The organism is Bacillus cereus group sp. N11 (genome assembly GCF_016483605.1).
Lineage (GTDB): Bacteria > Bacillota > Bacilli > Bacillales > Bacillaceae_G > Bacillus_A > Bacillus_A toyonensis.
Map to the genome: position 1 here is coordinate 1 of NZ_JAEHBN010000017.1, position 90,025 is coordinate 90,025.

Consider the following 90,025-nt stretch of genomic DNA (forward strand, 5'->3'; position numbering starts at 1 on the left):
TACCATTGTTTGGTGGCCTTGTATTTCCTTCGCCACTACCATTGTTTGGTGGCCTTGTATTTCCTTCGCCACTACCATTGTTTGGTGGCCTTGTATTTCCTTCGCCACTACCATTGTTTGGTGGCCTTGTATTTCCTTCGCCACTACCACTGTTTGGCTCACTTTGCTTTTGCTCTTCTTGTTTCTTTAATTCTTCTTGTTTCTTTTGCTTTTCTTTTTGCTTATTTTCATTCGACTGTTCAGTCGTATTGGCTATTTTCGCATTTGGAGAAGAATCACGCTTCTCACCTTTAATACGTAATTCGCTACCTTCTTGAACTACACTGTTCGGCATTTTAAATTGCGACTTATCTGTAGCAAAATTAGTCATCATTTCTTTAAAAATCAACTGAGCAATCTTCGTATTTTTACTACTAATATAATTTTCTTTACTATCTTTTATATATCCAGTCCATACTGCCATCGTATATTGTGGTGTATAACCAGCAAACCAACTATCACGGGTTGCACTTTCTGGTAGATTATATTTTGCTATTTGTTCTAAAGAATAGTTTGTTGTACCTGTTTTACCCGCTATATCTAAAGAACCTATATTAGCTGTTGTACCCAATCCAGATGAAACAAAAGTACGAAGCATATCAGTAATCATATATGCTGTAGAATCCTTCATAACTCGTTTTGGCTTTTGCTCAAAGCTTTTTGATTTACCATCTGGATAAACGACTTTCTTAACAAAATGCGGTTTCGTATACTTACCATCATTACCAAATGCCGCATAAGCACCTGCAATTTCAGTTGGTGACGCTTCATTTGTACCAATCGCTGTTGATTCGGTCGGTGCTACATTAAATGTAATACCTAGCTTTTCAGAGAAAGCTTTTGATTTATTAATTCCTACTTCTTTTGCAGTTTTTATTGCCGGGATATTTCGGGACGTTTTCAATGCATCACGCATTGTAATTGGTCCTAAATGCTTTCTATCTGCATTTCTAACTTCTTGTCCTGTTGAATACTTAAATGGAGAGTCATCAATTTGATGGTAAGTAGCCCATTTTAAATATTCAATTGCAGGAGCGTAATCAAAAATTGGTTTCATCGTTGAACCTGCTGAGCGATTTAACTCAATCGCCATATTATGCCCTTTAAATACAGTTTTATTTTCACCACGTCCGCTACCAATTGCACGAACTTCTCCAGTTTTCGTATCCATAAATGTGAACGCACCTTGGAATTTCTCATTTGGATAATTAATAATATTTTCATTTAAAATCTTGTCCGCAAAATCCTGTGCCTTTGGATCTAATGTTGTATAAATTTCTAAACCGTCAGATCCAATATTAGCATCTGGCAACTCTTTTTCAACTTCTTTCACAACCGCATCCATAAAAGCAGGATATGGCATTTCTTTTTGTTCAGTTGCTTTCTTAAGACCTTCTGTTACTGGAACTTTTGATGCTTCTTCCATTTCTTTTTTTGTAATATAACCATGTCGATTCATTAATTCAAGTACAACATTTCTTCTTTCTGTTGCTTTTTTGATATTTTGTTCTTTCGTTGGATCATAGCTATTAGGCGCTTTCATTATACCAGCAAGCATCGCAACTTCTGTTAGTGTTAAATCCTTCAATTCCTTACCATAGTAATTTTGTACCGCTGTTGCGATTCCATATGAACGGTTGCCTAAGTAAACTTTATTTAAGTACATTTCTAAAATTTCATGTTTTGAATACTGTTGTTCTAGCTTGTACGCTAAATATATTTCTTGCACCTTTCTCTTTGACGTTTTTTCCATTGATAAGAAGTAATTTTTAATAACTTGCTGCGTAATCGTACTTCCACCTTGAGAGCCGTAATCTCCTTTTAGGCTGACTAAAACTGCACGTGTAGTACCTTTAAAGTCTACACCTCTATGCTCATAAAAACGTGCATCTTCTGCTGCTAAAAACGCATTTTCTACTAATTTAGGAATTTGACCATACATAATATTTGTTCGTTTTTCTTTCCCATATTCATATATCAATTTCCCATCTTTATTATAAATTTTTGAGGATAACGGATTAACAAGTTTTGTTTTCTCAAGTTTTGGCGCATCCTTGATCATAACGAAAAAAGTAGCAACCCCTGCGACTAACCCTACAATACCAAGTAATAAACAACTAATTAAAAACTTACGAAAAAATGATGTTTTACCTTTTGGTTTTTGTTTTTTAGCATCTGGTTGTTTTTTCTTTTTAACTTGTCGTCGCTCCTCTCGAGAACGATAATTTTCTGACATGCTACTTTCTCCTGCCTTTCAATTCTCCTGTTGATTTACTTAAAATTATTGAGGTTACCTTCAGAAATATACTTATATTTAAAAAGTGTGCTAATCAGAAACAGTACATAGTTTTATAATCTATAGATTATAAAACGTAGATTAACTCTTGAACGAACTATTCCATCTCTATTCTGTATAATAATGCTGCCCCTTAAAGCAAAAAAATTGTGAGCTGTTCCTCATCTCTTTGCACTTTATCTAATATTTGTAATAGTGAGTTCTTACATTACTCGTATAATATAATGGTTCTTGTTAGCATAATCGTAATGAAAAGAATGTAAAAAACGATTCTTTTGATGTAAAAAAGAATCGACTTCTAATTTTTCGAATAAAATGTTCCCCACTGTGTTATCACTATAATGAATATCCGTCTCCGCAATTTCCCCCAAGAGTCATACCGGTATCCACTTGATTCTCTGTAATTGGTGAATACTTGACTAAATCATATTTTGTATAAGTGAAAATATCACCTAATTTGTCAATTGGATATTGTAGTAAAAATGCCCCTGCAATCAGAACCTTAAAGGTAGATGCGTAAACAAACCATTCGTAAGGTAATCGATAGGTAACTGCCCATTTTGTATCAGCGTCGATTGGATAGTAACCCAGTCAAGCGTCGAACTTTTCTCAAGTTGCGTGGGTGCTCAATGAGGCGTATGAGTTTCATATTTAGTTTTCTCTACTTTTTCTTTTGCTTCCATCTAAAATGGTTCACCTGTAAAAAGTTTTACACTTGCAAGACTTAAACTTAATACTCCAACACACATCCCTATTTTTAACATCCTTGTACTTTTCAAGATAATCAGTCCTTTCGTGTTTAGCAGTACTTAAAATAGATGTCAAACCAGACTCAATGTATCATGTTTGGGTACTAAGTTTTTAGGATTACATTTAATAGACAATTTAAGTAATAAATTTGTTCCACTTTAATATGAGGAAGAAATTTGAGTTTGTATAGTAACGGAACCGAAACGCTAATAGGGGGACAACAACGAGAAATGAAATTTCATAGAAAATCCAATCTTAGCTTGATAGACATGTATTACCATCAGCGTTTTGGAACATTATCACGCTAAGCAAAAAACCTCACTTTTCATCTTTTTTAAGATAAGAAGTGAGATTTTTCGTTTTGGTGTATTTATTTTTCTTAACTTGATGGTGACCAGTTTTTACCCATATAGACGTAATTTTTTTTACTTTTCTGTAATATTTACAAATTCAACGGCTCCCTTACCCTCAGTACCTAAAGCCGTATTCAATTTATTTATTTCCTTTGTTAATTCTGGTTCTTTCCCCTGATTGACTAAATTAAGATTCCCAAAAGATTTATTAAAAGATAGAAATTGTCTTGTTTTTTCTTTCCCATTTATTTCTTTAAATAAAGTATCATCTACAATTAATAGGATTTCGTTGGATCCACCACGATATGGCGCTAGCCATACATCACCTTCATACTTAGTACTCATTTTTTTCCCGTCATATGTTATTTCTTTTAAGTCCTTATATTCTTTATTTGCAAATAAGATAGTTTCATCTTTTTCTATTTTTGGTAATGAATCAATAGGAGCTGAAGTCATGTCCCCCTGATTATTATCCCTTTCACGTATAAGCCCCTTTTTTTCCATTTTTTCAGCAGTTGTTCTACTAATAAATAGTAAATTACTAGGAGTATCCGCCCCTGCATCCCCAAACTGTGTCGGGAGCTTTATGTTGAGCTTGTTATTATCTATGCTCCCCTCTTTTATTTTGAATTGGTCTTGTGATATGGTTATATCTTTGTATAGGTCTATTATAGAATTTCTTGTTTGTTCATTTAACTGCTCCACCTCTATTGAAAGTCCATTTGCTGGAGAGTCTTTTGTACCAAATAATGAACATGCTCCTAACATGGTAATCGAAATGCCAGCTACTATTAATAATCCAAGTCTCTTTTTCAATCTATATTCTCCTTCTTTTAATTATATTTGAATTTAAAAATCGTCTTATACATTTTTTTCAAGTACTGAGAACGAACAAAGTAAAAGTATATAATTTGCAAAACTAAGAAACAAATTAATACCATAACTGAACTACCTAAGACTGAAAAATCGGCTAACTCTTGCAAGGCCGTAAAAGCTACTGCACTATGTGTAATTGCTATTACAATGGGTAAAAAGAATAGTAATGCAAGTTGACGTGTCACAATTTTCTTTAATTCAGGTTTACTTAAACCAACTTTTGCTATCATTTTATATTGCTGCTGATTTCGTTCTAAGTCTGTGTATAATCGGAAATATAAAAAGCTTGCAGCAAACGTAAAGAAAACAATACCTATTAATACACTCATGATGGATGCAAGTCCAAAACCTTGTTTCATCACTATCCATGTAAATATTAAAGAAGAAAATTTATATTGTTTGTTGTATAATTCAGGCTCATGTATACCTTCATTATCTTTCTGAAGAGTAGTCACGATTTTTTCAGCAACCTTTTTTGTTTGATCCCAATTTTTCACAATAAAACCATTGATAGTCGATTGTCCATATTGTTTCTCTGGGTCTACAATCATTTGATTATATAAAACGTCTGGTACAATAATTATCGTGACGGTTGTATCTTGTAGTTCTTTCGGAGCTAGTATTTTATCTACATGCATATCTTTTTTTATATTTTCATGCAACAATTGAAATTCATTTTGATTAGATTTTGTATTAGCGACTTTTTTTGAAGGAATGACAAAACTACTATTTTGATCTTTTAAGCTTTCTTTTTCAAAATCAAATGATTCTGCTAACCTATTGTAATCACTTATTTTTATAACGCTTAATAATACATTGCTGTTATAAAGGGTATCTGGAATTTGTTTTATGGAATAGGCTACTTGTTTGAATTTAAACCCACCATTATTGAGTTCGCTTTCTATTCTTTTTAGATGCTCTTTTTCTAAAGGATTATTATTATAAGACTGATAAGAAAATGCGAAGGGACTATTTGATTCAGCCATGGCTGTGTTACCTAATCCCATACAAGTTCCCACTGCAGTGAAGGCAACAGCAGATATAATAGTGACCATAAAAAACATTTTTGCATTATCTTTTAATTGATACACTAAATCTGAGATGGTGAGTATGTTTGTTTTCTTAAAGAAAATATTTTCCCTTTTCTTTAATACACGTAACACATACACACTGAGCTGTGTAAATAAGAAGTACGTTCCAAGTACAACAAAGCTCACCCCTATCGCCATCATGAATAATACATATTTCACATCCTTGTAATGAATTGCGTTAACACTATGGAAAACAGCTGTATATCCTAATCCAATACAAATTAGTGCCAACAAAGATAGCCACAGGGATGCTTTTGGTTCAGGCTTTGGCTTTTCTTCTGCTTTTATTAATTCTACTAATTGCTCTACATTTACTAGTCGAGAAGTGAAAAGTGAAATAAGTAAAAATAATAAGAAGAAAGCTCCAAATGTTATTCCAATTGCTTTAAATGGCATGTAAAATGGGAGTCCTTTATCAATCATTAGCAGATTGTTGCTCATAATTAAGATAAACTTAGAGAAAGCCATTCCAATTGTAATTCCTGTTAAAATAGAAGCGATTCCAATTATTATATTTTCAATAAATACTAATTTATTCAACTGTGAACGTGACATCCCATGTAGCATTAGAATTCCAAAATCTTTTTTTCTTGTTTTTAAAAATGCACTTACAGAATATAGGATAAAGAAGAATGAGAAGAAAAATATTAACCCCTGCGATATCTGTAATCCTGACTTTGCAAATGTATTGATTGTTACACTGGCAGCAAGGTCGCCTTGTAAATTAGGATGAAATGCAAGTAATGCATAAGTAAAGAAAATCATAATAGCAAACGTACTACTTAAAAAATGAGCCAAATATGTTCGTTTACTTCGAATGACGTTATTAAATGCGAACTGTCGAAAAGTCATTTGCATTTCCTCCTAATAATGCTAGAACCTCTAGAATTTTTTGATAGAATACTTTGCGATTATCTCCACAATAAATCTCATTGTATAACTGTCCATCTTTGATAAACACAATTCGATCACAATAACTTGCAGCCATTGCATCATGTGTCACTAACATCATCGTTGTGCTATTTTCTTTATTAAGCCTTGTCAATAATTCCATCACATCACAAGCAGATTTTGAATCCAGATTTCCTGTAGGCTCATCCGCAAGTAATAATTTTGGATTATGAATAGTAGCTCGTGCGATTGCTGTTCTTTGTGCCTGGCCACCAGAAATTTCATACGTACGTTTATCTAGTATTTCAGTTATCCCTAGTTTTTTAGCAATAGCTTCCACTTTCCCTTCCATTTCTCTAGGGCTTACACCATCAAGTGTAAGTGGAAGAACAATATTTTCTTTCACTGTCAATGTATTTAGGAGATTAAATGATTGAAAAACAAACCCTAATTCACGTCTTCGAAATAAAGACAACTGATCTGGAGATAACAGATATGGATTTTCTCCATGAATTAATACTTTTCCTGACGTTGGAACATCTATAGTAGACACCATATTTAATAGCGTTGTTTTACCACTCCCAGATGGTCCCATAATTCCTACAAATTCACCTTTGTTTATTTTTAAATCAATATGGGATAATGCTGTATAAGAAATTTTTCCAGGATAAACCTTCCCTAAATCTGAAACATGTAGTATCTCCACAAGTATTTCACCTTCCATTTCTCTTTTCGATACATGAAGTGTAACCTATATTTAGTATGTCCCCTATCGATTTCCCTAACATTTATCTAACAAGTTTGTAAGATTCAAAAGAAAAAACCGATGAATAATCTTTCTTTCATCGGTTAACGAGAGGCATACGGGAATACGATTCTAACTTTCGTCCCCTTACCTACCTCAGATTCTAGCTCAATTTTATGATTTAATTTTTCACATACTTCTTTAACAAGATATAATCCCATTCCTGTAGACTCTTTGAATTTTCTACCATTTTCTCCAGTATAAAATAGATTAAAAACACGTGGTAAATCAGCAGTAGGAATACCCACTCCATAATCTCTTACTTCCAAAATAATTGCTCGTCCTTTTGAATACGCCGATACTATTACTTTCCCTTTCTTACTTGATGAATATTTAATTGCATTTGACAGTACTTGATTGAGTATGAATCGAAACCATTTCTTATCTGTTTCTACAATAAGACTCGGATCTACTTTTACTTCTGGATACACATAACTACGTATAAACAGACGTTTATTTTCATGAATAACAGAATCAAGCATTCCCAATAATTGCAATCGTTCTACATGAAAATCCTGTTCAAATGTTTCTAAACGAGCAACATATAAGACCATTTCTAATCCTTTTTTGATTCTTTCCGTTTCTTCATTAATACTGTCAAATTGAGAGTCATCTGCATCTTGTGTAATTAACTCAATAACAGAAAGAGGTGTTTTCATTTGATGAACCCATTGATTCATAAAAGTCATTTGTTCTTGTTGTTTTCGTTCCCATTTTTTTAATTGGTTTTGATAATATTGATATTGAGTTTGTAGTAATGTTTCTAAGGCCATTGATAACGGAGTCAAATCACTATCTTTTATTGATTCATTTAACGTTTCCATTGGTGTTGATAGACGCTTGTAGAATGAACGATGACTATAATAACGATATATTAAATAACCCATTAATAAAAAAACACCCAAAAATACAGAATATAATGCTGTCAAAATATGTGGATAACCATCAAACCAATATATAAAAAGAATGATAAGCAATTGGGCAAATGTATAACAAATGAGTGGAATATGTTCTTGTAAAAATAATTTCATTATTCCTTTCCTTCCCTCTCCCAAGTAGCATGCAAACGATATCCAGCACCACGAACTGTCTCCAGTGCGTTTTCAATACCTAAATCTTGCAATTTCCTTCTAATTCTCCCTATATTTACACTCAATGTATTCTCGTCTATATATGAACTATCCCATAGTTGCTCTAAAATCACTTCACGTTTTACAAGGAGTGGAGACTTTGTTATCAATATTTCCAATAAAGTGGTTTCTTTTCTAGTAAGTATAATTGTCTTATCTTCTAGTTGAAGTTCCATTCTTTCTGGGAACAGGAATAATCCTGATTGCTCAACTATTCGTTCTTTTACTTTAGGAGCATATTCACCGTATGCTCTCCTGAGTTGACTACGGATTTTAGACATTACAACTTCATAATAAAAAGGTTTCGTAATGTAGTCATCACCACCATTTTCTAAAGCCATAACTTGATCCATCTCTCCACTCCTTGCAGATAAAAATATAATTGGACAAGTAGAAATAGCTCGTATTTGGCGACACCAATAATAACCGTCAAAATTAGGTAAATTTACATCTAATAGCACTAAATCTGGTTTTATCTCTTGAAATATTTCTAAGATATTTTCAAAATCCTCTATAATAACACTTTGGTATCCATATTTTTTTATATGAGTTCCCAGTAATTCAGCGATTTTCATATCATCTTCTACAATCATGATTGTATTCATTTCGTAATCTCCTTTAATTTAGGTGTAATTTTTAAAGTTCGTTTAGTGTTTTATATTTTATTTATTTAAAAAAGATGATATCTTATATCCCCCCTTAAATGCAATAAGTATCCATTAAAGTGTATATTTATTGTTTCTAAATTAATAAACATAATAGAGATGGTATTCATCTTTTTTTCTTTACTTAAAATAGTATGTTGACTCTTCAATTGGATGAGTAGGATATAATTGAAAAAGCACCCTGTTTACAGGGCGCTTCATTTTACCAATTTATTCCCCCATTTTTCTGTACATTAAAGGAAATATTGAGACCTGATTAAAATAAATGAAAAAAGGTGTTGAACAAAAGTTCTACACCTTTTTTTCTAAATAGAAATAAAACAACACACCATCAACTGTATTATATACCCCATACTCTGCTCCATGAAGTTCTAAGATGTTTTTTGAAATGGCAAGTCCAAGTCCTGTTCCACCTTGCGACCGTTGTCGTGCTGTATCAACCCGGTAAAAACGATCCCAAATTTTATCTAATTGATCTTTTTCGATATGGGCACCTTTATTTTCGATGCAGATTTTTATTCGACTTGGCTCATCTATTGTAGAAACAATAATGTCTTCTTTTTCTGGAGTGTAACGAATAGCATTCGTGATAAAGTTTGTGATTACTTGTTCAATAAGACGATGATTTGCAATGACTTCAATCGCAGAAAGATGTGTGTGAATATGTAATTGTTTTTTTGTTATCTCCAAAGATAACTGTTCACATATATGCTGAATGGCAATGTCAATATAAAAAACATCCATCTGCATTTTATACGTACCGGATTCAAATTTTGCTAACTCAAGCATATCTACAATCATCATATCCATCTTATCTACTTCTTTTTCCATAGCCTTAAAGTAATACTCTCTCTTATGATCTGCAACACCATCTTTTAAAATAGAAATACAACTTTTCATAATACTTAGAGGTGTCTTTAACTCATGCGATACCCCAGAAATAAATTCTTTTCTTGTATTTTCTAATTTTTTTTCTTTCTCTATATCTCGTTGTAACTGTTCAATATGTGAGTGTAATGTATTTGAAAGTAAATTAATATTTTGAGATAAATCACCAATTTCATCTCTCGATGCGACTGAAACCCTTTCTGAGAAATCTAGGTTTGCAATTCGTTTAGTTGTCTTGTTTATTTGTAATAAGGGTTTGGCTATCTTTTTTGAATAGTAAAAAGAAGATAGAAAAATAAGAACCAACACAAGCAAAACAATATAGACATAGTACTCTTTTATCATTTGTACAGCTTCATCAACTGGCTGCAAGGAAGCCATTGAAAAAATGTATGTTACTTCACCATTCTTGTCCTTTATCGGTTTTATTATTATCTTATATTTAATATCATTCTGTTCATAATCTATTTCTTGTAACGAATTGTAGTTAGCATTCTTTTTATTAAGCAATAAATTTGCCTGAAACTCCTGTATCCTTTCCATAAATAAATTATTTGTATAAGCAAAATTAGATTGTTCATTCACACCCGAAAGTTGAACATTTGTAATATTGCCTTCTAGGTATGTTATAGGTAGTTGTTCTTCGGATGCTCTTTTATATTCTTTAGTATCTATTTTAGGGACTTCTATAGAATTATATTTATTTTTTTGCTGTATTAAAATATCAGTTATTCTTTTTTCTAATATCGGATTTATCAAATTTAGATTTTTTGTGTTAGAGAATAAAAGATATGGAATAAATGTAGAATTATTTTTTATCCCCTGCAACATAACTGTTTTTCCTAAAGGGAATATTTCATTTAACATATCTCTCGTATAATCGTCCTCAAACTTGAAATTATACAGTGGTATAGAAATTGTAGAGTCCGCGAATTGCTTTTCTTTATTTTTAGACGGATTTAATTTTACTTCTATATAAAAATCATTTACATTCTTTAAATACCCCTTACCATCTAATGTGGTAATCCATGTATTATGTTCTCGATAGAAATCTTGCTCTAGTTTTTGATTAACTTGTGAATTGCCTTCACTTTTCAAATAATCCTTTTCAAAATAATTCACGTTTATTTTGACATCATTTACTTTTTTATTCGTATAAAATTGTTTAAAGAATATTGTTTGTCCAACAATAATGGTTGCCAAAATGAACATACACAACACTGTTGTTATCATAAATAATTTTAATACAATTCCTCTTTTCAATATTTGACCTCCAGTTAACAAGCTGCTCGACAATGATCATAACACTCTTAAATTTACCTTCCCATTCATTCCATGTTTCACCAACATGTCTATTCACTATACAATCACACCAATTAATAACAGCTAAGATACATGTTTTATAAAAAACTCCCTTGATCAACTTGTTTTTGCTTTATATATTTACAACTAACCATCTACATATTTTGTCATAGCTTTTAGTTACGATTATATGATACATGTTTTATGTAAAGATAAAATGCATTTTATCTTTACATCTGCAAAAAAAAGCCCTACCCACGTGTCAACATAAAATATATGTATAAAAAAAGAAAGGTAAGTTTTTCTATGTGATTATTGATATGGAAATCTGGAAGAAAAATAGATTTTGTTGCAAGATATGTATAAGATTTGAAATTTATAATGTAAAGCTTCTTTATACATAGAACGCTTGGAATGGATATGGCTAAACACTATATATAGCCATTGTTATTTATTGTACGAGCTCACTGTATAAAAAAAAGAAATTATATGTTTAGACATAATTCGAAATCATTTCAATCGATTTCCTGTACGTTAGAACACTCGTTTTAAAACTTAAAGGATTATGTGGACCTAACTATCTATTGAATTAAGATATTATAAGGGCCTTTGGCGCAAATCTTCTCAATATTTTTATCAATTCCTATTTGAGTTGTATAGGCACAATTTCTCCAGAAATGAGCAACACAATAAAAAAGTTGAGGATTCCCCCAACTTTTTTATACATTTATTGTCTTATTAATCCTGTAGATGTAACCTGATATTTTCTTTTCTTTCCTATATATTCCTGTTTTCCATTCTCAAGGTTAGTTAAAGTCGCTCGTGTTTTTTCCTTTGCTGCTTCCCCTTCTATATGAGTTAATTCTATATAATCCCCTACTTTTATAGATACTGTTTGAGTTTCAGCATTTTGTTGTCTATTTCCCACGATTTCCTTATTGTACATAACGCTACCGGATGCGTTCTGGACTTTAATACTTGCATATGTACTATTAAAGTAAGAATGCGGTACGCCAGCTTCTAATTTGATTTTCATCTCTTCTGCTGTTTTATTATAATCTACTTTTACAATTTCTCTATCACTATATCCTTTTAAGGACCATGCAAATTGTTTCCCGTCTAAAATTGTTGTCTCTGGCATTTTTTCTACTTTCTTTAAGCCCTCTTTTGTAAACTGATACCTTGCTGTCTTTCCAATGGTCTCATTTTTGTTATTTTCAAGATTCGTTAAAGTTGCTCGTGTCTTTTCCTTTGCTGCTTCCCCTTCTATATGAGTAATTTCTATATAATCACCCACTTTTATAGGTACTCTCTGGGTTTCAGCATTTTGTTGTCTATTTCCCACGATTTCCTTATTGTACATAACGCTACCGGATGCGTTCTGAACTTTAATACTTGCATACGTACTAGTAAAGTAGGAATGTGGTACACCAGCTTCTAGTTTTACCTTCATCTCTTCTGCCGTTTTGTTATAATCTACTTTTGCAATTTCTCTATCACTATATCCTTTTAGGGACCATGCAAATTGATTCCCTACTAAAATATCAGCATTTCCATTTGTAATTCCTACTTTTTTCTCTACAGTTCGATCAAATATATCTGTTAATGTAATTTTAGCATAAGCTGTTTGAGGCAATTGCATAGTTTGACTTACCTCAGTTTGATAGGATTTAATATTGTCAATTACTTTCAAAGCTTGTCCCGTTAACTTTTCATTGTCATAGATTTCAATTTTCCCTTTAAACTGGGGAGTACTTTGTTCTTTCAATTTCCAAGACACATTTAATTTTTCATTTTCAAAACGAATATTTTGAATATCAAAATCCAAATTTCCCATTTCTGGTTGACTAGGCTGATTTATATTAAAAGTCTTTCCAGTACCAATCGTTGATTGCGTATTTCCTCCTGCCTTAACCCATACATATTCTGAAGTAGCTCCTCCATCGTATTGATAAGAAGTATCATGTTGCCCAGAAATACGCTGATTGTTCCAAGAATTCCATTGTTTATTTGAAACTTTTCTGCTATATCCATTTTTAAGACGTGCTTCTCTTACATCTTGTCCATTACCAGCCCAGTCCTCTTGAAACATCGATAAACCATAATTGAATGCAACATTCGCAACTGGATGATCCATAATAGCAACTAACTTCCATTGATTTAATTTATTATCTTTTATCCACTGGCCAAACTTTGTATGTCCATCTTCTTGCCAAGAACGTAGAGTCATTCGATACCATTCACTATCTTTCCAATTATAAGTTGTTTGAACCTTCAGACCTGTTCCTTCTCCCCCAAATCTACTGGCTTCTGAAGTCGGCGATAAATATTCGGCTTTTATTGCTTGGTTTGATGCTATTGGATCCCAAAGCGCAAAATGAAGGGTACGTTTACCGGTTTGATCAAAACCACTTTGTTGTTGGAAGCCAGCATACCCGCCACCCTCTCCTCCCTGATTCCAGTTATGTACCGCCCAATACGTATAGGGTGCCGTTTGGACCGGTGACCAGTCTATGCTAATAATATCTGAAGCAGCAGTATTTTGTGGTGTTACATAAACTGATGGGGCATGAGATCGAATTGCTGCCTCTGTACTAGAAATTGGTGTTCCATACATTGAGATCATGGTGCAAGTCGCAGTAATCATAACAATCTTTTTTATTCTTCCTCTTGTTTTGACTTTAAACATAACTTCCTATCTCCTTTTAAATTATTTTATTTACATTGAATAATAACGATATACATACAATTAAACAAATTATGTAAAAAAATAACATTAGCTATATTACTTAGGTATGTTTAATGTTTTTTTCACTACTATCACTAATCAAATTATAGTATTTTGTTATAAAATCGTATGATTTGGGACTAAATGTAGACTGAAAATATTATAAATATTCATAAATATGTAGTTTTAGATATTTATGATGAAAGACCTATAAAATAAATTCACTGATTTTGTGATAGATTTCTTTCCTTTATTAATTACACAATTAAACATAAATTTGTTTACCGAAATAACATTATGTAAACTTGTTATGTGACAAAATGACTTATCAATTTGCCAGTGCCTTATCATTAGATAAAAAGAGTCCACTAAAAAACATAGACTCCTTTAGTTGCCTAAACATTACATATATTGCAATTGACCAAAAAATTAACATTAGATTCTTCTGTTAGCTTATTTAATATTTAATAACGTAGATAATGTATTCCAAGGTGCATTTGTAGATGTGTTTTGATATTTGAATTGTCCATTTTGCTGTCCCGAAGCATCCCATTTATATTCCCATCCATCAACTGTTCTATCACCATTAATATCAATCATCTTAGAATCTACTTTTTTTAATTTTTGACCACTCATTTGAGCAATTGGATTTCTACCATATCCCATTTCATTTGTATAAATGTATAAATAGCTTCCTCCATGATCTTTAACTGTACTTAAATTGTTGGGACCAATAAACTCAACTCCGCCTAATTGAGATTCAACTTTTACTACATTTAATGATGTTAAGGGTGGTGCTGGTGCTGCAGATACATCTGTCGCTAAACCAACTGTTGCTCCCACTACTAATGATGAAACTCCTAGAATCATTCTTTTTAACATACACTCATCCCCTTTCGATTTAATACAAATTGATTCTATCATACTAACTTCATACATTACCTTCCCTTTGAAAGAGTTAACAAAAAGTACCTATTTATATATGAAATTGTGCATATTCATTGCTTTTTACCATTTACACTTACCATTAATCCTACTAAAGCATAATTAGTTCTCTACTCTAATTGACTTACCACATTTGGATCCATTTCAAATTAGCTATTTTAAAAACGAATAAGTTGTGAGTAGTTCAATTTTAGCAATCCTATAATACACATCCCCCTCTAAAATGCACACACTTAACATATTAATCTATAATACTCTTCTTACTATTTGCTTTTTTAGATAGAACGTTGGCTCATCTTGCCGGGACGAAAATACAAAATTTTCGCTTCAAGGGAAATTTAAACCCTAGATCGAAAGCGCTTTGGAGCTATCCCATGCCCGTTAAGCTAAGAAAAGCGAATATCCAAAACAAAGAATATGACAAGGTTTAGATTATAATATATGAAAAACAACTATTTTCTAAAGGTTTGTTAAGCAGCTACAATGAGCCAGTATACTATGTTACTAATGAAAAAGGACCTGATATGAATATCAGATCCTTTTTCATTATGTATAATTATTTCACTGCTTCTTTTAATTCTTTTCCAGCTTTAAATGCTGGTGCCTTAGAAGCAGCGATTTGCATTTCTTTACCTGTTTGTGGATTGCGCCCTGTTCGTGCAGATCTTTCACGCACTTCAAATGTACCAAATCCAAGAATCTGTACTTTCTCTTCATTTGCAAGAGCATTTGTTATAGTTTCTACTACAGCTTGTATTGCTACAGCAGCATCCTTTTGTGTAAGTTCTGCTTTTTCTGCTACTACTTTTGTTAATTCTGTTTTATTCATTTTCTGCACCTCTTTATATATAATTTGAGACTATTATAACGTGCCTATACTTATGGTGCAATTATCAACATATAGAAACTAGCTAATTATGATACGGAAAATTTTATACTTCCCGCCTTAGCTGATTTCCTTATCATAAAGAAAATCAGCTAAATACGTAGTTATTGATTTAGAGGTTGATTACTTTAAAATTTTATCAAATGTTTTTTCAATTTTATCAGCATCCTTTGATATTGCTAAAAGGATATAGTTATCTTTTGTTTTTAAGACATGTTTTTCTATTAAAAAATATTCGTCCGGAAGATAATCTTTAAAGCTTTTGGATTTTTTTTCAATCCTACTTGAAATTTTTTCTTTAATGTTTTTTACATTTTTCATATCTTTTACTTTAACCACAGCAATTTCATCAGCTTTAATATTTGTAGGAGCAGTATATAGCACAAAACTTTCGATATCATCAGTATTTATGTTATATAGCTTTTGAAGCTTTTTACTATCTCCTTCCTTCATTTCTTCTAAGTTCGCAACCTGTTTAATCTTCTCCCCTATTTCTGTAGCTGAAAGGTTATTAACATTTTCTTTTTTTTCAAAACAACCGCTTAAAGCTCCTAAAGTAATCACACAAACAATAATAGTAATAACGAATTTTATATTAAAAATTTTCAACAATTTTATCATTAGTTTAACTTCTCCTTTTCATTTAGTTGTTTCAAACATTTAATTTAAACAAGGATTCTAACGATTCATATTTAATGAATATCGCCATAAACATAAATTAATTAAAGACGAGGATAACACTCTTGATAGCTAGGACATATATTAAATACAATTGATTCTCTTATTCAGATAAATTACTTATAGATGAATCTTCAAAGAAGGTATTTCCATTATAAAGCACTAACACATCATTAATTTTATTTTTCTGTACCAACATATTTAGACTATCTGTATAGTATCTAAGATCGACTATATGAATTTCACTAAAATGTGGTAGTAAAAAAGGCAGTAAAGAATTTGCATAAGAATCTTTGAAAACTAATAATTTTCCCCCACTCTTATTATCAGTTTTTATTTTTATTAATGGATGATTCCCATTGAAAAATACAGTATATTTATCTTTTTTCTTGATGTTCTCCATTTCATAAAGAGAAGTTGACGTTTTGCTTTCATCACCATACTCTAATTTATATTTATTAGCTTTCTTTTGTTCATATAATTCAATACTATCAGGATCTATATTTCTAAAGCCTGCTTTTGAATATAGGGATCCATAAAAGCTATTTGTAATCTCTTTAATGTTGAATGAATCACTTTTATTAGGAGTGAATTTCATGTTTTTTCCCAGCTCTTGATAGGCATAATATGCGCCTTTAGTGGTCCAATGATGATCGGTTTTGTAATATATATATTCATCTTTTTTAGAACTCAATACAGGATATACATCAATAAAGTTTATATCCTTATCTAAAGATTTTTTTACTTTATTAATATACATAAGCTCATCACTATGAGAAACATAGTTTGGGAGCTTATTTTCTAAAATACTAATTGCTGTAGGTACTAACATGACTTGCATTTTCACGTTAGGATTAGCAATATGAAAATCATTTATTGCTTCTATTTTGTTTTTTACATCTTGTTCTTCAGGCTTACTAAACTTTTGAAGTAAAAATCCATCTTTACCTATATACACACCATTATTTTCTTTCTTTCCTATTGTTCGTTCCATATCAGATTTCACACTTATCCAAAAGTCCCTGAATGCAAACTGATCAGAAATATATTTTTCGTAATTAGAAGTGAATTTTTTTCCTATTAGATTTTGGAAAGAAAACTCTGGCAACTGTTCTAGTTTTCTATTTTCTGTATCTGAAAATATTTTATTAGGAGTTAGTAAATTTACGCTGAACATCCCTCCTATAAAGAGTGACAATAATCCTGCCATCGTACATTTGTATATTTTTTCATACCGATTCAAGTAACTCACCTCTTTCAAACAAGTACGATATCATTAAAACCTAAAATATAAGAATGGATTATATGTGTCATTTACTAAATACCCAGTTGAAAGAACTGCTAGTATGACATAAAAAACTGGAATACCAATAGCACCTGTTAACTTTAGCTTTTCTCTAATATATACAAACGCTCTTTTTGGGAATGGTGTTGAACAAATTGCTAGGACAATAAAAAGCATAAAATTGGTTGTTGTATAATATAGAGTTTCATTATCCAAGAAAACAGATTGATTAAAGCCAAACATTGTTCCTAAGAAATTCATTGCTACTGATAAGTTTTCAAATTCAAAAAATACCCATCCAATTAGAACAATGATAAGTGTATACACATGTCCGATAAAGCTCATCCTATTTTTAAGCCATTTTAAAAGAAATAGCTTTTCTAGTGTTACAAATAATCCAAAATACAATCCCCAAACAATAAAATTCCAGTTCGCTCCATGCCACAATCCTGTTAAGAACCAAACTATAAATAAATTTCTAAGTTGCTTAATTAATCCAGTCCGATTTCCGCCGAGAGGAATGTATACATACTCTCTAAACCACGAACCTAATGATATGTGCCATCTACGCCAAAATTCGGTTACACTTTTTGAGATATAGGGATAGTTGAAGTTTTCTGGAAAATCAAACCCAAACATTTTACCTAGTCCTTGAGCCATAGCTGAATATCCTCTAAAGTCAAAATAAATTTGGAAAGCAAAAGCAATAATCCCCATCCATGCTGTAATGATTGTAAGTTCTGATATAGAAGTTTCTTTTACACTTGTCCAAAGAAGTCCTATATTATTAGCTAAAAGTACTTTTAACGCCAGTCCTCTAACAAATAATTCCATACCTTCACCAAAACGATCTAATGTTACTTTTCTTTCTTGTAATTGTTTATCGATATCACTGTATTTTATAATAGGACCTGCAACAAGTTGAGGAAACATCGTAACATAAGTACCAAAAGAAATAATGTTTTTTTGCGCTTGTACTTTTCCTAGATAAACATCAATTACATAAGACATCGTTTGAAAAGTATAAAAAGAGATCCCTACTGGAAGAGGAAGAGTCTCGACCGGAAGATTTAAGTTAAAAATCGTATTGATGTTATCCACCACGAAACCATAATATTTGAAGAAACCAAGTATTCCTAAATTTATTATTATGGAATTAATAAATATCGCTTTTGTAATACCCTTTCTATCTCTATATTTATCTATAAGCACCCCATTAATATAGTCAAATATGGTAGAGAATATCATAATGACTATATACACTGGCTCACCCCATGCATAAAAAATGAGACTGACGATAAATAATATACAATTTCGAAGAACTTTAGGTGATACGTAATAAATAATAAGAGCTAATGGTAAGAACATGAAAAGAAAAATTAAACTACTGAACACCATTGTTCTTTCACCTCCTACAATTATTTTTTCTTGAAAATTTACAGTCCTTACATAAGAACTGTAAATTTCAAGTATAGGTACTACTTAACAGCACCTTTTAATTGTTCAAGTAGTAGCTTGTAATAATTAACTTTAAAATGTACACCATCTTGGTCATGTAAATCTTTGTTATTTTCAAATATTGGAGATAAATCAATGTACTCTGCTTTCTCAGCTTTTGCTAATTCTTTAAGTTTCACGTTATATTCATCAATATGTTTATATTGTGGGTATTCTTGTAATACCTTATCTGCAACTGGTGTAACAGATAAAAGGTGTATGCTTACATTTGGAAGTTTTTCTTTTATTTTTTGTATTAATTTGGAATAGTTATCTATTGAAAACTTAACTGGATTTTCGATAGGTTTTCCTTCGAGATCCATAGGCATCAGTAAATCATTCGTTCCAAAACTCATAAAAATATGTTCAGGTTTTTTTTCTATTACTTTGTTAACATCTTCCTCTATTGCGATTGCTGTAACTTTCCCCTTGTCAGCAATAATATTTTTATCTTCTATTAATTCTTGATCAATCATTCCTTCAGTAATGGAATCTCCAAAGAATAAGCTATTTTTAAAAATAGGTTTATACGCACTATCTTTTGATGTTTTTTCATGCGTAGCATTTTGAGTAACCTTATTTGATGGTTTTTCAGTCCCGTTATTTACACAGGCTGCGGAGGACAATACAACAGCCCCCGTAAGTAGACAAACGCATACTTTCTTTAACATTTCTATCTTCCTCTCAAATCATTATTTCATAAGCACTGGTGTATATAGCACTGCTATTTTGTTTTCAATATGGACCTTCCGTTTACAAAATATAGATTAAGCGTTATAGGTAAAGATGAGATGCAGATTATATAGATATAATTTAAAGAATCCACATTTTGAAAATTAGTTATTAAATAACTTAACAGATGAATAATTTTATGCTTATATTTCTGAAATTGAATATGAAATTTGTTTGAAGAAAATGTGTTTAATAACCCATGAAATGGTTTGTTAATTGTCGATTTCAAGGTAGGGAATATGTGTTAGTTTAAACAAAAAAGGAAGTGAATTATTGTAGCTAGCAATAATTCACTTCCTTTTTATATTAGCTTTATATACATTAAACAAATTAAAAGAAATAAATAAAACACGTTTTTGTTTATTTTAATTGATTTTTTAAATATTCTAACCAAATCGAGTAAAATTCAGGTTTAAAATGGATGCCATCATTAACATAGAGATCTGGATTATCTTTAAATATCGGGGACAAGTCGATAAAATTCACCTGTTCTTTCTTTGCTAACAATTTAAATCCTTCGTTAAAATCATTAATGTTATTATAACGCCCTTCTTTTTGTATACGCTCTGGTGTAACTGGTGTAATTGATAGGATATTTATTTTTGTATGAGGTAATTTTTCTTTTATTTTTTGAATCAGTTGGGAATATTGGGTTATTGCAGATTCTTTTGTTTCACTAAGATTACATAATCCAAGTAAAATAAATATATTTTTCGGTTTTTGATTAACTACTTGCTCTATATTTTTTTGAGCATCTCCAATTGATTTCCCTATACCACTTACAATGTTTTTTTCGTCTAATATATCAATATCATGAAGTCCATCTGTAATGGAATCCCCTAAAAATACACTTGATTTAAAAATAGATTTAAATGTCGAAGTATCTATATTAGACGAAGAGATGTGCTCTTTTTCAAAAGTGGTAGAAGAAGAGTCTGTTTTAGGGACTGGACTAGTAATAACTGTCTTACTATCTGGATTTCCGCAAGCTGATAAAGCGATGATACTTATCAATGGGATTGTAATTATTTTTTTAATCATATACAATTTCATTCCTTATAGTGCTTTTATTAGTAAAATTAGATAACATTTTTACTGATAAAAACCAAATTTTAAAGATAACCATGTATATACTATAGACGTTGATCTTTCTGGAAATTTAATTGAAAATGATCCGATTCATTGTATACTCCAAATTCATATCCTTTTTCCTTATAAAATTTAATGATTTCTGGAAGTGCTTGTAATGTCTGTGGTTTTTCATGCATTAACACCACTTCTACATCCTCTGTTGTTGTACGTTTTACATCCTCTATAATTTGCTGGGGATTATCTTTTAATTTCCAATCATTTGAATCAATTGTCCAATCCCAAACTTTCATTCCAGCTTCTACAATTCGATTACGAATTTCCTCACCCTTTAATCCTGGTGCAGATCCATATGGTGGACGGACTAGTTTAGGAGTTGTACCCGTAATATTATGAATAAGATCTAACGTTTCTTTCATCTCTGGTACAAATTGTCCTTTTTTGTATAACTTATCACTATTATGTGTCATACTATGTGCACCAATATAATGCCCTTCTTTTACTGCTCGTTTTACATTTTCCTGAAAACCTGTATTTTGTAAATTGCTACCTTGCATAAAAAATGTCGAAGCAACATTTTGCTCTTTTAGTACATCTAAAAATTTCCCAGTTAATTCGCTAGGACCGTCATCAAATGTTAAATAAACAACTTTTCCTACTGGCTTTCCATCAGGTCTTTTTTGTTTTGCCGGTGATGTTTCCTTTTTCTTTTCTTGTTGTTGCGTATTAACATATTTCATACTTTCCTTAGCCACTCCCTTCGCTGGGGTAGAGTTCCATTCCCCAATTAAAAAGAATGTGAAAAAGGTCGTTGCTAATACAACTCCTAGAGATATTATTGCCTTAGTTAATACACTTGTTTTTTTCTTTTTTTGTGATTCTTTCATTATTTTTCAATCCTTTCCCTATTAATTTTCATATTCATTATTTATAAGGCTGAGCCTTTACTCGACTGAATCATTAGTTTCAACCGGTATTTACAATAAATAGATTAATAGAGACGGATAAAGATAAGATGCAGATAATGTCGATTTTGTTTAAAAATGATAAAAACGTGTAGAATTTTCGTTCTACACGTCTTTATTTAAATAGAAGAAAAATAACACTCCATCTTTTGTATTCAATACACCATATTCCACGCCATGCAGGTTTAGTATATTCTTTGAAATCGCAAGGCCTAATCCTGTTCCACCTTTAGAACGTTGACGAGACGTATCTCCTCGATAAAAACGATCCCATATTTTTTCTAAGTGTTCTGGCGCGATATGAGCCCCTTTATTTTCTATACATACTTTTACACGTTCGTTCTCTTCTATTGTAGAAATAATAATATTCTCATGTTCTGGTGTGTAACGAATCGCATTCGTAATAAAGTTAGTTATAACCTGTTCTATTCGATGAGGATTTGCAACTACCCCAATTTTAGAAAGTTGTTTATGGACATGTAATTGCTTAGCTGTTATATCCGAGGTTAATTGCTCGCATATGTAATCAATCATCTCATCAATATGGAAAACATTCATTTTCATTTTATACGTACCAGACTCGAATTTTGCTAACTCCAGCATATCAATAATGAGCATATCCATTTTATCTACTTCTTTTGACATTGCTTTAAAGTAATAATCCTTTTTATTACTAGCAACACCATCCTCCAAAATTGAAATACAGCTCTTCATAATACTTAAAGGTGTTTTTAACTCATGTGAAACACCCGCGATAAATTCTTTACGTGTATTTTCTAATTGCTTTTCTTTCTCTATATCTTGCTGTAATTGATTAATATACGAATGCAAAGCTTTAGAAAGTGTATTAATATTTTGTGATAAATCACCTATTTCATCTTTTGTGGTAATAGGTATCGTCTCTGAGAAATCTAGACCAGCGATTTTTTTTGTAGTATCATTTATTTGTAACAGTGGTTTGGCAACTTTCTTTGAGTAATAGAACGATATCAAAACGATTAAAATCAATACAAAGATAATTAAATATATATAATAATCCTTTATCATTTGCACAGCTTCATCAACTGGTTGCAATGATGTCATAGCAAATATATAATTTTCCTTACCATCTACATCTATTGTCGGTTTGATTAATAGTTTATATTTAATATCATTTTCTTCATAATCCACTATTTCTGTAGAAGTAATATTACTTGGGTTTTGATTTAATATTAAATCAACCTGAAATTGTTTTATTCTATCTATAAATACACGATTTCGATAAATAGAGTTAGTTCCTACAGTCCCCTCCGGTAATTGTACTTTCTTAATGCTCCCTGCTAAATATAACTGTGCCCTTTCTTTTGAATATGCAGCTTTTGGGCCATATAACCTTTCTGACAATTGCTTGTTCTCCAGCCCAAAATTCTTCTCTTTTATTGTTAACATCGCAGGGACTACTGCATCCCCTTCCTGTACTCCATCGATAATAATATGACTATCCTGTTCTAAACTATATTTTACCCTTTGTATATCTTCTAAATCGATAAAACTATACAATGGAATCTGAATTAAACGTTGAGAAAAGGTCTTATTTTGATTAGGGTTTAACTGAATTTCTAAAGAAAAATCATTTGCATATTTTATATTCCCTACTTTGTCTAGCGTTGTAACCCATGTCGTATTTTCTTGATAAAAATTTTGTTCCAACTCTTGAATTGCATCTATGTCATCTCCAGCTTTTACATATGCTTTTTCAAACGATTGAATATTCTTCTTAATATCATTAACTTTTCGATTTGCGTAGTATTGCTTAAAAAATATGGTTTGCCCAATAAAAATAGTTACTAAAATAAGTGTGCATAATGCTGTAGTTAATATAAACAATTTTAGTACAATTCCTTTTTTCATACCTGCCTCCCAAATTTATAGCCAATTCTAACAACGGTTACAATACAAGTTGCTTTCCCCCTTAATTTCTGACGCAGATTACGGATATGACTATTGACAGTCCGATCATCCTCAACAAATTCATAACCCAAAATTTTAGTGATAAGTTGTTCTCTTGTAATCACAATCCCTTGATTTTGCATTAAATTCATTAGCTGCATCATGAACAGAAGAATCTCGGCTTTCAATTAATCGTTTTGCTCTTGCCAATAAAATAGGAGGACTATTTGGTTTTGTAACATAATCATCCGCTCCCAGTTCAAATCCCAGTAAAGTATCATCCTCATCCACCCGAGCTGTTAGCATAATAATAGATACATTAGAGTTCTTACGAATTCGCCGACAGACCACCCAACCATCTAATTCCAGTAACATAATGTCTAAAATAATTAAATACACCTCATGTTCTTCAAATATAGATAATGCTTCTTTCCCATCAATCACCTCTAAGACGTTATCCCCTTGGTTTAGTAGATAATCCTTCATAATTTCACTTGAAATATCTTCATCTTCTACAATTAATATTGTTCTTTGCATCTTTTATCTTCTCCACGATTAATTTTATTTTTATGAAGAAATAGTTCATTTTATATTTTAACCAATTAAAAACCTTTCACTATTTCCATCACTACTACCTGTAACATAGCTATATCAAGATAATAGCCTACTGGTATAAAGATAAAATGCAGGGATAACCCTAAAATTGAAAATTTATTATAATTGTATATTTGTAGGTAATGGGATTACATAAAACAAAACATAATTTTGTACTAGAAACTTTTCGTTCCAAAACGACCATTTTTGGTTAAAAAGAATTCTTTTTTTATTGACTATGAAGTAACCACATAGTTTATAGTATGAATATTATTCCTTATAGGAGGCAATATAATTAGATGGATAGCTATAAGTTAACTAAAAGTGAAGTAATTAAGATTTTTAATACAACGAAAGAAACACTTCGATTCTATGAAGAAAAAGGATTAGTTCAGCCAAAGGTGGGTAAAAATAACTATAGACTTTATGGAAATGAAGACCTACAGAGAATTAGCCAGATCTTCTTTTGTAAAGATATAGGCTTTTCAATTGAAGAAATTGATTTAGTAATAAATAAGAGAAATATAATAAACAATATAAATATCTTACAGAACAAAAAAAATGATATTGAAACTGAAATTTATCGATTTATTGAAATGCAAAAGAAAATTACTAGGCTCCTCGATCTCCTTCAAAATAGAAGTAGAAGCTTCAATAAGATTCAAAGTGTCTATTTTGAGGAAAGAAAATATTATCACATCAAAGGAGAAAACTTTAATAGTGTAAAATCCTTTTTTGAGAAATTCCGTTCTATTTTTAAGCAAGGTGAATTTTTTCAAGAACAATTTATAACAATGTGTTCTATTAAGAATTTATTCAATGATGATCTGGGACTTTCAGTTTATTATCCTGTTTTGAACGATACAGAGATAGAGCATGTTGAAATTCTTAGTATACCTGCAGGTAATTATCTTTGCGTTGATTACGTATGTACAGAAGAGCATATGGATGAAATACGACGTCAAATATATACAAATATTACAGACTATATAGAGAGAAATGGTTTACAGTTTAGATCATGTAATGTAATTGAAACAGATTTACATGAATTGAATCTGTTTTATCCAGAAGGACAGATAATTATGAATATGCAAATTCCTGTTGAAGAAAAATCGAAACACCAAAAGAAATAAGCATTTTATGCTGCCCCTTATCCCCTGGGCATTCACTATACAAACAAAGGCGAAGTCTTTAAACGGACTCCGCCTTTTGGAAGTATCATGAATTACAGCAAGTACTCCTCCTCATAATATTTCCTCATACATTCATGTCTCTGTTTATTTCTTTACAAATTTTGCAAAAGAACCAAATTTACGCTATTTCCTTGCAGAAATAGGTTGAGACCAAATATCTTCGTCATTATCATTTAAATGTACTTCAAAAACATATATAGGTTGAGAAAAACCTTTTGTATCAGTGTAGTATTCTATATTATATTTTGTAATGAATAATGTATCACCTGCTTTGAAAGATCCTATAGGATCAAATTCTCCTTGTTTCAATTTTTGAAATGCTTCCTTTGGAGAAAGAATTTCAACATCTCGAACATGTGATTTTTTTGTAACGTAATCTTTATAAACAGGCATTTTTTTCCCCTTCGTCTTTTAATTCTATCGATGTTTTTATAGTAACTTGAGACATATCAGTTTTTGTAATGGGATCAATAGGCATATTTCCAAATTACTGCAAATGCTTTAAAGTATGTAAATGATGGTGGAGAGATTTTTTTCCGTTTTGAGGAGGATCATAAAGAAAATCGATTGCTTATTCAAGATACAGGCATTGGGATAAAGCAAGAAGATATACATCGTGTATTCGAAAGAGGATTTACAGGTTCTACTGGAAGAACACATACAAAATCTACTGGAATGGGCCTGTATCTTGCGAAACAAATGGCTTTAAAATTAGGGCATGATATTTCTATTCAATCACCAGAAGGAAAATATACAAGGGTTACCATCCATTTCCCCAAAATAAGAAATTACCATCAATTCCTGTGAAGAGTAGATTAGGGATACCTTTAGAATATTTTTAAAAACATTAAAGTTCTTAATGCATATGTGTTCAAAATGATTTTTAAACCAGAACCTTATTAGACAGTGCTTTTTAATGAAATTTATATTTTGAAAATTTTATATGTGATAGCCTATTTTTTAAAACTTCATATGTATAGAGATTTCGCCTATATTTTGCATAACAGCTAAATCTCTTTTTGTGTACAGAAAATTGTATAGTTCTGTACACAATAATATTGAACAAAAGGAGATAAAAAAAGATTATAATAAATAGAGTTACATCATTTAACGCAAAAAGAACCTGGTTCAATGGTCGAAATATTAGCTAATAAAAATGAGGAATTTACTAAAGCACTGCATTGTTATGTGGAATCAGGGGAAAGTTTTAGAAATAACAAAGATATATTAAACAGTATAATAATTTTAGAAATAACTATTGTAAAATGAGGGCGCAAGAACCTTTAGAAAGAAAATAAAAAGATGAAAAAAGTGATGCAAGTAAGTTGCATCACTTTTTTACATAAATACGGGAAGTAGCTCTTAAGATTCAATGAGTCTTTTTTCCCGCCTTTGAACAGTTCGTTTAGGCTTCAATGTCTTTATTCAATGATATTTCAGCAGTACCTTTATTTTTCACATTTAATATTTTTGTTCCTTAGCCATGAATATACTTAGAAAACCTCTAAAAACTATTTGATAATCTTTTAGAATCTAACTTTCTTATAATACTCTTTGCTATTTCTTCAATATTTTCATTTAAAAAGAAATGATTACCTTCAAAAGAATGGAGAGTACACGTTTTACTTGTATATTGCTCCCATTTTATTACTTGATCATATGTAGTAAATTCATCATTTTCCCCATTAAATATAAGAAAATCAATATCACATGGTTGTATATTATTGTCATGAATATATGTCTCGACAATTTTAAAATCTGCTCTTAGAATTGGGAGAAAAATCTCCATTAATTCTTCTGATTGAAGTACCCCGGATGGTGTACCTCCCATTGCAATAACTTCTCTTTTAAATTGCTCATTAGAAAGATTATATCGGATATTTTTTATTTTACTATTTGGATGGTTTCTACCGGACAAAACAAGAAATTCAGGCGATACGTTTTTAGAGTCCTTTATTTTTCTGGCTACTTCATAGGCGATCAAACTTCCCATGCTATGCCCGAATAGAATGTAGGGCGAATCATCTATCTGCATAACTATATTATTGTAGACATCATTTACGGCCTCTTCCATACTTTGGTACAAGTTTTCTTCAATTCTATATCCTCTACCAGCTAACTCTATAGGGACTACCTCAATATATGGATTAAAGTGATTTTTCCATTTTGCGTAACTAAACGCAGATCCCCCAGCATGTGGAAAGCAAAAAAGTTTAGTCTTCTGCATTGATTTTCTCCTTACTTTCAAATTTGTATATATTTTGGCAAATTGAATAAATGTCTTTAATTATTATCTCTTGCGGAAATTCATCCCTTGTTGCACAAGCAGATATCTTATAATTTGGCTCAATGTTATATTGTCTAAAGTAAAAGTTTTGAGGTATATACTTATATGAAATTAAAGTTCGTGACTCTTTTTTTATAGAGAATGAATTTAACGGGATATAAAGCCCTTTTCCAATCGTTTTTATATAACTTTCTTTTAATGTCCATAAATCATAAAAATAATTAATTTGTTCATCAGAATTCATTTTAGATATATCATAAAATTCTTCCTCTGAAAAAAATTCATTTGCTAATTTAAGAGCCTCTATTTATGAAACCTTTTCTATATCAATACCCACATTAAAATTAGCAGTAGTACAAACCACCCATTCTTCTGAATGTGACAGATTAAAATGAAAGTCAGAAAAATTTTCAACAAAAGGTTTTCCATACTCATTATATAAATCTAATTTCTTCATTATTAATTTTATATTTTTGGCAGATTAGAGATCGGATTAGTAAATCCCCTATCAGGGTCCTATTAATGTCGCATGAGTTTAATAAACGCTTCATTCGTTCTTTCTTCTCATTTGAAACCAAGTTACTAAGTTGCTTAAACAAATGACTTTCAATATTCTTTGGTATTTTCACAGCTTGAATGTGTATGATATATCACTTCCTTTTTTAAAGGATGGCTTCACATATGTGCGTTACATAAATTCAAATTAACCTTATTAAATTGCAAATACAATAGAAAAGGTGCATATTTACATATCAATGAAAATATACACCTTTCCTCAGTAATATCATCAAAGCATTAGCTTCTATTACAAAAAATGGAGAGCATTTACATCATTCTATGAGCAACTAATATAGGTTTCTATGTCTCTACCAAGTAATTTTTGCATTACCCTCTTAAAAAGTAATACTCTTGATATATTCATTATTGCCTACACTTTATTTGCAGTTATTGGGCTGCCCTTTTCTTTCATAGCGTTGCATCTTTTGCACTCTCTACTTTTCAGTTAATGAAAGGGATGTTTCTTTTATTCCTTCAAATTCATTTAATAGATACTTAGCTATCTTTTCAACTGCGGGGAAGTCTACTATTTCTTCATGTGATCCAGGGACAGAATACTTATTTACTCTTCCTTTTAATAAAGGTCCCCAATCTGTAAACAACTCTTTTCCTTCCTCAGCACTAAAGTAGATAACTTCTCCAAAGTATGGTATCAAATCATTCTCTGCCATTAAGTTCAGGCATTTCCTATGAGCATTGATAACTTGCTTCAAATTCATAAGATTTGCATCAGGCGGGAGTACTCCTTCCATAATTAATCGCTCCACAAGCATATCTTGCTTATGGGCGAGGCCTTCTTCCTGCTCAGTAAGACCTCTAGGAATGAAATGTTCATATATATATGAGAGCATATCCTCCCTTGTTTTATGATCCTGCTCTGAAGGTACTTTAGTATCCATAAGTACCAACAATTCAACTTCCTCTCCTTGATTTCTTAGTACAGTTGCGATTTTATAAGCAATTGCACCGCCTAAAGACCATCCTCCAAGACGATATGGGCCTTCTGGCTGAACACTTTTTATTTCTTTAATGTAAAGTTGAATTAGTTCCGGCAAGGTCGAGTCGTCAATCTCTCTCTTTTCTATGAGAGGATTCTGTAAACCATAAAATGAACAGTGATTCTTAAGCAATCTTGCTAGTTGAATGTAACAAAATACATTCCCCATAAACGGATGAACGCAGAAGAAAGGTCTTTTCTCTGATTCTTGTAGTGGTACCAGCGCTGATACAGATTTTGTCATATCATGCTTATCACGAATAAGGCATGCGATTCCTTCCAATGTTGGATTCTTAATCAATGTAGACACCTTAATCTCTTTTCCAAACTTCTCCCTAATTTTTGAAACTAATTTGATTACAAGGAGAGAGTGTCCCCCTCTATTAAAGAAATCATCATTTACATAGACATCTTCTATCTGTAACACATCCTGCCAGATTTTAACCAACTGATATTCAATTTCATCCCTTGGAATGATTGGTGTAGAGAAGTTATTTTCTCTTTGAATAGTTAAACTGTACAATGCCTTTCGATCAACTTTCCCATTCATTGTAAGAGGAATCTCGTCTACCTCAATAAAGTGTGCGGGAACCATATAATTCGGTACTTGTGTCTTGAGATATTCACGCCATTCATGCATGCTTCCAGCTCCAACTACATAAGCAACCAATCTCTGCTCTCCTAATTTATCCTCTGTTACCAAAACTACTGCTTCTTTTACCAATGGATGACTCTCTAGATTCGCTTCGACCTCTTCAAGTTCAATACGGAAGCCCCGAATTTTCACTTGATTATCAATTCTTCTCAAGTAATCTAAATTACCATCAGGTAAATAACGAACCAAATCTCCTGTACGATATAAACACTCTTCTTCATTAAATGGATGACGAATGAATCGCTCTGCTGTTAATTCTGGACGATTCAAGTATCCTCTCGCTATACCTGCACCACCAATATATAGCTCACCTGTTACACCAACTGGAACAGGTAACAGATTTTTATCCAATACATAAGTTTGAACGTTCGGCAATGGACGTCCAATTGTAACTCGCTTACTATCTGTTTGGATATGATAACACGTTGTATCAACCGTACATTCTGTAGGACCGTATACGTTATAAAAATCAATTTTTTCAGTCTCTACTAGCTGTTCCCATAATGACGGCATAATTGCTTCACCACCGACCAATATCTTACTTGGTACATGAACATCAGCACTTGTTTCTAGCAATCCTCCATCTATAAGTAATTGAAGTAATGAAGGTGTCATATCAAACATTTCCAATTTATTCTCCCTAATATAGGAAACAAATTGTTCCGGATTAGTGCGAACTTCACCTGGGATAATATATAAACTTGAACCATGAAGCAGCATTTGTAATTGCTGAATAGATACATCAAAGGCAATTGACGCATTTAAACCGACGCGCATATTACTAGGTATCTCATGTGAGAAAATTTCTTTTTGTAAACCATATGATAGGTTTATTACAGAATGGTGCTGTACTAAAGCACCCTTTGGATTCCCTGTCGAACCGGAAGTGTAGATAACATACGCTAAGTTTTCCCCTGTTACCTCACATATCGGCGAAAGTTTGATTTCTCGAGAAATCATTGCTTGGTCCCTATCTAAGCAAACTGTCTTGATTTCTTTAGGTATCCAGCCTACTAATACCTCATTTGTAACCAATACTTGAATTCCTGTGTCTTCTAAAATATATCGCAGGCGGCTTTCCGGATTCGATGGATCCAATGGAACATAGGCTGCTCCAGCCTTCCAAATTCCCATGAGGCCAACAACCATCTCAACTGAACGCTCAAAGCAGAGGCCAACCAATGACTCTGTCCCAATTCCACATTTCTGTAGATAATGGGCCAATTGATTAGCTCTTTCATTCAGCTCTCGATATGTTAGTTGCTGTTTTTCATCTACCACTGCCACCGCGTCAGGCGTACGATTTACTTGCTCTTCGAATAGTTGATGAATCACATTCTCACGTGGATAGGATATAGCATTATCATTCCATTCTTTTAATAGTTGTCTTTGTTCAGCTTCCGTAATATATACCAGCTCTGATAGAGTTTGATCAATGTTTTTGAGCATTTGCATCAACACTTGGTGTAAATGACCCAACACTCGTTCAATAGTTATACTATTAAACTTACTACAGTCATACATTAACTTTAACGATAACTGGGTTCCTGGAACTACAGCCAGCCCTAATGAGTAGTGGGTTTGCTCTACTCCTTCCAATTCACCAATTTCTAGATTTTCTGAAGACTCCTCTTTCACTGGATAATTTTCAAACACATATAAACTATTAAACAACGGTGTTCCTCTAGGAACTTCACTCCATCCCTGAATTTCTGTTAAAGAAGCATACTCATATTGTCTTCTTTCTATCTCTTCCTCTTGTATCTTCTGCAACCAATCCATTACTTTTATATCATCAATCAATTGAATTCGCGTCGGTGACGTTGTAATGAAAGGACCTACGATGTTTTCAACATCAATAATCTCCGTAGAACGCCCTGAGCTTGTTACACCAAAGACAATGTCATTTTCTCCACTATACCGGCTCATGAGATATGCCCATGCACCTTGAATTACTGTACTCAAAGTAAGTTTATTGCGTTTCGCCCATCCCTGTAACGCTTGGGTCTGCTCTTCTGATAAATACATAACCTTCTCTGTGTAACCTTTTTCTTCCTCTTTACTTTCTAAGCCCAGCAAAGTTGGTGCAGTGAAACCTTTAAGCTTTTCTCTCCAGAATTGTTCCGCCTGCTCCTTATCTTGTTCTCTGAGCCATTGGATATATTTCTTATACGGTGAGGGCTTAGGTAACTTCACGGCTTCTCCATTCATTTTCTTCTGATAGACTGTAAGTAATTCATTAAAGACCAATGGTAAACTCCATCCATCCAGTAAAATATGGTGATGTGTCCAAACAATTCGATATTCTTCCTCACCTTCTTGAATGACCGTTACTCGCATCAATGGCGCTTCATCAAATTGGAAGGCTTGTTTTCGATCTAATGCCAAAAAGACTTTTCTTTTTTCCTCTATCTCTTTAGTTGTCATTGTACGCCAGTCTTCTTTGTTCACTTTAAATGGGATATTTTCATACACCACTTGTAATGGTTCTTCAATTTCGTCCCAAACAAATGCTGTACGAAAAATTTCATGCCGCTGAATTACAGATTTCCACGCCTGCTCAAAAGTAGGAATATCCAGTTTCCCTTTAATCATAAAACTTAATTGCACTATATACGGTGCAACATGTTCATTCCCTTGGTCATGCAATGTGTGGAAAATCATACCTTCTTGCAAAGGTGATAGTGGATATAAATCAGTAATCTGATTTTTCTTTCCACGATTCATTTTGTTTAGTACATTCGTCAAGCCTACTTGGTTAAGATTAGCCATTGCAAAATCCGAAATGGTCAGTGCAGATTCTCTATCTGAAGGTTGAATCAATCTGCTCAGTTGATATAGCATATTCTGTGCAATACTTTGAATCGTTGATTTGGCGAATTGTCCAACATTGTATACCCAAGTGAACTGAAGTTTTCCATTCGTTACAACCCCAATTACATCAATTACATGCGATCGCTTGGAACCGGCAGCATGATCTAAACGCTTAAATTCGTTCTCCGGCATAAACATTGCATCGCTAGAAAACATTTGATCAAATTGTCCAAGATAGTTAAAACTAATAGACGGTGTATGTTGAGAGCTCAATTGCTCACACAGTGTTGCGTTCATGTAACGCAACACTCCATAATCAACACCCTTATTAGGAATTTTGCGAACTTGTTCTTTAACTGCTTTTAATGCTGCAATTGGCGTATTAGCACTAGTAATATTTAAGTGAACAGGGTAAATACTTGTAAACCATCCCACGGTTCTCGATAAGTCAACATCTTCAATAATTTCTTCTCTACCATGCCCCTCTAAATCCACGCTCAATATCTTCTGCCCTGTACATGCTGCTGTAGCTTGTACCAATGCTGCTAATAATACTTCATTGATTTGGACACGGTGAGTGCTTAAAGTCTCTTGCAATAACATACGGGTCTCATTCTCATTTAACACCACAGTAATTTCCTCAGTTACTGCGCTTACTGAATTACTTATAGTACCATCTATCGGCAGTTTAACTACGTCTTGTTCAGACTGCTGCTCCCAGTAATGCAGCACTTCTTGTGATATTCCAGTTTCAGCGTAATGATGTAATTTTTCCGACCACTCTTTAAAGGATGTACTCTTCATAGGTAATTGAATTTTCTGCCCTTGAATCGCTTGAGTATACGCTGTTTGCAAATCTTCCAATAAAATTCGCCAAGAAACACCATCCACGGCTAAGTGATGAATTGTCCAAAATAATCGGCCAGTCTTCTCACCTTCATCAAAATACACCATTCTCATTAACGGACCATCATGTAAATTCAAACTTTCTTGTGCAATATTAATCTCTTTTTGAATAACTTCATGCCAATCGGCTTCCGGCACTTCGTCTAATGAAATGACAGTAAGTATCAATTGTTCTTCTATTCCTTCATTCCACTGTTTCCAAGCCCCATCAGTTAAACGTTCATATCTTAAACGCAGGGCATCATGATGAAGTAGAAGATTACGCACTGACTTCTCCAGTGATACTATATCCAGTTTCTCTTTCGTTCTAAAGAACATGGATTGATTCCAATGATGTGGGTTAGGATGATTTTGTGCAAAAAAACCTTGCTGAATAGGTGTAAGTATCGTATCTCCAGTTATAATTCCTTGTTCGGCTTGTTCGGCTTGTACACCTTGTTCTTCTTTGACTACCTGTGCCAACTCAGCAATCGTTTGGTGTTCAAATATTTGTTTTGGTGTCAATTGTAAACCAGTTTGCTTCGCACGAGAGACAATCTGAATGCTAAGAATTGAATCTCCACCAATTTCAAAAAAGTTATCATAAATACCAATACGTTTTGAACCCAGCACACGTTCCCAAATGATAGAAAGCTTGTGTTCACGTTCATTTCTTGGGGCTACGTAGCCTACTTGTGTTCCTTGATAATCTGGTATAGGCAATGATTTCCGATCAATCTTTCCATTTATGGTTAGCGGTAACTCTTCCATTTCGACAAAGTAGGAAGGTATCATATGGATTGGCAGTTTTATTTTAAGATACTCGCGCCATTCTTCTAAACTGCCTTCGCCCACTATATAAGCTACCAACCTCTTATCTCCCGACTGATTTTCCCTAACTATTACAACTGCCTCTTTTATCAAGTCATGCTCCTGTAAAGTCGACTCAATCTCCCCAAGTTCGATTCGGAATCCTCTAATCTTCACTTGATTATCCATTCTTCCTAAATAGTCTATATTACCATCAGGAAGATATCTCACGAGATCGCCTGTTCTATATAATCTCTCGCCTTCTTTGAATGGATGAGAAATAAATCGTTCGGATGTTAACTCTGGACGATTTAAGTATCCCCTCGCTAGACCCGCTCCTCCGATATAAAGTTCACCCATCACACCAACTGGAACTGGCAACCCATTTTTATCCAATACATAAGTTTGAACGTTAGGCAAAGGACGCCCAATCGTTACTCTCACACTATCTTTTTTGATATGATAGCATGTTGCATCAACCGTACATTCTGTAGGACCATATACATTATAAAACTCAATTTTATCAGTCTCTACTAGCTGTTCCCATAATGACGGCATAATCGCTTCGCCGCCAACCAATACCTTACTTGGAACATGAACGCCATCGTACGTTTCTAACAATCCGGCATCTATAAGTAATTGAAGCAATGAAGGTGTTATATCAAAGATTGCTAACTTGTTCTCCCTAATATAAGCTACAAACTGTTCCGGATCACTTCGTACTTCATTCGGAATAATATACAAACTTGAACCATACAACAGCATTTGTAATTGTTGAATAGATGCATCAAAGGCAATTGACGCATTTAAACCGACATGCATGTTAGATGGTATCTCATGTTCGAAAACCTCTTTTTGTAAACCATGCGACAAGTTAATTACAGAATGATGCTGTATCAAGACACCCTTTGGATTCCCCGTCGATCCCGAAGTATAGATAACATACGCTAGGTTTTCTCCTGTTACTTCACATTTTGGTGAAAGAATGCTTTCTTTTGAAATCATTGCTTGATCCCTATCTAGACAAACTGCCTTGACTTCTTTGGGTATCCAATCTTCTAATGACTCATTCGTAACTAATACTTGAATTCCAGTGTCCTCCAAAATATATCGTAGACGACTTTCTGGATAGGATGGGTCCAATGGAACATATGCTGCCCCAGCCTTCCAGATCCCCATAATACCAACAATCATCTCAACTGAACGCTCAAAGCAAAGTCCAACTAATGATTCAGTCCCAATCCCACATTGCTGAAGATAGTGGGCCAATTGATTAGCTTTTTCATTAAGCTCTCGATATGTTAACTGCTGTTTTTCATCTACCACTGCCACCGCGTCAGGTGTACGATTTACTTGCTCTTCAAACAGCTGATGAATCGCACTTTCCCGTGGATATACTACAGCATTATTATTCCACTCTTCCAACTCTTTTTGCTGTAATCCTGATAATATAGGCAACTTAGCTAATGATTTATCAGGATTCTCCACGATTACATTCAACCAGTTTCCAAAATGTTCAGCCATGGATTCAATAGTTAAGCTGTCAAATAAATCCGTCCTATAAACAAAAGTAAGTAATAAACCCTCTTCCACTTCTGCAGCAGTTAAACTTAAATCAAACTTAGCGATTGGAGCATTACTTTCCATTACTTCTATATTTCTTCCATGTAGTTCTGGTAGCTCCTGTCCCGTATTTTGCAAAGTAAACATGGTTTGGAAAATCGGGGAATGGCTTGTATTTCGTTCAGGTTGGATAACCTCTACAATTTTCTCAAACGGAACATCTTGATACCCATACGCCTTCAATGCTTTTATCCGCACTTGAGACAACAACTCTTGAAATACCGGTGCATTACTTAAATCAGCCCGATAAACCAATGTGTTGACAAAGAAACCAATCAGCCCCTCAATTTCTCGATAATTTCGATTTGCAATTGGGCTGCCAACAATAATATCCGATTGTCCCGTATAACGGGCAAGGAAACTTTGATACGATGCCAATAAGGTCATGAAAAGCGTGGCCCCTTCTTGACGACTTATTTCGTTTAATTTATCCAGTAATGAACGTGACAACAGCACATTATGAGTTAATCCATGGTGGGTTTGCACTGGCGGACGCGGACGATCCATTGGCAACATTAAGACTGGTAACTCACCAGATAATTCTTCCTTCCAATATGCAAGTTGTTGATTTAGTACCTCATCTTTCAACCATCCTCTTTGCCACTGAGCAAAATCGGCATATTGAACTGGTAGTGGTTCCAGCTCTGCTTGTTTTTCACCAATCGCATTCTCATAAAATGTCATCCATTCTTGAAGCAAGATTTCCATCGACCATCCATCTGAGATAATGTGATGCATATTACACAGAAGAACCCATTCTTCTTCTGAAATTCTTATGATTTGTCCACGGAACAATGGTCCTTGTTCTAAATCAAATGGAGATTCAACTTCAGTTTGAATCCATTGCTGCAACTTTCTTTCTCTCTCCTCTAATGAAAGCTTAGTTAGGTCCATTTGCGGAAGAGGACGGAAAATATAAGGTTGAATCTGTTGCACAGGATGACCTTCCTCTTCATGAAATACCGTCCGCAAAGATTCATGACGCTCTATTAACTGATTCCATCCCAACTCCAATGCTTCAGGTAACCAATTCCCTGTAAGGCGGCATACCATTGGCATATTATAAAGTGCACTATTAGGTTCAAACTGATCAATAAACCATAAGCGCTGTTGGGCATATGACAGCGGAATATTATTTCCTCGTTCCATCGGCATCAATGGTGGAATTTCTCGTTTTTCACTCCCCTTACGCAACTGATCTATTCGTTTCGATAGTGCCTCGACCGTTGGATATTCGAACAGTTCACGTACCGGTAATTTGATTTGAAAGACTTCTTGTAAGCGCGAGACCACTTGTGTAGCAAGTAGAGAGTGACCACCAAGCTCAAAGAAAGAATCCTGAACACCAATTTCTTTTATTCCTAGCACTTGACTCCACACTGAAGCGATAAGTTCTTCCAGCGGAGTTCGTGGGTATACAGTATTTTCGGCGGATTGTTCACTAAGTATAGGCAATGCCTTCAAATCAAGTTTTCCATTCGGTGTAAGTGGTAAAAATTCCATCTCAATAAAGTTTGTTGGAACCATGTAATTTGGTAAATGTGTTTGTAGATGTTCTCGCCATTCATGTACACTTCCTTCACCAACTACATAAGCTACTAATCTCTTGTCATCTTGATTATCCTCTCGTACCAATACAACTGCTTCTTTCACAGAAGAATGCGCCTGCAAAACAGCTTCTATTTCTCCCAATTCAATCCGGAAACCACGAATTTTTACTTGGTCATCTATACGACCATGGAACTGGAGATTACCATCAGAAAGATAACTTGCTTTGTCTCCTGTGTAATAAAGACGTTCTCCTGACTTGAAAGGATGTGGAATAAATTTTTCCTTTGTGAGATCCGGGCGATTAGCATATCCACGTGCAAGACTCTTCCCTCCAATATAGAGATCTCCAATTATACCAATTGGTACTAGCTGAAGATGAGAATCTAATACATAAACTTCTGTATTCGCAATCGGCCGACCAATCGATGGCGTACCGGTTGTCACTCCTACAGGCACATAACAATCTGTAGTAACAACGGTATTTTCCGATGGACCATACTGATTAATTACCGCAAAAGGAATATCTTTAGATGGATACTGCGTTAATTGATCCCCACCTGTAAGGATAAAACGAAGATCCGTTTTATCTGGCCAAGATAATTTCAAGAGTCTTTCCAGAATAGGTGTAGGTGCAAAACTAGCTGTTATTCGTGAATCAATGAGCCAGTCCCTTAGTGCTTCTGGATTAATTCTCAGTTCCTCTGTTGACAAGTAGAGTGCTGCACCAGCAGTTAAATACGGCCAAATTTCCTGGACAGCCGAATCAAAAGCAATCCCTGCAATCTGGGTCGCACGATCCTCTGCTGTAATACGATAAACTTCTTGATGCCAAGAAACCATATTCATTAATGAGCGATATTCAACCATGACACCCTTTGGCTTTCCTGTAGAACCAGAGGTATAGACAATATAAGCTAAGTTCTCTGGATTTAACTGACGTATAGGTGCGATTACGCTTTCCACTGTTAATTCTTCTAACCTCACCGTTTCGACGTGTGCGAAATGGCCTTCTTGTCCTTCCGCCGTCACTACAAATTGAATTCCTGCATCTTCAATCATGTATTCTAACCTTGATTTTGGATACAACGGATCTAAAACAACATAAGCTCCACCAGCTTTTAAAATGCCTAGTAAACTTGCCATGAGCTCAGCTGACCTCGGAAGATAAACTCCCACCACTGACTCTGGGGCGACTCCTTTTCGCTGTAAAACATTTGCCAACTGATTTGCTTGTGCATCCAGTTCACCATAAGTCCACTTTTTTGTTTGATCAACAACGGCAATCGCATCAGGGCGCCTTGCTACTTGTTCCTCAAATCTGTCACAAATAAGAGCCTGATGGGACATTTCCATTACAGTGTCATTCCATGTTTCTAATAACAAAGTACGCTCGGGTTCCGATAGCATGCTCAGGTCATGCAACGGATTTTGTGGGTGATGAGAAACTTCGTGTAGCCATTTCTCAAAGTGTCCTGCCATCCGTTCAATAGTAGGTGCATTGAATAAATGATTATTGTATTCAAAAGTAAAAAGCAATCCCTCTTCTGTCTCAGCTACCATTACACTTAAATCAAACTTTGCAATTGGACTATGGCTTTCTATCATTTCAATACTTCTACCAGATAACACCGGGAACTCTTGTTTCATATTTTGCAAGATGAACATGGTCTGGAAGATTGGCGAATGACTTGTACTCCGCTCTGGTTGCACAACTTCTACAATTTTTTCAAAAGGGATATCCTGATATTCATACGCCTTCAATGCCTTTTGACGAACCTGAGACAGAACATCTTGAAATGTCGGTCTACCACTCAGATTAGCTCGATAAACCAGCGTGTTGACGAAGAAACCAATTAGTCCTTCTATTTCTCTATAATTTCGATTCGCAATTGGACTTCCGACCAGAATATCTTCTTGTCCCGTATAACGGGATAGAAAACTTTGATATGCAGCCAACAGCGTCATGAAGAGTGTAGCCCCTTCTTTGCGACTAAGTTTGTTCAAGTTATCATGTAGCGTGCTTGGCAGAACCAGAGTGTATGTCGACCCGTGATGAGTTTGTATTGCAGGACGCGGACGATCCATAGGAAGTTGGAGTACAGGAAGCTCTCCAGACAATTCTTCCCTCCAATATTGGAGTTGTTGATCAAGCACCTCCTCCTTCAGCCAACCTTTTTGCCACTGAGCGAAGTCGGCATATTGAACCGGTAATGGTTCAAGTTCTGCTATCTTTCCATCCGTTTCTTTCTCATAGAATGCCATCCATTCTTCAAGTAGGACTCCCATCGACCATCCATCTGAAATGATATGATGTAAAGTACAAAGGAGAATCCATTCTTCCTCTCCCACTTGCAAAATACTTGTCCTGATTAGTGGGCCCTCTGCTAAATCAAATGGCACTTCTGTTTCTTGTTGAATCAAACGTTTAACTTCTTCTTCTCGGTCTTCTGGAGAAAGCATAGTTAAATCCGTTTTCGGAATTGATTGAAAAGCATACGGTTCAATTTGCTGTACGGGTTGACCGTTCACTTCATGAAAGACCGTCCGCAATGATTCATGACGTTCTATTAGTTGGTTCCATCCTGTTTCCAGTGCCTCAAGTAGCCAACTCCCTGTAAGGCGGCATACCATTGGCATATTATAAAGGGCACTATTAGGTGTAAATTGATCAATAAACCATAAGCGCTGTTGCGCATAAGATAGTGGAATAGTTTCTCCTCGTTCCATCGGCATTAGTGGCGGAATCTCTCGTTTTCTATCTCCTTTACGTAACTGATCTAATCGCTTTGCCAGTGACTCCACCGTTGCATACTCAAATAGTTCACGTACTGGTAATTCGATTTGAAAGATTTCCTGTAAACGTGACACTACTTGAGTAGCTAGTAGTGAGTGACCACCGATTTCAAAAAAGGAATCCTGAACACTAATATTTTTTACACCTAACACTTGGCTCCATACGGAAACGATGAGCTCCTCCACTGGTGTTCGTGATGAAGTAATATCTTCACTTATGAACTGTGCTTCCAATTCCAGTAAGGCTTTCCGATTCACCTTACCATTTGGAGTGAGTGGCATCCCTTCAATTTGGAAAAAGTATGCCGGAACCATATAATGTGGAAGTTGCTTCTTGAGATATTCACGCCACTCTCCAGTATCCCCTTCACCCACTACATAAGCTACTAACTGCTTATCTCCTGGACGATCTTCCTTCACCAACACAACAGCCTCTTTTACAGATGAGTGATCATGTAAAGCTGCTTCAATTTCTCCCAATTCAATTCTGAATCCTCTAATTTTGACTTGGTTATCCATCCTTCCAATATATTCCAGGTTACGATTATTCATATATCTCACCAGGTCACCCGTTCGATATAATCGTTCCCCTTCCTTAAAGGGATGTGGAATAAAACGTTCAGTAGTTAAATCTGGTCGATTGAAGTAGCCACGTGCCAATCCTACTCCTCCAAGGTAAAGTTCCCCCGACACACCAATTGGGACCACCTGTTGATATTGATCTAACACATACAACTCTGTATTATCAATTGGACGACCAATTGGAATAAGCATTGATTCTTTTTCTAAATCACAATCATAATAAGTCACATCCACAGTCGCTTCAGTAGGACCATACAAATTAATTAACTGTGTTTGCTGAACATTGTAAAAGATCCACTTAAACCGGCGAACCTGCTCAGAGTTTAATGCTTCTCCACTAGTAAAAACATGAATTAAAGACGATACATCCCTTTTCGAATTATATTGTTCCATATAATCCAAGAAAGTAGATAACATCGACGGAACAAAGTGCATGGTGGTCACACGATATCGTTCAACATACTCCTCAATCACTGCAGGATCTTTCTCTCCTCCTGGTGGAAGCAAACAAACACGTGCTCCTACAAATGACCACCAAAATAATTCCCAAACGGAAACATCAAACGAAAACGGTGTCTTTTGTAGGATTGTATCTTCCTCGGACAATGGATATTTTTTCTGCATCCACTGTAGGCGGTTGATAACCGAATGATGTTCAATCATTACCCCCTTTGGATTTCCCGTTGAACCCGAAGTGTATATGATATAGGCTAAGTTATTTGCTGTTACTCCACTCACCGGAGCTAAATTACTCTCTTTAGAAATCATTACCTGATCCCTGTCTAAACAAATTGCTTGAATATCTTTAGGTAACCAGTCCTGTAGTGCCTCTTTTGTTAACAGCACTTGAATTTGTGAATTCTCTAAAATGTATCTCAGACGGTTTTCGGGATAACTTGGGTCCAGTGGGACATAAGCCCCACCTGCTTTCAAAATCCCAAAGAGACCAATAATCATATCAGGAGAACGTTCAATACATATACCAACCAATGATTCAGGTCCAATACCTCGTTTTTGTAGAAAATGTGCCAATTGATTCGATTTTTCATTGAGTTCTTGATACGTTAGCTTTCCACCCTCATAAACTACCGCCACTGCATCAGGTGTACGTGCAACTTGCTGCTCAAATAGCTCATGAATCATACAATCATGACCATAAACTACTTCTGTATCATTCCATTCTTCTAGGAGTTGTTTCTGCTCAGTGTCCGATAACATTGACAGCTTTGTATATGATTCATCTGGATGATGCACGATTTCATTTAGCCAGTTCTCAAAATGGCCTGCCATACGTGCAATGGTACTACTATCAAATAAATCCGTGTTGTATTCAAATGAGACAAATAGACCTTCTTCCTCTTCATAGGCAGTTAAGCTCAAATCAAATTTTGCAATAGACATATTACTTTCTACCATTTCAATACTTCTACCAGGCAAATCTAGTCGTTCTTGTTTTATATTCTGTAGCGTAAACATGGTCTGAAAGATAGGAGAATGGCTCATGCTTCGTTCAGGTTGCACAGCTTCTACAACTTTTTCAAATGGTATATCTTGATATTCGTAAGCTTTTAACGCCTTTTTCTTTGTTTGGTTCAAAATCTCCCGAAAAGTAGAGGTGCCACTCAAATCTGATCGGTAAACCAACGTATTAACAAAGAAACCAATTAATCCTTCTACTCCCTTATGATTCCGATTTGCAATCGGACTTCCGACTAGAATATCTTTTTGTCCTGTATAACGTGCAAGAAAGCTCTGATATGCAGCCATTAAAGTCATAAATAAGGTAGATCCTTCTTGTCGACTTAAATCTTTTAATTGGCTGAGTAATCTAGAAGGAAAAATAACGTGATGCGTATCCCCAGAATAAGTTTGCGTAACCGGTCGAGGTCGGTCCACTGGCAGTTGTAATATAGGGAGCTCACCAGACAATTCTTCCTGCCAATACGTAAGCTGACGATTTAGCACATCACCTTGCAACCACTCCTTTTGCCACTTCGCAAAGTCTGCATACTGAATGGATAATGAACTTAATTTAGCAGGATTTCCGCCCGTTTCCTCTTCATAGAAAGCAAGTAATTCATTCATGAATATACCAATGGACCAAGCATCAGAAACAATATGATGCATCGTACACAGTAATAACCATTCATCCTTTTCTAATTGAACAAGCTGATTACGAATTAAAGGACCATTCATTAAATCAAATGGTTCTTGCGCTTCTCTCGCAATTAAACTATCTACCTCTTTTTCTTTTACTTCTAGAGGAAGTTGAGAGTAATCTCTTACAGGTAATGCTCTAGGAAGGAATTCGACAATTTGTTGTACAGGTTGTTCTTCTACTTCTTTAAAAACAGTTCGTAATGATTCATGACGTTCAATAAGTCGATTGAATCCCTTTTCTAATGCTTCAGGTATCCAATTTCCTTTTAGATTCCATACCGTTGGAATATTATATAAAGAACTGTTTGGATTAAATCTGTCCATAAACCACAAACGTTGTTGTGCATAAGACAACGGGAGCGCTTCTTTATTCTCCTTTTTTTGCATTTGCTTCTGAAGCCAAGCTCTCTTCTCAGGAGAAAGTGAACTCAGCTTTGCAAGTAAATCACTTCTCATTTTTTTACCCCTTCCTCAACTAAATTACTCTCAAATATTCCTTGTGCTTCTTCCTCTGATAGCTCTTCTAATTGCTTAAGCAGTTCAAGTAATTCTTCATCATTACCCACTTCTGCTTCTTTTTGAATATAGTCTTGAAGACTTACATTCTCCTTACTATCATTCTGCATTTCTTGATTTTTGTTATGGAGCAATTGATCTATCTGTTCTGCCAATTGCTGCACTGTATGAAACATAAATAAATCATGCAATGGTATCTCAATTCCAAAAGCCTCTTTAAGACTGGAAACAGCTTGCGTAGCAAGTAATGAGTGACCACCTATTTCAAAAAACGAATCCTGAATTCCGATATTTTCCATACCTAAAACTTCATTCCATATTGAAACGATTGTTTTTTCCGTAGGCGTACGAGGAGCAATATAACCACTTGCTATCTCCTGTTTCTCTGGTGCTGGTAAGGCCTTCCTATCAATTTTTCCATTTGGAGTGAGTGGAAATGCATTCAATCCGACAAAATAGGCTGGAATCATATAATTTGGTAGCTGGTCCTTGAGATAATCACGCCACTTTTGAGCATCCCCATCTCCTACAACATAAGCAATCAAACGTAGATCACCAGGATAATCTTCCCTCACCGTCACAATAGCTTCGTTAACTAATGTATGCTTTTGTAATGTCGCTTCAATTTCTCCTAGTTCAATCCGGAACCCACGAATTTTTACCTGATGATCGATTCGGCCAAGATACTCCAAATTTCCATCCGGCAAATACCTTACTAGATCTCCAGTCCGGTATACTCGCTCACCTTCTTTAAATGGATGCGGTATAAAACGATCTTCCGTTAAGTCAGGACGGTTTAAGTATCCACGTGCTAATCCCGATCCACCAATGTACAGCTCACCAACTACACCAATTGGAACCATTTTTTGTTCAATACTTAGTACATATACTTCTGTATTGAATATTGGTTTACCAATTGGTGGTACCCTATGGACGACACCCTTTTCTAATTCCATATAAGTGGAATACGTAGTATCTTCGGACGGTCCATATAGGTTGTACACCTTCTCAACCGTACTTCTCTCATATAAATCTTGAACAAGTGAATATGGCAATGGTTCTCCAGCCAAATTCACCACCTTTACCGAAGAAGGGAGTGTTTTTGCTCGAACCAGTTCCTTCGCTGCCGATGGCACAGTATTGACTAAAGTCACATCCTTGGTAGACAACTTGTCTAGATGTAGAGCATTTTCAGCGACAATCACCTTACCACCCATCGTTAGGGGAACAAACACTTCAAAAACAGATAGATCAAAGGATAGCGAAGTGGAGGCCAACACTCCCGCTAAATCCTTTCGGGAATATGTGTGATGCGCCCAACGAATCATTGTTACTGTATTCCTATGCTCAATCATTACTCCCTTTGGATTTCCAGTGGAACCTGAAGTATAGATAATATAGGCTAAGTTATCGCCCGTCACTTCACTCGTACACACCGTAGTTACTTCTTGTTCTATTTCTACTCGATCACGATCAATACAAATCACGTCAACGGATCTAGGTATAACCATTTTTTGTTGTAATTTTTCCTGTGTTACTAGTACCTTTATTTGAGCATCCTCTAAAATGTATTGCAGTCGACTTTCCGGATACGCTGGATCTATTGGGACATATGCTCCTCCTGCCTTCATAATTCCTAAGAGGCCTACAATCATCTCAGATGAACGTGTAACACAAATCCCAACCAATGATTCGCAACCTACACCATTTTTCTGTAAATAATGTGCCAGCTGATTCGAGCGTTCGTCCAACTTTCGATATGTTAGTTCTTCATCTTCGCATACTACTGCAATTGCTTCTGGTGTTTTTTCTACTTGTTCTTCAAACAATGTATGAATCGTGCATTCTTCTATATCTATAACAGCTGATTCATTCCATTCTTCTAGTAATTGCTTATATTCTACTTTCGATAACATATTCAATTCTGATAATAAACATTTTGGATGAGAGACAATTTGATTTAACCAATGCTCAAAATGACTTGCCATACGTTCAATGGTTGTATCATCAAACAAATCAGTATTGTATTCAAAGGTTAGTGATAATCCTTCTTCCGTCTCAGTAACAAATAAACTCAAATCAAATTTCGCTACAGAAGCATGGCTTTCCATGAGTTCCATTTGTCTGTCAGATAGCTGAGGAAATTCTTGCTTCGTATTCTGTAAAGTAAACATGGTTTGGAATATTGGTGAATGACTTGTATTCCGTTCCGGCTTTACGGATTCTACCACTTTCTCAAATGGAATGTCCTGATACTCGTATGCTTTTAGTGCTTTTTTTCTTACCTGCGACAAAAGTTCTTGGAACGTTGGATTTTCACTGAAATCAGCTCGATAAACCAACGTATTTGCAAAGAAACCTATTAATCCCTCAATCTCTTTAACATTTCGATTAGCGATTGGGCTTCCAACCAAGATGTCATCCTGTCCTGTATAACGAGAAAGGAAGCTTTGATACGCTGCCATCAATGTCATAAATAAAGTGCATCCTTCTTGCAGACTTAAATCTTTGAGCTTTTCCTGTAGGGAATTCGCCACCATTAAGGACTGACTTGCACCAGGGTGGGTTTGAACCGCAGGTCGAGGACGATCCATCGGTAATTGTAAAACCGGTAACTCCCCAGCCAATTCTTCCTTCCAATATCGAAGGTGCTGATCCAAATTCTCTTCTTTTTGCCATTCCTTCTGCCACATAACAAAGTCTGCATATTGGATAGATAACTCCTTCAATTCCGCCGGTTTTCCGCTTAGTGCTCCTTCATAAAAAGCCATCCATTCTTCAAGTAAAATCCCCATTGACCATCCATCTGAAATAATATGATGCATCGTACAAATGAGAACCCATTCTTCTCTGTCCACTTTCAATATTCGTGTTCGAATCAGAGGACCTTGCCCAAAATGAAATGGTTCCTCCGCTTCGTTTTGAATGATCCGTTTCATTTCTCTTTCCCTATCTTCCAAAGAGAGATCTGTTAGATTCAATTGAGGGATATGTCTGAATACATGAGATTGAACCTGTTGGAAAGGTTCACCCTCTTGTTCTAGAATTATCGTCCGTAATGATTCATGACGCTCCAACAACTGATTCCATCCAACCTCCAACGCTTCAATTGACCATTTACCTGTTAAGCGACACGCTGCATGAATATTGTACATAGCACTATTTGACATTAATTGATCAATAAACCATAGACGTTTCTGCGCATAGGAAAGCGGAATAGCTTCTTCTCGTTTCATAGGTACAAGGGGGGCAGCCTCTCGTTTTTTATCTTCTTTTCGTAACTGATCTACTCGTTTCGCCAATGCCTCCACTGTATCGTGCTTGAAAAGTTCACGTAATGGGATTTTGATTTGGAACAATTCTTGTAATCGAGAAACAATTTGAGTAGCGAGTAGTGAGTGCCCACCCCGTTCAAAGAAGGAATCCTGAATACCGATATTTTCAGTTCCTAACACTTGACTCCAAACCGAGGCAATAAGCTCTTCCGATGGCGTCCGAGGTAGAACATTTAAACCTCCAATAGTTTGCTCATCAGGTGCTGGCAAGGCCTTTCGGTCAATTTTCCCATTCGGAGTAAGCGGGAAGTGTTCTAACTCTACAAGGTGCGCTGGAATCATATGATTCGGTAATTGGTTTTGTAAATACTCTCTCCACTCTTGGGTATTTCCATCACTCATTACATATGCAACCAATCGTTGATCACCTGGACGATCTTCTCTAACTAATACGACAGCCTCTTTAATAAACGAACATTTTTCTAAAGTTGCTTCAATTTCTCCTAATTCAATCCTAAAACCACGCATTTTGACTTGATGGTCCATTCTACCTATAAATTCTAAATTTCCATCAGTTAGATATCTTACTGAATCTCCTGTTCGATATAGTCGTTCCCCGAATCGATATGGATGCGAAACGAATTTTTCAGCAGTAAGATTCGGACGATTTAAGTATCCACGTGCTAAACCAGCACCACCAATATATAACTCACCCTCAATTCCTATTGATTGCAAGCGTTGATTTTGGTCTAATACATATAATTGCGTGTTCTGTATCGGCTGCCCAATAGAAACAAATTCTTGATTTGGCTGAATATCAAATGCATTCACATAAATAGTGGCTTCAGTTGGTCCATAAAAGTTGGTTAATTTCACTTGTCCACTATGATTCCATTTCTGTTGAAATCGTCTAACCAACCCTGAACTTAGTTCTTCCCCACCAGAAAATACATGGCGTATGGACGAACAATTCATGTTCAATTCAATATGATTGAAGTGATCTAAGAAAACAGATAACATCGAAGGTACAAATTGAACTATAGTAACCTGATGTTTTTTAATCACTTCAGCTATAATAGAAGGATCTTTTTCTCCACCTGGAGGTAGGAAAGATACACTTGCACCAACGTGAATACCCCAAAACAACTCCCAAACAGAGACATCAAATGAGAATGGCGTTTTCTGCAAGACCACATCCTTTTCAGAAAGTGGATATTTATGTTGCATCCATTCTAGATAATTGATTACTGAATGATGCTCAATCATTACTCCCTTTGGATTCCCTGTAGATCCTGAAGTATACATAACATACGCTAAACTTCTTCCTGTTACATCACTTATACATGGGGTTGTTTCTTCTTTTTCAATTGCAGTATAATCTTTATTCATACAAATCGTTTCAACATTTTCAGATAAAAACAAATTTTTAGAATCCTCTTCCGTCACTAGTACTTCGATTCCAGCATCCTCTAATATATATTGAAGCCGACTCTCTGGATAAGTAGGATCAAGTGGAACATACGCTGCTCCTGATTTTAGAATACCTAATAACGCTATCATCATTTGTAATGAACGTTCTATATATACCCCAACCAGAGACTCTGAGCCTACACCACGCTTTTGTAAATAATGAGCTAGCTGATTCGCACGCTCCTCCAACTCTTTATAGGTAATTTGTTCATTTTCGTAAATAGCCGCGATTGCTTCCGGCGTTTTTTTAACTTGCTCCTCAAACATCGTATGAATCATGCCTTTAGCCGAATAATTTACTTGAGTATGATTCCATTCCTCTAATAACTGTATCTGTTCTTCAGCTGTTAAATGAGTAATTTCAAAGAGTTTTGAATCTAGGCACTTCGTCATCTGGATTAATATTTGCAATAAGTGATTCTGAATCCGATTTATTGTTTCTTCATTAAAATAGCTTCGATCATACATCAACTTTAAAGTAATTTTCTTACCAGGCATTACAATGAGTGTTAAAGGATAATTTGTTTGTTCCGCGCTTTTAACATCTAGTAATCTTAAATCATCATTTCTCTCACCTTGAATTGGATAATTTTCAAACACATACAAGGTATGAAATAAGGAGCTATTTCGCGGAACCTCACTCCACCCTTGAATATCTATCAATGAATTATACTCATATTGTCTTCGTTCCATTTCTTTCATCTGTATTTTACGAAGCCAATCTACTACAGATGTATTATCCGTTAATCGAATTCTAGTAGGTAATGTGTTAATAAATAGGCCTACCATATTCTCTGCTCCTATCAAATCAGTAGGACGTCCAGAGCTAGTTACGCCAAATACGATGTCACTTTCACCGCTATACCTACCCATCAAATAGGCCCATGCTCCTTGTACTAATGTATTCAATGTTAATCGACTATTTCGTACCCACTCTTGTAAATTCTCAGTGAGTTCCTCAGATACCTGATAAACACACTCTCCATAGCCCTTCTCCTGCCCTTGATCCTTTCTTTCCATCGCTAATGGCGTAGGTGCATAGAACCCTTTTAATTCTTCTTTCCAAAATTCCTCTGCTTGACTTTGATCTTGTTTATTTATCCACTGGATATATTTTTTATAAGGAAGAGATTTAGGAAGATTCAACAATTCTCCCTTTATCATCTTGAGATAAACTTCCATCACTTCACTAAACACCAATGAAACACTCCAACCATCTAGCAAAATATGATGATGTGTCCAAATAATTCTCGTTTCCCCTTCTGCTTCTTTAATCGCAGTGACTCTCATCAATGGTGCTTCATCCAATAAAAATCCTTTCCTACGATCTGCAGTCAAAAACTGGTGTAATTTCTTCTCCTTCACCTCATGCGAATGGGTACTCCAATCCTCTTGATGAATAGTAAAAGGAAGACGTTCGTAAACTGCTTGTAGAGGTTTTTCTACTTCCTCCCAAACAAATACTGAGCGCAGAACCTCATGTCGTTGAATAACATATTCCCAAGCTTTTTCAAAAGTAGCAACATCCAATTGCCCCCCGAGTAAGAAACCTACTTGTACAATATAGGAAAAAGAATATTCATCATCTTGATCGTATAAAGTATGAAACAGTATTCCTTTTTGCAAAGGTGATAAACCATATATATCAATAATGTCTCCCATTTTTACACCCTCTTCTTTGTTAATTTAAGTAATACTTTGCTCAAGCTTTCTTCCGTAAGATCCTCTGCATCAGCAAAATCTGATACCGTAAAAGCTGACTCTGTTGTTGGTTTATTTATAAGTTGGCGAAGATGCCTCAACATACCATCTGCTATTACTTGAATTTTTAATTTGGAAAACTGTTCTCTACTATACATCCAAATAAAATGTAACTTTTCATCTTTCACCATTCCGATAACATCAATTAGATGAGATGGCTTGGAATCTGGAGCATGATCTAAAAATGTAAACCCTGCCTCTTGCATAAACAAAGATTCCTTTGAAAACACCTGATCAAATTGGCCCAAATAGTTAAAGCTTATTGAAGGCTTTTGCTGATAAAACGGAAGTATTTCTTTATTCAAGTAACGTAAAATACCATAGTCTACTCCGTGATTCGGAATTCGACGCAATTGTTCTTTGACAGCCTTTAAGCCTTCAATTGGTGTTTTAGTTCCTTGAAAATTTAGATGAACAGGATAAATACTCGTAAACCAGCCCACTGTCCGTGATAAATCAATACCTTCAATCATCTCTTCTCTCCCGTGTCCTTCTAGATGAATAGAAACCGTTTGCTGATTTGTACAATCGACGATAGCTTGTCCTAATGCCGCCAATAGTACCTCATTAATCCTTGTCTTATGAGTGACTGGAACTTCGTGTAACAATGCTTGTGTTTCTTCTACTCCTAAAGTCCTCGTCACTTGATCAATCGATTCTTCTGTTGTTTCTTGTATTGGATAGTCCATTGGAATTGTCATCGTTTCTTTTTCTACTTGTTCATTCCAATAATCCTGTACTTCTTTTGAAATACCCGAATCACTGTATGTCTGGAGTCGTTCAGACCATTCTTTAAAAGATGTACTTTTCGCAGGTAAGCGAATTCCTTGACCTTGTTTCATCTGGTTATATACCACCTGTAAATCTTCCAATAGAATTCTCCACGATACTCCATCTACTACTAAATGATGAATCACCCAGAATATTCGATCATTTCCAGTCAAGTTATCCTCAAAGTAAACTACTCTCATTAACGGACCAGTAACTAAATTGAAACTAGCTTGATTAATGTTCATCTCTTCTTGTATTATTTTATTCCACTCTTTTTCATTAACTTTGTTCCGCTTTACAACATGGAGTACTGACAGCTCATCAGTCCCTTCATTTCTCTGCCTCCATGTTCCGTTTGGTAACTGCTCGTACCGAAAACGTAAAGCATCATGATGTTTGATTAAATTTAATATTGCTCCCTCTAGTAACTTCACATCCAATCTCTCTTTTACTCTTAAAAGCATTGATTGATTCCAATGCTCTGGATGTGGATGTTCTCGCTCGAAGAACCAGTACTGAATTGGAGTAAGAGGCACATCTCCTGTTACAATCCCCTGCTCCGCTTGTACTCCCTGCGTTTCTATAGCCAATTGTGCCAGCTCGGCAATAGTTGGGCATTCAAACATTTGCTTTGGAGTAAGTTTTAACCCTACTTGACTTGCTTGAGATATGATTTGAATACTGAGAATCGAGTCGCCACCAATTTCAAAGAAATTATCATAGATTCCCACCTTTTTAATACCTAATACTTGCTTCCAAATAGTAGCCAGTATCTGTTCATTACTATTCCGAGGACCAACACATTCACTATTAATCTGCTTTTCCTCTGGCATAGGTAAGGCTTCACGATCAACTTTGCCGTTAGCTGTAAGTGGAATGGCTTCCATCGTCACATATCCCGAAGGTACCATATAGCTCGGTAGTTTCGCTTTAACATACTCTCTCCACGCACCTACATTTCCATCTCCTACAACATAAGCTACTAATCGTTTATCACCCGGTTGATCCTCTCTTACAATTACAACTGCCTCTTTTATAGATGCATATGCATTTAAAGTAGACTCAATCTCCCCAATCTCAATTCGGAAACCACGTATTTTAACCTGATGATCAATTCTTCCACGATAATCCAGATTCCCATCTGGCAAATACCTCGCTAAGTCTCCTGTCCGGTATAATCTTGCTTTCGGATCACTACTAAATGGATGAGATATAAAGCGCTCTGCTGTTAATTCAGGTCTATTTAAATACCCACGTGCAAGCCCTGCCCCGCCAATATAAAGCTCACCATCTACACCTATAGGAACAGGTTGTTGATAAGCATCTAATATATACACTTCTAAATCTGGAATCCGTTTTCCGATATTACTTCTCGAAGCATGATGCACATCATCTAGAGTAATTGGATAATACGTAACATGAACTGTAGTTTCTGTAATTCCATACATGTTAATTAGCTGTGGTTCTTTATCCCCATATCTTTGAAACCACGGTAACAAGCTAATGGGTTCTAACGCTTCTCCGCCAAATATCACATAACGCAGCTGCAAGTTTTTATTCTTATCTTCGTGTTCACACACTCGTATTAATTGTCGAAATGCGGAAGGTGTCTGATTTAGAACTGTGACTTCTTCCTCCACCAATAATTGATAAAAATCTTTTGGCGATCGACTAATCCAGTACGGAACAACAACTAATTTTCCACCATATAATAAAGCTCCCCAAATTTCCCATACTGAGAAATCAAATGCATAAGAATGAAAAAGCGTCCAAGTATCTTTTTCATTAAATTGATACCAACAATCCGTCGATTTAAATAACCGAATGACATTGTGATGCTCTATCATAACGCCCTTTGGATTCCCTGTTGATCCCGAAGTATAGATTACGTAAGCAAGATTTTGGGAATTCACATTAGAAACCGGCAAGGTCTTACTTTCTTTCCCAATCTCTTCTTGATCACGATCCAGGCAAATCGATTCAACATTTTCTGGTAACCATTTCAATTCTTTTAAACTTTCTTGCGTTACGAATAACTGAATGCTTGCATCCTCTAAAATATATTGAAGTCGCTGCTCTGGATATGTTGGATCAAGTGGAACATAAGCCCCACCAGCCTTCAAAATCCCTAAAATACCTACAATCATTTCGAGAGAACGTTCAACACACAGTCCAACTAAAGTATCAGGTCCTATTCCCTTTTTCTGCAGATAATGAGCTAACTGATTTGCTCGTTCATTAAGCTCCTTATAAGTAACTTTTTCTTTTTCATACGTAACTGCAATAGCGTTTGGATAAATCATTGCTTGTCGTTCGAACAATTCATGAAGAGTTTCCCGAGGTGGGAAATCCAGCTTAGGATTGTTGAACTCAACTAAACTTTTTCTTTTATCTTCATCAGAAATAATTTCGATTTCAGCTACCTTCTGCTTTGGGTTTTCAAAAGTGTTTTCCATTATCGCTAACATAACGTTAAAAAAGCGTTTTATCTCTTCCTTAGAAAATAGCTCCTCACGATAATCAATATGTACATGTAAAGAGTCTATATCAATTAGATTTTCAATATGCACTGCAAAATCTTGTACCTCTTCACGGTTTGCGATCCATAGTGAGTCACCACTTTCATCACGATCCCTATAATCAATCGTAGTTCCGAAAAGTCTCACATTGCTGTTATTCTCTTTATTAATCTGCTTTAATAATAAATCAAATGGATATTTCTGATGTCTTAATGATTTACTTTGTTTTCTGGACACCCTACCAATAAATGAAAGCACTTCTTCTTCTGGGTCAATATCCATTCTTAAAGGAACTGTACTCACCATCATTCCAATCAATTTTCGTTCCATTTTAGTCATACGGTTGCCGTAAGCCATTCCTAATGCAATATCAAGCGATGAAGTCCACCGATACATGGACAACGAGAAAGTAGCGACAAAAAGAGTATATAAACTAAATTTGTAATTTTCGGAAAACAATTCTATTTTTCTCTTCAAATGCTCCGATAATATAAACGTTTCGCGTGATGCTTTGGTACTAACTTGGTACGTATTATAGGGCTTCAATCCGGTCACAGATGGAAGTGTTTTAAATTCCTCTAACCAGAATTTTTGATCTTTTTGAAAGCGACTACTATTCAAGTATGTTTGTTCATTAGCCAGAAATTGAACATATGAATTTTTAATTTCGCCTTCCTCAGTCTCGTTATGCATTTCATAATAATGTTTTGCAATCTGCTCAGTAAATATTTGAATTGATAAACCATCCATGATAATATGATGAACATTTCCAAAGACTGCACATTCATTATCGTTTAATTTTATTAAGGCGAAATAGTATAAATTCGAATTAAATAATGTAAACGTTTCTTTTGTTTTCTGCTCAATCCATTCCTCAAGTAAATCTGAATTCTCCACATTACTGAAATCGAAAAACTCAAATTCTTGTTCTTCATGTTTAATAAAATATTGTTTAGGTTCCTGATGCCCATTTTCTTTTAATCTAATGCACAGACCGTCATTTTCACTGATAACACGATTCACAACTTGGTTTAATTTTGAATAATCCATTTTTCGATGAAGTTTAAATAAAAATCTTAAATTACATATCCCTTTATCAGAATGAATAACTTCTGTATACCATATTCTTCGCTGCGGGTGACTTAATGGAAAACATTCCTCATTGGTCATAAAAAATCTTCCCTTCAAAAATTATTTGCTCTTATAGGTTCGTGTTTATGTTTAGCCCATAAATATTTCTGCAGTGAAACTCCAATTACTCCAATGACAACAAGCCCAATCCCACCATAAACATAGAGTTGAGTTACTCCAAACAAATGCACTAATGGGCCACTCATAGCAGGAGAAATAATTAGAACTGCGTTTGTTAAACTGCTTTGAATACCAAATACTCTTCCTACTTGATCTTGATCAGATTCTATTTGTAAAATGACTTGATTAGATACAAGCATCAGCCCACTTCCAATACCAGCGATAAAACTAATCAGATAGGCCAAAACGAAGACCGTACCGGGCGTTATCAAACCAATCCCCCCAAAACCAATTCCCATTAAAACCATGCCTCCACATACTACCCAACCATATTGAAATTGTTTTAATTTCTGAGTTAGTAATGCACCAAGTATTCCGCCAAGACCAATAATAGAAATGATATATCCCATTTTACTTTTATCATGTGGGAATAAGCTCTTAAATAAAGTCGGGAATTGTGAGTCTACTAATTGTAATACTGCCATGGCTATTGTAACGAAAATCATAGTTGATAATATTATCCGATTAGATAACACATAGCCCCACCCTTGTACCCAAGCGGCCCAAGTGCTTTGCTTTTGCTTTTCAACAAGTTCTTTCGATATAGTTTCTTTGAATTTTATTGTGGGTATCAGAACTAACGTAGCTAATAAACAACTTATAGCTCTTATAATGAGGCAGAACTCTGGCTGAAACCAACTCAGCAACATGCCCCCTATAAGTGGGCCTACTATCTTGGTACCCTGCTCTACTATTCCGTTGATACTTACTGCTTTAGTAAGCAAATCTGGGGATACAATCTGTCTTGTTAGTGTTTGTTGTGCAGGATAATAGAAAACAATAAAAATGGAACGAATCATTAATGCCACTAAGAGCCAGTGGATATTTTGTACAAATAAAAGAGCAATTGTTATTAAACCAACCATCAAATTACAGAACATCATAATTGGAATTTTTCTAAAACGATCTGCAATAACACCTGCCCATGAGCCAAAAATAATTCCAGGAAGTGCATATGCAACAGGAATCAATCCAATCATAGTAGGATCTACTTCCCATTCAAACCCAACTATAGTCATAATCGCTAACATATCAATAAAAACACCAAGCATAAGCAATGAATAGGCAGAGAAAACTTGTAAATAAACCCTATTTCCTAATAGGCCTTTTGAATCGGTAGTTTTCATAAAATGTGCTCCTTAAATTTACTAAAACGGATGTTTTGGTGTACACAATACCTCTTTTTTGCACATAATTTATAACTCTACATATATCCATCCGAAATTTAATAGTATTCAAACTTCAATAACTATAAAATTCAATATCTTTGATATTATTTATGCATTCAAATATATTTATTTTTAGTTTTTATACGTTCACTTCTGACTCTAAATAATCTTTTTCACCTATAAACGTGGATAAATTAAATGATTTCTAGTTATATCGTCATTACAACCACAGTAAAAAACGATAATATTTCATTAATTTATCTGAACAACTTTCTTTGATTTTCATATTCTACAAGCTAAAACTCTACTCAATGAAAATAATCCATTAATAGCTATCTAACCCTAAAATTTATAATAGTTAAACCATCCAAATTACACCCTCTTTTCAGAATTGTCTTTTTTTTCTATTTAAAATACTATCACACAAATTTTCTAGCTACTATCTTCATAAAGTTGAAATAATCAAATTAGAAAATTCAGATAAAAAACGAGGTAAATTTGCAATTATCTTACTCAATATTATTTTCACAAACGCTATTGAATCCTAACAAATAGTAAATCCCTCTTTTACTCTTCTCTATATTTGTATCCTATACAATAAAAATTTCTTTTTTCTTATCCTTTTCTTACAATTTCCTTACGTTCAAATCACTTCTATAATTAGATAGGTTTTATTTTAAAATCTCCAAGATAATAAATGTTTATATAATCCCACGATTTCATAGAAGATAGATTAATAACCCTGCGCCAAATCATCATGCACATCTCTGATATTTCCTTGGATTCCCCCCTCAACCTTTACCACTGTTCCAACCGGCATCAACACTTCTTCACGTTCTTATAAATAGTAATAACTAATCAACTTTTTACCTGAAAATAAATTAATATAGAAAAAGAGAGATAAGGTTAAAATACCTTTATCTCTCCTTTTCTCTCACATATTATGCGAAGGATTTTTTTGTTTTGGGGTTAATCTGTTTTCTTAGCTTAATGGCGATGGGGTCCCACCACATCGTTATCAACTTAAGAAATTAAATGTACCTCGAATCTCCCTATACGTCGCTCAAAAAGGCAGATGTAGTGTAACTGGGGAGAAACTTCTACCCTGTGGGACATCCATTGTTGTCACAAGCAATTATGGAATGAAACAAAGGATGATAGCTACAAAAACCTTACAATTGTTAAATCGAGTATTTACAGACTAATTCAGGCAACCAAAGTTGAAATCATTAACCAACTATTCTTTGAGCTACAACTTAACGAGGAACAGTTAAACAAACTCAACAAATTGCGAAAACTAGTTAAAAACGAGGAAATCTGTATAAAATCACAAACTGAAGTGGAAACAAATAACGAAAAACTAGCGTTGTTTACTTAGAACTTATCATTATTGGGTGAGAAGAAAACTACAATATAGATGGAGCGCGGTATGCCATGAAAGTGGCACGTACTGTGCGGATCGGGGGAAAAGTTAGAAATAACCTCAAAGACTTACCTATCGACAATCATGCAGTTATGCAAGAGCAAAATTACTGGAAAGGTCAAAAACATAAGCTTCGAAAAGAAAATAAAAAGTTATTTATTTCATTAGAACCACATTTGTTTGAAGACTGGAAGAGTTCGCATTGTATAACGAAAATCTAAATCAAACCGCATCGGAGTTAGTAATAGAGGGCTTAGACTATATCTATAAAGAGGGTATACCTGTAATGTAATCTCATGCTTTTCAGCATTTTGTAAAAATTGAAATATCACCATTTCAATAAAAACTATTACAACAATTAGCGCTCAAACGAGGATGTTCAACAAGAAAAATGGCATATCCAGTATTAAAATTCATGTTACAGACAAAGTAAAAGAATCCAACGTTTAACGAAGGATTCTTTTACCTGGTGTTCGTTGACAAATAGCTTCACCAAAGGAATTGATTCTAGCCACTCAATTCCTTTTTTATGTTATAAAAAAGTGTTTAATTTGTAAAAAAGCATTTGCTATAGAATAACAAATGCTTTTTGTTGAACTTGAATTGATCACTTTCAGAAAGTATTTATATTGTTTGCCTTTTTCTCTTGAAAAATTGTACCCTCAATCACTAATCTTACTATAAAATATAAAAAATGTAGCGTTTTAATATAGAAAAACTTATTGGTTGTATATGGATTTTTTCTTTATAATAATGAAAGGTAGTTCCCGATTATAGATAGGCTCGCATGCTTTTCTTGTATGAGAGCCTATCTATATAAAAAGATTGGATATTTATGAGTTTTGCAACACCCTCAGTAGTAATATCGTAAAAAATTATTGTAAAATATTTTTAGAGTAGATTAATTTATGTAGCAACACTCAATAATCAATGGAGGTATTAAATGAGAGATTTTTTTGAGGAGAAATACTTAGATATAGAGCTACAAAGAGACCTGGTAAGTTTAATAAGTGAAATTAGTGAATACAAAGGAAAAATATCCGCTTATCAAGACAGAAACCCTGATATATTCAATAATTTGGAGAAAACTATCCCCCTTCATTACATAAAAAACTTTAATACTGTTTTTATGGATATAAACGTTCCGAATAAAAGGTTAAAAGAACTGATTTTGAACGAAATGTTACCCAAAACAATAGAAGAAGATGCCGTATATTGTTATTATCAAGCAATGTCTCTTGTGCAAAAAAAGTTCCATAATCTACCCGTTAACTCAGAGACAATACAAGAATTACATTTTCAATTAATCCATTATATTACTTCTGACTGTGCAATGTGGCGTAAAAAACAATTTATTGTCCCAGGTGTTCCTGAATATGGGATGCATTCCAGTAGCTATCGTCCAGTAGCTCGGGAACTTATTCCCCAATCTGTAAAACTATTATGTGAGCAATATAATACATTAGTGAAGAATAAGGAGTTTCATTCACTTATATTAATAGCTCAATTTATATTGAATTTTTATTGTATTCTCCCTTTTGACCAGGGAAATCGAAGACTCGCATTCATATTGATACAATTACTATTAATGAAGAGTGAACATACATTTATAAGGTATGTATGTTTAGATAAATATATAAAGAAACATGAATCAAAATACTATGATTCAATCTTTAAATCTTCAGTTAATTGGTACTGTCGTGGGCATAATATTAGTTTTTGGATAAAAATATTCTTAACAATTATATTAGAAGCATATCAGGATTTGCATCTAACAGTTCAGGATTCTATATGTAGGGATACTAAAATTGAGCGAATTAAAAATTATATAATTAGGCAAAAAAAACCTTTTACTAAAGAAAATATTCGTGACGTTTATCCAGATATTGCCGAAAGTACAATCAGTAAAGCATTAGCTTCCTTCCAGTCTCTTGGTCTTATAAAGCTAGCTTCACGAGGAAGAAATGCTCAATGGACACGGGTTTAATTCCTTTTTTTACGATTATCAAAAATTTATCGGCCAAAGAAAAATGTAATTCATTTATGACCATATAGTTCAAAGGAGGCTTAAATCCTGAGTAATAGATCACTTTCAGAAAAGAAAATGAGAAAAATCACAGATAGGATATTTGAAAGGTAATACAATTCAAGAAAGATAGTTTTGTGATAGCCGTTGGCTATTACTTTTGTTTTTTTAGTTATCGAGGTGTATCTGAGGTCCTCAAAGAATCTGAAGATTTCATATTCATCCAAAAACGATTATGCGTTGGGTCCATGAATATGGTAATTTGATCTATCAAATCTGGAAGAAGAAAAATAGAAAGATTCAATCATTCTAGAAATTAGATGCGATTTATATAAAAGTGAAAGGAAAATGTTGTTATTTATATCATAAAATCTTTAATAATGGATGTATATTGGATATTCAACTTCAAAAAACTAGAGATCATCAGACAGCCTATGCCTTTATGAAAAGATTGGTGAAGGCTTTTGGAGAGCCAACGGTTCTCAAAACAGACAAGGCCCCAGTACTACTTTGCGCATTTAACAAATTAAAAGTACAAGGTTTTTATAAACAACTCATTGCACAGTCAAACATTTGAACAATCTCGTCGAACAAGACTATAGACATGTAAAAAGACGTTGAAACAGTTCATGCTCTAGATACACGAAAACGAAGTTTGCAACAACCAAACTTCGTTTTTTTCGACGTATAATGAACTATATCAATTACTAACGATTGTTTGAACTACTCACCACTTAACGTCCTTACGGACTTTTTGAAGTGGGAGATTCCTGCTAAGATAACCGATGTATCCACCGGTTATCTTAGCAGGCTCTACCCGTAGTCCCTACGGTGAGAACACAAGTATCTTGTACATTGACGCACCACACTCCCTACTTTAGCTTGGTTTTCGCAACTTCGGCAAGCATGGGGCGATAGAACGTTGAAGATTTTACGGTTGGAGCGTTTTTCTGCAACCAACCTCATATCTTCAGTTTTCGAAGAGCAATCTGTACAAGTAAATGATAGCAAACATGTTGGCATATGCCAACCGACGTTCTTCTTCCATACAAAAGCAGACAATTTACTGAATATTGACTATTCCCCCCCCCCATCTTTCGTTTCCTGGATTGCTTCAATTACATTGTATGGTTCTGGTGCAAAAATTTTAATAGATGTGTAAGTAATCTCTAAAACTTCAACATACTGACCCTATTACTCAAAAAAAGATATTTGATTGGTCTGGAAAAGAAACGCGCATTCAAATATATGCATTACCAGCTGATAATATTTTGTTAACGATACAATCCCAATTCTCACAATTTGGTAAAGATGATGAAGAAACGTTTTTATCCATTTCTAATGCAACAATTCCATTAGAATTATATGCGCCTTATTCTCTTTTATTTTTGTTGTTTATTTACAAATTGATAAAAATTTCTGCATATTGTTTTTTTAGCTTCTTAAATTATTTTCATTCTCGATATCAATATTGGATAGTATCAAATTGGTATCATCTTTTGACAATTTTATTTTGCTTTTAGACCTCACCATACTATTTCGGGAAAATTGTACGTTAAGGATTACAAACCTTTATCATTACAGTGTTTTTTTAGATGAGTATATGTTCATAAAGATAAAATACTAAGTTTAATTGAACACTGATTTATATACACACTTTATGAACACGATTATAGCTAAAAAACGTTGATATTATTGAGTTTTATCGCCTGTCCATAAACATAGATTTTCTGGACAGATGTCTCTTAATGTACAGAAAACGCTTAAAATGTGTCCAAATTGTGTCCGAGTGTATAATTTTCCCAATATGGCACGGGGTACAAGCTTAGATACGTGTAAAAATTGGTCACAGGTTAAATTTTATTCCCCAACATAATTTAAGAGTATTTATTTTTACATTTTGGAAAGATAAGCACATTCAAAAATATTGTAGAATTTATGACAATTAACGTTGGATTTCTTAATTCATATATATCTTTTTATTATAAATATGACATTACCAAAAAAAATATATATATTTCAAATGGTATATATATAACAAAACATAAAAAAACTAGTCACTATTGTCTTATAGTGGGTAATTAATCATAAAATTGCGTATTTTCTGACGTTTATATATTCTAATAGGGGGTATCTTTTTCCATCCCCTGAAAAAGGAGAATAAGAAAGAATCTAGTTAATATCTATTGCTATTTCCTTTATAAAAATAGTAATTGTAACAGACTTAATCTAGAATCTCTCTTTAAAAAATAAGAAAAGGAGGAGTTCAAGTGAAAAAAACTTTAGTTACAGGATTAATGGTTACAGCAATATTAGCAAGTCCTTCCAACTATGTAAGTGCTTATGCGGAGAGGGTGCAGTCTAAATCAGAGCCCACATATGTACAAAATGTCAAAAATGCGAATACATTATCACATTCAATTAGAACGTTAGGTTCACAATCACCTTTAGCGCAAGCATATGGATTAATTATTTTACAGCAACCAACCATTAAAGGGACTGGTATGAGCAGTTTAACGAATCACCAAGAATTTGTAAAAAATCATGTTCGCGAATGGTTAGATGAATATAATCCTAAGTTAGTTGATTTAAATCAAGATATGCAGCGTTTTAGTACAAGATTCAATGGTTATTATGGTACATTATATGATTTAGCAGAAACGGTAAATACAGATGCGGAAACAAAAGTGAGTTTTGTAAATGCTTTTAATAGACTACAAAAGGACGTACAAACTATCCAAGATAGTATGAACCAAACCTTATTGCAGCTAAATCGTTTTAATGATTTATTGCTTCAAGATAACAAAGGGTTTTCTGAAAAAGCAAAAATAGCAATTCAATCCCTAGAGGGGTCAGATGGAACTGTTACACAGCTAAGAGCTGATATTAAAAGACTTCAAGAAGAGATACTGGTAGAGCTCGCAAAAATTTTAAATAGACCAAATGAAGTTCGTAACGGCGTTATAAATATTGGGAAGCAAGTCTTTACGATTGCGGGCGGAGCAGCTCAGACTCAAACTATAGATTTTATCTCTATTTCATCTCTTGGTGGTGGAATTTTAGATCTTTTCGACAGCCAAACAGCTGCTTCTGCTAGGATCATTGAGCAGAAACAAAAAGAATTACTACCACTAATTCAGCAGTTAGCAGAAACCCAAATTCAAGTGACTGAAATGACATTTATTGAGGATCAAATGAATGGTTTTACTGAGATGATTAAGAGGCAAATTACTACTTTTGAATATTTGATGAATGATTGGAAAGCGCTAAATGATACAATGATCCAAATCCAACTCAATCTGAGTGTAGGGGCACACATGGATAGTGTTGGATTACAAAATCAATTAATTCAGCTCAAAGAATTCAGTGATGAACTGTATTTGCAAACAAAAAAGTTTGAAAATTTCATTTCAAATGTAACAATCAATTAAGTTTAAGCAAAGAGTGAAATATGACTATACTGAAAGTTAAAGGAGAAGACAAAAATGACAAAAAAGCCTTATAAAGTAATGGCTTTATCCGCATTAATAACGGTAATGGCAGCAGGTAGTATCATGCCAACATATGCTTCTGCAGCGGAAAGCACGGCTAAATCAACTCCTATTCACGCTAAAACAGGTACAACGGACGATTACCCGGATTATTCATTAGGACCAGAGGGTCTTAAAGAGGCAATAACAAATACAGGGTCAAATGCTTTAGTAATGGACCTTTATGCTCTAACAATCATTAAACAAGCAAATGCTGATTTCAATGGGCTCAATTCAATTGATACATCTTTACGAACGAAAATAATTAATGATCAAAATATTGCCAGAATAAATGCAGGGCAATGGTTAGATAAACTTAAACCGCAAATGATTTCAACGAATCAAAACATTATTAATTATAATACTAAATTTCAAAATTACTATAATACGTTAATCGAAGCTGTAAACAATAAGGACAAGGAAACATTATCAAATGGACTTACAAGGCTAAATAATGATGTTGTAGCAAATAAGGCGGATGTGGACGAATTATTAGGAGAACTGCGAGAATTCCGAAAGAAAATGGCAACAGATACGCAAAACTTTAAACAAGATGCAACTCAAATAACGTCTATTTTAGCAAGTCAAGATGCTGGAATTCCGCTGTTGCAAAATCAACTCACAACGTATCATGCTACAATTGCTGAATATAATAAACTGCTTATTGCCTCAGCAGTTGCAACGGCTCTAGGCCCACTTGCTATTATAGGCGGAGCAGTTCTAATTGGTACTGGTTTAGGAGCTAAACTAGGAGTGGTGTTCATTGTAGGTGGTTTAGGAGCAACAGCAGGAGGTATAGCGGGAATTGTTATAGCAAAGCAAGAGATGGATAAGGCTCAGGAAGAGATTAAGAATATAACAGGACAAATAACCCAGGCTCAATTAGAAGTAGCTGGTTTAACCAATCTAAAAGAGCAAACTGAATCCTTAACAGAGACTATTGATATAGCAATTACTGCACTACAAAATCTTTCAACCAAATGGGATGTAGTTGGATCAAAATATAAATCTTTACTTAAAAATATTGCAGTTATGGACCCTAACGATCTATTTTTCATAAAAGAGGATCTCGATGTGGCTAAAGATAGTTGGAAAGAAGTTAGAGATACTGCTGCAAATCTTTATGAAACTGATATTAAATTAGTAGATACAAAATAATCAATTGATATTATGTGATAAGGGTTCCCTGTTCAAACTTGAGCAGGGAACTTCCTCAATGCTCACTAAAAGATACGAATTCTTAAAAAGCGTAGGTGGGATAATATGAATAAGAAATTGTACAAGAAATTCCTATTATCAATGATGATTGCTGGAATGGTAACAAGTAATATAGTACCACTTCATACTTTCGCGGCAGAACAAAAAGTCCATACAACTATATCGCAAGAAACCATTCATAATTATTCACTTGGTCCTGAGGGCTTTCAAGATGTACTAGCACCAGCAATGTCTAATGTACTTGTTATGGATTCATATGCCAAAACAATACGCAATCAACAAGAGACAGACCTTAGTGGTATAAGTTCTCTTAATAGTTATTTACGAGCAAACATGTTGAAGCACCAGGACGATGCAAAAAAAAACGCGACCTATTGGTTAGATAATCTTAAACCACGTATTATGAATACGAATCAAAACATTGTAAATTATAATGATACATTTCAAACACACTATAGTATTTTACTAGATGCAATAGATCAAAAAGATACTGAAAAATTGAAAACTGAGCTCGATAAATTGTATCAAAGTATATTGACTAATAAAAGTGAAGTTAACGAGCTATTGGAACAGCTGAAAACATTCCGAACTAAAATGACAGCAGATACGCAAAACTTTAAACAAGATACAAATCAATTAACGACTATTTTAGCTAGTACAACTGCAGGTATTCCGTATTTAGAACAGCGAATTAATGGGTATAATGAGTCTATCAAAAAAAGCAATGATCAAATTATTGCAGGTTCAGTACTTTGCGCGACGTTAATAACGTGTATCATTGGTGGACCGCTGATTGCAACAGCAAAAAGTAATATTGCATCTGCTGAGCGAGAAATAGAAATTTTAAAGGCACAAATTTCTGGGGCACAAGCAGAAATAGCTATTATAACTGATGCAAAAAATAAGACTACGAATATGGCGGAAACAATTGACACAGCTATTACTTCTATACAGAAAATGTCTAATAGTTGGGATACTGTAGCAGCAAAATATAATAATTTAGTAAAAAATATCTCATTCATTAGCCCAGAAGAATTTGCTTTTATAAAAGCAGATCTTAATACAGCAAAAGATAGCTGGCAAGATCTTAAGAATTATGCTGATAAATTATATGAATCGGTGAAAATTGCGGAGAAAGAAGAGCAGGATCTGATAGATCGACTTCGTCCGTCAAGTGTTCAATATTTCTATAAACCGATACACAATGCCTATACATTTGAAATAAGAACGGGAGCAAATGCACCAAATGCGTCCTATAAAGTTATGAATTTAACAAAACGGACTACTCATAATATGTGGAGCGGAGGACCAAATGCAAGCATGTGGATTGACCAGCTTCCATTAAACTTAAAAGACCAATATGCGGTAATAGCAACGGTCAATGGAATGGATTATGTCATATATAAAGAAGTAGGAGAAAACATTCCTGGAGCTAATTTGAATGGTACCTATCAACTATTTTCTGCGTTAAATAATAGTAGCGTTATAGATATGGATCGATCAACGAATAATGTTACCTTATGGAGCAATAACGGCGGTAATCATCAAAAATGGAAGTTAGTATATGATTCAAATAAAAAGGCCTATCAAATTAAAAGTGTAACAAATCAAAATTTAATATTAGCTTGGAATGACTATCAAGGTTCTAACAATGTTTTTGCTACACCTAACCAATACTATGAAGAGCATTATTGGATAGTTGAAGATGCAGGAAATGGATATTTTTATTTAAAAAATAAGAAAAACTCTAGGTATTTAGATGTAACTGGTTCTGGTACTAAGGATGGAACAAATGTTATAGTATATCCATTTACAGCTAGTAATAATCAAAAATTTAAATTACAGAGACTAAATTAAATTATAGGATTCTGGTAGAAAAAAATTTCATCTTGAATTTCAATTGTTGTAAAATAGGGCATCTCTCCTACTTCGGAAAGATGCCTCTTTTCTATTCTAACGAATGTTGGGATACAGCTGCATGCCCATCAACTTAAGAATTTTTAAAAAAGGCGTTATTCTTTCTTAATAATATAAATGAGAAAGGGTGCCGTTTTTTAGATTCTGTTGCAAAAATAGTGGAATATGAAAGAAGGGTAAAAGATTCCTAACGGTATTGAACGTTATGCTGTTAAACCAAAGAGTTCATTGATAAGATATATCTGCCTTTGGACAGGCTTCCCCCCTTGGAGAGTTTGTCCTTTTTTGACCATATTTGTGAAATTACCAATGTTTCAAGAGCTGCTTTATATAGAATACTACAAGACAAAACATAATAAAAAATACCCGCCCAAATTGGAAACTTTCAGGTGTGGCGGGTTATTCCTTGAATCGTTTCTGTACCCCAGTTTAACATTTTGTATGTTTTGTAAAACTATTTTTCTTTCGGAAGTACAATTCTTTTATACAATTGAACTGTAATCAAGTAGTAAATTAAGTAAATCACTACGAAAATGACAAGTGGCAACCAAATTCGGAAATACGGATCAATCAAAAGCGGACCGAACATGTTCATACCAACTAATATATGAGCAATACCCACAATTGCCGGTACTAAGAATATGAAGAATAACTCTTTATAAATCGATTGTGTTAATAACCCCTGGCGGACACCGATTTTACGAAGCATTTGATAACGTGTGCTGTCTTTCGATGCACCAGATAGAATTTTAAACATTAGGCAACTTGCCATCATTGCTAAGAACGCAATTCCAACGAAGAAGCCCATGAACATGAATCCACTGGCCATACTATGACTCAGATTATACATTTGATACGTACTACCTAATTCTTCCGCTTTCACATTTTTATATTTCGCTACCTGTAATTCATCAAGTTTTTTCCATTCTTTCAAATGTGCTCCAAAATAATCTGTTTTTCCAATAAAAACAGTATTTTCTTTATACTTCATACTATCGTATATGCTTTGGTCTATAATTTTTATTTCATGATCAGGATACATATAAGTTGGCTGGATTGTGAAGAAAGCTTCTTTCCATTGTTTTGTTTTCGTATCATCGTTATACAGTTTATACAGTTGTTTTGGCAATGTAAATGCATCCTTGGGAAATTCTTCTGAAACTTTCGTCATCTTCCTATTGTCACTATCTTGTGCTAAAGGACGATTTTTCTCTACATCTTCTTTTATATAATACACATACTGATTATCTACTTTGTAGCGATATTCAAACTTCTCCTGAAATAAGATGCCACTCAAAATTTTCTTTTCTTCCGCTGTTGGATTATGAACGACTGAATCGTAAACTTTTTCTTTATCAGTCGTCTTTAGAACGTTATTTTTAAATGCCATACCACACGCAATCCCACCAGCGCCAAGAGCCACTAGGATTGCTACCGTTGCAAGCACCCGTGTTAAGCTATTAATTCGGAAATTCAATTGTGCAAAAGTAAAAGCATTCAGCCCTTTTTCACGACGTTTTTTATTACTCTTTATCTTGTTGAGCATAACTGGGAGAAGTGATCCAAATAACATGTAAGTACCGACTGTTGCTGTGATTAATCCAATACCCATGAATTTAGGTACGGTTAATAGCTCTTTTTCCTGTAAATATGCTATATGGATCAGTGATGCATACCCAATACCTAGCAAAATCAGACCAAGAAATGCAACTACACCTGTCATTTTTCCTTTTACAGCGATACGCTCTGTTTTTGCATCTGCATGTACAAGTTGTAATACAGAAATGCGAGATAATTTCATACTATTCATAATTGCTGATACTATAAATAGTGCAAAGAAAAAGAGGCAAGTAACAGTCATAGATGGAATATAAAATGCTTTATAATCTTCACCAGAAAATTCCAACTGCTTCATTAATAACTGACCAATACCTTCTGCAAGCCCTACACCAACTGCGATTCCGATTGCAAGAGATGCGGCACCTATTACAATTGTTTCGATAAACATAAGTAAGGCAACTTTATGCTTTTTTGCCCCTAACATCATGTACATACCAAATTCTTTTTGTCGAAGAGATAATAAGAAAGAATTTGCATATAAAATATAGAAAAACGTTACAATCGCTAATAAAAAGGAACCGATTTGGAATGCAATTGCAACCATATCAGCATGTGGATTGGATTCAAGGAACGCTTTATTTAGTGATAACGTTTGAAACATATAAAAAGTAGAAATAGATACGATAAGACCAACAAGTAAGACAATATAGTCTTGCAACTTACTTTTTAGACCAGACATGGAAAGCTTAAATAACATGATTGAACTTCCTTCCTTACGCTTTTTGTGTACCTAAGTTTGCAAGCACGTCTAAAATTTCTTTATAGAACTCTTCACGTGTACCAACGCGATAAATTTCTTTATATAGCTCACCATCTTGAATGAATAAAATACGCTGACAGTAACTTGCACTATATGGATCATGAGTAACCATCATAATAGATACGCCTTGCTCTTTATTTAAGTTTGTCATTGCATCCAGTAAACTCGTTGCATTTTTAGAATCAAGAGCTCCTGTTGGCTCGTCCCCTAAAATAATTGCTGGTTCATGGACTAAAGCGCGCGCTGCTGCTGAACGTTGTTTTTGTCCACCAGATACTTCAGATGGATACTTTTGAAGTATTGCTGAAATGCCTAACATATCAGCTACTTTTTCTACTTTTGGTCCAATATTTCGTGATGGGACACCTTGAAGTGAAAGCGGAAGTGCGATGTTTTCGTAAATAGATAAGTTCTCTAATAAATTAAAGTCTTGGAAAATGAATCCTAACTTTTGCGAACGGAAATCAGAAAGCTCACCTTGCTTCATTTTCGTAATATCCGTTCCGGCAATTTCAACAACGCCGCCTGTCGCCTTATCAAGCGTTGAAATTACATTTAACAATGTTGTTTTACCAGAACCAGAAGGTCCCATAATACCAACGAACTCACCTTCTTGAATTGAGAATGAAACACCTTTTAATGCGTGTGATTGGTTCTCACCTTTTTTACCATATACTTTTTGAACGTTTTTCACGTCCACAACTGGTTTCGTCATATATATCCTCCTACATTTGTTTTTCCATTACCTATTTTGCGTTTTTGGGAGATGAACTGCAATTGATTTATATAACAGTAACCTTACATTTTCGTAAGAATCCATTCATTCGGTAATGAGTTCTGTGGTATATAAGATAGAAAGAAAAAAACTTTATCTAAAGTTTTTTTAGAGGGTATTCCAATTTATTGAAACGCATAAATATATTTATTTTAAATGTTAAAGTCTGTGTTTGTTCACAGCATTTTTGTTGTAACAATGAAGAAAAAATACCTTGTAAAAACAAAAAAGCCTTTGTATTTAAGCGTTTGTTTAAGCCCTCAGGGCTGAGTACAGTACCAGTGCTGTATGGAGTTGGAGCGCTTGCTATTCGTTGCCTGATCCAAAATCCTATAAAAAATCGATAAAATAAATAACCCGTTCCTTAACGTACAGGGAACGGGTTAAATGTGTCAAAATTATGTCTAAACGTACGATTTTTCCGAAATGATATAGTGCCGCATGCCCATCAACTTAAGAATCCTCTCTACTTCGTCATAAAGTTTTTATGTCTAAAGATAAAATAAAAAAGCCTTACCACTCAAATGTTTTAAAGTTAATGATATCGGCTTAATTTATAAATTATAAACTACTATTGATGAACCGTCACAATTACTCCGTCCATATTGTTCCCTGAAATTTCATAATGCTGATTTATCGGGACACTAATGGTCGTATTGTTTGAAAATTTATAATAAGAAACTTTATACTCTTTCCCCTCAACATTAGTTGAAATCTCCTTTTTTTCCTTCAAGAAATCTAAGTATTCTTCTAAAGTAAATTTCTTTTCTTGCATGATTGCGCTATGAGGCAAACCGACGTAACGTATATGCCATGGCTCATATTGAATGCCTGTAATGTTACTTTTATTTTTGGGGTAGCGTAACACAAAACCGTGCTTCCACACATTTTCTTCAATCCATTTTCCTTCAGGAGCTTTCTCCATTTTATCTTGAGTTGATCCAACGTCCAGTGATAACCCTAAATTATGTTCACTATATCCTGGTGAGAGTGCATAATCAGAGACCATTTCTTCATATAGCTGTCTTTGCTCTTGAAAATCCCGATAGCCACTACTAATCAAAAAATAATTAACACCTTCTTTTCCTGCCGCATCTATAACGTTCAAAAACTTTTTCACAATATCCTTTGATAAGCGAATATTTCTATCCAATACACCATAGCCTCTTACTAATTCACTATTTTGAGCTACATTTATAATATCAGACCTAACACTATCTTTCTTAACTGAATAATCTTTGTTAACTAATAATAAATCCCCTTTATAAATTTGTTCTTCTGTAACCTCTATCTTTTTAGTATTTGCAGCTTTTTCCTTATCATCTTTTTCTGCAATTTTAACATCGATCTCCTTTTGAAATAATGGTGATATATAAAAGCCTACGCAGACTATACATAATATAAAAAAAAAAATAAATACCCACTTTTTCATTTCTAGTTCCTCCTTAACGCAACTTACGTATAGAATACAAAAAACTATTAAAATAAAAAGTGGGGTAAAGTTTAAATTTTTATTAAATTGCTTTGCTCTCCTCTTTTGGCAATCTCACTTCAAATGTTGTTCTAATTACATTGCTTTCAGCAGAAATCGTACCATTATGCTGCTCGACAATATTTTTTGCAATAAATAACCCAAGACCTGTACCACCTTTCTGCTCCGTTCTAGCTTTATCACCTGTATAAAACACATCAAAAAGATACGGTAAATCCTCTTCTGGAATGCTACCTCCGTAATTTATAATTTGTACAACTACCTGATCACTCTCAATATATCCGTTCACATCAACAAACTTTCCATCATACCCATAGCGAATCGCATTCGTTAAAAGATTTTCAAATACTCGGGCTAATAAATTCCCGTCACCGTTAATAGGTAAATGAGGATCCATATTCAATCTCGCCTCTAATTTCTTTTTTTCTAATAACGGATACAATTCTTCATCTAACTGTATAATCAATTCACTTATATCAATCGGCCATTTTTCAAGCTGCAACATCCCATAATTCATTCTCGTAATTTCAAATAATTCATCAATCAAATTTTCCAGTCTTTCGGATTTCGTAAAAGCAATTGTGGAAAAATGTTTTGTTTGTTCCTTCGTCAAATTCTCATCTTTAAGAATTAAATCTAAATAACCTAAAACGGATGTTAACGGCGTTCTTAAATCGTGAGCTAAGTTAACAATAAGCTGATCCTTACTATTTTCCGCAAAATCTCCTCGTTCAACTGCTTCTTTTAATTTCTCACTCGCTACATTAATTTCGCGGGCGATATAACCAAACTCATCATTGGATGAAACACGAACTTGATTTGTAAAATCACCGTTTGCAAGATGATGAATCCCATTAGAAATCTCATCAAAATATTTTAAATACGGTCTAGTAAGGAAGAAGAAAAACATAATGGATAGAGGGATAAGTATAATTAAAAAGAAATTAATATCCCCAATTTTCCTTATCATTGAACGAACTTGAGCTAAGGGATCCTCATAACGAACTGCTAATTTATAATAGAGCCGTAATCCCTCATACATCATATACGTTACGCCAGCAGCTAATATCATGCTTAACGCAAATAGCATAACCATCTCTGAACGAAAACCTCTCATCTTTTTAGCCATTGAAAGTATACCCTACCCCCCAAACTGTTTTTATTAACTTATTCTTTCTTTTATCTTCCCCAAGCTTCTTCCGCAACGTACGAATGTGTACCATAACTGTATTCCCACCTTCATAATAATCATCTGCCCATACTTGCTGAAATATATTTTCCACACTGCACACTTTCTTCGGATGACTCGCTAATAAGTATAAAATATCAAATTCCTTTGGCGTTAACCCAATTTGTTCTCCGTACACATTTACTGATCTTTGCTCACGGTCAATAACAACTCCGCCTACTTCTAAAGCGGATTTATTCTCCACTACTTTCGGCTGATTTAACGTAAGAAATCGGCGTAGTTGTGCATTTACACGCGCAACTAATTCAATTGGGGTGAAAGGTTTCGTCATATAATCGTCCGCGCCTAGTACAAGACCTGTCACTTTGTCAAAATCAGACGTTTTCGCACTTAAGAAAATGATTGGCATATGATGTTTCGCACGAATCTGCCTTGTCACTTCATATCCATCCATTTTTGGCATCATAATATCTAACACAACTAAGTCGATTGACTGAGACTGAATAACTCGAATCGCCTCTTCCCCATCAGCCGCTTTCACAACATGATACCCTTCTTTTTCTAAATGTATCGCAATTAAATCAGCAATTTCCGCTTCGTCATCAGTTATTAAAATTGAAATTCGATTCATTTTACCCTGCTCCTATATCATTTCGTTTCTATTCTATTGGCGTTCTAAAAAATTTGCTCATTATATATTTTCATACACCTGATTTTATAATAGTCCACTCTGCTTGTATAATAGGGAGATTCAGTTGAGATACGTGTAAAACTAGATCATAGTACTAGGGAATCTAACTTCCAGTTAGTGATTTCATCATAAATGCCCTTTAGCTTAAGCTATTTTAATACCCAAAATCACTTGAAAATCTTTATTTTTTCTATACAAGCTAAATTAGAAAGGATGGCATTTTTTTATCTGTCTGTTTCTATATCTAACGAGATTTTGCTAAAAATATTAGTTTTGTGTAACGGACCAGTAAGTATCAAGTAAAAGATTTAGTCGCCTTATGTGTATGAGTGAACTGAAATGTCGCTACAACTTCTATAACCCCATTATTTAACTGTTTATGCAAAAAAGAATCCACATGTAGTATGTAAGGAGATTAACTTATGGGTTATTTACAAATAGTAGATGGGGAATATTTGACGCTTCCATAAATAAAAAAGAATCTAGTTTAAATTAGATTCTCAATGTATCTAGTACATTATCTTTTTCTTCTTTATTAATACCAATGTATCTTAGTGTAATTTGTGGTGTACTATGATTCAATATCTCTTGTAACATATCAATATCTTTTGTTTGCTTGCAAAACCAATATCCAAATGTTTTACGCATGGTATAAGTTCCTAAAGATTCAACTCTTTGCTTAATATATTTTAGTTAGATTACTACCGTAACCTAACTAAAATATATAAATAATAGAAAAAATAGGTATTGAGAAAATGTAATTTCTTAGGAATCTGAAATTTGTTTATTCGTGAATTATGGCATAAACTTGTATTTTAATTTTAGATGGTGTAATTGTTACAATAATACATTTTAAAAAAACACCGATTCATTAAATACTCTAAATTGGGTCACCATACATGTCCATCAATTTATTTTGTCTCCGTTCTTAAGTTTTGTGGAATGCCATCAGCCCCCTATTTCAGTGGATTCCATAATGCCAAAGCGAATATCCAATTTGGGTCACCATTTCCTTGATGATTTTGAATAGCTTCATACACTTTCCCTTGATGTTCTACTTTGTCTCCCTTTGTATACGCCTTCTTTGGATCCCATTTCTCATAAGATGTATTTTGATCTTTTGTTTTTACCGGAAGAATGTTACTTTGAATTGATGTATTTCCAGCTGCATCTACGGCCTTCACTGCATATTTATATTCCTTATTAACTGTTAAGTTTTGATCAGTAAACGTCGTTCCTTGTACCGTTTGAATCAATTGTCCATCACGTAATACCTGATATTCTTTTACACCTACATTATCTGTAGAAGGATTCCATTTTAGCTCTACACTGTTAGAAGTAAGGTTGCTTGCATATAATCCTTGTGGCTGTGTGGGAGCTTCCGTATCTGGTTTCGGATTAACAATTTGATTTACTTTCTTTAAGCCTTCCTTTGTAACTTCATAAATTGCTTTTTTATCAAAGTTTTCACGTTTATTATTCTCTAAATTTATTAATGTTGCCCTCTCTCTGCCTTCTAGATGTGTAAGTTCAATAAAATCGCCGATCTTTACTGGAACTTTTTGTGTTTCAGCATTTTGCTGTTTATTCCCATAAACCTCTTTGTTATATACCACTTTACCTGATGTGTTTTGCACTTTAATACTTGCATATGTACTATCAAAGTAGTTATGTGGTACACCTGCTTTTAGATCAATTTGCATTTCTTCTGTTGATTTATTTAAATTTACTTTCGCAAATTCAAAATCGCCAATTCCTTTCAGTGACCATGCAAATTGGTCTCCTTCTAAGATACCATCTCTAATTGGTACATGGTCTTTTATTTGAGTAATAAGATCCATCATCGGTCGCGGTTCATTCGCAAAGACGGAAATGATACTGTTATTTAATTCTTTCCACTCAGCATCTGTTACATTTGGATTTTGTAACATAAGGGAAACGTAATCATTCCATACTAAAAAATTGATTGGTAAAATATTGGTGGATATTTTATAAATTGCAATTTTATTATCTGTTGAAGTCATCGCTTTCGCTAACCAGCGTAATCGCTCTGATTGATCTAGTTTTACTGGGTCACGTTCAGCATTTTCAAATAGTAGCATATATGGCACTTGATTTGTCGGGCTATTATCTGACCAAGGAATAACAGTTGCATCATGACGGCTCGACTGACCCCATCCAGATATATCATATCCTAAATTCCAAGAAGATGGCTTGTTATTCCATATAAGTGCACAATGTCCAGGTTGTCCAACAGGCATAGCTGCCACTCCAAATGCTTGGCTTACTTGCGTACCAAACTTCGAAATATTACCGCATACCCCGCCAAATCTATAAATGGAAGAAAGATTCCAACCTAAACCGTAGAATGCATCATTTCCAGCTTGAATGCTAACTCCATCTTTGTTATGGGTTACATAATCAATCAAATATGCACTTTCCCCTACCTTATCTTGGTTTTTAAGTTCTGGATGTTCCGTATTAATCATATTTCTTGCCCAAGTTAAATCTTCTTCTGGTGACCAAGTATTCACTACTAATCTTAAATGCCAAACATCATATGTTCTAAAGCAAGGAAGTAACTCATTATTTTGATCTGCTGATTTATAATGTTGGTACCTTGTTAATGGATTAATAGGCTGATTGTTTGTCCAATATTTTATAGGTTCAGCATGAGCTAACGATGTAGCTACCGCTAATTTCAAATACAACCCTTCGTGAGAATCTGCATCCGCATTCCAGATTGTATTCCATATCTCAAGTGCATTTACAGGATTTTTTCCCGTTGGACGACCACCTTCAAGATAGGTATTCAACACGCTTGTATTTTTCATAGCCCAGCTAAGAAATTTCTGATGGTCAGCATCTTTTTTTGCAAATGCATCCATTGTTGTAGCACCTGATTGTGATATAAATTGCCACTGAGCCAAAGCTGCTGCAAATACTGGATCTGCAAGCTTCTTTTTCAAGTTTTCTTCAGTCATACCCCCAACATTTCCATTTAAATATGCTGTGAGATTTTTCAAATGGGCTTCAAAATTACCATTTGCAATGGCTTGATCTGTCTGTTGATTCAATGTTTCTAAAGTGAATGTTTCTTGATTGAATGACATTGTTTCAGCTGAAACCTTTGTATGCGGAATCGTAGCAATACTTCCTAAAATAATAGGCATAGTTAATAATAAAGATGAAATCCTTCTCAAAATAATTTCTCCTTTTTTGTTTTTGACTTTTGACTGTTGCATGATTCTCATTTATATATAATAATTCCCATGCCATCAACTTAAAAATTTAAAATAAGCGGGCTCCATAACGATAAAACAAATAGCCAATTCGGGTCACCCTTTCCTTGATGATTTTGAACAGCTTCATACACCTTCCCTTGATGTTCTACTTTATCTCCCTTTGTATATGCCTTCTTCGGATCCCATTTTTCATAAGATACATTTTGATCTTTTGTTTTTACCGGAAGAATGTTACTTTGAATTGATGTATTTCCAGCTGCATCTACAGCCTTCACTGTATATTTATATTCCTTACTAGCTGTTAAGTTCTGATCAGTAAATGTTACTCCTTGTACCGTTTGAATCCATTTTCCATCACGTAATACCTGATATTCTTTTATACCTACATTATCTGTAGAAGGATTCCATTTTAGCTCTACACTGTTAGCGGTTACCATCACTAAATTTTGTGTTTTTCGTTTCTATCACCTTTTCATAATATCCCTCCGCTATATTTCTAGATACTTAAAATATGAATATGTAAGTAATAGATATTACTTACATATTCATATTATCTATTTACACATATTTACACAATTTAACATAAATATACTCATTTATATAAGAAAATGGATACATTTCAATTCAATTAAAAAGAAGAATAATCAAATGAATGTATGAGAAAAAACAGATTTTAATACATTTATTTTAAAAAACACATAAAATATTTAAAAATGTCGAAATATTAACACACTATGTTCTCATAAAAAAACTTCTAGACAGTTATAACTAATCACCTAAACTCAGATATAACAGTACTTTAAAAAGAACGTCATCCTAATTGGGATCACCATATCATTTTTATGAATTTGTACGCTAAGAAATTTATAAATGAAGAAATCATTTATGTAAAAATAAACAAATGTTTGTTTATTTATTTTAGTTATGAATCAATTTGTGAGATATGAGTATGGGTTTAAGTTGCGGGGTTCAATTGTCTGCTTAGTTAATTTCTTATTTATTATATAAATTTTATATAGCAAAGAAAAAAGCATCCGCTACGGATGCTTCCTCTAAAAATTTATAATATGTGATTTTAAATATTCTATTCTTTTTTGGTCATAGATTGTCCCATCTTTTTCTAGAATATTCGCATCAACAAATCAAGAAAATTTAGGTTGGACTGTGGGTACCATCTTACCGTTAATAAGATAATAGTAGGTTGATTGTACTTCCATATGAAAATTTTTCCTTTTTCATACCGATCACACACTTTTTTAGAGTAATAGCATCAGTATGTCCAAGATGTAGAGGTTTTTTGCAATTCCCCTAAAATTTTTCGCACCAGAACTTTTAATTATACATCAATATTTAATTTCCTTTTATAGATAAAATAAATCCCTAATAACCCCAAAAACAGATAAACATTTCTATATACACATAATATTATATTCTTAAATAATCTCATTATACTACTAAAAAATACAAAAAATTATCTATATTTAGTCAAAATGTATCTAGTCTTCTATTTAAGATATAAGTTTTTTAGCCAAACTAGATTATTAGAATCGACACTTTTGTGTACATTTATATTACTTATGATTTACTATTAATTCCCAACTTACAAAAATGGGATATATTTATTCATTTTAACTCGTTTTTACGTAGTTTATGAGAAGAAATATATTATTTTTGAAGGTACAATTAATAGTTAATTTGGTGAAATATAACATATATTATCTTTAATTAATACCCAATTGAAAAAACAATGGATCAATTGTGACATAATTGTTAGATTTAGGAATACCAAAAGGCATTCTATATATAAATAGAAAGGTGATCGTGTACGGATAAAATGTAAGGGGGATTTATATTATGTTTTCAAAAAACAAAAATTAGTAACAGTGGTAACCACTTTAACACTAGGATGTGGATTAGCTTTTGGATTAACTCCTATTTCGGCAGATTCTATAAGTAACCCTACTCCTATTAACGAAGAACAAATACGAATACAGATACCTTTCACTGGATATTTTATTTCAGCAGATGATAATTATTTAGTTGTAGCTGACACTAACACAAAAGTGGAGGCACTCTCTTATCAAAATAATTGGTGGGAATTAGCCTCTCAAAATATAATCTTACGTGTCCCTATTACTAGCAAAGATAACTACAGTATAGGTGAAAAACTAAATATATTTTCCGTGGGATGGACTCACTCTATTCCACCAATTGCTTCTATGCCTGTTATCGAAAAAATAATTGAATAAATTATATATTTTTTATAAAGGAAGATATCCATTATTTGTAATACTGAAACTAAGATAATTAAATAAATATTATTATTACTACACGACGACACATGTTGTTTAACAAGGTAGTTTTAAGGCGTATCAACACTTTGCATGATACGCCTATTTTTCATGGTTTTTCCTTCGTTTTATCACTACGTTTTGTAGATTTATTGAAACTTTTATCGCTACATTTGATTTTTTTTCATCACTTTTAAATAACCAGTTTAAGAGAAGCAATTGATTGCTTAGTTGAAATTCATGTTTGTATTTGTGTAAAAATAAAGCTCCTTCAATACTTTCCTTTTAATAGATGCGTTTAATACACCTAATTTTAAAAAGATTTTATATACCATGCATTCATAGTGGAGTGTTCAGAACCTGGTAGGGGTTCATGTAAAATTATAAATCCAAATTTTTCATATAATAGACATGCAGTTTTTAATTCATGCATTGTTTCTAAATAGCACTTTTCATAATGTTTAGAGGCAAATGACAAAGCTGTTTCCATTAATTTCTTGGAAAACCCTAGACCTTGTGCTTTTGGACTTAAGTATAGCTTTTGTAATTCGCAAACTTTATCATGTTCGTTAAACGGTGCTATACCAATTCCACCAACAACTTCTCCTTCCATTTCTACTACCCAATAGTTCGCATGTTTTAGATTATTATAATATTGATGTAGGTCATTAAGTTGAGGGTCAAAATAAGCTGTTCCAGGAAGCGCTAATCCAAGTGATTTTAATGAACCTTGTATAATTTCTTTTACTTTTGCATTGTCTTCTTTTTTCATTTTTCGAATAATCATATACGATCTCCTTCAATTAGGTTTTAATAAAGATTGCGACAGATTTTTGAAAATGGCATCTTTAAAACATTGACTAAGTCCACATTTTAAGGGTACAGTTATATTAATATTAAATGTGGACTTAGTCAACTAAAGGAGGATCTATGGATAAAAAAATTATTTATGACATCAGACAATTCAACCGTTTTTATACAAAGGTACTTGGTTTATTTAATAACCAGATTCTAGATACAGATTATTCATTAACCGAAACACGAATACTATTTGAAATAAGCGAAAGAACAGAGTGTATTGCGAATAATCTTGTGCAAGAACTTAATATTGATAGAAGCTATATGAGCAGAATGTTACGTAGATTTGAGAAGGAAGGATTAATAGAGAAAAGAAGCTCAATAAAAGACAGCAGAAAAAACTTTCTCTTTTTGACAAAAAAAGGAGAGGAACTACTAGATATAATTCATATTCAGTCAGATGAACAAATAAATCAATTGTTTAACGGACTAAGTGATAGTGAGATTAATGAAATTCGTATTTCCATGATGATAATAAAAGAAAAATTAGATAAAAATATTAAACAAAAATAGATGTGTCAATCCTTAGAACATTAGCTATAACTTGTTTTTTTGAATAGGTATAAATATATATAAGATCTAATGTGCCTATAGAATTCATCATACATCATTATCAATAGTTAACTCTTTTTTTTATAATAAAAAAGATGTCCAAAAAAAATTATATTTTTTAGACATCTTTTTAATCTATTTTATTAATAATCCCGTAGAAGTAACTTGATATGTTCTTTTCTTACCCATAAATTCCTGTTTACTATTCTCAAGATTAATTAGTAAAGCTCTTGTCTTTTCCTTTTGTGCTTCTCCTTCTATATGGTTAAATTCAATATAGTCTCCTATTTTTACTGGAACAGTTTGAATTTCAGCGGCTTGTTGTCTATTTCCTACAATTTCTTTATTGTACAAAATATTGCCCGATGAGTTTTGAACTTTAATGCTAGCATACGTACTAGTAAAATAGGAGTGTGGTATACCGGCTTCTAATTTGATCTGCATTTTTTCTGTTGCTTTGTTATACTCTACTTTTGCGATCTCTCGATCATTATATCCCTTTAAAGACCAGCTAAATTGATTTCCATCTAAAACTGTTGTTTCCGGCATTTTCTCTACTTTCTTCAGACCTTCTTTTGTAACTTCGTACATTGCTTTTTTTCCAAAGCTCTCTTGTTTACTATTATCGACATTTGTGAAAGTAGCTCTATGCACACCTTCTAAATGTGTTAACTCGATATAATCTCCTACTTTGACTGGTACCTTTTGTGATTCAGCATTTTGCTGTTTGTTTCCATAAATGTCTTTATTGTATACTACTTTCCCCGATGCATTTTGTACTTTAATACTCGCGTATGTTTCATTAAAATAATGATGCGGTATGCCTGCTTTTAAGTCCACTTGCATTTCTTCTGTCGACTTATTGAAATTGATTTTAGCAAACTCAAAATCACTGATTCCTTTTAGCGACCATGCAAATTGATTTCCATCCAAAATTGTTGCTTCTGGCATTTTTTCTACTTTCTTCAGACCTTCTTTTGTAACTTCGTATATGGCTTTTTTTCCAAAGCTCTCTTGTTTACTATTATCGACATTTGTGAAAGTAGCTCTATGCACACCTTCTAAATGTGTTAACTCGATATAATCTCCTACTTTGACTGGTACCTTTTGTGATTCAGCATTTTGTTGTTTGTTTCCATAAACGTCTTTCTTGTATACTACTTTTCCTGATGCATTTTGTACTTTAATACTCGCATACGTTTCATTAAAATAATGATGCGGTACGCCTGCTTTTAAGTCGATTTGCATTTCTTCTGTCGGCTTATTGAAATTGATTTTAGCAAACTCGAAATCACTAATTCCTTTTAGTGACCATGCAAACTGTTTTCCTTCTAAAATATTATTTCCATTAGGCATATCTGGTTTAATTGGATTAGAATCCGTCCCCTTCCAAATTTCTGCTGTTAAAATTGGATATCCTAATGCAGCTACTTTTTGAATGGTATCGTTATTTGGACGTAATCCCCACTTCTCAAAGAAAGGAATCAAATTTTGTTTGGCTACTTTTGATGCTGAAATCATAAATAATTGTTTTTTATTTTCGTCAGTTTGTGGAAGTTCACCTGAAGGCATGTCTCTATACAATTGATGCAATTTAGGATAGAAATCCTCTCCATACGCTAACTGTAGTTGCCAAAGCATAACAAGTTTTACAAAAACATCACTAATTTCGTCATAATTTTTATTCGCTTGTTCTAGATATTGAAATGCTTTTGGATAAATTCCACTTTTCTCTAAGTTGGATGGTTGATTAAATGCTTTTTCTACAGTAAGGCTGTATATATTATTTTGTACTTCTGTCATATTATAAAACTTCCAAGGTGATTGTTGTCTCAAATGTCCTGCCTCGTGCCATGGACCCCAGCCATCTTTTACAAATTTATTAATATCTAACACGTATTGGATTGCATCTCCTACATATGCAGTTCGATAAGAAGTTGCATACATATAATAATCAGGAGAATGATTTTCCTCTACGTAATGAACATAATGTTTATCTACTTGTTCTTCGGATAATCCAGCTACTTTGTCTTGAATTCGAGTAGCTTCATCCATCTTTTTTAAGAGTTGTACAGGATCTGTATTAGAACCCAACAAATATTTCTTAACACGTGCCGGGCTGGCCGTTATTAATACACGTTCTCCTTTTAGCTCCACTGCATGTGCATTAGGATATTGGTCTAGCATGTTTATTAAATCTTGTTTCGTATGCTTGCCTAGTTCAAAGAAAGGAGTATTCGTTCCACCTGTTGTGATTGTTGTTCGAATGGTACCACCTTGTTGTTTATTATAAAAATATATCATCCCCCCATTTGGAGATTGGATTGTGTTTATACCAGGTTTTAATGTGAATGATTTTATCTTAGAATCTTCTCTCCAAGAAGCATCATACGAATACGTTCCAATATATACCTGAATATCTTGATTACCTTCTACATTAATCGTTATTTGTTCATTTGGCTTTGCATATAAACCAGTTGGTTCATATGGACTAAATGCCATACTTTTTCTTTCCTGTTGTTTCAGTACCTCAACATCCCCTTTTCCTGGGACTGTAAATGTTCTATTTTCTGATTTAACTGACTTTTCATTTTGCAGTGATGTCGATAAATTTTTTTGCTGCTCCTTTTGCTCCGCAAAGACATCCGATGAAGAAATCATTCCAGTCGCAAGTATAGTTAATGTTGCAGTAGCTACAAGTATTCTTTTGGTTTTATGCTTTGATTTATTCCCCATAGTATCTCCCTCTCATTCCCTTGATAAATTTAAAAGTTTTCATTTCCTTAGCATGTGTTTACGTGCAAAAACAGTTCATGAACTTGTATTTATTACTTTTTACATAGCCCTCCCTTTACTCTGTTTATAATTATATTTAGATGTTATTTTATGACACATATAAATACAACTTTATAAAATATCTATCAAAAACGTGTATTTATGTTTTAATCTAGTATTCCTAACTGTCTTACAAATCAAATAAATTACACAAAGGTAGTCATTTCGTGTGAATAATACATTAAATCTAATTAATTACAGAATAATAATTCACAAAAAATTAATATTCTGTAAAATTCCAGAAAGTAAATAGCTATAGGCGGATTTGTCATATATACATTGACACCGCTAAGTCATTTACTACCATCAGAATACTTCATTCTTTTTTCTCTTATAGTTTAAGTTTTTAAATTATTGGGAGATAAAAGCTTCATCTTTTCCTAGGATTCCACAGAAAAGATAGCGTAGTTTTTATATTTTATCATTTTAGCCAAGAAGACTCCTTCCTCAAGGAACGCTAAGTGAGTAGGTGGGAGATGAATTGGCTAAAATGATAAAATTCTTTTCCTTCCTCGAACAGTGTTTTTACATCTTCCATTGAATAGACGGTGCCTCTTTCATCAGCTAAACAAGAACATTCTCTAGACTCCCCATTATCTTCTTGTACTTCTACTGGAATAACACGATAAAACTTAGGACCTCTTCTATAAACAGGTATTTATTTCATCACCCTTAGTTTTAAAACGTTTCCTACATAAGCTTAATGACTGATAACCGCTTGCGTTTACCATCACGTATGAAGTTTATGCCAATACTTCCCTTCTGATTAGATGACAGATTAAGCAACCTACCTTCACGGATACAATTCTTTGAATCAATAAATGCTGGACGGTAAACACAACCCCATGATGATATTTCCAAAGGTATATTTGAATCTGGATGTTTACGCCAACGTTCTTCCTCCTGAGTGTCTATAAGATATTGCTTCTGTGATTCATCAATTTCACGTTCCTCAGCTGATATATCAAGAAATTGAATCAACTCGTTAATAGCTTTATAATTTTCAACTTTTGTAAGTTTCTTCAAAATTTCCCCACCACTTAACAACCCTAATTATCATTTATTTTTCTTTATAACCTGATTCTATGATATAATCATAATGAGTCGGGGAATCACTCTCCCCTCTATGTACTTATATTTTATCTATTCATTTTGGCGTTTAGACCTTTAAAGCTAAGCGTCCTTTTTCTTTTTTACCCTATAATTCAGCATCTCGTACTAAATTATTTGCTAATATTCTCAAAACAAACAATACAGGATCTATTTAGCGGATTAATTCAACATAAGATTAAATGTAGACTATTAATTAGGGATTTAGTTTTTTATTAAACATTATGGTACGTGAAATTTTATATTTCTACTATAAAAAAAAGCCCCTTGAAAGGAGCATTTATTTTACAAGATACTGTTCTACTTCTTTTAGTAATAATTCTGCACCTTCTGGACTTAATGTTATCTTACCATTTGCTAATGCTATGTTATGATTTGACACTTCTCCTGTTAATGCACAAACACCACCAGGCTGATACTTCTGTAAAACAATGTCTTCCCCTTCTACAAAAATCTCTAATGGTGATTTTTCTTTAATACCAAGCGTATTTCTAAGTTCCTTTGGAATTACTACACGCCCTAATTCATCTACTTTTCTAGTTACTCCGGTTGCTTTCATCTAGTCTCTTTCCCCATTTCATTATCAATTTGTACCTAAGTTATTCTTAACTATTGTAACAGGCTTTCGCCATAAAGGGGTATTACCACATTACTATAAACCTAACAGAACAGGTTACCCCAAAAAAGCCAAAAATGAAATTTTGTGCTATAAAAAATTTTTTCTATTTAGGGTGTACCTTAAATTATTAGCTTAATTGGCATGTGGTGCTACCCCAGTAGGCGATTCAAGCAAAGCATTGTAACAAAAATGTACAGTATTTTTACAGTGCAAACAATTCTTAACGTGGGTTTTATGTTAGTACGTTGGCTGTACCCAATATCACCTATGAAAAACGAATTTTTTGACAATTAACCCTATCATTGTTATTATTAATATAATTTTTAACTTTATTAAATAAAAGGTGGGATTCTATGATAAAAAAAGAAAACAGTGTATTCTATATCTCCATCTTGCTTACAACCTTATTTATTATATGGGGTATAATTCCAGCAAGTTGGATACAAAGCTATGATTTACAAAGTGTTACCTCTTCTTTAAACGCATTTATTCTCAATAAGTTTGGATGGTTTTACTCTCTACTTATGACCACAATGATTATTTTAGCTGGTTATTTAGCATTTTCACAGTATGGCTCCATTCGTCTTGGTAAAGATGATGAAAAACCGCAATATAGTTACCTCTCTTGGCTTTCCATGCTATTTGGAGCAGGAATGGGCATCGGACTTCTCTTTTATGGAATTACTGAACCCATTTCACACTTTGGAGCACCGCTTACCGGTGAACCTGGAACTGAGGAAAGCGCAAAACTTGCTATGCAATATTCATTTTTCCACTGGGGTCTCTTCCCTTGGTCACTTTATGCAATGGTCGCTCTAACAATTGCATATTTTACATTCCGAAAACAAAAAGGTAGTACAATTGGCGCTACAGTTACTCCACTATTTAATCGATCGAAACATTCTCCTATTGGAAAAACAGTAGATATTTTGGCTGTTTTAGCAACTGTATTTGGAATCGTACCATCCGTAGGCATTGGTGCACAACAAATCGCTGGAGGATTAAGCTATTTATTCCCTTCTATTAATAATACAATTGGTACTCAACTCATACTTATTGCAATTTTTACTGTACTCTATCTAACAAGTGCACAAACTGGCTTAGATCGTGGGATTAAATATTTGAGTAACTTAAACTTCTCCCTCGCTGGAATATTACTCGTTTCCTTTTTAATTTTAGGGCCAACTATCTTTATCATGAAGTATTTTACTTCCACACTAGGCTCTTATATTGGAGCATTACCAAGCATGGGATTAAATTTAGGTGCTTTTAGCAAAGAATCCTCTTCTTGGATTGAAAATTGGACTATTTTTTACTGGGGTTGGTGGATTTCTTGGTCTCCATTCGTCGGTACATTCATTGCCCGTGTTTCTCGGGGACGTACAATTCGTGAATTCATTATCGGCGTCGTATTAATCCCAACATTCATTTGTACATTTTGGTTCGCTGTCTTTGGCGGTACAGCTATTCATATGGAAATGTTCCAATCACTTGGAATTGCTGATGAAATTGCGAAAAATGGTACCGAAATTGGTTTATTCGCTGTCATTTCGCATTTACCATTCTCAACATTTTTGACCATTATTGGACTAATTTTAGTCGCAACATTCTTCGTTACCTCTGCTGACTCCGCAACATTTGTTGTTGCTATGCAAACAAGCAATGGTAACTTATCACCGAAAAACAGTTTGAAGCTTATTTGGGGATTAACAATTGCAGCTATTGCAGCCATTCTCTTGCAAGCTGGTGGGTTAAATGCACTGCAAATTGCAGCGATCATAGCAGCTTTACCATTCTCTCTTGTAGTCGTTCTTATGGTCACGTCGCTCTTTAAAGAATTACGAAAAGAGAATATCATTACTCAAACGAAACAATCACCGCAAAAAATAAAAAAAGTTATATAATAGAAAAGCACCTCTTCTTTGCTAGAGAGGTGCTTTTCTATTATTTAATCTTACTGTATTGGGGTAACCGCCACTATTTCCTCCAACTCGCAACATGTTTGCGGTATCCTTGCTCAAATCATAATAAATATCATGTATCTAGCAGCTTAACTCTTTTAATATAATACTTAAAAATAGATATGCTTAATTGCATAACCACTATCAAGATAGTATTCACTTTCCTTATACATACTTTTTTCCTATTTATATACTTACCTTCGCTTCTCCAATATCCTGTTTTTTAATTAAATTTAAGTAAAAATGTGAGACAGTTGTGTTGTAATAAGGAGAAATAAAAATAAATGATAGATTAAATGTAAACATTCCGATAAATGCAGCTAATAAAAACCAACCAATAAATGATAACCAAAGAACAAATAACTTTAGCTTTTGTCCTTTCATTATTCTTTTACTTTCTCTCAAAGCTTCACTTGCTGTATAATCAGGATTCTCTACTAATATGTAATACGACATGGAATAAGAAAAATATTTAATAATACCTGGAATAATTAATAAGAGACTCCATAAAAAAAGAAAAATAGCTTGCAGTAGCCCCAATTTCATTGATTTAAACAAATTCTTCTTTTTAAATCCCGAAAATACATCGTCCACCTTAGCATCTTCTTTTTTCCCTAAGTGTAAAGTAAAAACAGAATATCCATAATTGAAGATACCTTGTATGAGACTATAAATTAGGAAACAAACCCCACCTAAACCAATATAACTTAGAATAAGTACAGCAAGTGCTGTTGGATCTACTTGTGGTTCCCCACCAATTGAATAAATAAATAACACATCCGGGCCAATTATCCCGATAAACAGTGCAAATATTAAATACATGAAAGTGGCGATTGCTGATGCACTTAAGGTTGGTACAAAATAGAATAAAGCTGATACTCCTATACCTACTCCCCATTTCCCATCTAACGAATTAAGTGCTGCTTTCTTAAAATTTCTTGTCATACTTGTATTCCCTCCTTTTTTCTTATTTTGCTTTACTAAAAAAATAAAAGAACTTGTAGTAGGCCCCGCTACAAGTTCTTTTAGCTAAATATTTTAGCTCATCAAAACAAATTATTTATTCTACACAATCGGGGTAATGCCTAAAATATGGTTTGTTAACATCATTATATAACATAATTATGAAATTTTGTTAAAAATTCTATATATTTAGACAAATAATTCTCCACTTTTTTACTTATTTTTTTATTTTCATGTAGTTTTATCTATTGAAAAAAAGTATAAAACCTCTGCACTATTTTAATAAAAAGATTATTTAATAAACATTAAAAGACCACCTATAAAATTTAACAGGTGATCTTTTTGTGATTTTGTACTTGTGCACTAATTTAAAAATATATCACAAATTCATCTAGTCTCCTAAACATTTGAATCTATAGATTTGTCAAACCCCCTCATTCTAGACGAACGTCAATTAGATCTTTCTAATAAAAATTTTTTGTGTAAAAAAGTTTCAAGTATTTTTTGTAACTCTTCATATAAATTAAATGCAGTATTGACTACCTGTTCACTAACATTGGTGTTTTCTTTTATATGAGTTAGTTTAACTGCTTTCTCTATTAAATCTGTTCTTAATTTTAAAATAGTAATCACATCACTTTTCAAACGAAAATATTTAATTAAGGTTTTACACTTTCTCAATATTACAGTATCAAATTTCTTATATAATTAAATTATTCTCTTTATTTATTTTATGTATCTATTCCCTTTGAACCCTACTATTATAGGGTTTCTTTTTTTATAATCATATATTTATTAATTAATTTATCAATTTCCTGACTTAAATGAAGGACTTTCGTATGACTAAAACCATGTTTATTTACCAGTTCTACTAATTGTAATTTTTTATTTTCTATTAGATCATTTAACTTTACCACTAACATAAACTTTTTTCTTTCACACTCCCCCTGAGCAAAATAAAAAGAGCTGCTCTCAGCTCTTGTATAATAAAAATCTTTATTATTGCAGTGTAAAATTTTCCATATTCTATTATAAATGAATATACATAAACCCAACAACAATAATTTTAGTGTATTTAGAAATAAAAAAGCAGCAATATTTCATTACTGCTATAGCTTCTTTTTAAATTCATTATTTATAAAAAGTATTCTTTCAGTCCATCAGCCTCACCATACCAAACTTCCAGCCTTATAATATGTTCTGCTACTTCCTTTAAAATTACATTCATAAATAATGTGATAGGTGCCACGTTATGTTCTGGATCTCTGTAGTTCTTTAGATTGGCTATAAATGACCATTTATTATCTTTTAAATTTGTATAATAATCATTCTCTTCTTCCCAGCTTCCTGTATTTATTAATTCAACCAACACTTTATATTCATCCTTTATAATTACTTTACCGCGAAAGACTGAATACATTTAAAATGGCACCTTTTTCACCCTCTTGAACCCATTATGAATTTAATTACCATATATCCTTAACTACACAATGGAAGGTTTTAGAAATCGTATTATGTTTCCCTTTTGGTTAAATTCACTATCGTTGTTACAATTCTTAGAGGTAAGATCAACTATATAACTCTCTGAAATTTTAAAAGTTCTTTCCTCATTAAACATTTTCAAAGGAACTGATACTCCAACATTATTATCCAAATGACTTAGTACCATTACAGGGATAGTTTCTCCTTTTAATAAATCAACATATGAGGTCTTAACTTTATAATAATGCCCTTCTAAAAAATGCATTTTTCCGTTTATTAAATCCACTGAAACTCCATTATTACAATACGCTAAGCTTTGATTTGAAAAATGAATATCATCCGATACTTTAATAAATTTCATCGTTTTATTATCAAATATATAGTAACCTTCTCTTACTACAAAAAAATTATGTGGATTGATAAACTCTAGCAGATAATGTGTGATTTCAAAGCTAGTATCTCCCTCAATCATTTCTCTGTATTCTACATAAAGTTTCTCTAACTTTTTAAATGTACTTAGTTTGATCCCCTGATTTGGTCTTGATGCAAGTGTTAAGTCATCTAATACCCATTTAGCCACATATGTTGACGTTGGAATCATTTACAATATACCCCCTTCAAAATTCTATATATGAACATATAAACTATTTAAATTTAATTAATTAGGCTCTACTTAAAGTATAGGCAGAATCTATTTAATAACTAAGATAATTCTCTAACTTTTTCATATTTACTTCTTATAAATTATTTTTATCAAACTCTAAAATGAAATCTTTATAATCAATTTATATTTTCAGGAAAATGCGGGAGAAATTAGACCAATTAGCCAAAAGAGGACAATTCAATCTTTGTTTTTCGACTTATGAAACTCATAATACATAGCCTTTTTATTATAAGATTTATCTTAGTCAATATTAGCGATTAAAGTAAGATTTGAAACGTACTTATTTATAAAAATATATTAAACATATGGTGCGTGAAATTTTACAGTGCTCCCAAAACGAAATTTTGTGCTGACTGGTAAGTAAAAAGCTCATTTTTTCGTTTTGGAGTATTCGCTTTTCTTGTTTTGATAGTGATAAACTGGTACCCCTAAATCTAAACTACCCATTACCTCCTATAATCCAAATAAGAGGAATAAAAAATACTAACACGTTTAACATTATTCCGATTTTCGCCTAAATATTTTTATTTTCTGTATATGTTGAACTACCCCCACTTTCACTTCGTTTAGAAGTGGGGGATTCCTAAGTAAAGAGTTCTATCGAACTCTTTACTTAGGCTAACCCCGCAGTCCTTGCGGTTAGAAGCCTTATCGCTTCATTCTTTAGATTGATACTTGCGTTAATATCCC

Annotated in this window: 45 protein-coding genes and 13 pseudogenes; 15 read left to right on the forward strand and 43 right to left on the reverse strand. The window is 33.7% G+C overall.

The genetic code is table 11. The annotated features are described in order from the left end of the window. The 18 genes and pseudogenes from JDS98_RS23645 to JDS98_RS23730 all read right to left on the reverse strand — a co-directional run. The coding region (locus tag JDS98_RS23645; protein ID WP_199634387.1) for a transglycosylase domain-containing protein at positions 1-2,275 on the reverse strand (2,275 nt) is incomplete at its 3' end. A 1,235-nt stretch (positions 2,276-3,510) separates the two neighbouring features. After that, on the reverse strand, positions 3,511-4,254 hold the full coding sequence (locus tag JDS98_RS23650; RefSeq protein ID WP_199634388.1) for a lipoprotein BA_5634 family protein: 744 nt from the start codon (positions 4,252-4,254) through the stop codon (positions 3,511-3,513). Between the two features lie 17 nt (positions 4,255-4,271). Next, positions 4,272-6,257 (reverse strand): FtsX-like permease family protein, encoded by a 1,986-nt coding sequence (locus JDS98_RS23655; RefSeq protein ID WP_199634389.1) that lies wholly within the window; start codon positions 6,255-6,257, stop codon positions 4,272-4,274. Next, on the reverse strand, positions 6,232-7,002 hold the full coding sequence (locus JDS98_RS23660) for an ABC transporter ATP-binding protein (RefSeq protein WP_098912095.1): 771 nt from the start codon (positions 7,000-7,002) through the stop codon (positions 6,232-6,234). Before JDS98_RS23660 ends, JDS98_RS23655 begins: the two co-directional genes overlap by 26 nt. Positions 7,003-7,145: 143 nt before the next feature. Next, positions 7,146-8,132, reverse strand: a complete 987-nt coding sequence (locus JDS98_RS23665; protein ID WP_098912078.1) for a sensor histidine kinase — start codon at positions 8,130-8,132, stop codon at positions 7,146-7,148. Continuing rightward, a complete protein-coding gene (locus tag JDS98_RS23670; RefSeq protein ID WP_098710997.1) occupies positions 8,132-8,836 on the reverse strand; it encodes a response regulator transcription factor in 705 nt (234 codons plus the stop codon). The genes JDS98_RS23665 and JDS98_RS23670 overlap by 1 nt, the downstream gene beginning before the upstream one ends. 351 nt (positions 8,837-9,187) lie before the next feature. Then, entirely contained in the window at positions 9,188-11,047 is a 1,860-nt protein-coding gene (locus JDS98_RS23675; RefSeq protein WP_199634390.1) for a sensor histidine kinase, read from the reverse strand. Between the two features lie 766 nt (positions 11,048-11,813). Beyond that, complete coding sequence (locus JDS98_RS23680) at positions 11,814-13,775, reverse strand: DUF3472 domain-containing protein (RefSeq protein WP_199634391.1); 1,962 nt, start codon at positions 13,773-13,775, stop codon at positions 11,814-11,816. 492 nt (positions 13,776-14,267) lie between these two features. Then, positions 14,268-14,753 carry a DUF4879 domain-containing protein gene (locus JDS98_RS23685; RefSeq protein WP_199634392.1) on the reverse strand — a complete coding sequence of 162 codons (486 nt, stop codon included), beginning with the start codon at positions 14,751-14,753 and terminating at the stop codon, positions 14,268-14,270. A 562-nt stretch (positions 14,754-15,315) separates the two neighbouring features. Continuing rightward, positions 15,316-15,588: an HU family DNA-binding protein gene (locus JDS98_RS23690; RefSeq protein WP_199634393.1), complete on the reverse strand. Its 273-nt coding sequence runs from the start codon at positions 15,586-15,588 to the stop codon at positions 15,316-15,318. 180 nt (positions 15,589-15,768) lie between these two features. Beyond that, complete coding sequence (locus JDS98_RS23695; RefSeq protein ID WP_199634394.1) at positions 15,769-16,266, reverse strand: DUF4358 domain-containing protein; 498 nt, start codon at positions 16,264-16,266, stop codon at positions 15,769-15,771. A gap of 160 nt (positions 16,267-16,426) precedes the next feature. Further along, positions 16,427-17,566: a DHHW family protein gene (locus JDS98_RS23700; protein ID WP_199634395.1), complete on the reverse strand. Its 1,140-nt coding sequence runs from the start codon at positions 17,564-17,566 to the stop codon at positions 16,427-16,429. Positions 17,567-17,599: 33 nt separating this feature from the next. After that, the gene (locus JDS98_RS23705) at positions 17,600-19,006 is read right to left on the reverse strand and encodes an MBOAT family O-acyltransferase (RefSeq protein ID WP_199634396.1); all 1,407 of its coding nucleotides are present in this window, start codon (positions 19,004-19,006) and stop codon (positions 17,600-17,602) included. 80 nt (positions 19,007-19,086) lie between these two features. Beyond that, entirely contained in the window at positions 19,087-19,776 is a 690-nt protein-coding gene (locus JDS98_RS23710) for a GDSL-type esterase/lipase family protein (protein WP_199634397.1), read from the reverse strand. A gap of 421 nt (positions 19,777-20,197) precedes the next feature. Beyond that, the gene (locus tag JDS98_RS23715; protein WP_098912084.1) at positions 20,198-20,878 is read right to left on the reverse strand and encodes a GDSL-type esterase/lipase family protein; all 681 of its coding nucleotides are present in this window, start codon (positions 20,876-20,878) and stop codon (positions 20,198-20,200) included. 92 nt (positions 20,879-20,970) lie between these two features. Continuing rightward, positions 20,971-21,813, reverse strand: a complete 843-nt coding sequence (locus JDS98_RS23720) for a polysaccharide deacetylase family protein (protein ID WP_000665153.1) — start codon at positions 21,811-21,813, stop codon at positions 20,971-20,973. Between the two features lie 183 nt (positions 21,814-21,996). Further along, the gene (locus JDS98_RS23725) at positions 21,997-23,781 is read right to left on the reverse strand and encodes a sensor histidine kinase (protein ID WP_199634398.1); all 1,785 of its coding nucleotides are present in this window, start codon (positions 23,779-23,781) and stop codon (positions 21,997-21,999) included. Next, positions 23,778-24,357 (reverse strand): annotated as a pseudogene (locus tag JDS98_RS23730) (response regulator transcription factor). The gene JDS98_RS23725 and the pseudogene JDS98_RS23730 overlap by 4 nt, the downstream one beginning before the upstream one ends. Positions 24,358-24,713: 356 nt before the next feature. Here JDS98_RS23730 and JDS98_RS23735 point away from each other — a divergent pair. Further along, positions 24,714-25,547: a MerR family transcriptional regulator gene (locus tag JDS98_RS23735; protein ID WP_199634399.1), complete on the forward strand. Its 834-nt coding sequence runs from the start codon at positions 24,714-24,716 to the stop codon at positions 25,545-25,547. Between the two features lie 183 nt (positions 25,548-25,730). Here JDS98_RS23735 and JDS98_RS23740 read toward each other — a convergent pair. Then, positions 25,731-26,094 (reverse strand): annotated as a pseudogene (locus tag JDS98_RS23740) (VanZ family protein); the annotation flags it as partial. On the opposite strand from JDS98_RS23740, the pseudogene JDS98_RS23745 reads away from it, so the two are divergent. Further along, positions 26,091-26,414, forward strand: a pseudogene (locus JDS98_RS23745) (ATP-binding protein); the annotation flags it as partial. The pseudogenes JDS98_RS23740 and JDS98_RS23745 overlap by 4 nt on opposite strands. 324 nt (positions 26,415-26,738) lie before the next feature. After that, the gene (locus JDS98_RS23750; RefSeq protein ID WP_242480991.1) at positions 26,739-26,876 is read left to right on the forward strand and encodes a hypothetical protein; all 138 of its coding nucleotides are present in this window, start codon (positions 26,739-26,741) and stop codon (positions 26,874-26,876) included. A gap of 235 nt (positions 26,877-27,111) precedes the next feature. On the opposite strand, the gene JDS98_RS23755 is transcribed toward JDS98_RS23750, so the two are convergent. The 6 genes and pseudogenes from JDS98_RS23755 to JDS98_RS23780 all read right to left on the reverse strand — a co-directional run bounded on the left by JDS98_RS23755 (position 27,112) and on the right by JDS98_RS23780 (position 56,072). After that, positions 27,112-27,834, reverse strand: a complete 723-nt coding sequence (locus JDS98_RS23755) for a thioesterase II family protein (protein WP_098912089.1) — start codon at positions 27,832-27,834, stop codon at positions 27,112-27,114. Then, positions 27,821-28,523: pseudogene (locus JDS98_RS23760) on the reverse strand (4'-phosphopantetheinyl transferase family protein). Before JDS98_RS23760 ends, JDS98_RS23755 begins: the two are co-directional and overlap by 14 nt. 363 nt (positions 28,524-28,886) lie before the next feature. Next, positions 28,887-43,778, reverse strand: a complete 14,892-nt coding sequence (locus JDS98_RS23765; protein WP_199634401.1) for a non-ribosomal peptide synthetase — start codon at positions 43,776-43,778, stop codon at positions 28,887-28,889. Continuing rightward, positions 43,775-50,245: a non-ribosomal peptide synthetase gene (locus JDS98_RS23770; protein ID WP_199634402.1), complete on the reverse strand. Its 6,471-nt coding sequence runs from the start codon at positions 50,243-50,245 to the stop codon at positions 43,775-43,777. The genes JDS98_RS23765 and JDS98_RS23770 overlap by 4 nt, the downstream gene beginning before the upstream one ends. A 2-nt stretch (positions 50,246-50,247) precedes the next feature. Then, complete coding sequence (locus tag JDS98_RS23775) at positions 50,248-54,804, reverse strand: non-ribosomal peptide synthetase (protein ID WP_199634403.1); 4,557 nt, start codon at positions 54,802-54,804, stop codon at positions 50,248-50,250. A 14-nt stretch (positions 54,805-54,818) separates the two neighbouring features. Further along, positions 54,819-56,072, reverse strand: coding sequence for an MFS transporter (locus JDS98_RS23780; RefSeq protein WP_000858625.1), 1,254 nt, complete (start codon positions 56,070-56,072; stop codon positions 54,819-54,821). A 1,076-nt stretch (positions 56,073-57,148) separates the two neighbouring features. Between JDS98_RS23780 and JDS98_RS30355 the strand changes: the two are divergent. The 9 genes and pseudogenes from JDS98_RS30355 to JDS98_RS30365 all read left to right on the forward strand — a co-directional run. Continuing rightward, positions 57,149-57,492 (forward strand): annotated as a pseudogene (locus tag JDS98_RS30355) (group II intron reverse transcriptase/maturase); the annotation flags it as partial. Positions 57,493-57,629: 137 nt separating this feature from the next. After that, a pseudogene (locus JDS98_RS23785) lies at positions 57,630-57,970 on the forward strand (hypothetical protein). Positions 57,971-58,480: 510 nt separating this feature from the next. Next, positions 58,481-59,524, forward strand: coding sequence for a Fic family protein (locus tag JDS98_RS23790; RefSeq protein WP_097958898.1), 1,044 nt, complete (start codon positions 58,481-58,483; stop codon positions 59,522-59,524). 133 nt (positions 59,525-59,657) lie between these two features. Beyond that, a pseudogene (locus JDS98_RS23795) lies at positions 59,658-60,285 on the forward strand (IS6 family transposase). 200 nt (positions 60,286-60,485) lie between these two features. Then, a complete protein-coding gene (locus JDS98_RS23800) occupies positions 60,486-60,725 on the forward strand; it encodes a hypothetical protein (protein WP_199634404.1) in 240 nt (79 codons plus the stop codon). Positions 60,726-61,833: 1,108 nt separating this feature from the next. Then, positions 61,834-62,994 carry a non-hemolytic enterotoxin subunit A gene (gene nheA / locus JDS98_RS23805; RefSeq protein ID WP_199634405.1) on the forward strand — a complete coding sequence of 387 codons (1,161 nt, stop codon included), beginning with the start codon at positions 61,834-61,836 and terminating at the stop codon, positions 62,992-62,994. A gap of 54 nt (positions 62,995-63,048) precedes the next feature. Further along, positions 63,049-64,251 carry a non-hemolytic enterotoxin subunit B gene (gene nheB / locus JDS98_RS23810; RefSeq protein WP_199634406.1) on the forward strand — a complete coding sequence of 401 codons (1,203 nt, stop codon included), beginning with the start codon at positions 63,049-63,051 and terminating at the stop codon, positions 64,249-64,251. A gap of 105 nt (positions 64,252-64,356) precedes the next feature. Then, positions 64,357-65,433: pseudogene (gene nheC, locus JDS98_RS30360) on the forward strand (non-hemolytic enterotoxin subunit C); the annotation flags it as partial. 369 nt (positions 65,434-65,802) lie between these two features. Beyond that, positions 65,803-66,168 carry an RICIN domain-containing protein gene (locus tag JDS98_RS30365; protein ID WP_223268712.1) on the forward strand — a complete coding sequence of 122 codons (366 nt, stop codon included), beginning with the start codon at positions 65,803-65,805 and terminating at the stop codon, positions 66,166-66,168. Positions 66,169-66,431: 263 nt separating this feature from the next. On the opposite strand, the pseudogene JDS98_RS30370 reads toward JDS98_RS30365, so the two are convergent. The 10 genes and pseudogenes from JDS98_RS30370 to JDS98_RS23855 form a co-directional block, all read right to left on the reverse strand. Further along, a pseudogene (locus JDS98_RS30370) lies at positions 66,432-66,521 on the reverse strand (IS6 family transposase); the annotation flags it as partial. Between the two features lie 161 nt (positions 66,522-66,682). Further along, the gene (locus tag JDS98_RS23820) at positions 66,683-68,545 is read right to left on the reverse strand and encodes an FtsX-like permease family protein (RefSeq protein WP_199634408.1); all 1,863 of its coding nucleotides are present in this window, start codon (positions 68,543-68,545) and stop codon (positions 66,683-66,685) included. Between the two features lie 16 nt (positions 68,546-68,561). Continuing rightward, positions 68,562-69,323, reverse strand: coding sequence for an ABC transporter ATP-binding protein (locus tag JDS98_RS23825; RefSeq protein ID WP_097958906.1), 762 nt, complete (start codon positions 69,321-69,323; stop codon positions 68,562-68,564). Between the two features lie 229 nt (positions 69,324-69,552). After that, positions 69,553-69,717, reverse strand: a pseudogene (locus JDS98_RS30795) (IS4 family transposase); the annotation flags it as partial. Positions 69,718-69,954: 237 nt separating this feature from the next. Continuing rightward, positions 69,955-70,815 carry a M15 family metallopeptidase gene (locus JDS98_RS23830; protein WP_199634409.1) on the reverse strand — a complete coding sequence of 287 codons (861 nt, stop codon included), beginning with the start codon at positions 70,813-70,815 and terminating at the stop codon, positions 69,955-69,957. Between the two features lie 82 nt (positions 70,816-70,897). Continuing rightward, on the reverse strand, positions 70,898-72,004 hold the full coding sequence (locus JDS98_RS23835) for a sensor histidine kinase (protein WP_199634410.1): 1,107 nt from the start codon (positions 72,002-72,004) through the stop codon (positions 70,898-70,900). Next, complete coding sequence (locus JDS98_RS23840) at positions 71,997-72,695, reverse strand: response regulator transcription factor (RefSeq protein WP_097958911.1); 699 nt, start codon at positions 72,693-72,695, stop codon at positions 71,997-71,999. Before JDS98_RS23840 ends, JDS98_RS23835 begins: the two co-directional genes overlap by 8 nt. A 552-nt stretch (positions 72,696-73,247) precedes the next feature. Then, positions 73,248-73,427 (reverse strand): annotated as a pseudogene (locus JDS98_RS23845) (tyrosine-type recombinase/integrase); the annotation flags it as partial. Between the two features lie 284 nt (positions 73,428-73,711). Beyond that, the gene (locus tag JDS98_RS23850; RefSeq protein WP_199634411.1) at positions 73,712-75,958 is read right to left on the reverse strand and encodes a putative mucin/carbohydrate-binding domain-containing protein; all 2,247 of its coding nucleotides are present in this window, start codon (positions 75,956-75,958) and stop codon (positions 73,712-73,714) included. An 80-nt stretch (positions 75,959-76,038) separates the two neighbouring features. Continuing rightward, positions 76,039-76,434: pseudogene (locus JDS98_RS23855) on the reverse strand (carbohydrate-binding protein); the annotation flags it as partial. Positions 76,435-77,883: 1,449 nt separating this feature from the next. On the opposite strand from JDS98_RS23855, the gene JDS98_RS23860 reads away from it, so the two are divergent. Next, the gene (locus JDS98_RS23860) at positions 77,884-78,249 is read left to right on the forward strand and encodes a DUF3221 domain-containing protein (protein ID WP_223268709.1); all 366 of its coding nucleotides are present in this window, start codon (positions 77,884-77,886) and stop codon (positions 78,247-78,249) included. Positions 78,250-78,604: 355 nt separating this feature from the next. Here the strand turns inward: JDS98_RS23860 and JDS98_RS23865 are convergent, their stop codons facing one another. Next, a complete protein-coding gene (locus tag JDS98_RS23865; protein WP_097959819.1) occupies positions 78,605-79,078 on the reverse strand; it encodes a GNAT family N-acetyltransferase in 474 nt (157 codons plus the stop codon). Between the two features lie 143 nt (positions 79,079-79,221). Between JDS98_RS23865 and JDS98_RS23870 the strand changes: the two genes are divergently transcribed. Next, positions 79,222-79,662 (forward strand): MarR family winged helix-turn-helix transcriptional regulator, encoded by a 441-nt coding sequence (locus tag JDS98_RS23870; protein ID WP_199634412.1) that lies wholly within the window; start codon positions 79,222-79,224, stop codon positions 79,660-79,662. Between the two features lie 174 nt (positions 79,663-79,836). Here JDS98_RS23870 and JDS98_RS23875 read toward each other — a convergent pair whose 3' ends face one another. The 3 genes from JDS98_RS23875 to JDS98_RS23885 form a co-directional block, all read right to left on the reverse strand. Then, a complete protein-coding gene (locus tag JDS98_RS23875; RefSeq protein ID WP_199634413.1) occupies positions 79,837-82,437 on the reverse strand; it encodes a putative mucin/carbohydrate-binding domain-containing protein in 2,601 nt (866 codons plus the stop codon). A 789-nt stretch (positions 82,438-83,226) separates the two neighbouring features. Next, a complete protein-coding gene (locus JDS98_RS23880) occupies positions 83,227-83,562 on the reverse strand; it encodes a hypothetical protein (RefSeq protein WP_199634414.1) in 336 nt (111 codons plus the stop codon). A 364-nt stretch (positions 83,563-83,926) separates the two neighbouring features. Further along, positions 83,927-84,205: an AbrB/MazE/SpoVT family DNA-binding domain-containing protein gene (locus tag JDS98_RS23885; RefSeq protein WP_061530086.1), complete on the reverse strand. Its 279-nt coding sequence runs from the start codon at positions 84,203-84,205 to the stop codon at positions 83,927-83,929. A 413-nt stretch (positions 84,206-84,618) separates the two neighbouring features. On the opposite strand from JDS98_RS23885, the gene opuD reads away from it, so the two are divergent. Then, entirely contained in the window at positions 84,619-86,169 is a 1,551-nt protein-coding gene (gene opuD, locus JDS98_RS23890; RefSeq protein WP_199634415.1) for a glycine betaine transporter OpuD, read from the forward strand. 243 nt (positions 86,170-86,412) lie between these two features. Here opuD and JDS98_RS23895 read toward each other — a convergent pair whose 3' ends face one another. From JDS98_RS23895 to JDS98_RS23910, 4 genes and pseudogenes are all read right to left on the reverse strand, one after another. Then, positions 86,413-87,171, reverse strand: coding sequence for a DUF975 family protein (locus JDS98_RS23895; protein ID WP_199634416.1), 759 nt, complete (start codon positions 87,169-87,171; stop codon positions 86,413-86,415). Positions 87,172-87,950: 779 nt separating this feature from the next. Continuing rightward, positions 87,951-88,112: an aspartyl-phosphate phosphatase Spo0E family protein gene (locus JDS98_RS30800; protein ID WP_199634417.1), complete on the reverse strand. Its 162-nt coding sequence runs from the start codon at positions 88,110-88,112 to the stop codon at positions 87,951-87,953. Positions 88,113-88,298: 186 nt separating this feature from the next. Then, positions 88,299-88,609: pseudogene (locus tag JDS98_RS23905) on the reverse strand (hypothetical protein). Between the two features lie 63 nt (positions 88,610-88,672). Further along, the gene (locus tag JDS98_RS23910; RefSeq protein WP_199634419.1) at positions 88,673-89,272 is read right to left on the reverse strand and encodes a hypothetical protein; all 600 of its coding nucleotides are present in this window, start codon (positions 89,270-89,272) and stop codon (positions 88,673-88,675) included. Between the last annotated feature and the right edge of the window lie 753 nt (positions 89,273-90,025).

Coding starts and splice junctions, on each gene's coding strand:
- JDS98_RS23655 (WP_199634389.1), bottom strand. CDS start 6,257: ATGACTTTTCGACAGTTCGCATTTAATAACGTCATTCGAAGTAAACGA.
- JDS98_RS23665 (WP_098912078.1), bottom strand. CDS start 8,132: ATGAAATTATTTTTACAAGAACATATTCCACTCATTTGTTATACATTT.
- JDS98_RS23670 (WP_098710997.1), bottom strand. CDS start 8,836: ATGAATACAATCATGATTGTAGAAGATGATATGAAAATCGCTGAATTA.
- JDS98_RS23680 (WP_199634391.1), bottom strand. CDS start 13,775: ATGTTTAAAGTCAAAACAAGAGGAAGAATAAAAAAGATTGTTATGATT.
- JDS98_RS23685 (WP_199634392.1), bottom strand. CDS start 14,753: ATGTATGAAGTTAGTATGATAGAATCAATTTGTATTAAATCGAAAGGG.
- JDS98_RS23690 (WP_199634393.1), bottom strand. CDS start 15,588: ATGAATAAAACAGAATTAACAAAAGTAGTAGCAGAAAAAGCAGAACTT.
- JDS98_RS23695 (WP_199634394.1), bottom strand. CDS start 16,266: ATGATAAAATTGTTGAAAATTTTTAATATAAAATTCGTTATTACTATT.
- JDS98_RS23705 (WP_199634396.1), bottom strand. CDS start 19,006: ATGGTGTTCAGTAGTTTAATTTTTCTTTTCATGTTCTTACCATTAGCT.
- JDS98_RS23710 (WP_199634397.1), bottom strand. CDS start 19,776: ATGTTAAAGAAAGTATGCGTTTGTCTACTTACGGGGGCTGTTGTATTG.
- JDS98_RS23715 (WP_098912084.1), bottom strand. CDS start 20,878: ATGATTAAAAAAATAATTACAATCCCATTGATAAGTATCATCGCTTTA.
- JDS98_RS23720 (WP_000665153.1), bottom strand. CDS start 21,813: ATGAAAGAATCACAAAAAAAGAAAAAAACAAGTGTATTAACTAAGGCA.
- JDS98_RS23725 (WP_199634398.1), bottom strand. CDS start 23,781: ATGAAAAAAGGAATTGTACTAAAATTGTTTATATTAACTACAGCATTA.
- JDS98_RS23735 (WP_199634399.1), top strand. CDS start 24,714: ATGGATAGCTATAAGTTAACTAAAAGTGAAGTAATTAAGATTTTTAAT.
- JDS98_RS23750 (WP_242480991.1), top strand. CDS start 26,739: ATGGTCGAAATATTAGCTAATAAAAATGAGGAATTTACTAAAGCACTG.
- JDS98_RS23755 (WP_098912089.1), bottom strand. CDS start 27,834: ATGCAGAAGACTAAACTTTTTTGCTTTCCACATGCTGGGGGATCTGCG.
- JDS98_RS23765 (WP_199634401.1), bottom strand. CDS start 43,778: ATGAGAAGTGATTTACTTGCAAAGCTGAGTTCACTTTCTCCTGAGAAG.
- JDS98_RS23770 (WP_199634402.1), bottom strand. CDS start 50,245: ATGGGAGACATTATTGATATATATGGTTTATCACCTTTGCAAAAAGGA.
- JDS98_RS23775 (WP_199634403.1), bottom strand. CDS start 54,804: ATGACCAATGAGGAATGTTTTCCATTAAGTCACCCGCAGCGAAGAATA.
- JDS98_RS23780 (WP_000858625.1), bottom strand. CDS start 56,072: ATGAAAACTACCGATTCAAAAGGCCTATTAGGAAATAGGGTTTATTTA.
- JDS98_RS23790 (WP_097958898.1), top strand. CDS start 58,481: ATGAGAGATTTTTTTGAGGAGAAATACTTAGATATAGAGCTACAAAGA.
- nheB (WP_199634406.1), top strand. CDS start 63,049: ATGACAAAAAAGCCTTATAAAGTAATGGCTTTATCCGCATTAATAACG.
- JDS98_RS30365 (WP_223268712.1), top strand. CDS start 65,803: ATGGATCGATCAACGAATAATGTTACCTTATGGAGCAATAACGGCGGT.
- JDS98_RS23820 (WP_199634408.1), bottom strand. CDS start 68,545: ATGTTATTTAAGCTTTCCATGTCTGGTCTAAAAAGTAAGTTGCAAGAC.
- JDS98_RS23825 (WP_097958906.1), bottom strand. CDS start 69,323: ATGACGAAACCAGTTGTGGACGTGAAAAACGTTCAAAAAGTATATGGT.
- JDS98_RS23830 (WP_199634409.1), bottom strand. CDS start 70,815: ATGAAAAAGTGGGTATTTATTTTTTTTTTTATATTATGTATAGTCTGC.
- JDS98_RS23835 (WP_199634410.1), bottom strand. CDS start 72,004: ATGGCTAAAAAGATGAGAGGTTTTCGTTCAGAGATGGTTATGCTATTT.
- JDS98_RS23840 (WP_097958911.1), bottom strand. CDS start 72,695: ATGAATCGAATTTCAATTTTAATAACTGATGACGAAGCGGAAATTGCT.
- JDS98_RS23865 (WP_097959819.1), bottom strand. CDS start 79,078: ATGATTATTCGAAAAATGAAAAAAGAAGACAATGCAAAAGTAAAAGAA.
- JDS98_RS23870 (WP_199634412.1), top strand. CDS start 79,222: ATGGATAAAAAAATTATTTATGACATCAGACAATTCAACCGTTTTTAT.
- JDS98_RS23875 (WP_199634413.1), bottom strand. CDS start 82,437: ATGGGGAATAAATCAAAGCATAAAACCAAAAGAATACTTGTAGCTACT.
- JDS98_RS23885 (WP_061530086.1), bottom strand. CDS start 84,205: ATGAAAGCAACCGGAGTAACTAGAAAAGTAGATGAATTAGGGCGTGTA.
- opuD (WP_199634415.1), top strand. CDS start 84,619: ATGATAAAAAAAGAAAACAGTGTATTCTATATCTCCATCTTGCTTACA.
- JDS98_RS23895 (WP_199634416.1), bottom strand. CDS start 87,171: ATGACAAGAAATTTTAAGAAAGCAGCACTTAATTCGTTAGATGGGAAA.
- JDS98_RS30800 (WP_199634417.1), bottom strand. CDS start 88,112: ATGTTAGTGGTAAAGTTAAATGATCTAATAGAAAATAAAAAATTACAA.
- JDS98_RS23910 (WP_199634419.1), bottom strand. CDS start 89,272: ATGATTCCAACGTCAACATATGTGGCTAAATGGGTATTAGATGACTTA.